Here is a 115343-nt window from a genome sequence, read left to right on the forward strand (position 1 = left end):
ACTGCTCAACGGATGTAGCAATGGTGTAAAATGTACCCCAGAAGAACATCAACTCAACAGACGTTCGGTATTTAGAATTGTAAAGTGATTTAATTTTTAGTGATAAACCCAAAATCCCCTATTTTTTTAAGGCCGTTCTCATATATGAGGCGGTCTTTTTTTATGGGAATGGTTTCATTGAATGATTGAAAAATTAAAAGATTTAAATTACTTAAAGAAATATAAATATCATCTCGACAGCAGGAGAGATCTAAACCTCTCAAGCGTTTCAACAGTTACACAATTCAACAACTTAACAATCAAGAAAAGTGAGATTTCTCTTCGGCTTCGCCTCATTCGAAATGACGTAGTAGTTTGAGGAGAACGTATTATGAATTTTGATAAAAAGCTACTTTCAGTAAAACGTCATCTGGACGAATGGAGAGATCTCAAACTCTTCAAACAATTAACCAATTATACAATTCAGAAATATAAATATGTTAAATATTTTATAGTTGACCGTGGTCATTCTATACGTACGAGTAATAGCGGAAATTTGCTACAAATAAATTAGCTTAGAATGATAAAGAATAAATTAAAAGGAATATTTCTAATTTGTGTTTTTAGCTTGAATTTTCAGGTTGCAAGCGCATTTATAGATAAAAAGGATGTTAATCCTTTTCCAGAAGAACAGAAGATAGAACTCGAGGCGTCTTCTACTAATTATTCCGAAGGAAATTTAGTCTTGTCGACTTCATTTTTGGATACATTGATAACCGAAGTTAAAGAGTTTATAACAGCCATAGGGATTTTGTAATAATATTTGAGGGATTATTATTTACAATTGCGCCAAAAGTAAAAAGGCTATTTCGATTAAGAAATAGCCTTTTTATATGGATTGAAGTGAAGTAAATTAGTTTTGAACTTTCTTCTTAAATTTATCAAAGTCTGAATCGCCAGTTTGTTTTGGCCATGCATTGTTTTCGGTGTCGATATCTGCAGTTTCAGCTTTTGGATCTACTACAATACTTGTAATTTCTTTGTCTGTAGCAAATACTTTTTTCACCTCTTTATCATTTTTTCTCCAAATTTCAACAGGGTAGGTAATGTTTTCCGTAGTACCGTCTTTAAAAGTGTACTCTACAATAAGAGGCATTGGGATACCGCCTGGTTTTGAATATGTAATTTCGTAGAAATATTTAGGAGCCTTCATGCTGTTTCTTTCCGCAGGCGTAAAGTTGTCCATTAAATATTCGTTTAACGATTTGAAGTTTTCTTGTTCTGAACGTTTTGAAACTTCGTTTTTATAATCGTCACTATCTTCAGCAACAAGATAAACTAGGTCTGGAAGATCAGACTCAGCCATTCCTCTTTGCTCTAAAATTTCTCTTACACGTGCATTTGGTGTTGATGAAACATAATATTTTTTTACGTCTTGAACACCTATGTCAACAAAATCGGTAGTGTAGAACCATCCTCTCCAAAACCAATCTAAATCTACTGCAGAAGCGTCTTCCATTGTTCTGAAGAAATCTTCTGGAGTTGGGTGTTTAAACATCCAACGTTGTGCGTAGGTTTGGAATGCGTAATCGAATAACTCATGTCCCATTACAGTTTCTCTAAGAATGTTAAGTGCAGTTGCAGGTTTTCCGTAAGCATTTGCACCAAGTTGATAAACATTCTCTGGGTTTGACATAATTGGAGCGATAAAGGCTTGGTCGCCTTTCATATAATCTACAATTTTAGAAGGCTCACCTCTACGAGAAGGATATTTTCCGTCTGGACCAACAGCTTCTGGGTATGCAATTGCAAATTCTTGCTCGGTTAAATATTGACAAAAAGTATTGATTCCTTCATCCATCCATCCCCATTGACGCTCGTCTGAGTTTACAATCATCGGGAAGTAGTTGTGTCCAACTTCGTGAATAATTACACTAATCATTCCAAATTTCACACGGTCGCTATACGTTCCGTCTTCTTCTGGACGACCATAATTCCAACAAATCATAGGGTATTCCATCCCTTGATTTTTAGCGTGTACAGAAATTGCTTTTGGATAAGGATATGCAAAAGTGTGTTTTGAGTATGTTTTTAAAGTTTGAACTACAGCTTTTGTAGAATATTCTTCCCAAAGTGGGTTCCCTTCTTTTGAATAAATAGAAACAGCCATTACTGTTTTTCCATTTTCCATTTTAACAGCTTGTCTTTCCCAGATGTATTTTCTTGAAGTTGTAAAAGCAAAGTCACGTACGTTTTCAGCTTTTAGTTTCCAAGTTTTTCTGTCGGTTGAATGTCCTTTTTCGTTTTCTCTAGCTTCAGCTTCGGTAACAATAAAAACAGGTTTGTTATATGATTTTTTTGAGTCTTCGTAACGCTTGTACATATCGTCAGAAAGTACTTCTTTAGGGTTTTGTAAAACTCCTGTTCCGTCTAAAACATGATCTGAAGGTACGGTAATGTTTACTTCGTAATTTCCGAAAGGAAGTGCAAACTCTCCGCTTCCCCAGAATTGGTGGTTTTGCCAACCTTCAACGTCGTTGTAAACAGCCATACGAGGGAAAAACTGTGCAATTACATAGTTTTTGTTTCCGTCAGGGAATTCTTCGTATCCGCTACGCGCTCTATCAACTAAGTGATTGTTTACATTGTACCACCACTTGATGTTAAAAGTATATTTTTCTCCTGGCTCTAATGGTTTGTCAAGATCTACACGCATCATTGTTTGATTGATGGTGTAAGGTAAGTTTTTACCTTTTGCATCTTTTACTTCCTGAATATTGAAACCACCATCAAAAGGCTCGCTGTAATATTTTTTAGCAAAGCTTGCTGTTTCTTCAGCAGGAGGAACACCATCGCCATTTCTTAAAGGCGACTTAGAGTCTTTTGCTCTTACGTTTTGATCGAGCTGTACCCATAAAAATTCCAATTTGTCTGGAGAATTATTGGTGTAGGTAATAGTTTCTCTACCGGTTAATTTTTGAGTGTCGTCGTTGAGTTCGATATCCATTTTATAGTCCGCTTGTTGCTGATAGTAAGCAGGACCTGGAGCTCCAGAACCCGTTCTGTACATGTTTGGAGTAGCAAACTCCTCGTACATTTGTCTGAATTTGTTTGTGTTAGTGTGGCCTTGTTCTTTTTCTTTTTGGTCTTCTTGAGCGAAAACACCACTAAAAGATAAGAAGCAAAAACCTGCTAATAGGTACTTGAATTTGTGCATAGTTTGTTTAGAAATGAATTAAGGGTTGGAAATTAAATAATTTGTAAATTTTTATGAATTAAAGTTACAATTTTAACATAGCTTTATCATTCTGTTTTATCAACATAAAGCTTTTTTTGCGATTTTCTATGTTTATATGAACTACATTTTGTTGTTCTGGATAGATGTCGAAAAGTACTTTGCTTTGAATACTGATGGAATGTATTTTTTTTGATTTGAGTTTTGGAACTTCTAAGTAGCATTTCATAACGTCTACATCGTATTCTTTTCCGATGAAATTCCAAGTAACTTCTTCTCCATTTACATACACTATAAATTTGTCGTGCAGGTATTTTTCAATATAAAAATCGACGTTTTCGAGTTCTTTTTTAGTTTTTAAATTTGCATTGATGGCGTAGCGCTCTTTGAAGAGTTTTTCCATATCATCAATAAAATACCTAGAAATTATCTGAAGCGCTTGGTCTTCTTCAGCGTAGTTTACATCGGTTACGCTTACATAAAATTTATGATACACACCAAAACTCAACAGTGGTAAGAGCAAAAATAGGAGGAGGTATTTTTTCATGATTTTGAAATATCTTTTTTATGCTTCGCGAGTTTCTTCCGAAGCAATTAAATTTATTATTCGATATTGTTTACAGTTTTAAAATCGGCACTTTTCAGTTCCAAAAAAGCCAAAATTTGTAGCGGATCGTTGTTTTCAATCTCTTTAAATTTTGGGTCAACTGCACAAAAATACATAAACCTATCTATATAATCTTCGGGGATTTTTAAATCTTTAACATAGAAATCTACTTCAAAAAGCTCTTTCGTATCCATTAGTTTTACTTCTTCTTTTTGAAGTTTGATGAGCTTTTTTATCCGTTTAATTTTTCCGTTGATGGTATTTACAATCAAATCTATCGGTCCGTTTGAGGCAGTGTAGAGCATCCTTTCAGAATGTGTTTTCTTTTTAACAGTGGCATTTGGCAAACCTAAGCTTACTGCGTTTACCACATCATTTATAGGATTGTTTTTGATATCGTTGGTTAAATTTCCCGATAAACTATACGGAGTGATGGTAACTGGCGCCAACACATTAACTTTTTCAACCAGTGTTACTTCGAGGTATTTTTCAGCAATAATTTCTTCGGAAATCTCTACAAACTTTATTTCAAATTGAAGTGCCGTAAATACAAGCTGATCGTTTGCTTTGGCATCAATTTCAAAAAAACCTTCTTGGTTGGTAATGGTACTTGCGTTGCTGGTTTTGTTTAGCACATAAATCCCTTCTACTTCTGTGTTTGTGTTTACAACTTTTCCTTTAAGGGAGGTTCTAAAAACTTGTGCAGTAGCAATGTTTGCGGAGGCAATGAAAAGGATTATGAGTAAATTATTCTTCAGAGGCTTTTAAGGCGTTAAAGTTTTTACTTTCATCAACTAAAAAATCAATTAATTCGAATTCATGACTACGTTGCATAAGCGTTTGCGATGGTAATTTATCATCTACATAAAATAAAAATTCGTCTATTTGATCTTGCGGAATGTTTAAATCCATTACAAAAAACTCATCGTCGTATACTTGGCGTAACACCTGACTTGGTAGAATGATTTTAGTTTCTTCTTTGTCTTTATGCGATTTAAAGAGCGCCTTGTAAATGTTTACAAAATTAAGTCCGTTTACCATACCGCGCTGACTTACAGGAATGGCGTAGTTTACAGTTGGTGTAGCTTGGTCGGTTTCGTATGCGTATTGTTTAAACTCTTCATTTTTTAGACGAATATACTCGGCTCTGTCTTCTGGCGTAACAACTACTTGGTCGAGTTCGGTAATTTTTTCATTCACCTCTACAACAAGTCGGTTATTTTCCAAAATTTCATCGGTAATTTCTACAGTTTTAAATTCGTAATTCATTGCAGTAAAAGCCAATTTATCGCCTTTCTTCACCGTTATTTCAAACTCTCCATCTTTATTGGTAATCGTAGCTTTTTCAGTAGTAACATTAATTACATTTTCATTAGAAACGCTAGTATTGTGGTACATTACTTTACCTTTTAAAAGAACGGTGTTCTCTTGAGAAAGTACGAATAACGGACTCAAAATAAGAAGCAGGAAAAATAATTGCTTTTGCATGGAATTTGGTTTATAGTAGTTAAAACTAAAGTGTCAAAAATTGGTAACTTAATGTAAAGATAGCAATACTCGTTTAAATGTATCTTGCCATTTTTTAAAAAGTATTGAGGTTTTGATACTGTAAATAAATTATATCTTCGGATGAGATAAAAAAATATGCTGGTAAACTTTTGTTAAATGAAGTTTGATTTGTGATTTTGTAATAACAGTACAATTGATATTTACTTTTTTTTTTAACTGAATTTTTCATTTTTGTCTTGACACAAAAACGAAACAAAAAGGTCAAGACTGATTAAAAAAGTATAAGAAAATCTACGGAAACATCTTCCACAGATAAAAAGAACTCGCTCTGCTCAAACAGCTTTTTATCTTTTGCCTACACTGCTTCCTTGATTTTCAAAACTTTTTTAATAGGTCGGTATTTTAAAGTTAATGATTTTTTAAATTGAAATTGTTATTAAATGAAGCTTAGATTTCTTCTGAAAACAGATTCTTTATAATTTCAACCGAAAAGCGTATTTTCTTATATAAATTTACAAAAAATAACAGTGTGTTTTAAACTGAAAATACACGAGTTTAAAAGAAAGTTAATGAAAAAATTACTAATTGCAAGTACATCTACCGTTCACGGAAGTACCTATTTGGAATATATAGAAACGGCGCTTGCCGAATTTTTTAAAGATATACAAACCATCGTTTTTGTTCCGTATGCGCGACCAGGAGGAATTACACACGATGCATATACTGAAATTGCGCAAAATGGATTTGAGAAAATAGGAAAAAAAGTGGTGGGTTTACATACATTCGACAATCCTGTTGAAGCTATTGAAAGTGCAGAAGCTGTTTTTACAGGTGGAGGGAATACCTTTTTGTTGGTTACACAACTATATAAAAACGAAGTGATGGCGCCTTTACGAACACGTATTTTTGAAGGAATGCCGTATTTCGGAACCAGTGCAGGGGCAAATATTACAGGACTTACCATGCAAACCACCAACGATATGCCTATTGTCTATCCGCCAAGTTTTAAAACTTTGGGTGCTGTTCCGTTTAACATCAATCCGCATTATCTCGATCCCGATCCAACTAGCACACACAAAGGCGAAACTAGAGAAACCCGAATTAAAGAATTCCATACTATAAATACACAAGCTGTAGTTGGTCTACGCGAAGGGAGCTGGTTAGAAGTGCAAGGCGATGAAATTATACTAAAAGGACAATTGCCAGCACGAATTTTCGAACAAAACAAAACCCCTTATGAACTGGAAAGTGGGAGTAAAGTGAAGGTTTGATGGGGTAGAATATTACCTGATATATTTATAAATGAATAGTTATGACTACCGAATGTGATATTGTTTCAAACTGAGTTATAAGCTGTAGTTTATTCAAAAGTCTTTGAAGAATCTTCTGTAAGACGGTTTATTTCAGCGAGTTCTTTTTTGGTAAGATAACGCCATTCTCCTATAGGAACATCCAGCGAAACATTCATAATACGGATACGTTTCAAGGAGGTTACATTATAACCTAAGTATTCGCACATACGGCGTATTTGTCGGTTTAAACCTTGGGTCAGAATAATTTTAAAGGTATGCGCATCGATTTTTTCAACTTTACATTTTCGAGTAATGGTGTCTAAAATAGGAATTCCGTTACTCATTCGCTTTACAAAATCGTCGGTTATAACTTTGTCGACCGTTACAACATATTCTTTTTCGTGTTTGTTTCTTCCGCGTAAAATTTTGTTTACAATATCTCCATCGTTGGTTAAAAAAATAAGACCTTCACTAGGTTTGTCCAAACGTCCGATAGGAAAAATACGTTTCGGATAGTTTATAAAATCAATAATATTATCTTTTTCCACACGCGTATCGGTGGTGCAAACAATGCCGATAGGTTTGTTAAAAGCGAGGTATACAAAATCGTCTTTTGGAGTAGAAATAAGTTTTCCATCAACTCTAATTTCGTCGTCGCTACTTACTTTGGTTCCCATTTCTGGAATTTTTCCGTTTACGGTAACTCTGTTTTGCTGAATAAGTTTGTCGGCAGCACGACGCGAGCAAAATCCTACTTCGCTTAAAAATTTATTAATTCTAGTTAACTCCTTTTTCATAACCTAAAGGTACGTATTTCGCATAAAAAAAGCCCAACGTTATGTTAGGCTTTCTAGAGCGGGAGACGAGGTTCGAACTCGCGACATTCAGCTTGGAAGGCTGACGCTCTACCAACTGAGCTACTCCCGCAAATATTGTGGGTGCAAATATAACAAAACTCTATTTTTCTTTCCAAAACTTTTTTCGTTTTTTTTCTGAAGGAAATATTGATGAGGTTTATTATAATTACGTTATCTTGTATTATGCAATAAAAATCAAACAATGGAATTAACAATACAACACGAAAAAGCAGCTACTAAAGGGCGTTTTTTTGTAGAAAATGATAAAAAAACTTTGGCAGAAATGACCTATTCGGTAGCTGGAAGTGATAAAATTATTATCGACCACACCGAGGTAGACGACAGTTTGCGAGGACAGGGAGTAGGGCATAAGTTACTTGAAGCACTAGTTGCTTATGTTAGAGCCGAACAAATTAAAGTAATTCCACTTTGTCCGTTTGCCAAAGCGCAAATTCAAAAAAACACTTCGTATCACGATATTTTAGCCTAATGCATATTGTAAAAATAATCAGCGCTCAAGAAGCGCAAATTGTAAGGCATCCTGTTTTACGACCTGGTAAACCCTTAGAAACGGCAGTTTTTCCCGACGATGCTTTAGAAGATACTTTTCATGTTGGGGTTGTTGAAAATAATGAAGCTGTTGGTACAGTTACTTTTATAAAAAAGAAAAACAACCTATTTACTGCTAATAACCAATATCAATTACGCGGAATGGCTGTTTTAGATGTCCATCAGAAAAAAGGTTTTGGAGCTTTAATGGTTCAAAAAGCAGAAACAGTAATGTTGGAAAAAGGAGGTGATTTTATTTGGCTTAATGCACGTGAAATTGCAGTGCCTTTTTACAAAAAAATGGGCTATAAAATAGTTGGAGATGTTTTTCAAGTTCCAGAAATTGGACCACATTATTTGATGACAAAGAGTTTTTCTGAAAGTAATTAAAGTCTAATTTTGCAAAACATTTAATACCCTTTTACGATGCATTTTTTATCAGATGAATTAGAAGAATACGTAACCAATCACTCGGAAGACGAACCGATAATTTTACAGGAACTCGATAGAGAAACCAATTTAAAAACCTTGCAACCGCGTATGTTGAGCGGTCATTTTCAAGGGCGAGTGTTGAGTGTGCTTTCTAAAATGATGCATCCGAAAACGATTCTTGAAATAGGAACTTTTACTGGCTATGCTACAATTTGTTTGGCTGAAGGCATGCAAAAAGACGGTACGCTTCATACTATCGATATCAATGAAGAGTTGGTAGATTTTCAGCAGAAATATTTTGAAAAAAGCGGTTTTGCAAGTCAGATAAAGCAATATGTGGGGGATGCTACAACTATTATTCCAACTATTGATGCAAAGTTTGATTTGGTTTTTATAGATGCTGATAAACCAAATTATGTTGCGTATTTTGATTTGATTATCGATAAAATGAATTCGGGAGGTGTAATCTTATCGGATAATGTTTTGTGGAGTGGAAAGGTTGTTGAAAAACTTAAAAAGGGCGATAAAAGTACCGAAGCATTACTAGCGTATAATAAAAAATTAAAAGAAGACCCACGTGTGGAAACTGTGTTGTTGCCAATTCGCGACGGACTTACCTTGAGTAGAGTTTTATAGTTTGTTAACTAACATAAATTCGACGTTAGAATTATGAATGTGTAATAGATGACCTATTTAAAAAGTATTAAAATCAAGGAAGCAGGGTGGGCTGATAGATAAAAAGCTGTTTGAGCGGAGCGAGTTCTTTTTATCTGTGGAGAGGATGTTTCCGTAGATTTTCTCATGCTTTTTAAATCAGTCTTGACTTTCCTGCCTTCCGCAGGCAGGTTTGTTTCGTTTTTGTGTCAAGACAAAAATGAAAACATAATTAAAGTATAGGTAGTTGAGAGTTGTCTATATTTATTTTGAACTCATGTTCACTACCCATTTTTTGTGAATGGAATAAAACAACCAAGCCATAAGTATTCCGAAAATTGTTCCTGCTAAAATATCTGAAGGGTAGTGTACACCTACGTAGATTCGGCTAAACGAAAACAAAAGCGGCCACAAAAAAAGTAAGTATATCCATTGAAATCGATGCCTTAAAATCAGTACAAAAAAAGTGCAAACCGCAAAAGAACTAGCAGCATGCCCCGATAAAAAACTGTACGAATTTGGTTGAATTAAAATTCGGAGTAGGTCGGCAAAGTCAGCATTAGCACTTGGGCGAACTCTGGCAAATGCAATTTTGATGAGGTGGGTAAGTGTACTTGTTGAAAGGATAAGACACAAACTTATTAAAAGCGTTTTGTATAGTGCTTTTTTCTGATACGTTAAAATAACGAGGTATAGAATTAAAAAGTAAAGCGGTAACCATGTGGTAGGAGTGGTTACAGTTCTCCAAAAAGTATCGTATTTTTCAACTCCAAGATTGTTTAGGAAAATCAACAAGTCTTGGTCGTACTTTAGGAGTTTCTCAAACATTAAAGCTTACGTTTTACAGAACCCGAAAAATCTTCAATTTCGTCTCTTACTTGCGTAATTTCTTTCTGAATATCATTAGTGAAACTAGTGTCAATTCCGTTTTTTTCGGCACTTTTTTGAATTTCAGACTTTACTTCGTTGGTAGCATCTTTTAATTGGCGCATACCTTTTCCGAGTCCTCTTGCAATTTCAGGAAGCTTATCCGCACCAAAAATCATCACGACTAAAAATAAGATGAATACAATCTCTGCTCCGCTAATAAATAAAAACATAGTTCTTCCCTTTTTTGAAAACGTTTTCAAGTTTAAAATAACTTCAAACGCACACCACAAATATAATGAAGTTTAGTGTCAATAAAGAAAACATTTAACGCATCACCTTAAATTATTCGGCATATGCGTTTTGGTACGTATTTTCTTGAAGGATGTTAAGCATGTCTTTTTCCAAAGTTTCAATCGTATATTCTACAATTCGATTGCGCTCTTTTTCGTTTTCGTAAAAAATAATGGTAGGAACATTGGTGATGTTTAGCCCTTCTTCAAAATTTTCAGGAGTGGTTTTCTCACGCGACATGGTAATTAGCGTAAAGTTGTTGTAATCGTACCCAGCTTGATCCATCACCTTAAAAAAATGTGGAACTTCTCTTTGGCTATCGCTACACCAAGTCCCCATGAAAATTTTTATTTCAAGGTCTTTCACAAGCGGTTTTAATTGCGCCACAATTTCTTGGTTGGGAGTGTATGCTTCATAAGTACTTTCAAACCATTAGCTATGAGGAGCAACTTCCAAGTCTTCACGAGTATGTTGTCCTATCAAAACATCATTTTCAACAGTTTCGGTTGTAGTTGTTGTTTCAGTTGTGTTTTCTTGAGTATCTGTTTTCTTTGATTTTGTTCCGCAGGCAATTGTTAAGGTTGCTATACTGAATACAAGGAGCGCTTTTTTCATGGATTCTGATTTTATTTTTTTCTGCTGAAAGCGAAGTTTATAATAAAAACTGTCTTTTTAAAACATAAAACCTTACATTTTAAAAAGACAGTTTTGTAATTGTTTTTAAACCAAAGAATGTCTAGTCATGGCTTTTGGTTGTTCAATGCCCATGAGCTTTAAAATGGTTGGAGCGATGTCTCCCAAAACACCATCTTTAATTTCTTTTAGTTCATTATCTACCAAAATTAACGGCACCGGATTGGTAGTGTGTGCGGTATTTGGACTTCCGTCTGGATTTACCATAGTATCGCAATTTCCGTGGTCGGCAATTACGATAGTTGTATAACCGTTTTCAGAAGCTGTTGTAATTACATCTTTTGCGCATTCGTCTACTGTTTCGCAAGCTTTAATTGCAGCTTCCATAATTCCGGTATGTCCTACCATGTCTGGATTTGCAAAGTTTAAGCAAACAAAATCTACCGTGCCTTTTTTAAGTTCTGGTACAATGCTATCACGAATTTCGTAGGCGCTCATTTCTGGTTTTAGGTCGTATGTTGCCACTTTTGGAGAAGGGCAAAGTAAACGCTTTTCATTTTCGAAAGGCTCTTCTCTTCCGCCGTTAAAGAAAAATGTAACGTGCGGATATTTTTCAGTTTCAGCAATTCTAATCTGACTTTTACCAGCTTTTGAAATGGTTTCTCCAAGCGTGTCAATAATGTTGTCTTTGTTGTAAACTACATGTACATTTTTAAAAGTCTCGTCGTAATTGGTCATCGTAACAAAATACAAATTAAGTTTTTGCATTTGTTGCTCTGGGAAGTCTTGTTGTGTAAGTGCTTGCGACAGTTGACGTCCTCTGTCTGTTCTGAAATTATAAAAAATAACTACATCGCCTTCCTCAACTTTTGCTAGTGCATTGTTGTTTGCGTCTTGTAAAACAATAGGTTTGATAAACTCATCGGTAATACCATTGTCGTAGCTCTCTTGCATTGCTTCGAGTGCATTTTTGTAGGGAGCCCCTTGTCCGTTTACAATTAAATCGTAAGCAAGTTTAACACGTTCCCAACGTTTATCTCTATCCATTGCGTAGTAACGCCCAATTACAGATGCTAGTCTGGCGTGAGTTTTAGCGCAGTGTTTCTGAATTTCTTCAATAAAGCCTTTTCCACTTTGCGGGTCTACATCACGTCCGTCGGTAAAAGCATGAACAAAAACATCTTTTAAACCAAAATTGTAGGCAGCATCCAACAAACCTTCTAAATGTTTAATATGAGAATGCACACCACCATCACTCAATAGTCCTAAAAAGTGTATTTTTTTATTGTTTTCCTTAGCGTATTCAAAAGCCTTTTTAAGTTCTTCTTCTTTAGCTAAAGTTTTGTTCTCAATCGCCATATTTATTTTAGCGAGGTCTTGATAAACAATTCTTCCAGCACCCAAATTCATGTGTCCAACTTCACTGTTTCCCATTTGTCCTTCCGGAAGTCCAACATTCATTCCGTCGGTTAACAAATTGGCATTTGGATATTTTTGGTATAACGAATCTATAAATGGAGTGTTGGCATTTTCAATTGCCGATATTTTTGGATCTGGCGATTTTCCCCAGCCATCCAAAATCATTAGTATTACTTTCTTATTCATGTCAAAATTTATTATCCTTCAAAGATACTATTATAATAATTTTTATTGAAAATCAAAGCTAGGTTTGTTGCCAAAGATTCTAATCTTTCAAAAAATAATCCTAAAACAACATTTCTCTAACATTATCCTTCAGAATACGTTAAACATACGTTAAAGATATGTTGCTACTGAAACAATCTTTCTTCGGAAGCGTCTTTTTTATATAACCCATTAAATTATTAATTATGAAAAAGTTAGCATTTGTAATGATGTTTGTGTTTGCCACAGGAAGTATCTTTGCATCATCATCAGAAAACAAAAAAACATTAGAAACTGCACCACAAGTTTCTGTCCTTAAAAAGTCGCCAAAAGTGTCGCCTTTTTGCATGTCTATCGTAAAAGGAGATTTTGACACGGTGAAAAAATTAATCGACTTAGGAGCAGATGTAAACGAAAAATCAAACGGATTAACGCCTGCGATGTACGCCGCAAAGTTTAACAGAGTTGATATTTTGGAGTTGTTAATTAACAACGAAGCAAACGTAAAAGCAAAATGCTCGGAAAAAGGATTTACTGCTATGGATTACGCAAAATTATCGAATGCGCATGATGCCATAGGAGTGTTAGAAAAAGCATTAAATTCTTAATAAGATACCAAGGAGACTTTGTTCTATTTTAAGAAATTAATTTGATTTAGCGATCAAAAAATCCCGCCAATGGCGGGATTTTTTTTAAACTTCACCTACCAATCTTATTGATGGATGAAGTTTTTCCAAAAATAACCTATCCTATTACATTGGAAAGCCGGTAAAAAGTCTGTAAAAGAAGGCATAGATAACAACTAAAAATACTAGAAAGAAAAACCAAGAAAGTACTTTTAGAAATGTTGCTGCGTAACCATTCTTTAATTCTGAAAAAGAACTCTTATAAAGCTCTTTGAGAAGTAAAAGTGTTGTCATACAAAATATTTAAAACTAATTAATAAATGATTTTTTAGCTTTAAATAGATTATTACAAAGTTAGAGTGTAGGGACTAAAGGTTGATTTATACCCTAAAACTAATGTATTTTATGTAAGATAAAAAGTGTTAAAATTCAAAACCGATAAGTAGCTTTATTTTTAGTTAAAATGCATAACTATAAGGTTTTATACATTTCGATCGCTTCTTGAATTTTTTCAATTCTATTTTCTGGATCTGGGTGAGTGCTTTGAAACTCTGGAGTTCGATTTGGTCCTGCAGCCGATTTTAAAATTTCCATCACACCAATCATTTCTTCTGGGTTGTAGCCCGATTGGATCATGAATTTTACACCTAAATTGTCACTTTCCAATTCGTCGTCTCTTCCGTATTTCATATTAATTACGTTGGCAACAACAGCAGCCATTTGTGTAGCCGATTGACTATCGCTTCCAACAGCAACACCACTTAAAATTCCTTGTGTTAAACCTTGTTTCGAAATCCTATCGGCAGAGTGTCTACCAACAACATGACCTATTTCATGACCTAAAACTCCAGCCAGTTGATCTTCGTTTTCGAGTTGTGAGAAAAGTGCGTAAGTAATAAAAACCTGCCCTCCCGGAAGTGCAAAAGCATTAATAACATTTGGATCTGCCAATAAATGAAAGTCAAATTGGTATGGACTTTCAGCTGCAACACTATTTTTTACTAATTTTTCACCCACTGCATCAACCAAAGCTTGGTAATTATTGTCGGGATATAAACCTCCGTGCTGCTGTGCCATTTGCGGAGCACTTTGTAGTCCTATGGCAATTTCTTCTTCTGGAGATAACGAAATATGCTGTTCTTTTCCAGTATACGGGTTTTCTTCCGAAGAAGCACAATATTTTATCACTGCAAACAATGCAATGGCAATTCCTATAAAAAGTTTAATCCTACTTCTTCCGCGCATAATTTCAAAAGATTAAAATGTTTTATCTTCGATAAAATTACAAAAAAAACTTACTCCTTTAATGCTGGATTAATATCGAATACATTATTTTTTAAATACGTTTGCATAAAACTATCGGTAAGATATTCGCTCCCTAATAATTTATTAGTTTTTAAAATTTCAATGATTGCAACATTTTTGTAAGCATCCAACATAGGTTTTGAAATTGCTTTGTAGCTGTAGTGCCATGGCTCGTACTTAAAGCCTTTTCGGTTTGGATTGTCGGTGTACACTATGTAAAATCCGTATGTGTTTGCGTTTTTGTCAAGCCATTCCTTAAGGGCGCAAAAAGGACCTGTTCCATGAAATTTATCCGGGTCCAAAACATCGTTTTGTACGTTTTTATTTCCGTCGATAATATCGATGTCGGTACCCCAATGATGTCTCGATGTTCCAGGAATTGTTGAGTATTCAATAATTTTCTCGATGGCTTGTTCCGGACTCATACCTCGCTGTGTGTAGGCTTTATATTTGCGTTCGAAAATACCTTTTTGACGGTCAAAATTTCGATATCCCGAAACCACTTTAATCGCAATTCCATCTTTTTTAGCAGCTGCTTTCATCTTTAAAAAAGCGTCATAGGCCTCTTTTTGCAAACCAATTCCATCGCCGTATAATTCAGGATTTCCTTTGCCTATCAATTGCTCAACGCTGTATTTTTCTTGTGCACTCACAATCGATAAGCACACACAAAAAATAATTGTAAAGGCGGCAGTTTTATATTTTTTCATGTGTAATTTTTTAGAAGCACTATTGCTGTTTTGTTTTTCGATGGCTGTTACCTGCCTGCCTGACGGTAGGCAGGCTTTCACCACTACACGGTAGTTGGTTCAATCAGGGCTAGCGAGTTTCGTTGTTGTCGATTTACAATTTCTATTCCGAAGAAAAAAACGAGATGCGTAAAGATACAAAATACCTTTTTTGGGAAAAAAGTTGCAAAGAATCAAAGTAACAGAGGTACAAAGTTCAAACTAAAACAAACCTTTTACTTATTAACTCGCATTTAAACAATTAACCGATTCAACGCTTCAATAATATGAGATGTCTCGACTCCGCCTGTCTGCCGACAAAGGCAGGCTCGACATGACTGTGCCAAGAGTTCAGCATAAAAATAAAGTTTAGATTGAAAATCTTTAATGTTTCACTTTTTGGCCAATTCAACAATTACACGATTTAAGAGTTAAACAGAGTAGACACCTCGACTCCGCTCGGTGTGACAGTGATAAAAAGTTGCAAGTATTCAAAGTAACAGAGGCACAAAGTCTAAATCTAAATAAACCTTTATTCTTTTATTTCTTTACTCTCAATTCAACAATTCAACAATTACACGATTTTACAGTTAAACAGAATAGACACCTCGACTCCGCCTGTCTGCCGACAAAGGTAGGCTCGGTGTGAGAGTGATAAAAAGTTGCAAAGATTCAAAGTGGCAGAGCTACAAAGTTTAAATCTAAATAAACCTTTACTCTTTTACTCTCAATTCAACAAATCATCAATTACACGATATTACAATTTATAAATGCAAAGTGTCAATTCGAACTAGTTTCAGATTCCCATATTCTTAGGTTGCGATTCCAAATTAAGTCGTTATTTTTGTGCAAACCTCGAATTTATGCAGTTTCAAAATACACTCAGTTTTGCACAACAACTAGACGCAAAAGATACTTTAGCACCTTATAAAAACGAATTCACGTTTCCGGTAATTAACGGAAAAGAAGTTATTTATTTTACAGGAAATTCTTTGGGGTTACAGCCAAAACGCACCCAAGCCTATGTAAATGAAATTATGAATGATTGGGCAGGATTGGCTGTAGAAGGTCATTTTAAAGCAGAAAAACCTTGGTGGGATTACCATGAGCGTTTGGCTGCGCCATTAGCAAAAGTGGTAGGAGCAAAGCCAGAAGAAGTAACTGTGATGAATACATTAACGGTAAATCTTCATTTGTTGATGGTGTCTTTTTATCGTCCTTCAGCAAAAAGATTTAAAATTATTTGTGAGGAAAAAGCGTTTCCTTCAGATCAATATATGTTGGCAAGTCAAGTTCGTTTTCATGGGTATAATCCAGACGAAGCCATTGTAGAAGTTAAAAAACGTGAGGGAGAAAATTTTTGGCGAACGGAAGATATTTTACAAACAATTGAATCGGTTGGCGATGAACTTGCATTAGTTTTAATAGGAGGAGTGAACTATTACAACGGACAAGTTTTTGATATGAAAGCAATTACTGAAGCCGGACAAAAACAAGGGGCTTTTGTAGGTTGGGATTTGGCGCATGCTGCTGGAAATATTAAACTTCAATTACACGATTGGGGTGTTGATTTTGCCGCTTGGTGTAGTTATAAATACATGAACAGCGGACCGGGAAATGCATCGGGGATTTTTGTGAATGAAAAGTATTTAAATCGAAAAGATATTCCTCGTTTTGAGGGTTGGTGGGGTACAAAAAAAGAAACTCGTTTTTTAATGAAACCAGAGTTTGAGCCTATGGAAAATGCTGAGGCTTGGCAAATAAGCAATGCTCCTGTAATGGCTATGGCGCCGTATTTGGCTTCTCTTTCTTTGTTTGATGAGGTGAAAATGGATATCCTTATCGAGAAGAGTAAATTACTAACGGCTTATTTAGAGTTTGTTTTGCAGGAGATTGACAAGGAAATAGGCAGTTCTACCATTTTTGAAATTATAACCCCAAAAGAACGCGGTTGCCAGTTATCGGTATTTTTACACGGACAAGGGAAAGCGTTGTTTGATTATTTAATGGAAAACGGGGTAGTGACCGATTGGCGTGAGCCCAATGTCATCAGGTTAGCACCAACTCCTTTTTACAATTCGTTTGAAGAGATGTACCGATTTGGACAAATTTTGAAACAAGGAATTTTAAAACATTAAAAAAAAAGGTTGTTTAATTTAATTAAACAACCTTTTTGATTTATAATAAACATGAGACATTAATTTAATGTCATCGGAATTTCCATTAAGAGTAATTTGGTGCTTGTATCGGCAACAATATTTAGGGTGTCAACTTCTTCAATTCCTAAAGCGTCTCTACGGTTAAGTTTTTCTTCATTTATAGAAACATCACCTTCTAACACAAAAGCATAAACACCATTTTCTGGGTTGTGAAGTTTGTACTCCAATGTTTTCCCTTCATCCATTTCAGTAATATTAAACCAAGCATCTTGATTGATAGTTACTCCAGCATCGTTTTTGTTTGGAGATACTATTTGCTGAAATTTATTTTTTCGGTCTTCTAACTTTAAACTTATTTGGTCGTACGTAGGAGTAACATTTCTCTCTTTTGGCATTAACCAAATTTGAAGCAGTTTAAGCTCTTTGTTTAAATTTTTGTTGTATTCGCTGTGCATAATTCCAGTTCCGGCCGACATCGATTGTACATCTCCTTCTCTGATAACTTCTTTGTTTCCCATACTGTCTTCATGCTCCAAATCGCCCGAAAGCGGAATGGTAATAATTTCCATATTGTCGTGCGGGTGTTTCCCAAAGCCCATTCCTGGGGCAATTGTATCGTCGTTTAAAACTCTTAAAACACCAAAGTTCATTCGTTGTGGGTCGAAATAATTGGCAAAACTAAAACTGTGATATGCATTGAGCCAACCGTGGTTTGCATGACCACGGGTATTGGCTTTATAAAGTGTTTTTTTCATCTTTTTTAAGCTTTTTTTACTACTGATTTAGACGTAGTTCTTGCTGTTTTCTTACAAGCGGAATACAACAAGGAATTTTGATTGAAAGTAGCTTTTATTCTTCCGAAGTACTAATATCGATATTGGTGAAGTACAACTTAAACCTTCCGTTTTCGTTTTGGTGCATGGTGGCTAACTTGATACCTTTTATTTCCTTGTAATCTTCCCAAGTTGTCATCATACATTTTGACGAACTGTTGTTCTCTCGATATACCCATTCTTGCACTTCGTTGTCTTGATTCATATAAAAATCGTACGCATCGCCAGGGGTATAACCACCTTCGTTAGCATAAACAATGGTTAGTTTTTTCAACGAGTCGTTGCTAATTGGAGCCAAGTCTTTGTCTGTAGTTTCGTAAGTAATTCCTTTGTCCCAAACCAATTTGTAGGGAGCAAGTAACCAATAAACATCGTTTATAAAGTTTTTGTCGGCCGCCAATTCTTCATCACTTAAAATTTGACTTCTTTTAAAAGTGAGAGCATCACCATTTTTAATAAGTGTTACTTCATTGGTTTTTGGTTTCCAAACCCAACTTCTTTCAAAATGGGCGGTATCTCTATCTACATTAAAAGTGTATTTTATTTCTTCAACCGAGTTCCAGTTTTCAAAACCGTTGGTGTAAGCTATTTCTTCTAAAGGATTTAAATTTTTTGGAGTGACTTTTTCTTTTTTACAACTATAAAAAAGAACAACAGCGCAGAGTAATAGTACAAATGGTCTCATCGGGGTTTTTTTTATAAAAATAGTTATTTTTTTGAATGCACATAAACTTTGTTGTTTTTGTTGAATTGTAAACTGAAATTTTAAACAATAAAAAACGCCTCTTAATGAAAAGAAGCGTTTTAAACTAAAATGAGCCACTGCTTTGCAGTGTTAAGTAAAAGTGTGTTGGTTGGTTTTATTTTACTCTCGCTTGAAACTCCGAAATGGTGTGGTCGTAGCTTCTTAAAACACGATCCCACTCTTTGAAAAGGTGATCGCTTTTTACGCTTGTTAAAGGCTCGCCAGATTCTTCGCTTACAAGTTTCACTTTATAAACTAGCGGGTCTGAAGAAGACTCTTTAACAATCATTCGTGTTCTAATTGTATTTTGTTTGAAAGTTTGTAAAGACCATGCAGTTCTTAAATATCCTGTTTCTTTATCGGTCATTTCAATAACATCGATATAGTTTAATACTATTTGGTTGATAAGCTTCCAAGCTCTGTCTTTATCCATGTCGTCTACTTTAATTTCGATATCAACATTGGCAATATCTGTTTGTACAGAAGCATCAAAAGCATCGTCGTTGTTCATTTCGAAATAGTGCGACTTTGGAGGGTCGGCCATTCCTTTTTGATTACAAAACTCAATTTGTTCTGTTAAATAACCAGTTTTCTTTACAATAACAGAAACACAATCGTCTTTAGGAACCAATACTTCTGCAGACCCTTTTCCGATGGTTTTTCCGTTTACAATAATTTCAGCATCCGATTCGGACGCGCTTACTTGAATTTTTTTCTTTCCGTAGTACAAATCATCATTTGCAACAGCTGTAGTTGTGGCAAATAATAACATAGTAATGAAAGTTAGAAGTGTAATTTTCTTTCTCATTTTTTAGGTTGTTTAGTTTGTTTGAATGTTTATTGATGTTACAAAAGCACTTTTTGCCAAAATGAAATATTCAAATTGTGTGTCTGTTAATTATCATTTTAACAAAAAAAGCGACTGTTTGTAGTACACAAACTTATAGTGTTCTAATTTTCATTACAATACCCTTTTTTGGGTATTTTTTTACTTACATTAGTGTGGTAAAATTCTTAATAAATAAAAAGTGGGCGATTTTAAGAAGATTTCTAGTTATTGGCAAGATAACTATACATCAAAGATTAAAACTTCCGACCGACTTATTATTCCAGAGCATTTTAAAAGTATGATTAAGCTTGTGGCCCCAGGGAAATCGTATTTTTATATTGTGAATTTCCATACAATGGAAATGGAATATATTTCGAGTAGTGTTGCGGAGTTTACTGGTTTAGAACCTTCATCGGTTCGGATGGATCATTTGCTTTCTATGGTTGCACCTTCAGATGTGGATGCTGTTTATAATAAAGAAAAGCTTATTCAAAGTTTTTATATCGATTATTTAAAGCCAAACGAAAAGCAGGATTACAAAATTATGTACACCTATAAAATGAATTGTTTTGACGGGAGTCAGCGTGTGATGCTACATCAGGCAACGGCTTTGTCGATTAACGATGAAGGTAGGTTTGTACACGTGTTGGGGATTCATAGCGACATTTCTTCTTTAGCAATAAAAAGCACAAACGATTTATCTTTTATAAATATCAACGGCGGAAAATCGTATTACAACATAAACACAAGTTTGGATAAATTTTCTCCTGAACAATTGGAGCAGGTAGAAACCATTTCAAACTTGTTAACCACTCGTGAGGTACAAGTTGTAAAAGAGTTGGCTGTTGGTTGTAAAGTTTCTGAAATAGCTAAAAACTTAAATATATCTGAGCATACGGCACATACACATAAAAAAAATATACTTAAAAAAGTGGGGTGTAAAAATTCAACGCATTTAATTACACTTTGCTTGGCAGAAGGTTTAATAAACGTTTAAGTAGTTTTGTGCGCAAGTTTTCGTCTTAGTCTGCTTAAACTTTCTGGCTGTATCCCAAGGTAGTTTGCGATGAGGTAATTTGGAACGCGTTGCTCAATGTTTGGGTAAGTTTTTAAAAAGTCGAGATATCGTGCCAAGCTATCTTTGTCTAATGCTCCTAAAATTCGGTCTTGCATTGCCAAAAATGCATTGGTAAGTTTTATTCTGAAGAAACGATCGAATTTTGGGATTTCTAAAAAAAGGCGCTCTAAGTTTTCTTTCGTAATTTTTAAAAGCTTGGTGTCTTCTAAAGCTTCAATATACAGTTGCGCGGGTTGTTGTTTGTAAAACGCTTTAAAGTCGCTTATCCACCAATCTTCAATCGCAAACTGAATTACATGTTCTTGTCCTTGCGCATCCAATTCGTATGCTTTTAAGCATCCTTCAACCACAAAATACTGCGCAGTAACTTCTTCGTCAATTTTAATTAAAACTTCTTTTTTCTGAAGTGAAACAGGAGAAAGTAAGCTAAAGAATAGCTTTTTTTCTTCTGAAGTTAATGAGATATATTCTGAAACATGGTTGTAAATAGAAGCTTCCATAGTTACAAATGTAAGTCAAAATTGAAAAATGAAATAATCAAATTCAGCAACAAATAAAAAGCCTCCCGCTAAAAAACGAGAGGCTCTTTCCCTAAACTAATACCTACTACTATGTAATGATTACTTTATATACGACTCAAATTTGAGTTTGGATTTTTTAAAAGTAATTTTTTTTAAAATTTTATGGTCTGCGTCCAGTAGCAAGTCTGTATAATATTCCTATAATGGCCAAAACCAATAAGATATGAATTAAACTTCCTACGGCTTCTCCAAATCCGAAATAGCCTACAAGCCATCCGATAATTAAAATAACTACGATTAACCAAATGATATCTCTCATAACTTTATTTTTTAAGTACTCATGCGATGATGAGTGTGGTTGATTTATAATATTAAATTACAAAAAGACTTCTGTTTTGTAAGAAGGATTAACAATCTTTAACGTGTATTCTTCTGTAATTAAGATTTTTATAACTCAATCGAGATTTTTTTTCAGTAGCATGAAAAAGAAAAACCCTCACGAAAAGTAAGGGTTCATTGAAATATATATAGGCGCTCGAAGCGTTATTTTTTATGTTTATTATATGTACGGTGCTATGGGTTTGTGCGGATTTTAGTACTGCGTTAAAAAAATGCAAAAAAAAATAAAGCTGTCTCAAAAGCTTAATTATTTCGTCAAACTGAGCTTGACTCAGTTTCTCATTTTTTTAGAAAAAATATGATGAGATTCTGGAGTAAATCCAGAATGACGCTTTGATAAACTTTTAAGACAGCCTCTTAATTTTAAAATTACTTCTGGTAAGTAGGGTAGTCTATATAACCTTTTTCTCCAGAGGAATAAAAAGTGTTGGCATCCCATTCAGCAATCGGAGCGTTTGTAGCAAATCGTTCTACCAAATCTGGGTTTGAAATAAAAGGTTTTCCAAAAGCAACTAAATCGACGTCGCCTTCTTCCAAAATTTCATTACCGCTTTCTTGGTTAAAATTTGTGTTAATCATTAAAGTGCCGTTGTAAAGCGGACGGTAATGTTTTGCAATTTCAGTAACTAAAAAAGGCACTTCAGAAACATCTGTAAAAGGTTCTGATAAGTGTAAGTAAGCCAAATTGTAATCGTTTAATTTTTCAACGATATAGTCGAAAGTCGGAATGGTTTCTTCATCTGCTTGCATTCCAAACATTCCGTGCATCGATGGGTTTAGCCTAATTCCGATATTATTTTCAGGGAAAACCTGTTTGATTTCGTCTAAAACATCAAATAGAAAACGAGTTCTGTTTACAATAGTTCCACCGTAATCGTCGGTTCTTTTATTAGAACAGTTATTAAAAAACTGATGGAAAAGATAACCGTTAGACGAATGGATTTCAACTCCGTCAAAGCCTGCTTCTTTTGCATTGATAGCTGCTTGTTTAAAATCGGAGATAGCTTTTTTAATATCCTCAAGCGTCATTTCTTTTGGCGTAACAGTTTCTTTAAAACCTTCAGGAGTAAAAACTTTATCGTTCGGATTGATAGCGCTTGGCGCCAACGGAAGTGCTCCTTTATGAAAATCTGGATGCGACATTCTTCCTACGTGCCAAAGTTGCGCAAAAATTTTCCCGTCCTTTTGGTGTACCGCTTTGGTTACTTTTTTCCAACCTTCCACTTGCGTTTCTGTGTACATTCCTGGAGTGTTTATGTAGCCAACTGCTTCTGTAGAAACCTGAGTTCCTTCAGAAATAATAAGTCCGGCACTAGCTCTTTGTTCGTAATATTGTGCAATCAAATCGGTTGCTGTATTTTCTGGGTTGTTGGCACGAGAGCGCGTCATGGGAGCCATCACAACACGGTTTTTTAAAGTGATATTTCCTAAATTATAGCTTTCTAATAAAGGCTGTTGTGTTTTCATAGTATTTTTTTCTTTTAGAATTTAAACATGCTTTTGTTTCGTCGGAATTTTATAAAAAGACTTTCATTACTTTCGAAATGATTATCCGAAATCTGTCATAATTCACTGTCTCCTCGAGCGTAGTCGAGAGGCTATTTACTTAAGAAACTTTAAAATAAGGTCTCGACTACGCCTGTCTGCCGACAAAGGCAGGCTCGACCTGACATTTTAATCTTGGTATGAAATATTACGGATATTCAAATTCTCGAAACAAAATCAATTCATCTCAAAGGTACAATCCTGTAACATTTCATATCATTGATATAGGTTAATAAAACAGTTTAATTTGTTAACTTTGTAGCGAAGCGACTGTTTTAAAAATTATGAAAAGCGTCATTCTGAAGCTGTTTTCAGAATCTCAAAAAACTATTTTTTCAGCTTATGAGAAGCCAAGTTGATGTTGGTTTGACATATTAAACACTTTTCTGGCAGTTCCTTTTTTACATTTTATATCCTCATGCAAACGCCAAAAAGAATTGCGATTACCGGAAGCGGACTCGTAGGAAGTTTATTAGCCATTTATTTAAGAAAAAAAGGTCACGAAGTAGATGTGTACGACAGAAGGCCCGATATTAGAACCATGGAGTTCTCGGGGCGTTCCATCAATTTAGCAATGTCTACGCGTGGTTGGAAAGCGCTAGAAACTGTTGGGATTGATAAGCCCATTCGAGAAATTGCAATTCCGATGGACAAACGCGCTATTCATACCCCAGGGAAACCTGTGTATTTTCAGTACTACGGAAAAGAAGGCGAAGCAATTTATTCGATTTCGAGAGGGATTTTGAATAAGCGAATGATTGACCTAGCCGAATCTGCTGGTGTGAACTTTATTTTTAATTCTAAAGTGTGGGACGTTTCGCTTCCTGAAGCTATTATTTATACGGGAGAAACCGAAAAAGGGGAGTGGGAAGCACACAATTACGATATGGTTTTTGGTGCCGATGGTGCTTTTTCCAGAATTCGTCATAAAATGCAACGTCGTAGTATGTTTAACTACAGTCAGCATTTTTTAAAAACGGGTTATAAAGAATTGAGTATTCCTGCAAATCCAGACGGAACGCACAAACTCAATAGTAATTCGTTGCACATTTGGCCTCGTGGAGAATTTATGCTGATAGCACTTCCAAATCTCGACGGGAGCTTTACCTGCACACTTTTTTTACCAATTGAAGGAGAAAATTCGTTTGAGAGTTTAACTTCCGAAGAAAAATTAGAAGCCTTTTTTACTGAACATTTTGAAGATGCCATGGATGTAATTCCAGATTTGATAAAAGACTTCTTTAAAAATCCAACAAGTTCTTTGGTGACTATTAAATGCGAGCCTTGGACGTATTGGAATAAAGTAGCACTCATTGGAGATGCGGCGCATGCAATTGTTCCTTTTTATGGGCAAGGAATGAATGCTGGTTTTGAAGATATATCGGTGCTTAATGATTTAATGGAAACTCATGGCGACGATTGGGATGCGATTTTCAAAAACTATGAAGAATCTAGAAAACCAAATACCGATGCTATTGCCGAACTAAGTTATAGGAATTTTATTGAGATGAGTTCTAAAACAGCCGATGAGCGTTTTTTACTTAGAAAAAAAATAGAAAAGCATTTTGCTGAAAAGCATCCTGATAAGTGGTTGCCGTTGTATAGTAGAGTTACTTTTTCTGAACATCCTTATTCTGAAGCTCTTCGTGAAGGAGATTTTCAAAGAGGAATTATGGATGAAATAATGGAAATGGAAAATATTGAAGATAGATGGGATAGTGAAGCGGTTGAAAATGCTATTCTAGAAAAGCTGTCAAAATAATGAACTTTATAAATTATCATAACAAAAGCTTTAGAGCAGTTTCGAATTCTGAAAATGGACAAACTTCTGAAGAAACTATTTTTTATTACAAACAAGAAGGAAATATTTTAACTGCAAAATATAGTGGAGGAGCAATTAAAAAAGGGCATTTAATTGGTTTAGTTAGTGAAGATGGCGTTATCGATATGCGTTATCATCAAATCGATATTGAAGGGAATTTAAGAACTGGGAAGTGTAAATCTATTCCAGAGACTTTAGAAGACGGAAGTTTAAGACTCCATGAAAGTTGGGAGTGGACTTCTGATGATTTTTCTAAGGGAACTTCTGTAATCGAAGAAATTATTTAGGAGTCTTAAAGTCAATAAATTCTAATATTTTCAATATATTTAATAAGCATAATTTATAGCTGAGATAAACTAAATAAACGTATTTTGATTTTATAATTTTATTCCGATGGAAATTCTAATTATTGGAGCTACAGGAAGAACAGGCCGGCACTTAGTGAAGTTTGCCCTTAATGAGGGGCATCGGGTAACTGTTTTTGTTCGTTCTCCAGAAAAATTAGACAGACCGCAAACGGGCGTTAAAGTAATAAAAGGTGATATTTTAGACCTCGCTGAGGTGAAAAATTTAATGAGCACCTACCAGTTTGATGCTGTTATTGTTGCCATTGGTGCCGATAGTTTAAAATGTTCTTCAACGCGTGCCGAGAGTACTAAAAATATTGTTAATGCCCTTGAAGCTGTTACGACAACTACAAGGTTGTGGATTATGAGTTCTGCAGGAGTTAACGAAAGTATCGACCAATTAGGGTTTTTAGGAAAAATGTTTGTGAAAACTGTTTTAAAAGGACACATCACAGACCATACAAATCAAGAGAAATACGTAACCGATAGTTCACTTCCTTATACCATTGTGCGACCTTTAGCTTTGAGTGACGAAGCTTTTTCTGATGGCGAAAATTTTGAAATTTTAGAAAAAGGACGCGTGCTTGTCAATAAAATATCGAGAGCAGATGTGGCGTATTTTATCATATCAAATCTAAATAACCCCGAATTTCTAGGCAAAGCGATAACGCTAAGTGCTGTAACTGCTTAAGATTTATTGATAACCAGAAGCTTGAAGCGCAAACAACTCTGCATACAGACTGTTGTTTTCCATTAAACTTACGTGTGTGCCTAACTCCAACACTTTTCCGTCTTTTAAAACTAAGATAGTATCCGCCATGCGAACGGTGCTAAATCTGTGAGAAATAATGATACTTGTTTTTCCTTTGGTAAGTCCAATAAAGCGCTCAAAAACTTCGTATTCTGCTTTGGCATCTAGTGCCGAAGTAGGTTCATCTAAAATAAGGACATCGGCATCTTTCATATAAGCTCTTGCCAATGCAATTTTTTGCCATTGTCCGCCCGATAATTCCTGACCTTTGTTGAAACGTTTTCCGAGTTGCTGGTCGTATCCTTTTTCGAGGTCATCAACAACTTCTGAAGCTAAACTACGTTCAGAAGCGTCTTGTATTCTATTGAAGTTTTCTATTTCATCAATTTTTCCGACAGCAATATTTTCACGAACAGTAAATTCATATCTAAAGAAATCTTGAAAAATCACACCAAATACTTTTTGGTATTCGTTTTTATTGAATTTTCTAATATCAATTCCATCTAAATAAATAGTTCCAGAAGTTGGTTCGTAGAAGCGTAAAAAGAGTTTGATGAGTGTTGTTTTTCCAGCGCCATTTTGCCCAACAAAAGCCATTTTTTCGCCAGCTTTTAATTGAAAAGAAACTCCTTTCAAAACATAATCTTCACTTCCAGGATATTTAAAAGTTACATTTTCAAGTGTAAATCCTTCTTTAATGGAAGCAGGTAATGGCACTTCGCCTTCTTGATGCTGGTCGACTTCCAAATCGATAAAGTCGAAGTAATCTTTTAAATACAAGGCACTTTGAGAAATACTTGTAAAGCGAGAAAAGAAACCTTGTAAGTTGGTGCGCAATCTATTAAAAGAACCACTTAAAAAGGTAAGTTCTCCAATGGTGATAACACCTGTTAGCACGCGGTAAATTATAAGTACGTAGGCACCATAGTACGAAAGCACGCCGAGTAAATTAAACAAAGCACCATAAGTACTCCGCTTAATTGCAAGTTTTTTGTTGAGGTTATAATACTCATCAGAAAGAACTTTAAAACGGTTGGCGATATAATCGGTAAGTCCGAAGAGTTTAATTTCTTTTGCAGTTTTATCATTCGCGCCAACAAATCGTAAATAGTCGAGTTCTCTCCTTTCGGATGTCCAACTACGAGCGAGGGAGTAACTTTGAGAGCTAAATTTTATTTCGTTGATAAAAGACGGAATTATGCTTAAAATTAAAATCGCAATCAGGATAGGTTCAAAATAAATAAGTCCTGCAATAAGCGAAGCTATACTGATTAAACTCTGAATTTGAGTTAAGATGTTCGACATTAAATTTACACGACTGGTAGTTTGTGTACGTGCGCGTTCTAATTTATCGTAAAACTCAGGGTCTTCAAGCTGACTAATTTCTATTTCATTGGTTTTCTTAATAATGGTTACCGACGATTTGTTGGCGTATAAATCGCCTAAAAGTCCGTCCGTTAAAGTGATGAGTCTACTTATCAAATCAGAAATTAAAGCAACTCCTAATTCTAGCGCTACGTATTTCCACAGTAATGTAAAGTCTTTATCGGTAGCGTTTATTTGAAGGATTATTTCGTCTATAATTAGTTTTCCTACCCACAGTAAAACCACCGGTGCGAAGGCGTTTATGAGCCTAGCGATGGTGTTTGTAGTGTACATTACCTTGTGGGTTTTCCATATTTCTGATGAAAAACGAGGAATGTATTTTAGTGCGTTAAAAGAATCTTTTATAGAGGTTTTGTTTTTCTTTTTCTCTTTTAGTGATTGTAAATTTCTTGGCAATTTTTTTTGTTTTAATGAATTGTATTGGGTGTTCGGGAGATTTGGTTAACTCAGTTCAACTTAAATCGAATCATAGTAAATATGAAACTATAATAGATATTCAGTTAATAGTTGTTTTTCATTTTTGTCTTGACACAAAAACGAAACAAAAAAGTCAAGACTAATTAAAAAAGTTTAATAAAATCTACGGAAACCTCTGCCACAGATAAAAAGAACTCGCTTCGCTCAAACAACTTTTTATCTTTTTCCATTTCTGCTTCCTTGATTTTTAAAACTTTTTTAATAGGTCAAACAGCATAAATATTCTTCTCTATTTTAAACTAAGTTAAACACTTAGTCGTGTTATTGAAAAGAACATTTCAAAAACGAAATAAAAGATAGTAAAAGTTATGTAAATGTGGGGAATAAAAAAAGCCTCGCATTTGCGAGGCTAGATGTTGTAAAGAATATTTTAAAGTGAAGCGAATAAAGCTTCCATTTTTTCTTTTTCTTCTTCTGCTAAAGTAGGGTCTACTAAAATTCTACCACTGTGCTCGTCTGTAATAATTTTTTTACGAGAAGCAATTTCCATTTGAACTTGTGGTGGAATTGTAAAGAAAGAACCTCCAGAAGCACCACGCTCGATAGCAACAACTGCCAATCCGTTTTTAACGCTATTACGAATTCTCTTGTAGGCAGTAAGTAATCTGTCTTCAATTAAATCTTCGTAAGAAAGGCTCTTGTCCATTAAAGCTTTTTCTTCTTTTTCAGTTTCTTTTAAAATATCGTCAAGCTCACCTTTTTTGTGTTTTAAGTGGTTTTCTCTTTCAGTCAAACGTTCTTTAGACTGCGCGATAACCTCTTTTTTCTGCTCGATTTGTGCTTTAAATTCTCTGATGTGCTTTTCAGCCAATTGAATTTCCAATTCTTGAAACTCAATCTCTTTTGTTAAAGAGTTGTACTCTCTGTTGTTACGAACATTTTTTTGTTGCTCGCTATACTTTTTAATAGAAGTTTTAGCTTCTTCAATTAAGTTTTTCTTGTTAGAAATTTCTTGTGTAATTTCTTCTAGACTCCCGTTGAGTTTGTCTAAACGTGTTCTTAAACCTTCTACTTCATCTTCTAAATCTTCAACCTCTAAAGGTAATTCACCACGAACATTTCTAATTTCATCGATTCTAGAATCGATAAGTTGCAAGTCGTATAAGGTTCTTAACTTTTCTTCTACTGTTGCTTCTATTTTCTTTGCCATATTTTTTATAAATACTTGACGGGATTTGTATTACAAACTGATAAAACGACTGCAAAATTAGTGAATTTTTTTGTAAGATACTCAACTAAAAGATTTTTTGTGTATTGTTCTGTTTCATAATGACCAATATCGGCTATAATTATTTTATTTTCAGCCTTATAAAAGTCATGATATTTTACATCGCCTGTGATGTAGATATCAGCGCCAGCCATAATTGCATTTGGAATTGCAAATGCACCGCTACCACCTAAAACTGCTACTTTTTTAATCTTTTTATCTGTTAATTCTGAGTGTCTTACGCATCCTGTTTGCATGCGTTCTTTTACGAATTTAAGAAAATCTATCGGATTTTGGGCATTTTCCAACTCTCCAATCATTCCAATACCTATATGTTGGTTGGTGTTTTCGAGCGTGGTGATTTCGTAGGCTACTTCTTCGTAAGGGTGACTATTAAAAAGTGCTTTTAAAATCTTGCTTTCTAAATGCTTTGCATACGTAATTCCAATTTGTGTTTCTTCTTCAAATTGTATTTTGCCTTTTTCACCAATTACTGGGTTGGAATTTTCATTGCCTCTAAAAGTTCCAGTGCCTTGAATGTTAAAACTACATTGGTCGTAATTACCAATACTTCCTCCGCCAGCATTAAAAATTGCTTCGCGAACTTTAGCAACACTTTCAGTAGGAACAAATGTTGTGAGTTTTTTTATAGTGTTTTTCTGCGGAATTAAAACTTGCTTGTTCTGGAGTCCAAGAACATCACAAATTTTTGCATTTACACCAACAAAGCTATTGTCTAAGGCTGTATGCGGAGCATAAATAGCAATGTTGTTTTTAATTGCTTTTAGCGCCACGCGTTCTACATAGTTTTTCCCAGTAAGTTTTTTTAAACCTGAAAAAATAATAGGATGGAAACTCACAATAAGGTTGTAATTTTTCTCAATCGCTTCGTCTACAACAGCTTCAAGCGTATCTAAACTGACCAAAACTCCAGTTACTTTTTCATTTTTATCGCCAATTAGCAGTCCGACATTATCAAAATCTTCGGCATAAGCTAAGGGCGCAATTTCTTCAATGGCATTAATTACATCTTGAATAAGCATACAGTCATTTTTTTTCAAAGATAAAATATTCTAATTTCGCTTTATGCGAAGTTGGAGAAAATTACTCCTCCCGTTTTCTTGGGTGTATGGAGTTGTAATAATTATTAGGAATTACTTGTTTGATATTCAAGTGCTCAAATCGGTACAATATGACTTTCCGGTTATTTGTATCGGGAATTTAAGTGTTGGTGGAACGGGTAAAACTCCAATGACCGAATATGTTGCAAAAACACTTTTAGCAACATATAAAACTGCAATTTTAAGTAGAGGTTACAAACGTGCTTCTAAAGGTTTTTTACTTGCTGATGAATATACGACAGTAACCGAATTGGGCGATGAGCCTTTTCAATACCATTCAAAATTAAAAGGAGTTTCCGTAGCGGTTGATGAAGATAGACAGCATGGAATTTCGTTGTTAAAACAGCGCGTAAACCCCGATGTGATTTTACTCGATGATGCTTTTCAACACCGAAAAGTGAAAGCTGGATTAAACATTTTATTAACGATGTACAACGATTTGTATGTCGATGATTTGTTGTTGCCAGCAGGGAATCTTCGCGATACAAAAGCGCAAGCCAAAAGAGCTTCGATTATTGTAGTAACCAAATGTCCGTTCAATCTTTCTGCTGAAAAACAACAGCAAATTATAGAGAAATTACATATTTCGAAGCATCAAAAAGTATTTTTCACAGGAATTTCGTATCAAGAAGAAGTGTTGTCAACTTCAGAAAAAATTCAATTGGAAAGTCTTAAAAATAGAAAGTTCACCTTGGTAACTGGAGTTGCACATCCAGAACCTCTGTTGAAATATTTAACAGAAAAAGGACTTTTATTCGAGCATTTAAAATATCCAGACCATCATAATTTTTCGGATAGTGAAATTAAAAAACTTCAAGAAAAAGCATTTGTATTAACTACCGAAAAGGATTTTGTTAGACTTGAAAAGAGTTTAACAAATGTGTTTTACTTGCCAATAGAAACTGTGTTTCTCGACCAACAAAACAATGCTTTTAATAAGTTGGTTTTAGATTTTGTAGCGCAAAAAGCTTAAACGTGATTGCTTGTTTTGGCAATTGCATTCCCGATAATTTTATAAAAAACATCAGGTTTAAAAGGTTTGGTAATTACGTCGTTGCATCCGTAGCTAAAAAAGTCTTCTGCACTTTCATCGATGGTAAGCGCGGTTAACGCAATAATAGGGATGGTGGCGTTAAACTTTCTAATTTCTTCAGTAGCTTTTAATCCGCTTATTCCAGGCATGTGGATGTCCATTAAAATAAGGTCGTAATCGTTTTCTTTGGCTAAAGTAATGGCGTCGTAACCGTTATCGGCAACATCGGCATTAATCCCTTTTTTAGCCAACATTTTCTTGGTGATAACTTGGTTGATTTTGTTGTCTTCAACCACTAAGAAATTTAAGTCTTTTAGTACAGCTTCTTCAAGTTCTTCGGCTTCAACTTCTATAATTTCTGAAGCATCTGGAAGGTCAAAATTCAAATCAAAAAAGAAAGAACTTCCCATGCCAATTTCACTTCTCACCTGAATATCGCTGTTAAACAAACTCAACAAACTTTTTACAATGGTAAGTCCGAGTCCGGTACCGCCATATTTTCTGTTAATTTGAATTGAACCTTGCGAAAAACTCTCAAAAATATTCTTTTGCATTTCTTCTGAAATTCCAATTCCCTCGTCATTCACTTCAAAATGAACTTTATGAGTGCTGGCGGAAGTGCTCACTAGTTGAGCGTTTACAATTACTTTTCCGTTTTCGGTAAACTTTAAAGCATTTCCAACGAGGTTGATTAATATTTGCGAAAGCTTTAGCGGGTCGCCAATTAATTTCTTCGGAATGTTTTCATCTACATTTAAAACGATGGTATTTTTGTTTTCTTTTGCTGTTTGACGAAGTGAATAGGCAACGTCTTCGAGTGTTTTTTTGAGGTCGAATATTATTTTTTCAGCAACAAGTTTATTCGCGTCAATTTTATTTATTTGAAGAATATCATTGATGAAATCTAAAAGGTATTCCCCAGAAAATTTTAAAGATTTTAGGTGTTCCTTCTGACTCGGTTTTGGATCTTCGTCGAGTAATAAATGTGTGAGTCCGGTTACTGCGTATAAAGGTGTGCGTAGCTCATGACTTACGGTAGATAAAAACTGCCCTTTGGCGCGCATCGCTCTCTCTGCTTCTTCTTTTGCAAGTTGTAATTCTTTGTTTTTTTTCAGTAATAAATCGTTGGTTTTAAATTTTATTTGGTTGTTTCTGTACAACGAGATGGTAAGTAACGAAATTATAATTAGCAAAGCTGAACTTAAAACCGAAGTGAGTTTTGAAATATTTACTTTTTGTTGTTGCTCAATTTCATCTTGACTCATTCGAGCAATTACATTATTTAAAAACTGAGCTTCATTTGTAAAAGCAGCCTCGTTTTGTTTCCTGAGGATATCTGGACTGAAATATTTTTGTTTTAAACTATCGGCTTTTTTAAAGTAGAGTAGTGCTGCAAAATGGTCGTTGTTGTCTTCTGCAATTTGATATTTTAAGAGGTTAGTACCTAATAATATTTTCGGGAATTTATGACGAGCAGCGGTTCGCAAAACATTGTCGAGTAGAATATTTGCACTTTCATAGTTTTTAGAATTCGCATAAATATTTGCCAAAGAAAGTTGTGTTGCAGCAAGAAGGAAATCTTTTTCGTATTTATGATCTGGAGGAATCATTTTCTGAAAAATAGACTTCGCTTTGTCGTATTCTTTTAATTCTTTATAGCACAGCCCTTGAAAAAATAACACAACGTTTAAGAGGCTTTTGTCGTTATAGTCTACAGTTTCTAAAGCTTCATTTATGAGTGTTTCTGTCTTCTCAATGTTTTGAGTTTTTGCAGCTAGATAAGCTTCAAGGATGGCGGTTGTGGCACGACCGTCGTTGTATTTGTAAAGCCCCAAAACTTCGCGGGCTTCTTTTAAATAAATTTCCGGATTTACAGGTTTGTCGTATTGTAAATTTAATCGAGCAGAGAGGTTGTAGAAATCTACAATTGATTCGATATTATCGGTGCTGGCGGCAATTTGCAATCCTCTTTCGATTGCTTTAAGTGCTTTTTCGTATTCGCCTGAGTTTTTATAGAAGTATACCTGTTTTGTAATTGCTTCTATACTATCTTTATAGGCAATATTGGTTTGTGCATCTACGCGAATAGATGTAAAAAAGATTAAGATTATGAGGGCTACAAAGCGCATAATTACATTGGTGGCTATGCAGTAAATATAATTATTTCTATTTAATCAGCTTAATTAAATCGACAATCCGGTTACTATATCCATATTCGTTGTCGTACCAACCAATAATTTTTACCATTTTTCCGATAACAGATGTCATTTGTGCATCAAAGGTGCAAGAGAACGGATTGTTAATAATATCGATAGATACGATAGGATCTTCTGTGTAGGAAAGAATATTTTTAAAATGTGTTTCTGAAGCTTTTTTAAAAGCAGCATTTACTTCTTCTATGGAAGTTTCTTTTTTTACGTTGAATGTAATATCGGTTAACGAACCATCTGGAACAGGCACACGGATGCCGCAACCTCCAATGGTGCTGCTCAATTCAGGAAAAATACTTGTAAGTGCTTTGGCAGCTCCAGTTGTTGTAGGAACGATAGATTGTCCTGCCGCACGTGCTCTACGTAAATCGCGATGTGGTTGATCGTGTAAACTTTGGTCGGAAGTGTACGAATGCACCGTTGTAATGTATGCTTGTTCGATTCCGCATAAATCTTTAATCACCTGTATCATCGGTGCGGCGTTGTTGGTAGTACACGAAGCGTTTGAAACGATGGTTTCGCTTCCGTCTAAAATAGATTCGTTAACACCCAAAACAACCATTTTTATAGACTCGTCGGTTGGGGGGACCGTAAGAATTACTTTTTTAGCACCGCCGATAATATGATGCTGTAAGTGCTCTCGCGTTTTGAATTTCCCTGTAGCTTCAATTACAATATCAACATCAAAAGGTTTCCAGTTGATGGATGTTAAGGTGTTGCAATTTAATAACGGGAAATTCTTTTCATCAACAATAATATGGTCTCGATCGTGTTTGATGTTTTTGTGTAAAACACCATGAATACTGTCGTATTTTAATAAGTGACTCAGCGTTTTTGTATCTGCCAAATCATTAATAGCAACAACTTCAATTTCTGGATTTTCGAGTAACAATCTAAAAACGGTACGTCCAATCCTCCCGAAACCATTTATGGCAATGCGTGTTTTTTTCAAAGTAATTTCAGCTAAACTATTTTATAATACATGTTTATGAGCTTTGTAAGACGATCTCACCAAAGCACCGCTTTCTACATGTCTAAACCCTAAATCCAAACCTATTTCTTCGTATTTTTTAAATTGATCTGGAGTGATAAATTGTTTTACGGGTAAATGTTTTTTTGAAGGCTGTAAGTACTGCCCAATAGTTACCACATCTACATTTGCATTTTTTAGGTCGTGAAGCGTTTCGATAACTTCTTCTTCTTTTTCACCCAAACCAAGCATAATTCCAGATTTAGTTCTGTTAATACCTTGGTCTTTTAAATATTTTAAAACCGCTAAGCTACGGTCGTATTTTGCTTGAATTCTAACCTCGCGTGTAAGTCGTCTTACAGTTTCCATGTTGTGTGAAACAACCTCTGGAGAAACTTCAACAATACGGTCGATATTTCTTTCTACTCCTTGAAAATCTGGAATAAGGGTTTCGAGTGTGGTATTTGGATTCATACGGCGTATTGCTTTTACCGTTTCGGCCCACATAATCGACCCCATATCTTTTAAATCATCTCGGTCTACCGAAGTAATTACCGCGTGTTTGATGCTCATTAATTTGATGGAGCGCGCTACTTTTTCGGGTTCTTGCCAATCTAAAGTTTCTGGTCTTCCAGTTTTAACGCCACAAAATCCGCACGAACGTGTACAAACATTTCCTAAAATCATAAATGTAGCCGTTCCTTCTCCCCAGCATTCACCCATGTTTGGGCAACTTCCGGAGGTGCAAATGGTGTGTAGGTTGTACTTGTCAACCAAGCCTCTTAGTTCGGTATATTTTTTTCCGGTAGGCAATTTTACACGTAACCATTTTGGCTTGCCAGTTCTTGGTGGTGCAACGCTGCTTGCAGTATCTATACTCATATCCAAATTTTATGATGACAAAGATACGAAGTAAAGTTTGAAAATTAGCCGAATCTGCGAGCAAGTAACAAGAAGCTTTGTAAAAGTATTTTTTATAAACTGATGATATACCAAACCGAAAAACCTATTAAAAAGAGAATTCCTGCCCAACTTAAAATATGCATTGCAGTTGAAGGTCTCCACTCTTTTGGCATGTGTTTGGAACAAACCAATTTGTAGTTGATAATAGCGTAGAAAGGAGCGGTAACAAACGATAAGATTGTAGCAATATCGATAAGCATTTTCATTTCTGATAATAGAAACAATAAAATGAAAATAGTACCAATTGCCAAAATGAGTATCCAAAACATAAAATTGTATCGAAACTGAAAATTAAACAGTAAACTCGAAGTTTTTGCCATAGCTCTCGGTGAGGCGTCGAGCGTAGTTAGAGTAGTGCTAAACATTGCAGTAAAGGCAGCAATTGCAATAACGTAATAAGCAGCTTCTCCCAGAGTCTTTGTGTACATGTTTATAAGCTGAAACGCAAATTGAGTTGCGCCATTATTAAAACTTTCGTTGGAATGATACATAACCAAAGCACCTAAACTTATAAAAAAAACACCGAGAATAATGGTACTTGCATAGCCAATATTAAAATCGGTGATGGCGCGTTTTGTTTTGTACGAACGATCAACTTTTCTCTTTTCCAACGCCCATAACGATTGCCAAACAGAAACATCTAGCGGGGCTGGCATCCATCCCATAAATGCAATAATAAAAGCAAGTCCTGCGGTGTCGGTAGGGATAATTTGTGTAAAACTTAAAGAAGTATCTACCTTAGAATTCGCCATAAATACAGCAATAATAGTACAAATGGTGAGGGTGGTAATTATAACCTTCATTAAATTGTCGAGCAGCTTGTATTTTCCAAAAAGCAAAATTACCATGCAAAGTATAGTGATGACAATACTCCAAATAATAGGGTTTGTACTAATGCCAAATAAGTTGGAAGCAAGCCCAGCGGTTACAATGGTTACTGCCGTTTGAATGGTAAACATTGTTGTGATATTGAGAATGAAGAAAACAGCTAAAATACCTTTTCCTAGTTTTTGGTAGCCTTCTAGTAAACTTTCGCCTGTGGCTAAAGCATATCGAGGCCCATACTGAAAAAAGGGATATTTAAAAAGATGAACTAAAAGCAATGCCCATAAAAGTCCGTAACCATAGTCGGCACCAGCTCGGGTAGATTGGACTAAATGCGAAACTCCAATAGCTGCTCCAGCAAATAAAAGTCCGGGGCCTAATTTTTTTAAAAACCGTATCACAAAATTGTTGGTTGGTGTTTGTTACATACATAAAAACCCCATTTTTAAATGAGGTATAGCCGCCAAATGTACTAAAATATTTAGTTTTTTTTCTGATGAATTATTTCTGCCAAGAGTTTCTTTGCTCGTAGGAGTTTTACCTTTACATTGTTTAAAGGTTCGTTTAATTCTTTGGCAATTTCAGTGTATGAAAGTTCTTGAAAGTAACGCAAATTAATAACCTGTTGGTAGTGCGGTTTTAAGCGTTTAATATGCTGAAGGAGTGTCGCTAAGTTTTGTTCTGTAATTAAATTATCTTCCGCAGTAGGAGTGTCGTCGGCTACGTTATAAAGATTGCTTTCTTCTTGCGGAAGTGTTTTGTGGCTGAGTTCCGATTTTTTCTTCCGAATTAAATCAATATGAATGTTTTTTGAAATGGTAATAAGCCAAGTTTTAAACTCATAAGATTCGTCGAAAGTATCAATTTTATCAAAAGCTTTAGAGAAAGTTCTTATCGTGATATCCTCGGCATCATTCTCGTTTCGTGTGCGAAGAATTTGAAAACTATACACATCACTCCAAAAAGTGTCAAGCAAAAAACTAAACGATTTTTGATCGCCTTTTTTTGCGCGTTGGATACTTTCTAGAATTTGTTCTGATGTTATTGGCAATGCAATTTGTTTTTTCAATTGAACGCTATTTTAGCGCTTTTTTCTTCCGCAGAAATTATATCGGTATTAGTTTTAAAGATACAAAATAGAAAGCGGATTGTAAATTGAATTGTAGTATTCTTACTAATTGTAACAATTTTGTTACCTACTAAATAAGCTTCAGTTTGTTTCTGCTTTTGCGTTGAAATGCTTTTAATTTTCCTGATGTACGGCCTGTGTTTTCTACAAACTCAATTATTTCAGTATAAAAACAAATACTAGTTTTGTTGCGTTTCCGCTTTGCAATCTTGCTCGTCTGGCATTTTTCCGCAGAAACTACATGGTTCTCCTTCTTTATTTAAAAATGGCGATTGACTAGCGCATGTTCCAGCAAATTTCCCGTCTTTTTTTCCCCATATTTTAATGGCAATTCCAGCAAATGCTAGTCCTAGTAATACAACGCTTATTAATAAAAGTTTCATCTGTGTAAATTTATTGCTTTTTGTTTTTCTAACTTTTCTTTAGACGAAATGCTAGAACGGATATTACAATAATTTCATTTTTATTGAAGATTTTTATCTTTTTAAAACTGAATTATTGTGGTGCAAAGATACAAAATGTGCTGCGGAATAATGATAAAGCCTTCTTAAAAAAAGAAGCTGCTCTAAAAGCATTGAGGATGATAATCCGTTTTACTTTTTGAGCAGCTTCATTTATATTTTGAAACTAGCAAGGTTTAGTTGGTAACTTGCTCTTTTTCTTCTAAAACTTTAATGTTGGCAACCTCACTATCAATTGATGCAAAGTCGTTATTTCCTTTAGATTCAATAGTGATTTTGTAGTTAGAGGCATTGTCTTGGAAAGGAAGTGCCATCAGTTTTCTGTCGGCTTTTTCTAAAACACCAAGGCTTATCATCTCGCCGTTAACTTCTGCCCACATTTTAAACTCTTTATCCTTTGGAAGTTCTGGCATCGATACTACATTGATAGCAGAAATACGTTCCTTCGGGTTGATATACGCAACCGATTTTAAGTTTTTTGCACGTTCGTTTCCTGTAATTACATACTTACGAGTTTCAGGATCGTTTAAAACGGCATATTTACTTTTAATGTTTTCGAGTTTAGAATTGGTGTTAACAATGTCTTTCTTTAAACTCTCTATTTGTGTGGCTACAGTATTGTTTTCGTTATAAAGCAGTTTATTTTGGTTCCATAATGTAATGGTAGTTGCACCAAATAAAAGGGTGGTTACACATGCCGCAATAAAGTACCAAGGCACTGTTTTTTTACTTGTATGCGCTTCTTCTTTAATTTGCTTTAATACGTTTTCTTTAACCTCTTTTGGAGCTTGTTTGGCATGTGCTTTTGCGTACATAGCCAAATTGTCTTCAAGAGTTTGGTATTCTTTTAAAACTTCTGGATACGTGTCCAGATAGTGTTCTACACGAACTTCTTCTTCATAACTTGTTTCGCCAATTAAATAGCGCTCTAACAAGTCACTTTCTAAAAATATTTTAACTTCGTTTTTCATGGCTTACTGAATGATCAAATAAAACAAAATTGACAACATAGCAGGGTCGTATATTCGTCTAAGCTCTCTAAGACCAATTTTTAGTCTCGATTTAACAGTTCCTAACGGGATATCGAGTGCTTCGCTGGCTTCTTGTTGCGTCATGCCTTGAAAAAATAAGGCTTCCATAACTATTTGATATTTTTCGTCAAGACTACCTAAGTGCTTTTTTATATCTAGGTGTTCAGGGTTTACACTATCGACTCCTAAATTATATACGTCTGAAACTTCGATTTGGATTTCCTGATCGCGTTTTAAATTGGCACTTCTAATTTTATCGATGGCGGTGTTTCTGGTAATGCGAAACATCCACGTAAAAAGTTTTGATTTTTTAGCGTCGTAAGTGTCAATTTTTTTCCAAATCTTCATCAAACTTATTTGCAAAACATCTTTGGCGAGGTCTTCGTCTTTTGTGATTTTTAGTGCAGCACCAAACAACGTATCTCCATAGTATTCATACAATAGAGACATTCCTTTCTCGTCTTTCTGCTGAAGGAGTGAAATGATGTTTTTTTCAAGAAGTTGACTCATATATTTAATGCTAAAGTGGGGCGCGAAATATGCGTTTGTTAGCTGCAAATTTCTGCTGAAAAAATCAAAAGTATTAATTAAAACGAAAATAAATGATGGTTAGCTGCTTTTTCTGCTAATACACATTTACTTCGGGCTCGATGGTAATATTAAATTTTTCTTGAACTGTTTGCTGAATTTTTAGTGCTAAGTCCCATATCTCTGCACCGCTGGCTTGGTCGTAATTTACCAAAACCAAAGCTTGATTTTTATGAACACCAGCATCGCCAAAACGTTTTCCCTTGAAACCACATTGTTCGATAAGCCATCCTGCAGGAATTTTTACTTCACTATCTGAAACTACATAGTGTGGCATGTTAGGATGATTTTTTATTAGCACATCAAATTGTTGCGTACTTACCACAGGGTTTTTAAAAAAACTACCGCTATTTCCAAGTTCTTTTGGGTCGGGTAATTTACTTTTTCGAATACTAATTACAGCGTTCGAAACATCTTTTATGGTAGGCGTTGTGATGTCTTGCGCTTTTAATTCGGCTTCAATGGCTCCGTAAGAAATATTTAATTGATGCGTTTTGTTGGTGAGGTTAAAGGTAACAGCTGTAATGATGTATTTTCCTTTATTTCTTTTGAAAAATGAGTCTCGATACCCAAATTGGCAAGCTTCTAAACTAAAAGTTTCTAAAGCCAATGTTTCGGTATTAAGCGCTTCACAACTGTGAAAAATATCTTTTAGTTCAACCCCATACGCACCAATATTTTGAATGGGTGCTGTACCAACATTTCCTGGGATAAGCGATAAGTTTTCGGCACCTCCCAAATTATTTTCGAGTGTCCAAAGCACAAATTCATGCCAATTTTCGCCAGCATTTACTTTTACAAAACTTGTATTGTTTGCTTCGGAAAGTATTTCTTTTCCTTTTAAATCAACTTTTACAACCAACGCATCAACATTTTTGGTAAGCAGCATATTGCTGCCTCCTCCAAGAATGAATTTAGTATCGTATTCAGCTAAAGTAAATACGTCTTTTAGTTCTTCAACAGAAGAAACAGCAATAAAGCTTTTTGCTAAAACATCAATGCCAAATGTATTGTATGGTTTTAGCGAAATGTTGTGTTGAATGTTAAGCTGTTTACGCATTGTATTGTTTTAATGCTTCTTTTAAAATTGCAACGGCTTTTACCAAGTTTTCTTTTTTAAGTACATAGGCAATTCGAATTTGGTCGTAACCAATACCAGGAGTTGAGTAAAACCCAGCTGCAGGAGCAACCATAACAGTTTCTCCGTTTAAATCGAATTTTTCTAGTAGCCATTGCGCAAAATCATCGGTGTTTTTTACTGGTAATTTTGCAATACAATAAAATGCACCTTGTGGCTTTGCTACCGTAACACCTTCAATTTTATTTAATTCAGAAATTAATAAATCTCTGCGTTCTACATATTCTTCAATTACTTCGTCAAAATAACTTTGCGGAGTGTCTAATGCAGCTTCACTGGCAATTAAGGCGTATGAAGGAGGCGAAAGTCTTGCTTGTGCAAATTTTAAAGCCGTTGTAATAACTTCTTTATTTCTTGTGATTAGGCAACCAATACGCGCACCACACATGCTGTATCTTTTAGAAACAGAATCGATAACAATGGCGTTGTCTTCAAGTCCTTCTTCTTGTAAAATAGAATAATGCTCGGCACCATCGTATGCAAATTCACGGTAAACTTCATCAGCAATTAAAAATAAATCGTGTTTTTTAACGATAGAAGCCAGTTTTTTAATTTCTTCTTTCGAATACATGTATCCAGTTGGATTCCCTGGGTTACAAATTAAAATGGCTTTTGTTTTTGGAGTGATTAGTTTTTCAAAATCCTCGATTGGAGGTAGCGCAAAATTATTGTCTATTTTAGAAACTACAGGTACAACCTTCACGCCCGAAGCGGTAGCAAAACCATTGTAGTTTGCGTAAAATGGTTCTGGAATAATAATTTCGTCGTCGGTATCTGTAATAGACCCCATGGTAAACATTAACGCTTCCGAACCACCTGTTGTAATGATGATTTCCTTTGGATTTACATTAATGTCTCTCCCTGCGTAATATTTGGTAAGTTTAGTACGGTATTCTTCCGAACCTTCACTTCTGCTATATTCTAAAATTTCTAAGTTGTTGTTTTTAACCGCATCAAGTGCAACTTGAGGGGTTTTAATATCGGGTTGTCCAATATTCAAGTGAAATACGTTGATTCCTCTTTTTTTAGCATCTTCAGCATAAGGAACTAACTTTCTAATAGGGGATTCAGGCATTTTAAGCCCTTTTTCAGAAATTACTGGCATATCTCAAGTTTTATATCGTGCAAATTTGCAAAATATATTTAATAAATCGTTGGAGTTTTTCAATCTTCTGTAATTAAGATAACATACAAATATTCTGTATTGAATATTCTCGCGTTATTTTACCGTAACACCTTGATTGTGTTTGTGTAAATTGTAGTATATTGTATAGGTTAACCTTGTAATATTGAAAGCTTTTTACAATATATCGTTTCAGCGACGTGGACGTCTTATTTTAGGATTGTCGGCTGTTTTGGCGGTTATTTTTTTAAGTAGCTTGGTGGAAAATTGGCAATTAAAAGAAATGAATAAAGACATGTCGTCTTTGTATGTCGATAGGTTAATACCAGCTTCAGATATTTATTATGTATCGCAATTATTACATCAGAAAGAAAAGGAATTGATAGAATTCCCTTCGGATGTTATTCAGCATAAACACTTAAATCATGCTATCGATTCTTTGTTAAACCATTACGAAGCAACCTACTTTGTGCCGAATGAAAAGCAGTATTTGCAAGAGTTTGTTTCTAATTATGAAAAATTAAAGACGCTAGAAATTTCCAAGTTGGAAACATCTAATAAAGCCGATTTATTTGCGCTGTATTCTAGTATGCAAAAGTTGTTGTCGCAATTAATAGATGTGCAATCGGAGGTAGGAGAAGAGTTAAAATCGCACTCTTTTAAAAAGTTTTATACGTCAAATCAATTGTATTATTTCCGTTTGGCTTTAACGGTTTTGGTCGTGTTTTTAATTGTAGTTTTATTAGTTACCGTTCCAAAACGTGTTGCCAAGAAAATATTTAAACCGAATCTAAAAGTTGTCAAAAACACCGATTTCAATTCATAAAAAAAGCGACCCAAAACTTGAGTCGCTTCATTATAAAAAATATACTTTTTGTTATTTCCCAGTGCTATTTGCCATCACAGTTCCTTTAATTTTTAAAGCCACTGTTGGGGTTTCAGCATTCGACTGTACCGTAATAGTTTTTCTAATTGGTCCAGTTCTGTTTGTGTCATATTTAACCTCTATCACACCAGTGTCTCCAGGAGCAACTGGGTCTTTAGGTTTTTTAGGAATTGTACATCCGCAACTAGAGCGCACATTAGAAATTACTAGGGGAGCAGTACCTGTATTTTTAAATTCAAATACACGAACACCATCACTTCCTTTTGAGATTTCTCCGTAGTCAATTACATCGGATTTAAATTCTATTTTTGCTACTTTGTCTTGAGCTGTGGCAGTAAAACCAATCACTCCAACAAATAAAAGCATTAGTAATTTTTTCATCTTTTTAAGATTTAAGTGAATATCAAATTTACTTACTTTTAAGCAACCCGCAAAATTTATCGTTTATCTTTTATAATCTTACGGATATAGCTATTTTTGCAATCTTAATTCAAAAAGTGTTCCAAAATATGAATATTCCATCAAAATACGATGCCAAATCGGTTGAGAGTAAATGGTATGACTACTGGATGAAAAATGATTTTTTCCGTTCAGAGCCAGATGAAAGAGAGCCATACACCATTGTAATTCCACCGCCAAACGTCACCGGAGTATTGCATATGGGGCATATGTTGAATAACACAATTCAAGATGTGCTTATCAGAAGAGCGCGTCTAAAAGGATTGAACGCTTGTTGGGTGCCAGGTACCGACCATGCTTCAATTGCTACTGAAGCAAAAGTAGTGGCGAAGTTGAAAGAGCAAGGCATCAATAAATCCGATTTAACACGTGAAGAGTTTTTAAAACACGCTTGGGATTGGACCGAAGAGTACGGAGGTGTAATCTTAGAGCAACTTAAAAAACTTGGATGTTCGTGTGATTGGGAGCGTACAAAATTCACGATGGATGACGATATGTCAGCATCAGTGATTAAAGTTTTTGTTGATTTATATGAAAAAGGACTGATTTACCGTGGTTTCAGAATGGTAAATTGGGACCCAGAGGCAAAAACTACCCTGTCTGATGAAGAAGTGATTTACGAAGAACGTCAAGGATTACTATACCATTTGGCGTATCAAATTGAAGGAAGCGACGAAAAAGTAATTATTGCAACTACGCGTCCAGAAACTATTTTGGGAGATACCGCAATTTGTATCAACCCGAATGACGAGCGTTACACGCATTTACGAGGAAAAAAGGCAATTGTGCCACTTACAAATCGTGTGATTCCAATTATTCAAGATGAATATGTAGATGTAGAATTTGGAACTGGGTGTTTAAAAGTAACTCCTGCTCATGATGAAAACGATAAAAATCTTGGTGAAAAGCACAATCTTGAAGTAATTGATATTTTTAATGCTGATGCTACTTTAAATAGTAACGGACTTCATTACGAAGGGAAAGATAGATTTGTTGTTCGTAAAGAAATTTCAAAAGAATTAGAAGAAAAAGGATTTTTAGTAAAAACTGAAAATCATATCAATAAAGTAGGAACTTCCGAGCGTACCAAGGCAGTTATCGAGCCTCGCTTGTCCGACCAATGGTTTTTGAAAATGGACAATTTGGTGAAGCCTGCACTCGACGCTGTTTTGACTGATAAAGAGATACAGTTATTTCCGTCGAAATTTGAAAATACCTATCGCCACTGGCTAGAAAACATCCGCGATTGGAATATTTCGCGTCAGCTTTGGTGGGGACACCAAATCCCTGCGTATTACTACGGGGATGGAGAAAACGATTTTGTTGTTGCTGAAACTCCTGAAGAAGCTCTGATAAAAGCACAAGAAAAATCTGGAAACACAAATTTAACTGTTGCCGATTTAAAACAAGATGAAGACTCACTTGATACTTGGTTTTCTTCTTGGTTGTGGCCAATAAGTGTTTTCAATGGTATTATGGAGCCAGAAAACAAAGAGATTGAATATTACTACCCAACCAACGATTTGGTTACGGGGCCAGATATTCTTTTCTTTTGGGTGGCACGTATGATTTTTGCTGGTTATGAATTCCGTGGAAAGAAACCATTCAACAATGTGTATTTAACTGGACTTGTAAGAGATAAACAACGTCGTAAAATGTCGAAATCTCTTGGAAACTCGCCAGATGCTTTAAAATTAATTGAAGAATTTGGAGCCGATGGAGTTCGTGTTGGATTGTTGTTGAGTTCTGCAGCAGGAAACGACTTGTTGTTTGACGAAAGTTTATGTCAACAAGGGAAGAATTTTGCAAATAAAGTATGGAATGCCTTCCGCTTAGTAAAAGGTTGGGAAGTTGCCGATATCGAGCAGCCAGCTTATGCGCAAACAGCAATTAATTGGTACAAAAGTAAGTTTCAGTACACACTTAAAAATATTGAAGAGCAATTCTCAAAATATAGAATTTCGGATGCTTTAATGGCAACTTATAAATTGGTTTGGGACGATTTTTGTTCGTGGTTGTTAGAAATGGTTAAACCAGCTTATCAACAACCAATCGATGCAAAAACCTATGCTGAGGTGGTTGCTTTGTTTGAAGAAAATTTAAAGATTTTACATCCGTTTATGCCATTTTTATCAGAAGAAATTTGGCAACTTATGTCAGAGCGTACCGCAGATGAAGCTTTAATTGTTGCGCAATGGCCTACACTTACCACTGCCGATGAACAGATTATTACAGAGTTTGATTTTGCTTCGGAAGTAATTGCTGGTGTTAGAACGATTCGAAAAGAGAAGAATATTGCTTTTAAAAATGAAATTTCGCTTTCTGTAATGAATAATGAGTCGGTTGCTTCAACTTTCGACAGTATTATTCAGAAGCTAGGAAATATTGATACGTTGACTTATGTTACTGAAAAGGTTGACGGAGCCTTATCTTTCAGAGTAAAATCAAACGAGTATTTTATTCCTGTAAGTGGAGCGATTGATGTTGAAGAAGAAATTAAGAAAATTGAAGAAGAGTTGAAATACACGGAAGGTTTCTTGAAATCTGTTCAGAAGAAATTATCGAATGAACGTTTTGTAAACAACGCACCTGAACAAGTGGTGGCGGTAGAAAAGCAAAAAGAAGCCGATGCACTTGCAAAAATTGAAACTTTGAAAGACAGTTTAGCAAGTTTGAAATAATAATATTTTACAGTAATACAATAAAAAATCCCGCTCATTGGCGGGATTTTTTATGTGCTATGTTGAGTTTTTTTAATACTTAAAATACGATTTTACCAAAGCCACATATTGTTTTTTGGCATCTTCTTCGGTAAGTCCGCGCGCTTGAAAAAGTGCATTTGCTTTAAAAGCATTTATAATTGAACGGCGACTTCCTGGCGGTTCGCTATTTTGTGTAGCTTTTTTATAATAGGCGTATAAGCGCAATAAAAAATCTGCTGGGAATAAGTCTTCACAGTTATTTACACGGGCAACAGCCTCTTCAAATTCTTTATCGAGCTCTTCTAGAGTCATCTTTATTTGGCAATAATGTCTATTCCTCCTTTAACCTTTTGTCCTAAAGAAACTTTTACTTCTGCATCAAGCGGTAAGTAAAGGTCTACTCTCGACCCGAATTTTATAAATCCAGCATCGGTTCCTTGAATTGCTTGGTCGCCTTCTTTGGCATAATTTACAATTCGCTTTGCCAACGCACCCGCTATTTGGCGGTATAAAACTTCTCCGTAAGTTGGATTATCGACAACAACGGTGGTACGTTCGTTTTCTTCTGAAGCTTTTGGGTGCCAAGCTACCAAGTATTTTCCTGGGTGATATTTGCTGTATTTTACAATTCCGCTAAGCGCATATCGAGTAACATGTACATTAATTGGCGACATGAAAATAGATACTTGTAAACGTTTGTCTTTAAAATATTCTTTTTCGAATACTTCTTCAATGACTACCACTTTTCCGTCAACTGGTGCGATAATATTTTCATCGCTGATAGTTGTTTTTCTTTTTGGATTTCTGAAGAATTGTAAGATCAGAACTAAAACAATTAAACAAGCAATTTGAATAAGTGTTTTTAGCCAAGAAATACCCACATAATATTCTGCCAAGATAACTGCAGCAGCAATGATAATAAATGTAACGGCTATAATTTTATGTCCTTCTTTATGAAACATAATTAAATATTTGAAGTGTTAGGTATGCAAACGGTGCGGCAAAAATTAAGCTGTCCAAACGGTCTAATAAACCACCGTGCCCAGGAAGTATTGCTCCGCTATCTTTTACGCCCGCTAAGCGTTTGAATTTTGATTCTACTAAATCGCCAATCGACCCTGTAACAACTACAATAAACGCTAGTAATAACCATTGTTGTAAGTTGAGTTCGTCGCTGTATTTATACAATAAATAGGCTGCTCCAAGTGCAAATACGAGTCCGCCTATAAAACCTTCAATCGTTTTTTTAGGTGAAACACTTGGGAAAAGTTTGTTTTTCCCGATGCTTTTTCCAACTAGGTATGCAAACGAATCGTTTACCCAAATCAATATAAAAATACCAATTATTAAAGATTCAGCAAAATGATGTACTTGGTACGGAATCATAGTTAAAAAAATACAGCCGCCACCAATATAACTTAGGGTAATAATAAACTTTTGTGTGTTGGTGTAGTCGAGTTTTTCTTTTGAAAATAAACGACCTATCAACGCTAAATTTACTGCTATACAGATAACAAGTAAAACTGTTCTGAGGGTGTTTTGGTAAGCAATTTCTCCGAGGAGATATACAAAAACCCACCAAAGTGCTAAAAATGCTAAAAAAATATAGTAGCCACTTAAGCGGATAATTTTTTTAAACTCATATATGCAGGTAATTCCAAATATAAGAAAGAGGAAATCGAAAGCATCATTACTAAGAAATACTGCTGCTAAAAGTAAAAAAACATAGATAATACCAGTTAAGGCACGTTTTAAAAGTTCTTTCACACAGTTCGGGTTTTAGTTTAAATTGCTGTTTTTCTAGAAAAATTAAAGATCCTCTAGCAGCAGCAAATATAAGTTTTTTGAACTACTTCCGTATGTAAGAAAATCATTTTCTTCTTTTATGCTAAAATGCTTAATGGTAGTAATATTCGTTGGAATTTGATTTTTGTTTTTGTTTTTAATTCCTCTTAAACCCTCGCCAATAGTATCTACGAGCTGACTTGTAGTGGCAAAAATGATAAAGTTATCAGGTAAATCGTTTAATTTACTTTCTTTTATTTGGTTTGAAGAAATTAAAATAGCACCAATATCTGCAACTAAGTTTTCGCATGGCGAAAGAAGAAGCGTTGCGTTATGGCAAACATTTGTTTTCTTTATGTTGAATTTATTAAAAACTTGATTCAGTTTTTCATCTAAGCAGCAAACTTGCTCTGGAGCCCAATTATTTTCAGATAGAATGTTTTGAAAGCAATCATAAACTTCATCTAAAGAATCGCAGTATAAAAACTTACCGCCATTTTTTTTGAAATTTATAGTGAATTTTTCATCTGTTGGAAGCTTAATTTCTGGCATAAACTTTCCTCTTTGATCAGCTGCTGTACCAGAAGTATCTTGTTTTTGTTTTGATCCGAAAAGTTTCTTAAATAAGCTCATTCTATAATTAATGGGGGAATTATTAGGTTATTTGGTGCTTTTAAAATATAAAAGTATAAAATTATTAACTATAACGTAGAAAACGGGAGTAAATTTTATTTTTTACTCCCGTTTGTATATTTAGTTTCCGTTTAGTTCTTGTTCTTCGGCTTCCTTAATGTCTTTTGCAAAAGGTCTTTTTCCGAAGATTCGTTCTAAATCGTCTTTGAAAATCACCTCTTTTTCTAGAAGATGTTCTGCTAGTTCGGTGAGTTTATCTTTATTGTTTTCTAATAATTCGATAGCTCTTATATATTGTGCTTCGATAATTTTAGAAATTTCTTTATCGATAAGTTGCGCTGTTTCTTCACTATAAGGTTTTGAGAAACCGTAGTCTGACTGTCCTGATGAATCGTAATATGTTAAGTTTCCGATTTTGTCATTCAGACCGTAAATGGTAACCATCGCTCTAGCTTGTTTGGTAACTTTTTCTAAGTCGCTTAACGCACCCGTTGAAATTTTATTGAAGATTACTTTTTCTGCAGCTCTACCACCAAGAGTAGCACACATTTCGTCTGCCATTTGCTCCGGACGAACAATTAAGCGTTCTTCTGGTAAATACCAAGCAGCACCCAAACTTTGTCCACGCGGTACAATAGTTACTTTTACCAATGGAGCAGCGTGTTCAAGCATCCAACTTACGGTAGCGTGACCAGCTTCATGGAAAGCAATTGTTTTCTTTTCTTCCGGAGTGATGATTTTGTTTTTCTTCTCCAAACCACCAACAATTCTATCTACTGCATCTAAAAACGATTGTTTATCTACAGCTTTCTTTCCATTTCTTGCAGCAATTAACGCAGCTTCGTTACAAACATTTGCAATGTCGGCACCAGAAAAACCTGGAGTTTGCTTCGCTAAGAAATCGGTGTCTAGAGTTTCAGAAGTTTTAATTGGGCGTAAGTGAACTTCAAATATCTCTTTACGCTCTCTAACGTCTGGAAGATCAACATAAATTTGTCTGTCGAAACGTCCAGCACGCATTAATGCTTTATCTAAAATATCTGCACGGTTGGTTGCTGCCAATACAATTACATTGGTGTTTGTTCCAAATCCGTCCATTTCTGTAAGCAATTGGTTAAGCGTATTTTCACGCTCGTCGTTACTTCCAGTCATGTTATTTTTTCCACGAGCTCTACCGATGGCATCAATCTCGTCAATAAAAATAATTGCAGGCGATTTGTCTTTTGCTTGTTTAAATAAGTCGCGCACTCTCGATGCTCCAACTCCTACAAACATTTCAACAAAATCAGACCCAGAAAGTGAGAAGAAAGGAACTTTTGCTTCTCCGGCAACTGCTTTTGCAAGTAAGGTTTTACCTGTTCCTGGAGGTCCTACAAGTAATGCTCCTTTTGGAATTTTACCTCCAAGATTTGTGTATTTTTCTGGATTTTTCAAGAATTCTACAATTTCTTGAACTTCCTCTTTAGCACCTTCTAAACCAGCTACATCTTTAAAAGTAACTTTCATATCGGTTTTTTCATCAAAAAGACGTGCTTTTGATTTTCCGATATTGAAAATTTGACCACCAGCACCACCAGCACCTCCGCCAGACATACGACGCATTAAAAATACCCAAATTCCAATAATCAGAATAAAAGGAATAATTGATACTAAGATATCACCAAGGAGACTCGATTCTTGACTGTAAACAATCGACGTCGATAGACTGTTGTCTGTAATTGTGCTATTTAATTTATTTTCAAAATTCTGTAAATCACCGTACTGTAGTTCGTACTGTGGGATTTGCGCTGTCGATGGAATAAGCGATTTATCTTGAGCGTTTTTATGAATTTCTTTTTCTTTCGCTTCTTTGGTTAAATAGACATTTGCACGTCTAGTATTTGTGATAATTACAACCTTATTTACATCGCCTTCTTTTAAATACTCTTGTAATTTATCGGGTGTAATTTCTGGAGGCGTTTGCCAACTACTACCGCCCGAAAATAATTGTACACCTATGATGAAGAGTAAAATAGCACCGTAAATCCAGTAAGAGCTGAATTTAGGTTTTTTTGGGCTTGTATTGTTTTTATTTTCTTTTGCCATTAATTTTATTTTGTCAACCCGTTTAGGGGAATTTATTTTCGTCTATAAAGTTAATCTAACTGTTTTTAACGCCTAAATTAACTTCAGCAAATTTATGCTTGTACTTTTTCTCTAGCTTGTTTTGGGAGTTTTAAGTAGTGTTGCTACTTAGTTTGATATTGCAGTTACTTTAGCATCACCCCAAAGTCCTTCGATATCGTAATACTCTCTAACGTGTTTTTGAAAGACGTGTACTACTACATTTACGTAATCCATTAATACCCATTCGGCATTATCTGTTCCTTCCACATGCCATGGTTTGTCTTTAATTTCTCGACTAACAATTTTTTGGATGGAATTTACGATGGCGTTTACTTGTGTGTTCGAAGTACCGTTGCAGATGATGAAGTAATCACAAACCGTATTTTCAATATCTCTTAAATCTAAAATATTTACATCATTACCTTTTACCTCTTCAATTCCTTTTAAGATAAATGTTATTAATTGATCTGTGCTACTATTCGTTTTTGCCATTAAAAATTTTTATTTTCACAAAGTTATTATTTTTTTAGTTTTTGAACTATTCAAATTAACATAACATTACATATTAAATGTAGTTATTTCTATGAATTTAATCAAACTTGATGCCATCGATTCTACAAATTCTTTTTTAAAGAGTTTGGCAATGCAAAGCGAATTGGATGATTATACAGTTGTTATGACTGAAAAACAACTGGCAGGACGCGGACAAATGGGGACGCATTGGGTCTCTGAAGCGGGGAAAAATCTAACATTCAGCGTTTTTAAAAAAATAAACTATCTGCAAAAAGAAGAACAGTTTTATTTAAGTATGGCGGTAGCTTTGGCGGTATACGATGCACTTACTTATTTTGCTATTCCCGATTTGAAGATTAAATGGCCTAACGACATTTTGTCAGCAAACAGCAAGATTTGTGGTATTTTAATTGAAAGTGTAATCAAAGAGCGTACGTTGAGCGCTTCTGTAATTGGTGTTGGATTGAATTTAAACCAAACCGATTTTCAGCAAGTAACAAATGCTTCTTCTTTGAAAAAGATAACAGGAGTTTTTTATCAGAAAGAAGAAGTGCTTCAGAAAATAGTTGAAGAAATTCAGAAGTATGAAGCTTGGGTAGCCAATAGAAAGTTACTTCAGATTAAAGAAAATTTCGAGCAACATTTATTCCGCAGAGATAAGCCTTCTACATTTAAACTGAAAAATGGCGAATTAATAATGGGCTTCATCAAAGGGGTTGCCAACAACGGCTGTTTGCAGGTGCTTCTCGAAAATGAAGTATTAAAAGAGTTTGATTTGAAAGAATTAAAACTGCTTTATTAATTAGCCTCTTTAATATACACTTCCCTCACTTTTTTAAACAAGTCAGAAGAATACACAAAATCGGTTACAGCTTCATTATTAGTTTTGAAAATCTCTTTGTTTGTACCTTCCCATTCTTTTAAACCATTTCTGAGGAAAACAATTTTCTCACCAATTTCCATTACCGAGTTCATATCGTGGGTGTTGATAACTGTTGTGATGTTAAATTCTTTGGTGATTTCTTGAATAAGTTGATCGATAATAATAGCCGTTTTTGGATCTAAACCAGAGTTTGGTTCATCGCAAAACAAGTATTTTGGTCGGTTTACAATGGCGCGCGCAATGGCAACACGTTTTTGCATCCCTCCAGATATTTCCGACGGAAGTTTGTTGTGTGCGTCAACCAACCGAACTCTTTCAAGTACTTCGCAAGCGCGATCTACCATTTCTGCGTTTGATAATTTGGAGAACATCCGAAGCGGAAACATTACATTTTCTTGCACTGTCATAGAGTCGAACAATGCGCTTCCTTGAAAAACCATTCCCATTTCTTGTCGCAGGTCGGTTTTTTGGTCGTCGTCCAATTCAGAATAAATACGGTCGTTATAAATAATTTTTCCTTCTTCTGGTTGATGCAGTCCTAATAACGATTTTAAAAATACTGTTTTTCCAGAACCACTTTGCCCAATAATGAGATTGGTTTTTCCGGCATCAAAACAAGTGGAAATTCCTTTTAAAATTTCTACACCACCAAACGATTTATGTATGTTTTCTACTTTAATCATTATCCTAATAACATTTGCGTTAATAAATAATTGGCAATGATAATAGCCACACTCGTCCATACAAAAGAAGACGTACTTGCTTTTCCAACTTCGAGCGCACCGCCTTTCATATAGTATCCATAAAAAGAAGGGATGGTAGCCAAAATAAAGGCAAAAACAATGGTTTTAATAAAAGCATAAACCACATGGAAGGTGTCAAAATCAACTTGTAAACCTCTAATAAACTCTGCACTGGTACTGTAACCTCCAAAAACAACAGCAATCCAACCTCCTAAAATCCCCATATACATGGCAATTGCAATTACAAACGGAAACAATAAAAGCGCAACAATTTTTGGGAATACCAAATAGTTTAAGGAGTTTACTCCCATAACTTCTAGCGCATCTATTTGTTCGGTAACTCGCATAGTTCCTATACTCGAGGTGATATACGAACCAACTTTTCCGGCCATAATTATAGATGTAAAAGTTGGTGCAAATTCTAAAATAACCGACTGGCGCGTTGTAAACCCAATAAGGTATTTAGGAATTAAAGGGTTGTCGATATTTAGGGCAGTTTGTATCGCTACAACACCACCGATAAAGAAAGATATAAAAATAATAATCCCTAAAGAACCGTAAATTAAATCGTCTATTTCTTTAAGAATTAGTTTTTTAAGAATACTCCATTTGGTTGGTCTGCTAAAAACTTCTTTCAGCATTATAAAATAGCGACCAATATTTTCAAGGTAAATCATGCATCAAAAATCGAACAGCTAAATTATAAAAATAATATAACATCTCTTTTTAACCTAGATTTAAAGTTGCAAAAAAATTAAAACAGTAGCTTTGTGTTTTAAATATAATTTTACGATGAAGCATATTAAGTAAAGTCATTGAGAAAACTTCATCAAAATATAATAAGAACAATGAGAAAAACCTTTTTATTCGGGGTGCTTGTTTGTAGTTTCCTCTCCCTACAAGCTCAAAAAAACACAAATGAAGATCCGTACACACGACCAAAAATGGTTGTTGGGATTGTTGTTGACCAAATGCGTTACGATTATCTAGTTCGTTTTTGGGATAAATATGAAAACGACGGATTTAAAAGAATGGTTCGCGAAGGCTTTAACTGTCAGAACAATCATTTTAATTACATTCCAACAAAAACTGCAGCGGGACATGCTTCTGTTTACACAGGGTCTACGCCAAAAACACACGGAATTATCGGGAACGATTGGTACGATAAAGTTGAAGACCGAATGGTGTATTGCGCTGAAGACGCTACTGTAAAATCGTTGGGAACAGAATCTGACGCCGGACTCATGTCGCCACGAAGAATGTTAGCAAGTACAGTAACCGATCAATTAAAATTGGCTACCGTTTCAAAAGGGAAAGTAATCGGAATTTCACTAAAAGATAGAGGTGCAATTCTTCCTGCTGGTCATGCTGCAGATGCTGCATATTGGTTTCACGGAAAAGACGAAGGTGCTTGGATTACTAGTACGTATTACATGAACGAACTACCAAAATGGGTAGAAAAATTCAACAAATCTAAAGCTGCCGAAGATTATAAAAAATCGTGGAAACCGCTTTATGATATCGATACTTATACCGAAAGTATTGCCGATAATAATCCGTACGAAGGTGCTTTTGCAGGAGAAAAAGCTCCAACTTTTCCGCACGATTTGCCAAAACTTTGGAAAGATAACGGTGAGTTTGACTTACTAAAAAGTACACCTTTTGGAAACTCATTAACAGTCGATTTTTCGATTGCGGCAATCGAAGGAGAAGATTTAGGACAAGATAATATCACCGATTTCTTAGCAATTAGCTTTTCAGCAACCGATTATGTTGGGCACCGTTTTGGAGTTAGTGCCAAAGAAACCGAAGACACTTATTTGCGTTTAGATCAAGACTTAGCACGTTTGTTTTCTTACCTCGATAAAGAAGTAGGAAAAGGGGAGTACACAGTATTCTTAACTGCCGATCACGCTGCTGTAGAAGTGCCAAGCTATTTAGAAAGTATGGAAATTCCTGGAGGTTATTTCAGTAAAAAAGAATTTATCGATCCTTTAAATGCATTCTTAAAAGAAAAATTCGGAAGCGATAAATTGATAAAAAATCTTTCTAACGAACAAATATTTTTAGATCAAGCGTTGCTTAAAAATTTAGGACTTTCTTCGTCTGTGGTAGAAGAAGCTATCGCAACCGAAGTGAAAAACTATAAAAACGTTGCCGAAGCTTACACAGGTACAGCCATGAGAAACCAAGAGTTTACGCACGGTTTGGCAAGCAGACTCCAAATGGGGTACAATTACAAACGCTCTGGAGATGTGTTGTTGGTACTAGACCCTGGCTACATCGCATCGTCCTCGCGCACTGGTACCACTCACGGTTCTGGGCATGCATACGACACGCACACACCGCTGTTGTTTTTCGGAAAAGGCATCAATCACGGCGCAACTGTAAAACGCACCGAGATACCAGATATCGCCAATACTATCAGCGCTTTGTTGGGGATTACCTTCCCAAGCGGAAAAAGTGGTGAGCCAATTCAAGAAGTTATAGAATAGTTTTTTTAGAAGCTATTTCCCGCTTTACGCTATATCTTTTTTGCGAAAAAACAAAAAAGGATGTCGCTTCAATCGGGGCTAAAAAACAAAAGGTTGTCTGAGTAATATCAGACAGCCTTTTTTTATTTAATTACTTAATTATAAAAACAGAATCGAATTTAGGTCGATTAAAACAATTTCTTCTTCATGTTTTTTAAGCGGTAATTTCTTATAAATTCCCCTTCTTCTTCAGAAACTAAAAAAGGAGATTTTTCATTTTTCGCTTTAAAATACCCCTTCATATTGTCAAAAAAAGTTTGGACTTTGTTTTGCTTTAAAGCCATTTTTAAAGAAGCAACTGCAGTGATAAATAAACCATATCGCATGGTGTACATAGCTTTTCCTTGCAGGAGTTTAGCTTTTTTGTTGTAAAGTTTTCCCGTAGGGCGGAGGTGCTTCACATGTAAATTACTATCAGTATAAATTGTAAATCCGTGATATTGAGCTAAAAGTTCGTCAACCGTGTCCCAACCCATGGCACTTTTTAATCCGCCGATTGCTTTAAAACACTCTTTTGAATACGCTTTGAAAGCCCCACGTACATGTTTTTTGTCCATTGGGTGGTTTAGTTTCCAAGCCTTGTTTTCATCTTCTTCATAAACAAAACCTCCAGCAATACCTACATTGCTATCCGATTTAAAGATGTGAGCGATGGATTCAAAATAGTTTTTTGGTAAAATTAAATCGGCATCCAATTTTACAATAAAATCATAATTGTGGTCTAAAACTGCTAGTCCTTTGTTAAAAGCGTTTACTACTTTACTGCCAGGCATATGCGTAGTTGTAGAAGTTGTGTTTAGCTTTTCAAGAAAAAGATATTGCGCAGTAAAAATGTCAATAATAGCTTCGGTTTGGTCGGTCGAATTATCATTTACAACAACTACTTTTTTAGGAAGTAATGTTTGCGTTACCAAACTTTCTAGCATTGCTTTTAAAAAAGCCTCTTCGTTGTGTGCAGGTATAACTACGTAGTAATTCATCCGAGAAATTATTTCTTTCTTTCAGCATAAACAATGTAGTACCTTGGGGTGAAGGAACGTAGTAGCGGTCGGATTCCAATTTTTTTCACAGGATTTGTCCATTGGTCGCTATTCTTAATTTCCCAGCCAGCTTTTTCCAAAAGCCAATCAAACTGCCAAGTTTCAAACTCGTGGTAATGTCGGTCCCACATGTCGGTTTTACTTCTATAAGCAGGTGCAAACCAAAGTCGAAGCGGAATAGAAGCTACCAACTTATCAGCCTTGATAGCTTTTAGGGTATTAAAAGGCGCAATTAAATGTTCGAAAATTTCAAAGGCTGTAACGACATCTGCATCCGAATTTAGAATTGTCGAAAAGTCAAGATCTAAGTCTTCTCCCAAAGTATTTTCTACGTTGTAACCTCTTTCCGTCATCAATTCGCTAAAGGGGTTTTGTACTCCCAAATCGAGAATGTTGGCAGGTTTTGAAATAGAAGCTTCTAAAAATTCAATGGTTTTTTTATAGCGTTTGTTCGGAAAACTGTTTTCGTACATTTTTTGCCTTTTCGGTAACTATTGCAAATATAGTAATCCGATTGAAAGTCTTTGGAGTTTTTATAAAGTTGTGGCTTTTCGTAATGTGATTTCTCTTCGACTTCGTCTCATTCGAAATGACGATACGTTTTTTATTGTCATCTCGACGGGAGGAGAGATCTCATTTTTTGTAACCTTGGTATATTTGGTATATGTGATTTCTCTTCGACTTCGTCTCATTCGAAATGACGATACGTTTTTTATTGTCATCTCGACGGCAGGAGAGATCTCATTTTTTGTAACCTTGGTATATTTGGTATATGTGATTTCTCTTCAACTTCGTCTCATTCGAAATGACGATGCATTTTTAGTGTCATCTCGACGTAAGGAGAGATCTCATTAGAATTAGAAAATTTGATTATTTAAAGTTTCCCATTGTGGATTGAAGTTCTCAATTAATAAATTTTTCTTTTCTCGACTCCATTTTTTTATTTGTTTTTCACGATTGATAGCTTCTTCAGGAGAAGAAAATGTTTCGTAATACACCAAATAGATACAATTGTATTTTCCAGCAAACGATTTTTTAGAATTCTGACTATCAAATAAGTGTTGGTCTAGTCGTTTTTGGATGTCATTTGTTACTCCGATGTACAATGTCGTTCTGTATTGATTTGTTGTAATATACACGTAGTAACTTCGATTCATCTTTAAGATGTTATTTTACGTAATGTGATTTCTCTCCAACTTCGTCTCATTCGAAATGACGATACGTTTTTTATTGTCATCTCGACGGTAGGAGAGATCTCATATCTTTTGCTTATAAGGTTTATCTTCGATTTCAATTCACTCGAAATGACAAAGCACATTTTTCAAGTCATTTAAAAATAGAATGACTTTATCGATACTCGTCTAATTTACAACTTAAATCTTATAAGTAATAGCATTGATGTTCATCCCTGCGCCAACACTCGCAAACATAACAATGTCTCCAGAGTTTACTTCTTGGTTTTTAATCATACCTTTTTTAACCGAATCAAAAAGAGTTGGAATAGTAGCTACAGAGCTATTACCGAGTTCATGAATATTCATGGGCATTATTCCTTCAGGGATGGTAGTATTGTAGAGTTTGTAAAAACGTTTTAGAATGGCTTCATCCATTTTTTCATTAGCTTGGTGGATGAATATTTTTTTAACTTCAGCAATGTCAATTCCACTTTTATCGAGGCAATCTTTCATTGCTTGCGGAACATGGGTAACGGCAAATTCATAAATTTTTCTACCATACATTTTGATGTACTTTGTACTATCGGTAGTTTGCTTGTATGATTTTCCGAAGAATAAATAATCAGCTTCGTTATAAGCAAAAGTTGCTGAAAGATGTGAAAGTATCCCGTTGTTGTTTTCGGTTGCTTCAAGTACTGTTGCGCCAGCACCATCAGAATAAATCATAGAATCGCGGTCGTGAAGATCGATTACCCTAGAAAGCGTTTCGGCTCCAATTACCAAACATCTTTTTGCCATACCAGCTTTTATAAAAGCTTGTGCTTGGATAACACCTTCAATCCAACCAGGACATCCAAAAAGTACATCGTAGGCTACACAATGCGGATTTGCAATTTGCAACGATTGTTTTACACGAGAGGCGATACTTGGTACGGCATCACTCTGGATGGTTCCTTTTTTGATGTCACCAAAATTGTGTGCTACAATAATATAATCGAGCGTTTCTTTATCAATGTTTGCATCGTTTATAGCTTTTTCAGCAGCAAAAAATGCAATATCAGAAGTGGTGTATTCATCTTTTACATAGCGTCTGTTTTCAATTCCTGTGATAGCTTTAAACTTTTCGATGATAACTTCGTTGGTATATTGAAAAGGCGTTCCGTCGGAATTAAGAAAATCAAACGTTTCGAACGAATTGTTGGTTGTTATTTGTGAAGGGATATAACACCCAGTACCTATAATTTTTGTGTTCATTGATAATGAATTTCATCAAAGATACAATCTATATGGAAACAATACTATGCATGCATAACTTATTTTACGATGTTCAACACTTTGGCTTGTGGTTTTGTAGTATTATTTATAAATAAAAAAAGACCTTTCGAAATCCGAAAGGTCTTTTAGAAGTATAGTGTTTTTGGGCTTTTTGTTAGGCCTCGATATAATCTTCGATAGGTGCACAAGTACACATTAAATTACGATCTCCATAGGCTTCGTCAACACGTCTAACTGTTGGCCAAAACTTATTTTCAGCGATATATTCCATAGGGAATGCGGCAGTTTCTCTTGAATAAGGGAAATTCCATTCTGAAGCGGTAACCATTTTTAATGTATGTGGTGCGTTTTTCAACACATTGTTTGTGTCTCCTTCTTCTAAAGCTTCAATTTCTTTAGTGATAGCGATGAGCGCATCGCAAAAACGATCTAGCTCCGCTAAGTTTTCACTTTCGGTAGGCTCAATCATCATAGTTCCAGCTACAGGGAAAGATACTGTTGGCGCATGGAAACCATAGTCCATTAAACGTTTTGCAATATCGGTTACTTCAATTCCTTTTGCTTTAAACGGACGACAATCGATAATCATTTCGTGAGCTGCTCTTCCTTTTTCGCCTGTATACAAAACATCAAAAGAACCATTTAGTCTGTTTTTGATGTAGTTGGCATTTAAAATTGCCATACTTGTAGCTTGTTTTAAACCTTTTGCTCCAAGCATTTTAATGTATCCGTAGGAAATCAAACAAACTAATGAGCTTCCCCAAGGCGCTGCAGAAATAGCGTCGATTGCATTTTCTCCTCCTGTTTTGATAACTGGGTTGGATGGTAAAAATTGAACCAAGTGCGATGCAACGCAAATTGGACCAACACCAGGACCACCACCACCGTGAGGAATTGCAAAAGTTTTATGAAGGTTTAAGTGGCAAACATCGGCACCAATGGTAGCAGGGTTTGTTAAACCTACTTGCGCATTCATGTTGGCTCCATCCATATAAACTTGTCCGCCGTTATTGTGAATTATTTCTGTAATCTCTTTAATTGAAGATTCAAATACACCGTGTGTTGAAGGATACGTTACCATTAAAGCAGCAAGGTCGCTTTTGTACTTTTCTGCTTTTTCTCGTAAATCTTCAACGTCGATATTTCCTTTTTCATCGGTTTTGGTAACAACCACTTTCATTCCTGCTAAAACTGCAGAAGCCGGATTGGTACCGTGAGCAGAAGCTGGAATTAAACAGATGTTTCTGTGCGACTCGTTACGCGATTGGTGATAAGCACGAATTACTAAAAGTCCGGCGTATTCTCCTTGCGCTCCAGAGTTTGGTTGCAATGATGTTCCAGCAAATCCAGTAATAACGTTTAATTGCTCCTCGAGTGTTTTTAATACTTCTTGATAACCTTGTGCTTGTTCTACTGGTACAAAAGGGTGAATATTACCCCACTCGTCCCAGCTTAAAGGAAGCATTTCTGATGCTGCATTTAGCTTCATAGTACAAGACCCAAGCGATATCATAGAGTGATTTAATGCTAAATCTTTACGCTCTAATTTTTTGATGTAACGCATCAATGCCGTTTCTGAGTGATACGAATTAAATACTTCGTTTTCTAAGAAAGGAGAAACACGTGAGCTTCCGTTAAGGATAGCTGAGTTTTCAACTAAACTATCAATTTTAATAGTGTTTTTTCCTGCCGCATCAGCAAAAACTTGTACTATATTGTTAAGGTCGGATAGGGTAGTAGCTTCATTTAAAGAAATAGCTACTTTATCTCCTTCAGCATATAAAAAATTGATGTTTGCTAATTCAGCAATATTTTTTACTAACTGTTTGTCGGCATTAACAAGAATGGTATCGAAATACGATTCGTTTAATTGCTCGTATCCTAAAGATGTAAGTGCATTTGCAAGTGTAATTGCCGAGTTGTGCACTTTATCTGCAATGTATTTTAAACCTTTTGGTCCGTGGTAAACCGCATACATTCCTGCCATAACTGCAAGTAAAACCTGCGCTGTACAGATGTTTGAGGTTGCTTTATCTCTTTTGATATGTTGCTCTCTTGTTTGAAGCGCCATACGTAAAGCACGGTTTCCATCGGTATCTTTTGTAACTCCAATAATTCTTCCTGGGATGTTACGTTTATAAGCTTCTTTGGTGGCAAAAAAGGCAGCGTGTGGACCTCCGTAACCTAACGGAATTCCGAAACGCTGTGACGTTCCTACAACTACTTCTGCTCCAAATTCTCCTGGAGGAGTTAAGTTTACTAAACTTAAAATGTCGGCAGCTACAGCAACTTTTATATTGTTTTCGTTTGCTTTAGAAACAAATTCAGCATAGTTAAATACAGTTCCGTATTTTCCTGGATATTGTAAAAAAGCACCGAAAAATTCTTCTGAAAAATCAAAAACTTGATGGTCTCCAACCACTAATTCGATTTCTAATGGAGTTGCGTGCGATTTTAAAACTGAAAGTGTTTGCGGTAAAACTTCTTCAGATACAAAAAACTTATTGATGTTGTTTTTCTTTTGCTCTCTATTTCTAGCGCCAAATAACATCGACATAGCTTCTGCGGCAGCAGTTCCTTCATCTAAAAGAGAAGCATTTGCAATTTCCATTCCGGTAAGATCGCAAATCATGGTTTGGAAGTTTAATAAAGCTTCCAATCTACCTTGTGCTATTTCTGCTTGATAAGGCGTGTAGGCAGTATACCACCCTGGGTTTTCAAGAATATTTCTTTTAATTACCGATGGAGTGATAGATTCGTGGTAACCAAGTCCGATATAGGTTTTAAACACCTTGTTTTTACTTGCCAGCTGCTTTAAATGGGCTAAGTATTCGTACTCTGTCATTGCTTCTGGAAGGGCTAATTCCGACTTTAATCGGATGCCATCAGGGAAGGTCTCATACAAAAGCTCATCCATGTTTTTAACACCAACTGTTTTGAACATAGTGTTTAAATCATCTTCTTGGGGGCCAATGTGCCGGGTAACAAAAGAATCTGTTTTCATTATAACCGTCTAAAAATGTTTTAATTTGCGCAAAAGTACATATTATATTGGTTTAAAAAAGTACTTTTAAAACCGCTTTAACGAAAGTTTATAAACACCCTGTTAACTATTTGTTTACGTTAAGGTTATTTTGTTGATATGAAGTTACTTAAAAAGGTTTTCGATTTTTATTTAAACTCCAGTATTCATGTGGCGTTGGCAGTGTATGCTTTGGTGCGTGTTACGATGTATAATTTTGGTATTGCCTACGATGAAGCCATTAGTTACGCATTGTTTTTTGGAACCATTGTAGAGTATAGTTTTATAAAATATAGCTCGTTGGCAAAACACTATCTTTTTGTTAGAGATAAATACCTTGGAACAATTCAATTTTTTAGTGGAATTTGCCTGCTGATAGCTTTTTATTACATAGTTCAATTAAGATTTCAAACTATTATTGTAGCTGCTATCTTGGTGTTGTTGGCATTTTTGTATGTGGTACCTGCTGTTTCTTCGAAAAGAAATTTTAGGAGTCTAAAAGGAGTGAAAATTTATATTGTTGGAATTACATGGTCGGTATCGACAGTATTGTTACCAATTATCAATAATGAAATTGAATTTACAACCGATATCTATGTGGCGTTATTACAACGATTTGTGTATGTAATTATCTTGATGATTCCTTTTGAAATAAGAGACTTAACAACCGATGAAGACTGGCTGCGAACCTTACCTCAAGTTCTTGGAATTAAAAAAGTTAAAATTCTAGGCGTTTTATTGGTAGGTTTGTTTTTAGTGTTGGGAAGTATTGTGAATGAAGTTTTATCGTATTCTTTTATTGTTGAAGTGGTTGTAGCCATATTCTCACTAGTAGCGTTGCTTTTGGCTAAGAAAAAACAATCGCCGTATTTTGCGAGCTTTTTTGTTGAAGGAATATCGATACTTTGGTGGTGCCTTTTAAGTTATGGTTTAGGTTGAGAAGCGTCTAGCTTCTTTTTCATTTCATTTTTCTTTTCTTGACCAAGCGTTTTCATTTCTGCTTTGTTACAAAGGTCGGTAAGCTTAGAGTTTTTGCTGCTGTACGACTTTGTAGCCTTGCACCAAAGTAATCTTAAATTCAATTGTAATTTTTCTAAAAAAGTAGCTTCGCCATATTGCATTTTATCGCAAATGTGTTTGGCTTCTTCGCAAGAAATAATAAAGTTATTTTTTTTAGTACTCATTTTTTAAACCAATTATCTTCTAAACATTCCATCAAAGCTGTTCGCGCTCGATGTACTATTACCCATAAATTAGACGCAGTGATATTCAGTTCTTTACAAATATCTTCTGTATCCATCCCCTGAATTGTTTTTTTTATAAAAACATCGGCTTGTTTTTTGGGGAGTTTCATTAAACATTCTTGTATAGCCATGCCGAGTTCTTCGTTTTGTAAAGCATCTTCGGCATTAATATCAAAAGGGTCTGCAACAGTATCTTCAAGCCAATCGCCTTCTTGGTCTTCTTTGTTTGAAAAGCCCATTTTCACTTCTGCTTTTCCTTTAGCAGAATTTATTTTTCGGTAATGATCTATAATCTTTCTTTTTAAAATAGAAATCAGCCAAGTGCGTTCGGCGGCTTCTCCTTTAAAATTATCTGCAGATTTTAGTCCTGCCAAAAATGTTTCCTGCACCAAATCTTCAGCAACAATAGTATCGTTTACTCTTGTGATGGTGTAGTTAAAAAGGTAGTCGGCATATTTGTCTACCCATTTGGAAGGATCTAGTTTGTTTTTAGGCACGCTAAATTTATTTTACTTCAAAAATAGAATAAAAACTTTAAATTACACTTTTGTACATTTATATTTTAAAAACTACTTTATGCTGATGAAAAAAGGTATTTTACTCGTTTTGTTGTGTGTGTTTGTGCAAGTGGTAAAAGCGCAAGTACAAACAATAGAAATAGCTTCGCTCGATACGATTGCTGAAAAAGATTTTTTACTGATTGATGTTCGAACGCCTGAAGAATTTGCAGAAGGGCATATTCCAGGTGCAATTAATATTGATGTGAAGAATGAAGATTTTACTGAAAAAATTGCAACCATAAGCAAAGAAGAAGCGGTTTATTTGTACTGTAAATCTGGAGGACGAAGTACAAAGGCTACAACGATACTTTCGTCTTTAGGATATGAAAATATCACGAATTTGTCCGGTGGTTTTGAGGCTTGGAAAACGGATGATAAAATTTATATGAAAGACTTGTAGTCTGTGTTTTTTTTGATGAAAGTTTAAGCGTATTGAATAAAAAAAGCCTCATTTTGGACGAAAGTCAAAAATGAGGCTTTTTTTGTGAGTTTTAAGTTGTTATACAACTTCGCAAAACAAACCGTCGTCAGTTTTTGTAACTTTTACAACTTTGTGTTTTGTAAGTCCTTTAATGGTTTTGTCCCATTTTTTATTGCTCAGTTCCGATTGTTCTTTTAAGTCGTTTAAAGGCATTTTGTTTTCTTTCTTCAAGATATCGAAAACCAATTTTTCATCCTCACTTAGGGTAACTTCTACCTTTTTCTCTGGACGCATTTGTGGGAAAAACAACACTTCTTGAATAGACGAATTGTTGGTTAATAACATTACCAAACGGTCTATCCCGATACCAATTCCAGATGTTGGAGGCATTCCGTACTCAAGTGCTCGTAAAAAGTCTTGATCGATAAACATAGCCTCGTCGTCACCTTTTTCAGAAAGTTTTAATTGTTCTTCAAAACGCTCACGTTGGTCTATTGGGTCGTTTAACTCTGAGTATGCATTTGCTAATTCTTTTCCGTTTACCATCAATTCAAAACGCTCTGTTAAAGCAGGATTGCTTCTGTGTTCTTTGGTAAGCGGACTCATTTCTTTTGGATAGTCGGTAATAAATGTTGGTTGAATGTAATTGTGCTCACATCTTTCGCCAAAAATTTCATCAATCAACTTCCCAATTCCCATAGTTTCATCAACAGGAATATCAAGTTTGGTACAAACCTCACGAAGTTCTTCTTCATTCATTCCGGCAACATCAAAACCTGTGTGGTCTTTTATCGCCTGTAAAATAGGTACACGTGGGTAAGGTGCTTTAAAGTTAATTTCGTTTTCGCCCACTTTTGCAATGGCACTTCCGTTGGCATCGGTAGCTACTTTCTCCAAAAGTTCTTCGGTCATGTCCATCATCCAATTGTAATCTTTGTAAGAAACATAAAGCTCCATTACCGTAAACTCTGGATTGTGGGTTTTGTCCATTCCTTCATTTCTAAAGTCTTTCGCAAACTCATAAACACCGTCAAAACCTCCAACAATAAGTCTTTTTAAATACAACTCATTGGCAATACGTAAATACAACGGAATGTTTAAAGCGTTGTGATGCGTTATAAATGGACGCGCAGTAGCACCTCCAGGAATCGATTGTAAAATTGGTGTTTCTACCTCGATGTATCCGCGAGTGTTAAAAAACTCACGCATGCTAGTGGTGATTTTTGTGCGCTTTAAAAACGTTTCTTTTACATGCGGATTTACAATTAAATCTACATAACGTTGACGGTAACGAAGTTCAGGGTCGTTAAACTCGTCAAAAACTTTTCCTTCGCTATCAACTTTTGGTAAAGGTAACGGACGTAACGATTTGTTTAAAACTGTAAAGTTTTTAACCATAACAGTCATTTCACCTACTTGTGTTTTAAACAGTGTTCCTTCAATCCCGATGATGTCTCCAATGTCGAGAAGTTTTTTATACACTTCATTGTAAAGTGTTTTGTCTTCTCCTTGGCAAATTTCATCTCGGTTAAAGTATAATTGAATACGACCTTCAGAATCTTGTAATTCAGCAAAAGAAGCTTTTCCTTGAATACGTCTACTCATCAAACGTCCCGCTAATACCACCTTTTTATCTTCTTCAAAATGCTGTTTGACCTTTTTTGAAGTATGGTCTACCGGATATAAATCGGCAGGATAAGGGTTGATGCCTAATTCACGTAGCTTTCCAAGCTTTTCTCTACGAATAATTTCCTGTTCTGAAAGTTGCATAATTAATTTTTCATTTTAAGCCTGCAAAGATACGGAGTATTTAAGAATCTATCAATCAAAACTATGATGTTTATCAATCCAAATACAATTGTGGGTTTTCAGTAAAGAAATTGCTTTTAGCTGTAACATTTTTTAAGCTGAAGCGTCTAATTTGTGTAGTAGCATCAATAATGATGTTATATTTGCCATGCTTTTCAGAAATAATCAATCTGAATATAAAGTACTTTAGCGCTCGAAAGAGCGAATTTCATCAATCAATAAAATCAAATTAAATGAGTATTTGGAGAGTCTTACTTTCAATTTTTTTTCCGCCATTAGCTGTTATCGATAAAGGATGCGGGTCTATTTTAATCGTTTTTTTACTAACACTCTGCGGATGGATTCCAGGAGTAATTGCCGCTTTGGTTATTTTAAACAATCCTAATAGGTAATAAGTTTTTAATGTTTTTGCTGAAGGGTTAAAGATTGTTAATCTGCACAGAAGAAATCTATCAACTTAAATCTAAATTGTATCTTTGTAAGATGAATAAAGAAGTTGTATTACAAGATTTAGGACGTAAAGATTATAAAGATACTTGGGATTATCAAGAGTCGCTTTTTAAGGATATTTTAGATATAAAAATTAAAAACCGACGTGAAAATTCTACTTTAAAAACACCCAATTATTTTTTGTTTGTAGAGCATCCGCACGTATATACTTTAGGGAAAAGTGGCGATATTGAAAACTTGCTTTTAAACGAAAAGCAGTTGGAAGAAAAAGGCGCTACGTTCTATAAAATAAATAGAGGAGGCGATATTACTTACCACGGTCCAGGGCAAATTGTGGGGTATCCTATCTTGGATTTAGATAACTTTTTTACTGATATTCATAAATATTTAAGGTTTTTAGAAGAAGTTATAATTCTAACTTTAGACGAATACGGAATTACCGCAACCCGAAGTGAAGGCGAAACAGGCGTATGGATTGATGTGGGGACGCCTTTTGCGCGTAAAATTTGTGCTATGGGAGTACGAGCTTCTCGTTGGGTTACCATGCATGGTTTTGCGTTGAATGTAAATGCCGATTTAGGGTATTTTGATAATATCATTCCCTGCGGAATTAGAGGAAAAGGTGTTACGTCGCTACATGTAGAATTAGGGAAAACTTCTGTAGATGAAGCTGAGGTAAAGCAAAAAATCAAGAAACATTTTGAAGCTCTTTTTGAAGCTACTTTTGTTGAAAAAGTAAGCGTTTAAAAGAATTTAAATCTCAACGTCTTTTTATTTTTTTGTTTCTGAAAATACTTAGTTTATCTTATAGCAAAGTATTGAGTTTTCATCACCTGTAGTAACAATTTCTAATTTTTTATCGTTGTCGATATCTGCCAAATCGATAGCAGAATCTCCATAAACAGGGAAGTTTTTTACAAGTTTAGCATTGCTGTCGAATATGTAAACCTTATGTGTTTGCTTATCTGTAGTGGTTACGTAGATTTTATCGTTGATGTAAAATATTTTTGGTTGCGTGTAAATCCCATAATCAAGTGTTGCTTGATTGTTTTTGATGGTCAGAATATTTTCTGAAATTGTAGCCAGTGTGTTTTCTGTAGCATCAATTAAGTGGTTGTCTTTTAATCCGAGTGCAATTTTGTTGAGTCCGCCTTTTTGGTCAACTTGAATCAAATCGCCATTAGTGTTTGTCGTTGTAAATTTCTTGTCGTACAAATACACTTCATTCCCTGAAAAATCGATGCTTCCTTTTACGCGAATTCTAACGTCTCCCGTACGGTGAAGTAAGTCTAGTTTTCCGTCGCTTTCTTGTAAAACAATATAGTCTTTATTACCAATTCTTATATGTTTTGGCGCATTTATAATAGAACTTTCGGTTTTGTTTAAAATAAATCCAGATACAATTTTTCCGTCTCTGTCGTACATTTCGATTATGTTTCCTGCAACGACTACAAATCGGTAATTTTTGTTGTTGCTATAATCAAATACTGCTAAAGGTTGCGTAATGGTATTTTTAAAATCGATAGGAAAAGGCGCTACTTCATCTCCGTTTCTATCGAGTATCATCATTTTGTCGGAAGTATTAAAAGCAAGTTGTAAGCGTCCGTTTCGGTATAAATCAACCTGCGAAATTTCGCCTATAATTTTTCCGCTGAGTTGTTTTTTCCAAAGTACTTTTCCGTCGGTACCAATTAAATAAAGGTTGTTGTCAACATCTTGAACAACAATTTCTTTCTTTTTAGTGTGATGATTAACTACAAATTGTGGTTTGGTAGCAATCTTAGCGTCGAGCGTGGTGCTGTATAGTTGAGTGATGATGTTTGCGTTTGAGGTAGATGTATTTGCCTTTTTTAATAAAGTGTGAAAGTGTGCAAAATTACCCTCGGCGATATACTGAAAAGCGATAAACTTATATTCTTTAAAAGAAGTGTTGCTAATGCTTTTTGCAAAGTCTTCATTTAAAAGTGAAGTGTTGTTTTTTAATTTTTCTAGGTTTCCAATAAGAAGCACAGAAGATTCATCTGCCAGTTCGCTCCTAAGGTTTTTGTAGGATGGTAATTGCGACAGCGTAGCGCTATTTTGATAGTTCGAAATAATATCTTCAAGCAAATTTAATTGTTCAGCAAAAACATAAAAATCGTCTACTTTGGCAACAAAATTTGTTGGAGTTGCTTTTGTGAATTTCGAAAAATGCGTTTGAATTAAATTATCAGTATTCAGTTCCCAAACGTTATAATCTCTGTAGGTTGCTGTGTTTTTTACATGTTTTTGAAGGCGGTCTTCAAAGTCAATATTATCGGCAGTGGTAAAAGCAAAAAGTTTAGTGTCTTGCATTCCGATTTCAACCATTTCAACAGCGTTATGAAAAACAGAATCGGTTTGTTTTTCTACAGATTTATTTCCGTTAATGGCAGGAAATGAAATAAAATAAGTTGCATTTAGCGGAACAATTTCCGCAGCAAAACTATTTGCGGGTGCTGTATTTTTAAAGTTGTTCAGTAAGTTATTAATCGAATCGCTTGCGGTAGCAATTCCGTTAAGCTTTATATAGTCTTGAGAAATGCTGGTGTCAAAAGAAGTCCAGTCGTTAAACTGAACAATAGTGCTAGCAAATTTTTCAGAAAAAATCCTTTTAAAAAAACTGTCTCCTTTTTTATGGTTTACAAAAATATTTGCAGCAACATTACTTTGCGCAACTTGATATAATTTAAGTAACCTAGGATTGGCTTGGAGTTGCTCGGCGTTTCTAATAATGTTTTCAATAATAAGTCGGGAAGACGAACCGATAAAATGATTCCCTACGGAAGTACTAAATAATTTGTTTTCTCCAATAGTTAGTGCCTTGATAGAAGCGCCTTCGTAGGTGATGGTTTCTATTTTTCTACTGATGGTTGAGTCTATTTTGAATAAGTCGTTATGGTTTTTACTTATAAAGGTGTATTCAAATTCGTTTTTTCCAATCTCATTAAAAGCTAAAACGGAAGATTCTTTTGGGTTTATATATTTTAAGGTTGCTAATAAGGTGTTAACATTATTATAGGTGTCACTTTTATCTAAGAGTTTAATAAAACTGTTATTTATTACCTCGCTTTTAAAGGAATCGTAGTTGTTTATCTTGATAACAACAGTAGCGTTTCGAGGCGTGAAGTTTATTAAATCATCTGTAATGTATGTAGTTTCTTTTTTACACGATTGAAATAAAATGCTTAGTAGGATAAAGAATCTTATAAGTTGTTTCATGTGTTTGCTACTATTTTTTCGAGAGTTTTATTTCTAATTCAATATATAAGTGGAAATAGCTTTGTGGTGAAAGTTATTTTCAACAAAAGTAAAATTAAAAATTAAGATATGTAGTTACGTGTTAATTTTTACGCTTCTGATATTTGTATTTGTGGGAAAATAAATAAATCACTGTATTTTTTATGAAATAACAGAAATGATGACAAATAATTATAATAGTTGATAAAAGTCAAAAACATCTTTATTATTTTATGTGAATAGATGATAATATTTTTGTTTGTTAAGAAAAATTTAAGATATTAGCACCACGCTAAATTCAAATTAATTAAAATATGAGATCAAAGTTTACTTGGATGCTGACACTTATTACTGTGTTGGTTTTACAGTTCTCCTATGCGCAGGAGAAGACGATTACTGGTGTCGTAACAGACCAGGATGGGCTGCCGTTACCGGGAGCGAATGTAACTGTTAAGGGTACGTCCACAGGTACTCAAACAGATTTTGACGGAAATTATTCAATTTCTGCATCTGTGGGAGGGAAATTGGTTTATTCGTATGTAGGGCAAAAAACTGTTGAAAAAACAGTTGGTGCTGCAAGTACAATAAACGTAGTGTTGGAGCAAGACGCTCAGGCACTTGATGAAGTAGTAGTTTTAGGGTATGCTTCTGCTAGTAAAGCAGAGTTGACAGGTTCTACTGTTCAAGTAGATGCTGCAGCTATAGAGCAAGTTCCTGTAGCCTCTGTGGATCAAGTACTTCAAGGTAAAGTAGCAGGTTTAGTTATGAATAACTCTTCTGGTACTCCTGGATCTACTGCAGATATCCGTATTAGAGGTATTAGTTCTATTACAGCAGGAAATAATCCATTGTATGTTATTGATGGAGTTCCTGTAACAAATACTGATAATGCTGGTAATCAATCTTCAGGGTCTTCATTATCTCCTTTAGCAAGTATCAGTAGTAATAATATTGAGAGTGTAACAGTGTTAAAAGATGCATCTGCTACAGCTGCTTATGGTGCTCGTGGAGCAAATGGGGTTATCGTAATTACTACTAAAAAAGGTAGAGAAGGGAAAACTTCTATAGCTTTTAACACTTCTTATGGTTTTTCAAATGATGCTGTTAAAGGACCAGATGTTTTAACTGGAGCAGAAAGAGAGATGTTGTATTATGAATCTCTTTACAACACATATGGAACAAGCCAAGGTTTTTCTAGAGATGAAGCTCAGCAGTTTTATGAAAATAATTTAGGTTTCTTTGGATCTGCTTATTACGATTGGAATCAAGCAGGTCGTCAAGAAGCTAATTGGGATGAAGTTGTTACTAATAAAGATGCAGCATTTAGAGAATATAACCTTTCGGCTAGTGGAGGTAATGAAAATCATAATTTTTACGCTTCTTTAGGATATTTTAATCAGGAAGCAACTGTGATTGGTTCTGAGTTTGAGAGAATTACAGGGCAAGTTAATTTTCAAAAATCTTTGAATAGCAAACTAAAGTTTAGAACGAATAATAGTGCGTCACATTCTTATCAAGATGGATTGTTAGAAACAAGTGCTTATTTTTCTTCACCAAGAACAGTTAAGTTTTTTGCTCCTCCAATTGAGCAACCTTATGATGAAAATGGAGAAATAAATTTAAATACAACTTTACCAAATCCATTATGGATTTCACAAGAAGATATTGATGACTCTCAGTTAGTTAGAATTTTATCTAACAATTCATTAGAATGGGAAACACCAGTAGAGAATTTAAGGTTTACTACTCGTGCAAATATAGATTATCAAGTCTATAACTATAAGCGTTACCGTAACAGGATAGATGGTGATGGGGCTAGTACAAACGGTTATGGATGGCAGTCGCACTCTAGTAGAGCAAACTATGTATTCCAAAATTATTTAGATTATACTTGGAATATTTCTGAAGAGCATTCAATTGATTTGAAAGCATTACAAGAATATCAAAAAAACAGGTATTATTATTTAGAAGCTGATGGAGACTCATTCTCTGATGATGGTTTAACTAACTTAAACTCATCAGGAAATCCAACTACTGCGAATTCTTATTTTACAGATTGGGCTATTGCATCATATATGGGACTATTACATTATAGTGGATTTAATGGTAAGTATGTATTTGATGCTACATATAGAAGAGAAGGAAACTCTCGTTTTGCTGATGATCATAGATGGGGTAACTTCTGGTCTGTTGGAGGTGCGTGGAATGTACATAGAGAATCTTTCTTAGCTGATAGTAATGTAATAAGTAACTTAAAGCTTAGAGCTTCTTATGGAGTTACAGGTAATGCTAATATCGGATTGAATTTATATCAGTCATTATTAAACTATGATTCTGATTATGCAGGAACAGGAGCTTCTTACCCTGGAACATTTGGTAACAGCGATCTTTCTTGGGAGACTTCACATACATATGACATTGGTACAGAGTTAGGATTCTTCAATAATAGAATTACTGCAAATGTTGGATACTATTACAGAGAGTCTAAAGATTTATTATTATCAGTGCCACTTTCATTAACTACAAGTTTTACTAGCCAAACTCAAAATGTTGGTAGAATGGAAAATAAAGGTTTGGAATTGGAAGTTAATTTTGATATTGTTCGTTCTAATAACTTTAACCTATCGCTAGGAGGTAATATGGCTACTAACGAAAATAAAGTTTTAGAAACTGCACTTGATGGTGCAGGTGAAGAAATCAATATCACAACAGGTACTAGAAGAGTAGAAGCTGGTCATCCAGTATACGGATGGTATATGGTTTCTTGGGCTGGTGTTAATACAGAAACTGGTTTAGATGAGTGGTATGTAGATGGAGAAGGAAGTGAAACTACTACTTCTTGGTCTCAAGCAAACCAAGTATGGCAAGGCGAAAGTGCATTGCCAACATTTACAGCAGGTCTTAATTTCCATGTAGATGCTTATGGTTTCTTTTTAGATGCTAACGGATACTATGCAGGAGGTCACAAAGTTTTCGAAGACTGGACACGTTATACAAACGGTACAGATAGATTTTCTTTAGATTTATATAATGGGGTAGATGCTATTCTTGATAGATGGCAAGAACCAGGAGACGAGGCTAGATTTCCAAAAATGGAGTATACAGCAAAACCTTGGCAAAATAGTAATAAGTTTTTATATGAAGGAGATTTTTTCCGTTTGAGAAACTTAACTTTTGGGTATGATTTTAACCAGAATATTACAGAGACTATAGGGATAGATGCTTTAAGATTATTTGTTAGAGGAACAAACCTATATACTTGGGTGAAAGATGATCGTTTAAAGTACGATCCTGAGACAGCAGCTGACGGTTTTACAAGTTTAACAACACCTCCTGTTAAATCATTCATTTTCGGATTAAACGTTAAATTTTAAAAAATTATGAAGAGAATTAATTTTATATATAAAGTAGCATTTGTAGCAATTTCCATAGTTGGACTTAATTCTTGTACTACAGATGACTTAGATCCTTCTACAGAACAGAATAAACCTGTTGAAGGTGGGATTACTACTGTAAGTAACCTTGAAGGAATAATAAAAGGAGCTTATAGTGCAATGACTTCTAGTGAGTATTATGGTAGAGATTATATAATTACTAACGAAGTTAGAACTGATAACTGTTTTGCTAATGGTAGTTCTGGTCGTTTTACGACAGAAGCTCAAATGGCCTATAACGAAAACAACGATTATATTTGGGATAATGCATATGATGTAATTGCTTCTGCAAATATTGTTATTAATCAAGATATCTCGGTACTTGATGGAGATTTAGATTATGCAAAACATCTTCAAGGACAAGCATATACATTAAGAGCTCTAGCTCATTTTGATTTATTGAAGTCTTATGGGCAAATGCATGCTGGTGGAACTCTTGGAGTACCCTATGTAAAGGAATTTAAAGGGGAAGATTTGTTCCCAAGTAGAAACACTATTGAAGAAAATAAAACTGATATAGCTGCAGATTTTCAAACTGGTTTTGATATGATGAGTACAGCATATAATGATTCTTCAAAACAGTTTTTAAACAAATATGCAGCAAAAGCATTGCAGTCTAGATTTAATGTATATTTTGGAATGTGGGCAGAAGCTAAAGCAGCTGCAGAAGCTGTAATTAATTCTAAATTGTATACTGTATTGTCGGCTAGTGATTTTGTTGGATCTTGGGCACAAGATGGTTCGTCAAATTCAATTTTTGAATTAGCTTTTAGTGCAACAGATAATCAAGGTATTAATGGTCTTGCTTATATTTATAGATTAGGTGATGCAGGAAGTTACGGAGATGTTCAAGTTATAAACGAAGTTAAAGATATATTTGAAGATACTGACGTTAGAGGTCTTTTCCCAGATGCAGATGGAAATCCAACAGGTATTTTAGGTTACGAAGGAGATCGTCTTAGAAATATAGGGAAATATCCAGATAATAGAGGTTATGATAACGTCCCTGTTATTCGCTACGAAGAAGTAATTCTTAATTATGCTGAAGCGTTATTAGAAACTGGAGGAGATGCCTTAACACAATTAAACATGATTGCTTCTAATAGAGGTGCTACACCTTATACTTCTGCTACTAAGGAAAATATTTTATTAGAACGTAGAAAGGAGTTAATGTTTGAAGGTTTCCGTTTTGATGATTTCGTTAGAAACGGAGAAGGTGTTGAAAAATTATATGCACAACAAAACTTACAGGCTACAGTTCCTTATGGAGATTATAGATTAGCATATCCTATAACAAATGCAGAGATTAATGCAAACTCGAATATTGTTCAAAACGATCAATATTAATTAAAGGATTTATTTGAATACATGCTAATAAATTTAAAGCCCACCAAAGTTGGTGGGCTTTACCTTTTTATAAATTTAGTTTTAGTTGTTCTGGTAATAACCTAAACGAAGTGCGATGGTATTTTGTAGCGCCATATTTTTTTATTGCCTCTCGATGTTCTTTAGTGGGGTAACCTTTGTTTTTCTTCCAATTGTACATTGGGTATTCTTCATGTATTTGCTCCATGTACAAATCGCGGTAGGTTTTTGCTAAAATAGAAGCAGCCGCAATACTTAAATATTTACTATCTCCTTTTACAATACAATTGTGAGGAATGTTATTATAGGACTTAAATTTATTTCCGTCTACAATAATATGCTCAATTTTTGTGTTCATTTTATCCAATGCTTTGTGCATGGCTAAAATCGAAGCGTTTAAAATATTGATTTCGTCAATGACTTCTGGGAAAATATGTGCAACACCAAAAAATGAGCTTTCTTCTTCAATTATTGGCTTTAAAAGCATTCGTTTAGTTTCTGTGAGTTGCTTGGAGTCGTTTATAATTTTATTCTCAAAAGAAGGTGGTAGAATTACAGCGGCGGCAGTAACAGGCCCCGCTAAACATCCGCGTCCAGCTTCATCTGTGCCAGCTTCAAGTAATAAATTGCTATACGATTTTTGCATTTGAATCGTTTTTAATAATCAAGGGTATGTACATACTGAAGTGTGTTGAATTTTTCAAGCTTCAGTTTATTGCGGCTAAAGTTATAAAGTTATCAGGAATCCGTATCTTTTTCAGTAGAAAAATAGCAAAAGCTGCTGTTTGGGTTTCGCTCAAATAATATACCTTTGCTTTCAAATCAAAAATGAATGAAATATTTTAATTTTTTGTTTTTCTTTTTTGGGTTAAGTCTTGGGGTGGCCAATGCTCAAACAGAACAAGAACCTAATGTAGTACGCGATACTACTTTGGTGCTTACCGAAAAGAAGAAAACTCCTCAGAAAAAAAAGGGAGATACATTTCCAATAGAGGATTATAAAATTATCTCTTATGCTAGAGATACTACTACGTTCGATACCACACTCACAATTTACAAAGAGTACAAATATAATTACTTACGAAAAGACGATTTTGAATTGTTGCCATTTTCGAATGTTGGGCAAACGTACAATATTTTAGGTGCCATTACAGAAGAAAAGAGTTTTTACCCACGAATGGGAGCCGAGGCCAAGTATAACAATTATATGGAGGCTGAAGATATTGATTACTACCGCGTGCCTACACCAACAACCGAACTTTTTTACAAAACGGTAATGGAGCAGGGGCAAATTTTGGACGCGATGATAACACTAAATACTTCGCCACAATTAAACATGTCGATTGCATATAAAGGAATGCGTTCTTTAGGGAAGTACCAACATATTTTATCGAGTACTGGAAACTTTAGATTTACTACCAATTACCAAACGAAAAACGGTAAGTATTTTTTAAGAGGACATTACACGTCTCAAGATATTTTAAATGAAGAAAACGGAGGTTTGGCAGTGCCAGAGCAGTTTACTTCTAACGATGATGAGTTTAACGACCGTTCGCGAATTGATGTTCGATTTGAAGATGCTGAAAACTTTTTACTCGGTAAACGCTATTTTATTGACCATGAATATTTCTTGTTTAAAGAGCAAGATTCTTTGAAAAACTACGGACTTTCGGTAGGACATCAATTAAACTACGAAACCAAAAGGTATGAATTCCGTCAAGAAGATGCAAATACCTATTTTGGGGATTCATATCAAGCTTCTGATATTAATGATTTATCAAGATTGAAAACATTTTTTAATCAGTTAAATTTAAATTACAACAGCAAAATTGTTGGAGAAGCTACTTTTTTGGTGAACTTCTATAAGTACAATTACTACTTTAATAGTTTGGTGATTAATGAAACCGAAACCATAACCAATCAGTTACGAGATAACGAAATCTCCATTGGAGGAACATTTAAAAAACAATTAGGGGGATTTTCACTAAAGGGAGATTTTACTCAAAATATAGTTGGAGACATGGGCGGAACAACCTTTAACGCTACCATGGATTATCAGCTTACAAACGATTTGGATATCGAAGCGAGTTTACACGGTTCGTCTAGAATGCCAAATTTTAATTTCTTACTCTACCAAAGTGATTATAAAGACTATAATTGGGATAATCAAGATGAATTTGAAAGAGAAAAGATAAGTACCTTACAAGGAGCAATAAATTCAAAAAAATGGGGACGTCTAAGTGTTGCTTACACTGTGAGAGATAAGTATACTTTTTTTGAAGAAAATCTAGAAACTGGAGATTCACTTGAAATTGTTTCAGACGATATACAGCGCGTAACTCCAAGGCAAGCGGATGGAACTATCAATTCGTTAAAAATAAAACTGAGTAACGACCTACATTTTTGGCGTCGTTGGGGCTTAGCAAATACTATCATGTATCAAAATGTGAGTCAGGATGAGGATATTTTAAATGTGCCTCAACTTGTTACTCGTAACACATTGTACTACTCAAACCACTTGTTTAAAAAGGCGTTGTACCTTCAAGTTGGAGTAACTGCTAAGTATTTTTCAGAATATTATATGAATTCTTACAGTCCAGTTTTAGGGGAGTTACTGGTTCAAGACCGTGAGAAACTAGGTGGACATCCAATGCTTGATTTCTTTATCAATGCAAAAGTTCGACGTACAAGAATCTACTTAAAAGCAGAGCATTTTAACTCGCCGTTTAGCGACAATAAATATTATTCCGCACCAAACTATCCGTATCGAGATTTTATAGTGCGTTTTGGTGTTGTATGGAATTTCTTTACGTAATAGTGATTTATGAAGCTTTTGCGATAACTGACTCACAATTTAGTAATCCCAATACGGTATCAAAACTGTATCTTTGTTGTAAACCTTAGTTTAATTTTATGTTTAATTTTATGGCTACAATTGATACTTTTTTAAAAGACTTCCCCGTGTTGAGTCAATATACATATGCAAACACAGCTGCTTCTGGCTTGCTCTCCGAAAGTTTAATGGAATGGCGACAAGGGCACGATATCGATTTTTTAATAGGAGGTAGTAAATTTAGAGAGTCGGTTAACGAACAAATAGAAGCTGTACGTAAAGGAGTTGCAGATTTTTTTGATGCTGAAAAGACTCAAACGGTATTAACACCAAACTTTTCGTTTGCTTTAAAAACTTTTGTGAGCGGATTGGAACTTTCCAAAAAAATATTGCTTTTGGAGGATGATTATCCGTCGTTAAATTGGCCTTTTGAAAGTGCTGGGTTTAAAGATGTGTCTACAATAAAACTAACCGAAAACTTAGAGCAAAGCATTGAATCTGCTTTTTCCGATGCTCAGCCTGATGTTTTTGCTTTTAGTATTGTGCAATATGTAAACGGAATAAAAATCGATTTGGAGTTTATTAATCGGTTAAAAGAAAAGTATCCAAAGACTATTTTTGTTGCTGATGCTACCCAATATGGCGGTACAGAAAGTTTTTCATTTAAAAATTCAGGAATTGATGTTTTCGGCGGAAGCGGATATAAATGGATGTTGGCTGGCTATGGAAATGGTTATATGCTTATTAAAGATGATGTGGCTAAAATGTTGTATACCGAATCATTAAAGTTTCAACCGCGAAAGGAAGATTTTCTTCAGCATAAAAATCATATTACAAGTCATTTTGAGCCTGGACATCACGATACGTTAAACTTTGGAAGTCTTTTGTTTGCTATTGACCAATTTACAGAAATTGGAGTTTCAGAAATAACAGCACATCTACATGAACTTTCAGAGTATGCAAAAGAGAAATTTTCAGCTTTAAACTTACTTTCTCCGATGGTAGTGAACAGAAAACAGCATTCTACAATTTTTAATTTATCGGTTTCAGCAAAAATGATTGAAGCTTTAAAAGCTAGAGGAATTGTATTTTCGTTGCGTGGAGATGGCGTGCGAGTGAGTTTTCATTTGTATAACACCAAGAAAGATATCGATAAGATTGCCAATATTTTAAAGCACTCATAGTTAACTCACTAAAAGGGTTTAAAATCTTATCATTTACATTAATATGTTTTTAATTTTTGCTGATTTATGTAATTCGAACATGTGTTGAGAGAGTTGACTTTTTCCATTTTTATGGATATTATTTTGCGTATTTCGCTATTTGGTTAAGGCTGTTTTAATAAAACGATAAATATTTGTTTACTAGTTGTTTATGATGTTTTTAATTTCTTCTTTTGATAAGAATTAATCCGTTAAATATAAAATGTTATGGCTATTTCAAAACAATATTTAAAGTCTCGACCTATTTGTAAAGTTACTTTTACGGTTCCTGCAAATGAAGCAAACGAAGTGGTTGTTGTGGGCGATTTCAATGAGTGGAATCCTGAGTCGGCATCGCTTAAAAAATTAAAAAATGGACATTTTAAAGGTACTTTTGAAATGCCAAAAGATAGCGCCTACGAGTTTCGATATATCATCGATGGAACTTACACCAACGAGGCTGAAGCCGATGCTTTTAAGTGGAATGACTTTGCTGGAACTGAAAACGCAGTGTTACACGTTTAAGTAATAGTTCAAGGTTTTATTTTTTGCTGAACAGTACATTTTTGAATAATTGTGCTGTATCGGTAAACTCATGCTCTATTTTTAAAGAAGCTTTATCGGCCAACCAATTGATTAGAGACTTGTCGTATTTTTGAGAAATCTCAGTATGAATGGTTTCCCATGCGTTAAAATGAACTTCTAAATCGATTTTTTTAATGTTGACATTTTGAGTCTCTTTGGAAACCAAAAAACTTTTTGCAGTCCCAGTTTCAGGATCGTAGGTTTCCCAATGCATAAAGTTTTCAATATTAAAATTGGCATCCAATTCGGTGTTTATCCGAAGTAATAAGTTTTTATTGAAAGCTTCAGTAATCCCTGCTTTGTCGCTGTATGCGTCGATAATTTTTTGAGGATCTTTTTTTTGATCAAAACCCATAAATAGCAAGTCGTTTGGATTCATGCTTTCTTGTATGTTTTGCATAAATTCAATCGCTTTATGATGTTCTAAATTCCCAATATTAGAGCCTAGAAACATAATTATTTTCTTTCGATCTTTATAACTTGCTAACCTATTGAGTACTTCAAAATACATACCTTGTTGCGGTTGTACTTTTACTTTTGGTAATTCTTTTTCTAACGAAGTTTTTAAGCCTTCAAGGGCATTGTTGCTAATGTCTATCGGTAAGTACGAGAAATTGTAGTTTTGTTGTTGTAAATAACGCAGTAATACTTTTGTTTTTTTGCCATCGCCTGCACCCAATTCTATTAAATCAAAACCATTTTCAGAATTAAAAAGTTTGGCTATTTCTTGTGTGTTTTGCTGAATAATTTCTAACTCGGCATTGGTGAGATAATATTCAGGCATGCTCATTATCTGCTGAAAAATTTTGTCTCCTTTTTTGTCGTAAAAATATTTAGAAGGGAGTTTTTTTGGTTGTGAAGTTAGACCTCGGTAAACATCTTCTTTAAAACTATTTAAGATTAATTTCAGCATAAATTTTATTGAATAATTATTTTTTTGCCAATCGGATTCCTGTAAACTGCCATCTTAAATACGGATGGAAAAAATTGCGATAGGTGTAGCGTGTATGGTTTTTTGGAGTTACAACCGAGCCTCCTCTTAAAACTTTTTGGTTGACCATAAATTTGCCGTTATACTCACCTAAGGCTCCTTCAGCTTTTTTGTAGTTTGGATAGGGGAGGTAAGCACTTTCTGTCCATTCCCAACGTTTTCCCCAATCAAAATAATCTTGAGCTATTTCCCATTCAAATTCTGTTGGTAGTCGGAAACCTTTCCATTCGGCGTACGCAAATGCTTCGTAATATGAAATATGTGTAACAGACGCTTCCAAATCGATAGGTTTGATGCCTTTATAAGTGTATTGTTGCCACTCGTTGTTTATTTTATGCCAATATAAAGGTGCTGTAATATTGTTTTTTTGAACCCAATCCCAACCTTCGGCATGCCAATAGTTAAAGTTTTGATATCCGCCGTCGTTTATAAACTCTAAGTATTCTTGGTTGGTTACGAGTTTGTTGGAGATTTTATAATTGTTGACAAAAACTTTGTGTTTCCCTAGTTCGTTGTCAAAACAAAAGTCGGTTGTAGCATGACCAATTTCATAGATTCCTTCTGGAATTTTAATCCATTTATTTTTTTGTTTCTCAACGATGTTCTCTTCAAATGTTTCCGAGTAATGTGGAAATAGTGGGTTGGTTCCTAAAATATATTTAATGTCTGTAAATAACAGTTCTTGATGTTGTTTTTCATGGTGAATTCCTAGTGTAACCAAGTTGCTAATTTCTTCGGAAGTATTTTCATCTAAAAATTCTGCTAAGGCATTGGTAACATAATCACGGTATTTATACACTTCTTCAACCGTTGGTCTAGAAAGGTTTCCTCTGTTTATTCGCGAGATTTTTTCGCCTACACTTTCGTAGTAGCTATTAAAAATAAAACTGAAGTTTGTGTCGTATTCGGTATAATTTGGATTGTATTTTTTTAAAATGAATTCTTCAAAAAACCAGGTAGTATGCCCTAAATGCCATTTTGGAGGTGAGACTTCTTCTTTTGGTTGAATTACGTAATCTTCTTGTGTGAGGGGAGCGCAAATTTCTTCTGTTGCTAATCGAGTTTGGAGGAAATTACTTGTGAGGTTGTTGGTTACTAACATTCTAATTTTTTCTTTTTTAATAAAAATAAGGATTTAAAATGGATGATTTGTAACTAGCTTAGTTAAAACTACTTAAAGGACGTGAAATGTTAGGGGTAACAACTTCTCTAATTCTAACTTTGCTCACAATTTTTATTTCATCTGAAAAATAACAAAAAGTAGGAGAGCCATTTTCGTTTTTAGCCGGGGTTATAGAAATTGGTGTGTTTTGGAAAACCCTTTGTATTTCAGCTTTTAGAGGAGGGCTTTGAGATGCAATTACAATATTTTGAATAAGTCCGTTGGGAGTAATTTCGAAATAAAACTTTGCTTCAAAATATTTATTATCAAGATTTGTGTAATTGGTTTTCTTATGGTTTTGGAGGTTTTTATAAATAATGTTATCAAAAAAGAAGTCCATAATTTCTTTTTTAAAGCATTCGGTATCGGAAGTTCGTTTAGTACATTTATTATATAATACTGGTGCTACAGCAACTTCTTCATATGAAGTAATGCTATCAAGCTCTTCAATATTAAAATGTATTGCGTACGAATATTTGGTAGTTACTGGAATATTATTTTTGTAGGCAGGAGTAAATTGCGGAAGTAAATTTATAATTCGGTGAGCTTCAAGTTGAAATAAAGAGTCTGTACTTCTTGTTTTAATGTCTGAAACAATGCCTTTGTCGTTTATTGTAAATTGAACATATGCATTGCCTTCAATTCTGTTTAAAAACGATTCTTCAGGATATTCAAATACTTCTTTTATGTGGTTTTGTAAATCAAGTTTGAAGCATTCTTCGCTTTTTGTTTGACATTCACTCTGCTTGAAAAGAGGGATTTTATCTACTTCAGAAAAAATAAAAATTTCCTCTTGTGAAAATGCAACAGTTGAAATAAAAAAGACACATAAGATTTTTAAAATATTCATCATCTATTCTCTTCATTAAAAGTAGATTATGAATATAGTGAAAATTTACTCAACTACGAGTTTTTTGTTTAGTTAAAAATAAGTGCCCGTAAAAAACCTTACGTCAAATACTATTTAAACTGCAACAGCACCTTTAATGTGTGGATGCGGATCGTAGTTTTCGAGTGTGAAATCTTCAAATTTAAAACTGAAAATATCTTTTACCTCCGGATTTAATTTCATGGTAGGTAATGGTCTCGGTTCTCTAGATAGTTGAAGTTCTAGTTGAGAAACATGATTGTTGTATATGTGTGCATCTCCAAAAGTGTGAATAAAATCTCCAGCCTCGTAGCCACAAACCTGAGCCATCATCATGGTAAAAAGCGCGTATGATGCAATGTTAAATGGGACTCCTAAAAAGATATCGGCACTACGTTGGTAGAGTTGGCAAGAAAGTTTTCCGTCGGCCACATAAAACTGAAAAAAAGCATGACAAGGAGGAAGTGCTGCTTTTCCGTTTGAAACATTTTCTGAAAAGGAAACCGAAGTATCTGGTAAAACACTTGGGTTCCATGCAGAAACAAGCATTCTACGGCTGTTAGGATTGTTCTTTAATGTATCAACAACTTCTTTAATTTGGTCTATTTCTTCGCTATTCCAATTTCTCCATTGGTGTCCGTAAACAGGACCTAAATTACCATTTTCGTCTGCCCATTCGTTCCAAATACGCACACCGTTGTCTTGTAAGTATTTTACATTGGTGTCCCCATTTAAAAACCACAATAGTTCGTAGATAATCGATTTAAGATGTAGTTTCTTTGTGGTAACCATCGGAAAACCTTCGCTTAAATCAAAACGCATTTGATATCCAAAAACGCTTTTTGTTCCGGTTCCTGTTCGGTCTCCTTTTTCATTTCCGTTGGCTAAAACATGTTTAACTAAATCGTGATACTGCTTCATCTTACTTCCTATTATTGGGTGTTTCTGTAGAGTTTCTTCTGAAAAAACAAGAAAAGATTCTTGCGATCAACTCAACATCATCTAGGGTACGAAAATAATCATTGTTACCAAAAGCAAAACACCTTTCAGCCTAAATTTATTAATAGGTTATTAACGAGTTGGTGCTTTGTAGTTCAAATTCAGCAATAATTTATGATAAGATTAACACCTTGATATGTGCTTTAAATTGATTTAAATTTTTTTCTCATAAATAATAAATATGTAAGTTATTGTAAATCAATTATTTGTAACTTTACAGAAGAAGTCTTTAAAAAAGCATGAGAAATGTCATAAATATACCTGCGAAGGGGTGGTAATTTTGTCCATATAAAAACATAATACTATGAAAAAGAATATTTTATATCTGTTATTATTTCTAGTAGCTTTTGTAGTAAAAGCACAAGATAAATACGAAGTTAACGCATCTAAGTTATCGGTAACAGGAACATCTACAGTACACGATTGGGAATGTGTAGCAAACGAGTCTACAGGAGCAATTGAAGCTGTTGTAACAGATGGCGTACTTACAAAAGTAACCGATTTTAACTTTGCACTTACGGTTAAAAAACTTGAAAGTGGAAAATCGGGGATGGATAAAAAAATGTATGATGCATTAAAAGAAGACGATAATCCAACCATTACTTTTAAAATTGACCAAGTTTTGGAAAATGCTTCAGGAATTACAGCTTTTAAAGGTAATATGAATATTGCTGGAACTTCAAAAAGTTTTACAGCACCTGTTGAGGCTACAGTTTCTGGTGATGCTATTCAATTAAAAGGAGAAAAAACCTTCTTGTTAACCGATTTTAATATCGAGCCACCAACAGCAATGTTTGGAGCTATTAACACAGGAGACGAAGTGACTATTCACTACAACATTTCATTAAAAAAATAATAATTATAAATATTTAAATTAGCTTGATATGACAAAATTTAGCAGAATATTAGTTGTTGCAACTGCTATGCTTTTAGGGCTTTATTCGCAGGCACAGGTAAATTTCAATAGAGATTTAGATAATTACAGGCAACCAGACAAACGTGGTATCAATGTTTTTGAGGCGCCAAAAGACACCGCTACTACCTTTGATGGTGTTAAGGTTAGAGTTGGTGGATCTTTTGCTTTGCAATTCCAAGGATTGGATAACGAAAACGCAAATTTAGCTGGATACGAATTAAAGTCTTTAGGAAATAACTTTAACCTTCCTACAGCAAACTTAGACTTAGATGTACAATTGTACGATGGTATTAGAATGCACTTACGTACGTATTTATCATCGCGTCACCACAACGAACCTTATGTAAAAGGCGGTTATATTTTAATGGATAAACTCGATTTTATACATAAAGGGTTCTTAGATAATTTGATGAAATATACGACCATTAAAATTGGTCATATGGAAACCAACTACGGGGATGCTCACTTTAGACGTTCGGATAATGCACAAGCAATTTACAACCCATTTGTTGGAAACTTAATTATGGACGCCTTTACTACTGAGGTAGGAGCAGAGGTTTACTACAGACGTAACAACTGGTTAGCAATGGCTGGATTTACAAATGGTAAATTAAACCAATCTGTAGAAGAAGATGAAAGCGGAACTTCTGGTGGAGCTTCATTTGTAGCAAAATTAGGTTACGATAAACAAATTAATGACGATTTAAGAGTTCGTTTAACAGGTTCGATTTACAATACAGGAGATGTGCCAAATTCGTACCTGTACAGTGCAGATAGAGCAGGAGCTAGATATTATGATGTAATGCAAGCTGCCGATGCTACTAGCGACGATTTTAGAGCTTCTCGTTACGATCCTAAATTTTCAAACCGTATTACAGCTTTAATGTTTAACCCATTTGTAAAATACAGAGGTTGGGAATTCTTCGGAACTGTTGAACTTTCTAAAGGTAGAGCAGATTACGAAACTAGTAACAGACATGCAAATCAATATGCTGCTGAGTTGTTGTACCGTTTCGGGAAAGATGAAAATCTATACGTAGGTTCTCGTTATAACTTAGTGAATTCAGAAGATATTTCTGGTCAAGATGTTTCAATTAACAGATTCCAAGTGGCTGCAGGTTGGTTCATGACAAAAAATATTCTTGTAAAAGCAGAATATGTAAATCAACATTATAACGACTTCGGTGTAAACAGTATTTTAAACGAAGGGAAATTCCACGGTGGAGTACTTGAAGCAGTGATTTCATTCTAAAAAAACAATTGCAACTATAATTAGAAAATCCGTTTTAATGAATAAGCTAATTTGTTGAAACGGATTTTTCAACCGCATTTATAAAAGAAAAAAAGAAGCTATGGTTTGTTTAAAGTTAAAATATATGCTCGTGAGTTTCTTACTTTTTTGTTCATCTTTTACAATGAATGCACAAGGAAAAGTAGAAATACAAGTGTATACCAATGTCAATAAGTTTTCATGCACATGCGAGGAAGCCTCTTTTGTGTCGGAGGTGAATGATGCTTCAGAGAGAGTTTTAAAACTCCCAGTATCAGCTTTAAAATGTCCGAGTAAAGCCATGGAACGCGATTTGCGTGAGCTTTTCGAAGCAGATAAGTATCCTTATATTTCTCTGTATTTAGATGAAAATAATTCGGCTTACGTAGCATCAAATAAAGATGACGTTAAAACTTTAATCAAAGTAAAGCAAAAACAAAATAGGTACGATTTTCAGATTTCTGAACATGAAGAAGATGGAGAAACGTATCTGAAAGGAAAAGAAAAGGTGAGTTTGTTAGATTTTGATATCGAGCCACCAACAAAAGCATTGGGAATGATAAAAGTAAAAGATTCGGTTTTAATCTCTTTTTTAATTCCTGCGGAAAAATTATAGTATTATAAATTTCTTCTTCGGAAGGACAAAAAAAGGTTCAAGTGAAAACTTGAACCTTTTTTGTATTGTAGCAATAACTATTAATTATTTGTTTGCTTTAATTTTATAAGTTTTGCTTTCTTGTTTAAGTTACCCGATAATCATTCCAGCAATTGTAGCTGAAAGTAACGAAGCAATCGAACCTCCAATTACGGCTTTCATTCCAAATTCAGAAAGGTTTTTGCGTTGCCCTGGCGCCAACGATCCAATCCCTCCAATTTGTATTCCGATGGAAGCAAAATTGGCGAAACCACACAACATATATGTAGCCATAATTACCGATTTGTTATAGGTAAAATGCGTAGCATTGGTAATGTCTTTTAAACTCGCCAACTGTACATAGCCTACAAATTCACTTGCTGCAAGTTTAATTCCTAAAAGTTGCCCCATAAGCATCATGTCTTCTTTGGCAACACCAATGAGCCACATAAGTGGTGCAAAAATAAATCCTAAGATAGATTCTAACGAGAATGTTTCATAAGGTGTGTTGTCTTTTAATACTGCGTTTAGGGTTGTAAAATCGCCAATCCATTCTAAAATATAATTTATCATGGCAATAAAAGCGATAAAAACTAGTAGCATAGCACCAACATTGGCAGCAAGTTTAAGCCCTTCGGTAGTACCATTTGCGATGGCATCAAGAATGTTTGAACCAATTTTATCAGCAGAAACTTCTACATTGGTATCTACTTCTTCTTGTTGCGGATATAATATTTTTGAAATTACAATAGCTCCTGGTGCAGCCATTACTGAAGCTGCAAGTAAGTGTTTTGCAAATTGTAAGCGTAACTCTGGGTCATCGCCTCCTAAAAAGCCGATGTAAGCTGCAAGTACACCTCCAGCTACAGTTGCCATTCCACCCACCATAACGAGTAAAATTTCAGAACGCGTCATACGTTCTAAATAAGGTTTGATCATTAAAGGAGCTTCCGTTTGTCCTAAAAATATATTTCCAGCTACCGATAAACTTTCAGCACCAGAAATTCCTAACAATTTAGAAAGTCCAATTGCCATTCCTTTTACAATAACTTGGATAACTCCGAGATAAAATAATACAGATGTTAATGCTGAAAAGAATATAATCGTTGGTAGTACTTGGAATAAGAAAATGTATCCAAAACTACTTGTGTTCATTAAGTCTCCAAGTAAAAACTCACTTCCTGCAGCAGTGAAATCGAGAACCAAAACAAATATTCCACCAATCCACTCGAATACTTTTTGAACGAATGAAATTTGTAAAACTCCTACAGCTAAGATTAATTGTGCTGCAAGTCCTATTCCGATGGTTTTCCAATTGATAGCTTTACGGTTGCTACTGCATAAAAATGCAATAAGAAGTAAGCAAAACATACCTAAAACACCGCGCCATAAACTGTGAATACTAAAACCGCTACTCGGAATTATTTCTTGAGTTGCTTCTTGTGTATCTGTAAAATTTTCAAGTGAGTTGCTCGCAATGAGTTGATGAGCATGTGCTTTGTTTTTAAATACTAACGTAGAATCAGATAGTTCGGTTACTTTAAAACGCTCTAAACTATCGGTAGGAGTATCGTAGTAAAAAATAAGGTTGTTGTTTTGTAAAATATAACTTCCCGCATATTTTACTTTGTTTTTTGTGAAGCGAAAATCTCCTTCTTTAAGGTTTAACTTTTCAAAAGAGTTTGTTGTATTGGAGGTAGAAACCCAATTTTTTTCAATGTCTTGCGCTACTAATGTACCCGTAAAACAAATTGCTAATAGTAGAAGTAGTATTTTTTTCAACACGTTTTTATTTGTTTCCTATTGTATTAGGTTGTAATTGTTTATAAATAGTATTCAGTTGAAAGAGTATTGTTTTAGTATTTCGAACTCTTCTGTGAACTTAATGATTTTAGGTTGAATTCTAAAATATTTTAATTAGGTGTTTTAGTTTGGCGGCTTCTGTATTGTATTTGATATTGAGTACGTTTAATGATTTTCTCTTTTTGAAATTTCGTCTCTTATTTTTGCAGCTTTTTCATAATCTTCATTGGCAACTGCACTGTCGAGCATGTTGTATAATTCTTGTAAAGAATGTGTTTTGTATGACGAATCGGTTGTTTCCTGCGGAACACTTTCGTTACTTAAAATTTCGTCAACAATGATGCTTTCTTTTTCTTGATCTTCCTCTTCTTTTGGTGAGAATTTTAAATAAATTCCTGCTTTGTCAAGAATGTTTTTGTAGGTGAAAATAGGTGCGTTAAACCGAAGTGCCAATGCAATGGCATCGCTGGTTCTGGCGTCTATAATTTCTTCAATTCGGTCGCGTTCACAAATAATGCTTGAATAAAACACGCCATCTACTAACTTATGGATGATTACTTGTTTTACTACAATTTCAAATCTGTCGGCAAAACTTTTAAAAAGGTCGTGCGTCAATGGTCGTGGCGGTTTGATTTCTTTCTCCAGGGCAATAGCAATTGATTGAGCTTCGAAAGCGCCAATTACGATTGGGAGTTTTCTTTCGCCATCTACTTCGTTTAAAATCAAAGCATACGCTCCGTTTTGGGTTTGACTATACGAAATTCCTTTTATGTTTAATTTTACTAAACTCATACATCATTTAAAATAACAAAGGCTGTCTAAATAATGGGCAAAATCCCAAAATTTAGACAGCCCTTTAAGGGGCACAATTTAACAAAATTATGCGTTATTCGCTTTAAATTCTTTCAATTTTTGAATTAACTGAGGAACTACTTCAAAAGCATCTCCAACAACACCGTAGTCTGCAGCTTTAAAGAAAGGTGCTTCTGGGTCGTTATTGATAACTACTTTAACTTTAGAAGCATTGATTCCAGCTAAGTGTTGGATAGCTCCAGAAATTCCTACTGCAATGTATAAATTGGCAGCCACAGGTTTTCCTGTTTGTCCAACGTGCTCTCCATGAGGGCGCCATCCCATATCGGAAACTGGTTTTGAACAAGCGGTAGCTGCACCTAAAACATCGGCAAGCTCTTCAATCATTCCCCAATTTTCTGGTCCTTTTAATCCGCGACCTCCAGATACTACTACTTCGGCATCTGCAATGGTAACTTTTCCTGTTACTTTGTCCACAGCAGTTACTTCCGTAGAAAAATCGGCATCGTTTAGCGTTGGTGCAAAATCTTCAGCAGTTGCAGCAGCTTGACTTTCTTTTAATCCGTAGGCATTTTTTGAAAGTCCGATAAGTTTTACTTCCGAAGTAATTTCAGTAATATTAAATGCTTTGTTGGTAAAAGCAGTACGTTTTACTTTAAACGGACTTCCGCTTTCTGGAAGCGCGACCACATTGGCAGCATAACCTGCGTTTAAGTTGATGGCCAAAATTGGTGCTAAAAATTTAGCATTCGCACTTGAGCTTACCACTACTACTTGGCTGTTTTCTTTTTCGGCAGCTTGCTTTAATACATCGGCATACGCTTTTGCATTGAAATTGTTTAGTTTGTCGTTTTTAACCGACAAAACTTTATCCACACCATATTTACCAAGTTCGGTAGTATCGTCGGCATTTACAGTAACTGCAGTAACGCTAGTTCCTAAAATGTCGGCAACGCCCTTTGCGTACGAGGCAACTTCGAGTGCTGTTTTTTTAAGTTTTCCGTTTTCTGTTTCGGTATATACTAGAATTGACATATTTTTTTAGTTAAAAGTTATAAAGTTGAAATTTTGAGATTCATTTTAAAATCTATCATTTTCAGCTTTGTGTGTTTTGTTTTAAACTGAAAGCAAATATTTTGATACTTGACCGAAAGTTGCTTTCTAACATTTATATTAACTATATAACTTTGGCTTCGTTGTGAAGTAAGTTTACGAGTTCGTCCAAATTATCTGGAGCAACTAGTTTTACAGCTCCTTTGGCATCTGGTTTTTCAAAAGCTACAGCTTGTGTATTTGCACTAGCATCTGTTGGCTCTTGAACATTTAGCGCTTTTTTACGAGCCATCATAATACCTCTCATGTTAGGTATTCTAAGGTCACTTTCTTCTACTAACCCTTTTTGACCTCCAATAACTAACGGGAACGATGTTTTAAGCGTTTCTTTTCCTCCATCGATTTCGCGAGTGGCTGTGGCTGTAGTTCCTTCGGCTTCTAAACTAATACAATTGTTTACAAAATTAGCACCGATTAAAGTTGCCAACATCCCTGGAACCATCCCTCCGTTATAGTCGATAGACTCTCTACCAGCAATCACTAAATCGTAATCTTTTGCAATGGTAGCAAGTTGTTTTGCTACATAAAAACCGTCTGTAGGTTCTGTATTTATTCTGATGGCTTCATCGGCACCAATAGCTAACGCTTTTCTAAGGGTAGGCTCGGTTTCTGGACCACCAACATTAACAACAGTTACACTTGCTCCTTGTTTCTCTTTGAACCACATGGCGCGCGTTAAACCAAATTCATCATTTGGATTTATAACAAATTGCACCCCATTTGTATCAAACTTTGAATCTCCGTCTGTAAAATTTATTTTTGACGTAGTGTCTGGTACATGGCTAATACACACTAATATCTTCATATTTTAGGTAATTTTTTGTGATTTTACTATATGTGTTACGAAGATACTGATAATTTCCAAAATATACTATGCGTGCATAATAATTTTTTATTAAAATCTTATGGAGATAGTTCTTTTAGAATTACTATTTTTGCTATGCTAAAAAATATAGACGTTAATATTATCAAATAAAATAGATGAAAACAATTCAGTTTAGAGAAGCGGTATGCGAGGCGATGAGCGAGGAGATGCGTAGAGACGAATCAATTTACCTAATGGGTGAAGAGGTAGCAGAATACAACGGTGCCTATAAAGCTTCTAAAGGAATGTTAGACGAGTTTGGACCAGATCGAGTATTAGACACTCCAATTTCTGAACTTGGTTTTGCTGGAATCGGTGTTGGTTCGGCAATGAATGGAAACAGACCAATTATTGAGTTTATGACTTTTAACTTCTCTTTAGTTGGAATTGACCAGATTATTAACAACGCGGCGAAAATCCGTCAAATGTCTGGAGGACAATTTAACTGTCCAATCGTTTTCCGTGGACCTACAGCTTCTGCTGGTCAGCTTGCTGCAACACACTCACAAGCTTTTGAGAGTTGGTTTGCTAACTGTCCAGGACTTAAAGTGGTTGTGCCATCAAACCCTTACGATGCTAAAGGATTGTTGAAATCGGCTATTAGAGATAACGACCCTGTAATTTTTATGGAGTCTGAGCAAATGTATGGAGACAAAGGAGAGGTGCCAGAAGATGAGTACACTATTCCATTAGGAGTTGCCGATATTAAAAGAGAAGGGACTGATGTTACTATTGTTTCTTTCGGAAAAATTATCAAAGAAGCATACAAAGCAGCAGACGAATTAGAAAAAGAAGGAATTAGCTGTGAAATTATCGATCTTAGAACAGTAAGACCGATGGATCAAAAAGCTATTTTAGATTCAGTAAAGAAAACTAACCGTTTGGTTGTGCTTGAAGAAGCTTGGCCATTTGGAAACGTTGCTACAGAAATTACATACCTTGTACAATCAGAAGCATTTGATTACCTAGATGCACCAGTTGTAAAAATTAATACAGCAGATACACCTGCGCCATATTCGCCAGTTTTACTAGAGGAATGGTTACCTAATGCAGGAGATGTTGTTAAAGCTGTTAAAAAAGTTTTATACAAATAATCGATTTTTTTCGTTAATATAACTTCACTGACTATCTTTAGCCAGTGAAGTTTTTTTATTTATATGAAGTATATACTAACCCTTTTTATTTTATTATTTTCTTTTGTAAGTACTGCTCAAACCAAGGTTAGCGGTGTTGTTGTTGATGGTTTTGGAATCGAAATTCCGTACGCAAACGTACTGTTTCCAAACTCAACCGAAGGAACTATAACCAATGAAGAAGGGCGTTTTTACTTAGAGTCCAACCAAACTTACACCAAACTTTCTGTTTCTCTCCTCGGTTACGCAACACAAGAAATTACCTTAGAAAAAAAGGTAACGTACGATTTAAAAGTAACACTTCTTGAAGGTGAAGAACTCGACGAGGTGGTTTTATACGTAGGAAAACAACCAAAAAAGGGAAATCCAGCTATCGAAATTCTTAAAAAAGTTTGGGCGAAAAAACGTCAAAACGGAATTTATCTTTTCGATCAATACAAATACGATAAGTACGAAAAAATAGAATTTGACTTCAATACCATAGATAGTGCCTTTATGGCCAAAAAGATATTTAATGGCATGGAGTTTATCTTCGATCAAGTCGACACTTCTAACGTTACGGGTAAAACTTATTTGCCAATTTTTATCAACGAGGCTGTATCCGAAGTTTATGGCGATAATAAATTGAACGAAAAAATAGAAAGACTTCAAGGGAATAAAAACTCGGGTTTTAATTCTAACCAAAGCATTATTTCTTTCGTAAAAGATTTATATGCCGATTATAACATTTACAACAACTACATCAAACTCTTCAATAAAAGTTTTGTAAGTCCGCTTTCCAAAACAGGGGTCGATGTGTACAATTACGTTTTATCCGACAGTGCTTATGTCGACAACAAATGGTGTTACAACATTATTTATTACCCGCGCCGTAAAAACGAAATGACTTTTAAAGGAAACTTCTGGGTGAATGATACCACTTTTGCGGTGAAAGATATCAATATGCAAGTTTCCAAAAGTGCCAATGTAAACTGGGTGAAGGAACTGTATATCGAGCAAGAATTTGAAGTGTTAAACGATTCTGTTTTTCTGCTGAAGAGAGATTATTTGTTGAGTGATTTTAGCTTGCGTAAAAAAGAAGAATCTCGCGGACTCTACGGAAAGCGAACTACTGTTTACAATAATTATGTTTTTGATGAAGAAAAGCCAAAGAGTTTTTATGTAAAACGAGTAGATCCATACAACGAAGCTATCTACAATAGAGACAGTACATTTTGGAGTACAAACCGTTTAGAAAGTTTAAATGAAGACGAAAAAGGGGTTTATAAAATGTTAGACACCTTAAAAACGGTTCCGAAGTTTAAACGCTTAACAGATCTGGCTACCATTTTAGTTTCTGGTTATGTAGAAATGCCAAAACTCAATATAGATTACGGACCAATTTATTCTAGTTTTGGGTATAATGAGGCGGAAGGTATTCGTTTGCGAGCTGGTGGACGTACGTATTTTGGACCTAACGATCCTTGGCGTATTCAAGGTTATACGGCTTATGGATTTAAAGATAAAAAGTTTAAATACGGAATTTCTGCCAAGTGGCTTTTAGATCGAAAAAACCGACTGATTATTTCTGGAGGAACGCGTAGAGACATCGAGCAGTTGGGTACAAGTTTAACTTCTTCGTCAGATGTTTTAGGAAGAAGTTTTGCATCTTCAGCAATTTTTACCGCAGGAAGTAATAATACGCTAACCGATATTAATTTAACAACTTTTGGGGTGCAATACGAACCCGCAAAAAACTTTGTGCTTAAAACTGAAACAAACTTTAGAACCATGCGTTCTGCCTTGCCAGACGATTTTAATTTGGATTATGTGGACCCAGAAGCGCCAGGTGGAATTGCAAGCGAAACCAAACAATTTGATATTAATGTTTCTTTGGATATTACTCCTGGAAGAAAAACCACAGGTTACGGTGTAGAACGTAACGATGTAAACCGAAATTACGCACGTTTATACTTGGTGTATACAGCTGGTTTAGAAGGGTTTTTAGAAAGCGATTTTAATTACGAGAAACTACAATTTTATTACCGTCAACCTTTTCAGTTGGGTGGCTTGGGAAGAACCATTACAACTGTTGAAGCTGGAAAAACATTTGGAGAAGTTCCATTGAGTTTGCTAAGTCCAATTCCTGGTAACCAAACGTACTTTTCGATCTTCAATACATTTCCGAATTTAAATTTCTATGAGTTTGTAACCGACACCTATATTTCGGGGCAGATAGAACACAATTTTAACGGACGTTTGTTGGCTAAAATTCCGTTTTTAAAGAAATTAGATTTAAGAGAAATTGTTGGGTTGCGAGGTGTTTGGGGAGAAATCTCCGATGCAAATATCGCTTTGAGTGCTCCAGCAGGTGCCATTTTAAGAGCACCTACCGATAAGGTGTACTACGAATATTCCTTCGGAATTGCCAACATCTTTAAACTACTGCGTATCGATTTTAACTTCCGAGGAAACTATTTAGATATTCCAGATGCACGTCCGTTTTCAGTTACAGGAAACTTAGAGTTTGTGTTTTAGGATGTTTCATTTAAAGTGATAAATAGTTATAAAGAGAAGGAATTAAGTCATCCATAATTAGTTTTTATGGGCTACTTCAATAATGAACCCATTTAGATTTTTCCTATTTCCCAAAAAAAAAGCTATTTATTAGTACATTTTTTATTTTTTCTCCTTTCCGAAGCTCGGTTATGCAATTCAAAAAATATTTCAAATACTCAAAAAATGACTGATTTTCGCTTAACTAACGTGAGTTCGATATAGAATTATAAGTATTTAATAAAGTTGACCTATTTAAAAAGTATTTAAAATCAAGGAAGCAGTGGGGGTAAAAGATAAAAAGCTGTTTGAGCGCAGCGAGTTCTTTTTATCTGTGGCGGATGGTTCCGTAGATTTTTTGATAGTTTTTGAATCCGTCTTGACTTTTTTGTTTCGTTTTTGTGTCAAGACAAAAATGAAAATACCGACAGTTAAAATCCTTATGTTGATATTTGTATCGAGTTGAGGTTAACTACGAAAAGTATAAATGAATTCAATGTCGTATCGACCAACGGGAGCTATCACATTCGATAATTCTATAAAGCCATTTTTCTACACTTTACACGTAATCGTATTGCTAAAATCAGAATTCATTAAAGACATCAATTTTTGTGTTGGGAACAATTTTGATGCGAAATTACTAACATCAACCCATAGCTTTCAGCTACTTTAACCTTAACTAAATCTTTCTTTCGTTGCTTTTATTATTGGTTTTCATTACTTTTGCACTCATTTTAAAAGAAGTATGTAACCAATTTTAAATGAACATTCGTTTAAAATTTATAATTCAAAAAAATAGATGAGTTCAGATCAAATAAACACTTTCGATGTTTTAATCGAAATTCCAAAGGGAAGCAGAAATAAATATGAGTACGATTTTAAACTGAAAAAAATACGTTACGACCGTATGATTTTCTCTTCAATGATGTACCCTGCAGATTATGGTTTTGTACCAGAAACACTAGCTTTAGATGGAGATCCACTTGATGTTTTAGTATTGGTTACCGAGCCAACTTTTCCTGGATGTGTTATGGAGGTTAAACCTATCGGAGTTTTCCATATGGAAGATGAAAAAGGACCAGATGAGAAAGTAATTTGTGTACCAGTTTCAGATCCAATTTGGAACCGTGTAAATGATTTGAGCGAATTAAATCCGCATTTAATTAAAGAAATCGAGCACTTTTTCCAAGTGTACAAAGATTTAGAAAAGAAAAAAGTATCTATCGGAGGATGGGGTAATGCAGAAGAAGCTAAAGATATTGTAGCAAAATGCGTAAACCGTTTTCAAGATAGCGATGTACCAAGAGAAGAAGTGAGCATCGACTAAATAAAACCATATAATTCATTCACTTTTAAAAGTTTTTGAATTATAATTTTAAAATATAAAAGCAACAGCCAAACGGTTGTTGCTTTTTTTATTCTACTGATTTCCTTACATTTATAAGAATATAATAATTAACTAACTTATAAATATGGAATCCAATATTATTTACGTACCAATCCTCATGGCCATTCTTGGCCTTATTTTTATGGGGATAAAAGCAGCTTGGGTAAAACGCCAATCGGCAGGAAACGAGCGAATGCAGTCTATTTCAAAAAGTATAAAAGAAGGAGCTTTAGCCTTTTTAAATGCTGAATATCGACTGCTTTTTATTTTTGTAATCATAGCTTCCATTGCTTTGTTCGGAATTTCTTTAATGGTGCCCACCACAAGTTGGATGATAGTTCCTGCATTTATTATCGGGGCTGTTTTTTCAGCACTTGCTGGAAACATCGGGATGCGAATTGCTACCGAAGCAAATGCACGTACCACCGAAGCCGCCAAAACGAGTTTGCCACAGGCGTTACAAGTGTCTTTTGGTGGTGGAACGGTAATGGGACTTGGGGTTGCTGGTTTGGCTGTTCTCGGATTGAGTCTTTTCTTTTTAATATTTACGATGCAGTTCTTGGGAGCCGATGGTTCTTTTTATGATAATATGACCATGGTTTTAGAAGCACTCGCTGGATTTTCTTTGGGTGCTGAATCGATTGCACTTTTTGCACGTGTTGGCGGTGGAATTTACACCAAAGCAGCTGATGTAGGAGCCGATTTGGTAGGGAAAGTTGAAGCTGGAATTCCAGAAGACGACCCTCGTAACCCTGCAACTATTGCTGATAATGTAGGAGATAACGTAGGGGATGTAGCAGGAATGGGAGCCGATTTATTTGGTTCGTATGTTGCTACAGTTTTGGCGGCTATGGTACTTGGAAATTATGTAATTCGAGATATGAGTATCGACGCTCCTTTTACAGATAGTTTTAATAATATGGGACCAATACTTTTACCGTTGGTAATTGCTGGAGTTGGAATTTTAGCTTCTATTATTGGTACTTTTTTAGTGAAAATTTCTTCGGATGATGCTAAAGAACCGCAAGTGCAAAAAGCCCTTGATATGGGGAATTGGATTGCAATTGCATTAACGCTTTTAGCAAGTTACTTCTTGATAGATTTTATGTTGCCTGAAACTATGAATATGAAGTTTTTTGGAAACGATTATACTGTAGCCGTTCCTTCGATGAATGTATTTTGGTCGACTTGTATTGGTTTGGCTGTTGGCGCATTGATTTCGTATGTTACAGCGTATTATACCAGTTTAGGAAAAAAACCTGTGTTAGATATAGTTCAAAACAGTTCAACAGGTGCTGCCACCAATATTATTGCGGGATTGGCTGTCGGAATGAAATCTACCTTTTGGTCGGTTTTACTTTTTGCAGCCGCAATTTACGGTTCGTATGAATTGGCAGGTTTTTACGGAGTTGCTTTGGCGGCTTCGGCTATGATGGCTACCACTGCTATGCAATTGGCTATCGATGCATTTGGCCCGATTGCCGATAATGCAGGAGGAGTTGCCGAGATGAGCGAATTAGAACCTGAAGTTCGTGAGCGTACCGATATTTTAGATTCTGTGGGGAATACAACTGCAGCCGTAGGTAAAGGTTTTGCAATTGCTTCTGCTGCTTTAACCGCTTTGGCACTTTTTGCAGCCTATGTTACATTTACAGGAATAGATGGAATTAATATTTTTAAAGCTGATGTACTCGCAGCACTTTTTGTGGGTGGAATGATTCCTGTAGTGTTTTCAGCATTAGCGATGAAGTCGGTTGGGAAAGCGGCCATGGAAATGGTGCAAGAAGTAAGAAGGCAGTTTAGAGAAATACCCGGAATATTAGAAGGTACAGGAAAACCAGAGTACGGAAAATGTGTAGAAATCTCTACCAAGGCTGCATTGCGAGAAATGTTATTACCAGGTTTGTTAACCATACTTTCGCCAATTATAATCGGTTTACTTTTTGGTGCTGAACCGCTTGGAGGTTATATGGCAGGTGTTTGTGTGTCGGGTGTAATGTGGGCTATTTTTCAAAACAATGCAGGCGGTGCTTGGGATAATGCTAAAAAATCGTTTGAAGCAGGTGTGGAAATTAACGGAGAGATGACATTTAAGGGTTCAGACGCACATAAAGCAGCTGTAACTGGAGATACTGTGGGAGATCCTTTTAAAGATACTTCTGGCCCTTCAATGAATATTTTAATAAAACTTACTTGTTTGGTAGGGCTGGTTATTGCGCCAATTTTAGGCGGACATGGTTCGGATACAATGGTTGCCAATTCAAAAGAAATAATCGAGCAACAAATACGTGTAAAAGTAGATGAAACCGATTTAGGAGTAAGTAAAGCAGTTATAACAAAGACCAAAACAGTAAATGGTAAAACTGTTACAGAAGAAGTGGTTATAGAAGGAACTCCTGCCGAGATTGAAGAAACCGTAAAAACCCTTAAAAGTAGATAGTTTTTTATATATTTTATTGAAAATCAAAAAAATATAATTAAATTTGGAATGAAACTGTTGCTCATTTCGCGTAGATAATGAGTGGCTTGGGGTAGTTTTGAGAAGCTAAAAGTGTTTTAGAAATACTTTTAGCTTCTTTTGTTTTGTAGTGAAAAGAAATAGCACACTTGACTTTTAAATGTATATGCTATAAGTATGTTAAAATTTTAATTGGGCATAAAAAATTTTCGATATTTTTCTATATTAGTTCAATTCATCGGAGTTTATAAGACTTTTAACGAGTATTAATTTAAACTCCATTAGAGTTTAGTTGTTTATTTTAAATGTTTTAATATGAAAAGACTAGTGGTAGTTTTGATTTTCTTGATTTCTATTCAAAATGATTTATTTGCGCAAGGTTATACAGTTGTGTATGAAAAAGAATTAAAACCTAAGGTAGGAAATCAGTTAAATAGTATAACCGATCCAATTTTAAAAAAGCAAATAGAAGCTCAATTGGTTAAAGTAGAATTATACGAACTACTTCATAAAGACGGAATTTCCTCTTTTGCTAAGAAAAAAGATAGTGAGGACAAAACTGACGGAACATTAGAGCTAGAGGGCACAACAAAAAAGCAGTCTGTCAAAGTAATCCGAATGGGCTCAAATGACGCTTCTACTTTGTATAAAGACCCAAAAAATGCAATTTATCTTGAAGCTACAAACTTGCTAGGTAAGGAGTTTCTTGTAAAAGATAACTTAACAAAGTTTGAATGGGATGTAACTGAAGAAAAAAAACCTATTGGGAAGTATATCTGTAAAAAAGCTACCGCTAAGGTAGGTGAGAAAATAATAACTGCTTGGTATACGCCTTCGATTCCTATTAGCGATGGTCCAAGCGAGTATTACGGACTTCCAGGACTTATCATTCAGCTTATAGATGATACTATTACATACAATGCATTGAGTGTGCAAGAAACTTCAGACATAACGATTACAAAGCCTACCAAAGGAAAGGAAGTTACCAAGGAAGCATTTAAAAAACTTCAGCAAGAACAAATAGAGGCTTTAAAACAACAGTATAGTAATTAATTCCATTTTTTTACCTTTAATATGTTAAAAGCTAATCCATTAGCCATTTTTTATATTATTATCTTTTTAAGTTTTTCTAGTGGATTTTCGCAAACAGAAAAGAGACTTAAGGGAAAGCTGTTAGATATATCTAATGACACTATTATAGGAGCTTCAGTTGTGTTGAAAAATTCAGCTAACGAAATTATTACGTATACAATTTCTGACGAAAAAGGAAATTTTGAGCTAATAACTACTGCCACAGGTACAAATACATTAGAAATTTCCCATATTTCATACGCACTGTACACAGAAATAATCAATCTTGTTGAGACGGAAATTAGTTATCCGCTAGAAATCGTATTACAACCCAATAGTAACGAGTTGGATGAAGTGGTTATTCAAGGAAGAAAAACGATTGCGCAACAGCGAGGAGATACATTGCGTTATAATCTCAATGTTTTAACTACGGGAAACGAACAAAAGTTAAAAGATATTATTGAAAAATTACCTGGATTAGAAATCGACGAGAGCGGAAAAATAAAATCTGAAGGAAAAGTAATAGAGAACTTATTGGTAGATGGAAAACCTTTTTTTGGTGATAACCATAAAATAGCGACCGATAATTTGAATGCGAAAATGATAAAGGGAGTTGACCTTATCCAAAACTATGAAAATTTTAGCGCTGTAAAAGATATTGAAGGAAGTGAAGAAACCGCATTAAACATTCAGATAAAAGAAGAATACCAAGGAAAACCTACGGGTAACATTGAAGCTTACGGGGCTTACAAAGAGCGTTATCGTTTTCATACCAATTTGTTTTCTTTTGCTAAAACGCACAACGTTAGTTTTATTGGAGACCTTAATAACACAGGGCAACAACCTATAAGCTTGTTAGATTTTCTTCAAATGGATAAAAGCACGAATATTAAGAACGCAGAAGATGAAATATCTTCAATAAATACAAATTCAAATCTTCCAAGCTTTTTATTCGATAATGATAACCGAACAAAGCAACAATCAAAATTTGGAGCCTTAAATGCAGTTTTTACTCCTTTTAAAAATGTAGCAATAGATGCTTTTAGTATTTTGGATATTGAAAACATTAACAGTGAACAATTTTCTAGTCGGGAATATTTTTCACAAAACGAAACAATTTACAGTGAAGAATTGATACAAGATGATAATGATTTTTTAATCAATCAAACTAATATCAATATAGAATACAAACCCGTAACAAATGGATTATTACAATATGCGTTGAATTACAACCCGCATAAAAACGAATTTTACACAACTATTGATGGCGAAGTAGATGCAAAGCAACAAAATACTGTGCAAAAAATTAATTCTAAAGGATACAGTTTAGGACAGAATTTAGGATATACTACGCGTTTGGCAAGAAATAAACTCTTTTCGGTACATGCGTTTTCCAATGTTGGGCGAGAATATACACAGCTCTACCTTTTGTCTAATCAAATACTATTTGATATAAACGACAGTATAAACCAACAAACAAAAAACAATATAGAAGAATCGGGTTTGTATTCAAAATATACACAGCGTATTAAAAATCATATTCTAAAATTCAATTTGGGGTATGTTTGGCAAGAAAGCGAATTTTACAATACATCATTTTCTAAAGATTCTATTAACACGAACAGCCAAAATTACGGATACGCAGGAACTTCTATCGAAAAGAAAGAGGGTTTTTTTCAATATAAAGCTTTGCTAAATTTACGTAATTATGAGCTTTCATATCAGCAAAAAAATGAAAATACTTGGCTGTTTTTACCAGCATTAGAAAGTAAACTGCAGTTTTCAGAAAGGCATTACACCTCATTTAAATACACTAGGCAAACAGGGTTTTCTGTTGCTGAACAATTGAACGCTTTTTCGTATGCTATCGATTATCGAAATTTTCGCTTGGCAAGTGTTGCCGAGAATCAAATCCCTATTCTTAACGACCGATTTGAATTCCAATATTTTTATTTGAATCTTTACAGCGGAACGCAAGTTTTCTTCAATTCACTTTATAATGAAAGTAAAAATTACATCGGTGTGAACAGTGAAGTTGTTGGGAGTTATAATTACTCAACAACATTAAATACTCCTTATAAAAGTAATTGGATAAATACACTTCGTTTTCAAACTCGTATTAAGCCACTTAAAGTTATTTTTAAAACAAACCTTGAGTACACTCGCAATGTGTTTAATAACTATGTTAGTGCGATTCAAAATAAGGCTATTAACAAGCGATATATTATAAAACCGTCTCTAACCAGTTATTATAAAGACGCATGGTTGAATTATGAATTAGGAGTAGATTACGAGCAAAACAATACTCTTTTTGAAGTTACACAATTAGAAAATAGAGGTCGTAAACTAAGTCCATTTATTAACCTTAAAGGTGTATTTGCTCAGTATTGGAGTTATTGCCTTAATAATGCATGGTCTTTTTATAAAACTGAAAATATCGAAAGAGATTTTTACCAACTCGATTTTGAAGTCAAATATCATAAGAGCGATTCAAAATTTAGTTATTGGCTATCTGGAGAAAATATTTTAAATATTTCAAGTACAGAAATTGTAGAAGCCAATGCCTTGCAAAATAGCATTTCACGAAATGTTATTTATAGAATGCCAGGATATATTGGAGTAGGGGCATCGTATGATTTTTAAATAAAATTACATTTATAAATTTGAAATGAAACTGTTGCTCATTTCACGTTGATAATGATTGGCTTAGGGTAGTTTTGAGAAGCTAAAAGTGTTTTAGAAATACTTTTAGCTTCTTTTGTTTTGTAGCGTAAGCTTATATAAAAGGTAATTCTAGAGTTGCTTATATTCTCAATAAAAGTGTTAAAAACCTAATTTTTTATATAAAATTTTCTAAAATTATTTTTTATTTTCTATATTAGTATCATTTAGCGAACAAAAGGCCTTTTGACGATGTTGATAAACATAATTAATTAACTTAAATTTTAAACATTATGAAAAATTTATTTTTTGCTTTAGTTTTTATGCTAATAGGAACTTTTGCGTTTGGAGGTAATATGAATAGCTCTTCTGTTGAAGTTGATTTAAATGAAGATTTAGTTTGTGGGTTCGAACTTTCATGGCAGACCGATGGTCCTTATGGATCCGGGAGCTCATGGTTTGATTGCGATGGTTGGGATATGGATGATATTATGTATATGATTGAAGAAATGTTTTTTTAAAAAAACTAATAACAAATTGGGTTCTTAAAAGAGCCCAATTTTAATTTACTAACTATGAAATTACTCATTACGATTATATTAATGTTGGTTTGTAATATCCATATGTTTTCTCAAAATTTTAAAGGGATTGCGACCTATAAATACCAAATACCAAATGAAACATTATTGATTAAAACAGCTACTCTTGAGTTTAATCAAAATGAAACATTATTCTCATACAATAGATTAAAAGGTACAGATGAGCAAGTTGGAACTAAAATGGTGAATAATAGTGAAAAAATAAATATCACTATTAGTACTCAAGATGAGCAAGGGTTTAGTACGTATAGAGATTATTCTTCTAAAGAAATTATAAATAGGTCTTCTAAAATTGGGAATCTATTTAATGCTTTTATTTATGATGATAAATGGATTGAAATAGAATGGAAAATAATAGATGAATATAAAATGATAGGTAAGTATAATTCTCAAAAGGCTATTGGAGATTATAGAGGGCGGACTTATACTGTATGGTTTACTGAAGAAATCCCTTTACCATATGGTCCGTGGAAATTATTTGGTTTACCTGGATTAATAATTGAAGCCAAAGACGCTGAAAATATGTTCATGGCAAAATTAACTTCTATAAAGTACCCGTGTGACTGTAACTTTATGATTGAAAAACCTAGTGCTCCAGAGAAAAAAACTGTACAAGAATATGTTGAGTTTCGAGAAAATATTAATAAAATGATTTTCGAAAAAATGAGATCTCGATTGCCAAGAGAAAAAGCAAATAGTATGACGTACAATGAAAAGAATGGTGAAAAAAGAAAATATTGGGATGAAAAAGTTTTTGAATGGGAGTAGGCGTTGAGAGAATCATCAACCTTAATAAACTTTTTGAGTGTTAAAAAGATAAGAGAGGATGGAGCCATTTGGTCACATGAGTTTGTCTGTCGATGTAGTAATTACACCTGTGAAATTTGATGAGTACGAGTACTAATTAATTCTATATCTAATAGGGAAACTAGTATATCTATATTTATTGTTTATAGATATAACCAAGAAGAAATTATTTACGAATGGGAAGAAAATGCTGTTGCACATTAAAAACTACATTTATAATTATATTATTAAGTGTTGTACATAATGTGTGTATTGCACAAACCACTATTCGAGGGAATGTAAAAGACAGCATCGAGAGTATTGCTTCAGCCAGCGTTATTTTAAAAGACTCTACAAATACTTCTATCATTAGCTATACATATTCAGATGCTTCAGGAAACTTTATCTTATATCCAAAGAAAAACGGGACATATAATCTTGTAGTAGCTTCACTTGGGTATGAATCAAAAACAATTCCTGTACAGCTTTCAGCAGAAAAAAAAGAAATTGAAATAGAGATTCTGTTAAAAGAAAAGCCATTAACACTTAATGAAGTTATCATTGAAACAGAGGTTCCTATTGCTGTTTCAAAAGACACTATTAACTACAAAACAAAATTTTTTGTTGACGGTACAGAGCAATCTGTTGAAGATTTACTTAAAAAAATTCCCGGACTTCAAGTAGACAATAACGGCACGATAAAAGTTGGTAATAAAGAAATTGAAAAACTTATGGTAGAGGGCGATGACCTCTTTGAGAAAGGCTATAAGATACTCTCTAAAAATATGCCAGCTTATCCAATAGAGGAAGTGGAAGTGTTACGTAATTATTCAAATAATCGATTGCTCAAAAATATTGAAGAAAGTGATAAGGTTGCCTTGAACTTAAAACTCGATGAAAAATCAAAAAGGATATGGTTTGGTAATATAGAAGCTAGCTTTGGAAATGATAATTTTTATCAATTAAAAGCAAACCTTATGAATTTTGGCAAAAAAAATAAATATTATTTTTTCACCAATCTTAACAATATTGGTTTCGATGCAACAGGAGATATACAACATTTAATTAAACCGTTTAGAATTAATGAGCCCGCTAGTATTGGAGATAACCAAAGCGCTAATGAGATATTAAATTTATCTGCCTCCAATTTAAATTTTGAACAAGACCGTGTAGACTTTAACAATGCCGAGTTACTTTCTTTAAATGCAATTTTTAACCCGACAAAAAAACTTAAAATTAAAACATTAGGTTTTTTTAATTGGGATGAAACAAGCTTCTATAAAAACAGCATTGACGAAGTTAATTTTGGAGATACAAACTTTACAAATACCGAAACTTATAAGCTTAAAAATAAAAGAAAGATTGCTTTTGGAAAACTAGACATTACTTATAATAGTTCGGAAACTAAGATGCTCGAAGCTACAACAAAGTTTAATAGTGGGAATTTTAACGACCAAACAAATTTAGTTTTTAATGGTAGTAGTACCGTTGAAGGCTTAAAAAGTAATAATACGCTTTTTGACCAAAAAATAAATTATACAAACAAGTTTAAAGAGAAAAAAGTTTTTTTACTAACGGGAAGGTACATCAATGAGCAAACACCTCAAAATTATCAAATCAATCAATTTTATTACCAAGAACTGTTTCCAGAAAACCAAAACGCTAATAACGTTAAGCAATACAGTAGTAATTTAATGCAATACATTGGAGTTAATGCACATTTACTTGATAGAAAACAAAACGGGAATTTATTAGAAATTCAAGTAGGAAACGAATTGAGAAATGATAAACTCAACTCGAGTTTTTTGTTGTTGGAAGATAAAGACTTCCTTATTGATCCTGAAGATTATCAAAACAATACTAAATATTTAGTGAACAACTTATTTGCTAAAACTAAGTATCAACATAAATTAAATAAAGTAAGTTTAACAGCAAAACTAAACATTCATCAATTATACAATTCGCTGGAGAATAACAATATATCAACTTCTCAAAGTCCGTTTTTTATGAACCCTAGTTTGAGCGCTAAATGGGAGTTAAATGATAAAAACGAGTTCAATATTTCATATGCATATAACACCACAAATGCTAAGATTTTAGATGTTTATAGCAATTTTATCCTGACAGATTTTCGTTTGTTTATAAAAGGAACAAGCAATTTTAATCAATTAGAAGCGACATCATTATTTATAAATTATCAATTAGGAAATTATTTTGACCGCTTTTTTGCTAATACTTTTATCAGTTATACCAAAAGTCACGATTTCTTTTCAACGAGTACCTACATTGCGCAAAATTATACACAGGCAGAAAAAATATTGATTCATGACCGAGAGTTTTTTAGTGTAAACTCGACAGTCGACTATTACTTAAAATTTGTAAAAACCAATTTAAAGTTAGATTTAGGCTACAGTAAAAGCAATTATAAAAACGTTGTAAACACGTCTGATTTAAGAGAGGTTAAATCTAACAATTACAACTATGGAGTTGAAGTCCGTTCTGGATTTAATGGCTTATTTAACTTTCATTTTGGTACTAAATGGACTTCAAATGAAATAAAAACTAGTATAAAAAATACCTATACAAATAATAAAAGCTTTTTAGACTTTACATTCCGATTCAATGAAAAATTTAATGTGCAATTACAGTCTGAACGCTATTATTTTGGTAATATCGATACTAATAATACGTACTATTTCTTAGACATAGAGTCGCGATATACTATTGTGAAAAATAAATTATCGGTTGGGATAAGCGGGAAAAATCTTTTCAATACTAAAACTTTTACCACCTATAATATTAGTGATATAGGGAATTCGACAACCCAATATCGATTACTTCCAAGGTATGTTCTCGCAAAGATTGAATACCGTTTTAAATAAGAAATATTTTTGTTTTAGCTGTATTATAGTTTAAGACGTTCCTCTCTAAAACAATCCGTTAATTTCGGCGTCGATTCTATTAATAATTTCTCCTAAATCTTCTGGGTTGTCAACAAAATCGTATTTATCTACATCTATAATTAAAAGTTTTCCTTTGTCGTATGTATGGATAAAAGCTTCGTAACGTTCGTTGAGTCGGCTTAAATAATCGATAGAGATAGAATTTTCGTATTCTCGCCCGCGTTTATGAATTTGGTTTACCAAATTTGGAATGGAGCTTCGAAGGTAAATAAGTAAATCGGGTGCTTGTACAAGACTTTCCATAAGCTCAAAAAGCGATGCGTAGTTTTCGAAATCTCTATTGGTCATTAACCCCATTGAGTGCAGGTTGGGTGCAAAAATATGAGCATCTTCGTAGATGGTTCTGTCTTGAATGATTTTTTTTCCGCTTTCGCGAATTTCAAGAATTTGTCGAAATCTGCTATTCAAGAAATAGATTTGCAGGTTAAAACTCCAACGTTCCATTTGTGTATAGAAATCGTCTAGGTACGGATTGTCTACTACATCTTCAAAGTGTGGTTCCCAGTTAAAGTGTTTGGCTAAGAGCCTTGTAAGGGTTGTTTTTCCTGCGCCTATATTACCTGCAATTGCAACGTGCATGGGATTTCGGTTTTATAAATTAATAACTTTGGTAAATATACAAGTTATGCCGGTTTGATGAAAAATAATTTCTTTTACTTTAATACCTAAATGTTGATGGTATTTAGGCAAGAATACGCAAGTACCAGTTACTAGCCCCGATAGAGCCAACTACCGTGTAGTGGCGAAAGCCTGCCTATCGTTAGGCAGGCGGGTAACAGCATTTGTAAAAATGCGTATAGAAAGTGCTTCTAACAAAAATGATTTTTTTAAAAAAAGTGTTAAACATTTTTAAGTTACAATCTAATGCGTACATTTGCATAGAATTTTGAGGAAAGATTTGACTGATTGCCACCTCGTAAAAAAAGAGCTAAAGCAGTGAACAACTTCTTTAGACGTGCCTGTCAAAATTCTTTCCCGAGAGCAATTTTAGAAATTACATTTATGGCATATTTATTTACATCGGAGTCTGTAAGTGAAGGACATCCTGATAAAATAGCAGATCAGATAAGCGATGCGCTTTTGGATAATTTTTTAGCATTCGACCCAGAGAGCAAAGTAGCTTGCGAAACCCTAGTTACAACGGGGCAAGTGGTACTTGCTGGAGAGGTGAAAAGTGGTACGTATTTAGACGTGCAGTCGATTGCTAGAGAGGTGATTAATAAAATTGGATACACCAAAGGAGCTTACCAATTTAGTGGGGATTCTTGTGGCGTTATTTCGTTAATTCATGAGCAATCGCAAGATATTAATCAAGGAGTCGACAGAGCTTCAAAAGAGGAGCAAGGAGCAGGAGACCAAGGGATGATGTTTGGTTATGCAACCAAAGAAACTGAAAACTACATGCCGTTGGCGTTGGATATTTCGCATAAAATCTTGCAAGAACTTGCTAACTTGCGTAGAGAAGAAAAAGAAATTACCTATTTACGTCCAGATGCTAAGGCGCAAGTAACTATTGAGTATTCTGATGACAACGTACCGCAACGTATCGATACCATTGTTATTTCGACGCAACACGACGCATTTGATACCGACGATGCAAAGATGTTGGCGCAAATTAAAAAGGATATTTTAGAAATTTTAATTCCAAGAGTCGTAGCGCAATTGCCAACCTATGTTCAGGAGTTATTTAACGACACTATAAAATACCATATCAACCCAACTGGGAAGTTTGTAATTGGTGGTCCTCATGGAGATAGCGGACTTACAGGAAGAAAAATTATTGTAGATACTTACGGCGGAAAAGGTGCGCACGGTGGTGGTGCATTTAGCGGAAAAGACCCAAGTAAAGTAGACCGAAGTGCGGCGTATGCAGCACGACATATTGCTAAAAACTTGGTGGCTGCAGGTGTTGCAGATGAGGTTTTGGTACAAGTAAGTTATGCGATTGGAGTGGTAGAACCAACTTCTATTTTTGTGAATACCTACGGAAGTTCTAAAGTGAATTTATCGGATGGTGAAATCGCTAAAAAAGTAGCAACATTATTCGATATGCGTCCGTTTGCCATTGAGGAACGTTTAAAACTACGTAATCCGATTTACTTAGAAACAGCCGCTTACGGGCATATGGGGAAACAGCCGCAAACAATTACTAAAGTTTACGAGTCTCCATATAACGGAAGGATTGAAAGAGAAGTGGAACTTTTTACTTGGGAGAAACTCGATTTTGTAGATAAAGTAAAAGAAGCCTTCGCTTTATAAATTAGATTTTTACCATAAGATTTGGAAAAGCGATTATATTTTCTGAATCTTTGAGAATATTCCTCTCTATTAGAGCGGATTGCTAAAATACCCACAAAGTGGGAAGTTCATTTAAAATTATTGATGTTATCAAGAAAGGCGGAAGGAATAGACCTGAAGATGCCTTAGCAACCCTTTATCTCGAGGAAACTCAGATTGAGAAGGTGCTACATTCTACCACAATTTGTGGATAGATAACGTTGAAATTACTTCTGTATTTACAACTTTCTTTTTAACATCTTATTGAATTCATTTTAAATAAAAGAAACGTTGAAAAACAAATTATTACATATTCCATTAAAAAATTACACCACACTCAGTGGCGTTACGCAAAACATCAACTTGTCGTACCAACTCTTTGGGCAACCTTTACATTCGGCGCCTATCGTAATGGTAAACCATGCGCTTACAGGAAACTCAGATGTGAGTGGAACACATGGTTGGTGGAAAGATTTAATAGGTGAAGGAAAAGCAATCGACACCAACTTTTACACTATTTTGGCATTTAACATTCCAGGAAATGGATTTGATGGTTTTGTGATTGATAATTACAAAGATTTTGTTGCGAGAGATATTGCTCGAATTTTCCTCCTCGGATTAGAAACCTTGCAAATTGAAAAATTATACACGCTTATAGGTGGTTCTTTGGGAGGTGGAATTGCATGGGAAATGATGGCACTAAACCCCAATTTAACACAGCATTTTATTCCTGTAGCAACCGATTGGAAATCGACCGATTGGTTAATTGCCAATTGTCAAATTCAGGAGCAATTTTTGGTGAATTCTAAAAATCCTGTACACGATGCACGAATGCACGCCATGTTGTGTTACCGTACGCCAGCGTCCTTTAAGTCGCGCTTCAAACGTAGTACCAATGAAGAATTACAAGTGTTTAATGTAGAGAGTTGGTTGTTGCATCATGGAAAAAAATTACAAGAACGTTTTCAACTTTCAGCTTATAAACTGATGAATCAGTTATTGAAAACCATCGATGTTACTCGCGACCGTCCTGAACATTTTAGTGTATTGGAAGCCATAAATGCTAATGTGCATATCATCGGGGTAAACTCTGATTTGTTTTTTACTGCGGAAGAAAACCGAGAAACGTATAAGCAATTGGCACAGTCGAGCGACCGTGTTCGGTATGGCGAAGTTGTGTCGGTACACGGGCACGATGCTTTTTTAATAGAATATGAACAATTAGAAAAATTAATAGGAGACATTTTTGAATCGTCACTTAACAACAATAAAATGAAGGTATTAAAGTTTGGAGGGAAATCCTTAGCCAATGGAGAAGGAATCAATAATGTAATTGAAATTATTGAGAATAAAGTAAAAGATGGAGAAAAGATTACCGTAGTTGTGTCGGCTAGAAATAATGCAACCAACGAGTTGGAAAGTATTTTAGAAACAGCTTCCGAAGGGCAAGATTATCAACACTTGTTGGATGCATTTATAAAATACCAAACGCAAGATTATCCTACTGCCGATTTGTCTGTGGAGTTTGATAGACTCGAAAAATTGTTCTCTGGGGTAAGCCTTTTAGGCGATTACAGCACCAAAATTAAAGATGAAGTATTGGCGCAAGGCGAAATTATTTCAGCAAAATTAATTACATCTATTTTAAAAGAAAAAGGTGTAAATGCCAACTTTACAGATGCGCGCGAACTTATTAAAACCGATGAAAAATTTGGGGATGCGCAACCGCTAGAAAAGCTTTCAAAAGAAAATGTATTGAAGCACTACGCTCAATACAACGGAACAACTGTAAATATCGTAACTGGATTTATCGGTTCGAATAAAAACAACGAAACCACCACTTTGGGACGTAACGGAAGTAATTATACTGCATCCTTGTTGGCAAACTTTTTGGATGCTGGCGAGTTGCAGAGCTTTACGCATGTAGATGGTATTTTTACTGCCAATCCCGACTTGGTGCCGAGTGCACAGCGTATTGAAGAATTGTCGTTTAATGAAGCTAACGAATTGGCAAATTTCGGAGCTACTATTTTACATGCAAAAACGATTATTCCATTAATCGAAAAAAATATTCCGCTTCGAATTTTAAATACTTTTAAGCACGATAACAAAGGAACGCTTATTACTGCCAATCCTAAAAAAGAAGGAATGAAGTCGCTTTCGGTGCTCGAAAATGTGGCGTTGGTAAATTTAGAAGGACGCGGACTTTTAGGAAAAGCAGGTGTCGATGCACGAATTTTTAATGCCCTCGGAAAAAAGGAAATCAGTGTGAGTATTATTTCACAGGGGTCTTCCGAGCGTGGTATTGGTTTGGTGGTAAATGCCAAAGATGCAACCGAAGCGATTATTGCTTTGGAAAAAGAATTTGAAAACGATTTTTACTCGAAAGATGTAAATAAAATTTCTGCCGTAGACGATGTTTCTGTAATTTCTATCATCGGGCAAGACTTGAGTACTTTTCATAAACCATACAACGCACTTATTAAAAACCAGATTATTCCAGTGTTGTTTAACAATACGGTTACAGGAAAGAACGTGAGTTTGGTAGTGAAAAAGTCACAACTTCATAAGGCGCTGAATGTAATTCATGGTGAGATTTTTGAAATTTGTAAGAAGATTAATATAGCTGTTTTCGGACACGGATTGGTAGGCGGTACTTTGATTAATCAAATTTTAACTTCGGCAGTCAATATTGAGGAACGTAAAAAAATTAAACTGAATATTTTTGCTGTTTCCAACTCTAAAAAACTATTGCTGTCTAAAGACGGAATCACAGCCAATTGGGCAACCGATGTGAAAGCTTCAAATCAGCCTGCTACTGTTGCTTCAGTAATTGATTTTGCTAAAGAAAATCATTTGGAAAACTTGATTGCAATCGACAATACGGCGAGCGAAGACTTTGTGTCGAATTACAAAACACTAATTGAAAATGGTTTCGATTTGGTGTCGTCAAATAAAATAGCCAATACGCTCGACTTCGAATTTTATAAAGAATTGAGAAGTCTGCTAGAAAAAAATCAGAAGCAATATTTATACGAAACTAATGTAGGTGCTGGGTTGCCACTTATTGATACGATTCGAATTTTACACCTTTCGGGAGAGAATATCACTCGAATTCGCGGAGTGTTTTCAGGAACTTTAAGTTATCTGTTTAACAGATTTTCTTCGGAAGAAAAAGCGTTTAGTGAAATTTTAAAGGATACTATTGAAAAAGGATTTACAGAACCCGATCCGCGTGAAGATTTATACGGAAATGATGTCGGAAGAAAATTGCTTATTTTGGCAAGAGAATTAGATTTGAAAAATGAATTTTCTGATGTGAGTATTCAGAATTTAGTTCCTGAAGAATTAAGGTCGAAGGAAGTTCCTGAATTTTTGAAAAGCTTAGCACAATTCGACGCGCCATATCAGCAAATAAAAGAAGAGCAAGAAGAAGGACATGTACTCCGTTATGTAGGCGATATGCATGGTGATTTGCAACAAGACAAAGGAGAGTTGGAAGTGAAATTAGTATCGGTGCCAGCCAACAGTGTGTTGGGACAGGTAAAAGGAGCTGATTCGATTTTCGAAATTTATACCGAATCTTATGGTGACCGACCTATTGTAATTCAAGGAGCTGGAGCTGGTGCAGCCGTAACAGCAAGAGGTGTTTTTGGAGATATCCTTAAATTAGCTGAAAGAGGGTAGTATTTAAAAGTACAAAGTTAGAGGAAGTTAAAAAGTAAATAAGTCAACGTGAGTTCGACATAAGAATGATGAATTTATAATAAAATTGACCTATTTAAAAAGTATTGAAAATCAAGGAAGCGGCGTGGGCTGATAGATAAAAAGCTGTTTGAGCGTAGCGAGTTCTTTTTATCTGTGGAGGAGGTTTCCGTAGATTTTCTTATACTTTTTAAATCAGTCTTGACTTTTTTGTTTCGTTTTTGTGTCAAGACAAAAATGAAAGGATAGTTAAATAACTGAAATACAGCTAATAGAGTTTTATGTATGTTGGCATTTATATCGAACTGAGGTTAGGTTAAGGACTTAAGTGACTGTAAATATATTTAGCAGTTTTGTCGAACCTGCCTTTGTCTGCAGACAGGGGAAGTCGAGATATCTTTGCCACTTTAAATCTCTACAACTTTGAATCTTCAGTATAAAAAACAAGAAATGAATTTTGCATAAAGCACTTAGCTTTTAGCATAAAGCAATAACAATATTATGAGTAAAAAACATTTTGAAACAGAAGCGATTCGCACGCAAATTGAGCGAACAGAATTTTTAGAACATTCGGCACCATTATATTTGTCGTCGAGTTTTGTTTTTGAAGATGCTGAAGATATGCGTGCTTCGTTTGCCGAAGAAAAGGACCGCAATTTATACAGCCGTTTTACCAATCCTAATACAACCGAGTTTGTAGACAAAATTTGTAAAATGGAAGGAGCCGAAGCAGGATATGCTTTTGCTACGGGTATGTCGGCAGTTTTTTCAACGTTGGCAGCGCTGTTAAATAGCGGCGATCATGTGGTTTCGGCACGTTCGGTTTTTGGTTCTACACATGCGTTGTTTACTAAGTTTTTACCGAAATGGAATATAGAAACTTCGTACTTTAAAGTAAATGAAGTTGATAAAATTGAAAGTTTAATTCAGCCAAACACCAAAATTCTTTTTGCAGAAACTCCTACAAATCCAGCTGTCGATGTACTCGATTTAGCACATTTAGGAGCTATAGCCAAGAAGCATAATTTAATTTTGGTAGTCGATAATTGTTTTGCAACGCCTTATTTACAAAAACCAATTGATTTTGGAGCACATATTGTGGTGCATTCGGCAACCAAATTAATTGATGGTCAAGGACGTGTTTTAGGAGGTGTTGCTGTTGGTCCTAGCGATTTAATAAGAGAAATTTATTTATTCTCTAGAAATACAGGTCCTGCTATGTCGCCTTTCAATGCTTGGGTACTTTCTAAAAGTTTGGAAACATTGGCTGTTCGTGTTGATCGTCATTGTGAAAATGCATTAAAAGTTGCTGAATTTTTAGAATCGCATGCAAATGTGAATTTTGTAAAATATCCTTTCTTGAAGTCACATCCGCAGTATGAAGTAGCTAAAAAACAGATGAAAAAAGGAGGAAGTATTGTGGCTTTCGAAATAAAAGGAGGCGTGGAAGCTGGTAGAAAATTTTTAGATGCCATTCAAATGTGTTCGCTTTCTGCCAATTTAGGGGATACGCGTACCATTGTTACACATCCTGCTTCTACCACACACAGTAAGCTTTCCGAAGAAGATAGACTTGAAGTTGGTATTTCAGACGGTTTAGTTCGTGTTTCTGTAGGCTTGGAAAACGTAGAAGATATCATTGCCGATTTGAAGCAAGCGCTTTCATAACAGCATAACAATTTATAAGATTTAAAGGTTGTGGCGAAAGTCACAACCTTTTTTTTGTGACTTTTTTTGCTGAATTCCATTTCATTAGTTAAAAATCACTAAAAACATTGGGATTTCTCGATTTATGTATTACTTTCGCTTAAAAATTCTATTAACCTATCGATTAACTAGAGTAATAAAGAAAAGAGAAATGATTTTAGATAAAGTATTACAAGGGAGTCAACATAGTAAAAGTGATGATATTCAGGTGGATAAATCAAGTTCAACCGATAAGTTAAGTAGGAGCATTGCAAAGTCAATTAGTTGGCGAATTGTAGGAACATTCGACACCATTATCATTTCTTACCTAGTAACAGGAACGATAAAACTGGCACTGTCGATTGGGTTTATAGAATTGGTTACAAAAATGACGCTTTACTTTTTCCATGAACGAATTTGGGAACGAATTAAATGGGGAAGATAAAATAAAGAAAACACTCTTTGTGAGAAATTAAGAATTACTGAAAACAGAACATATGCAAAGTTTTAGAACAGAAATTGAAAATCCCGTAGTTGAAAAAGATATCATAGAGTTGGAAAAGAAAATCCGACTTTTTAGAGACGGGAAGGTTGATGAAGAACGCTTTAGAAGCTTGCGTTTAGCTCGTGGAGTTTATGGACAGCGTCAAGAAGGGGTGCAAATGGTACGTATTAAATTGCCTTACGGAAAAGTAACAGGCGATCAATTATTGCGTATTTGCGATGTTTCTGATGAGTATTCTCGTGGTCGATTGCATATTACCACGCGTCAAGATATTCAAATTCATTATGTAAGTTTAGACCGAACACCAGAACTTTGGGCAGAGCTCGAAAAGAGCGATGTTACCATTCGTGAAGCTTGTGGAAATACGGTTCGAAATGTTACGGCGAGTCCAGAAGCTGGAATCGATCCTAATGAGCCATTCGACGTAACGCCGTATGCGCACGCAGTGTTTCAGTTTTTCTTACGTAATCCTGTTTGTCAAGAAATGGGAAGAAAATTTAAAATGTCGTTTTCGTCTTCCGATAGCGATACCGCACTTTCTTACATTCACGATTTAGGGTTTATTCCGAAGATAAAAAATGGAGAAAAAGGATTTAAAGTGATGTTAGGTGGAGGTTTAGGTTCACAACCAAGACATGCCGATGTGATGTACGAGTTCTTGCCTACCGATCAATTAATTCCTGTAATAGAAAGTGTTTTAAGAATTTTTGACCGTCATGGAGAACGCGCAAAACGTTTAAAAGCGCGTATGAAATTTTTAATAAAAGACATCGGTTTGGAAACGTTTCTTCAGTTAATTGAAGAGGAAAAAGTTGCACTGTCGACGCATAATTTCCCGATTGACGAGACTGCTTTTGATTTTGACCGTTCGGTTGTCGATGCAATTTCAGTTCCGAAAATCGATTTAAAAGATATCGAAGGATTCGAAAAATGGAAAAACTCTAATGTATTTCCACAGAAACAAGACGGATTGTTTTCCATAGGAATAAAAGTAAGATTAGGAGATTTTTATACTGATAAAGCTCGAAAATTGGCGAATCTTGTAAAAAATTATGGAGCCGATGAGTTGCGATTAACATTGCGTCAAGACATTTTAATTCGCCATATAAAAGCCGATTTGTTGCCGTTGTTTTATTTGGAATTAAAGGAACTTGGTTTTACCAAATTGGGGTATAATTCTACTGCCGATATCACAGCTTGTCCTGGTACCGACACTTGTAATTTAGGTATTGCAAGTAGTACAGGAATTGCCGATGTGTTGGAGAAAGTTTTAGAAGAAGAGTATCCTCAGTACTTAAGAAATCATGATGTAGCCATCAAAATAAGTGGTTGTATGAATGCTTGC

102 protein-coding genes, 1 tRNA gene and 1 riboswitch (1 of these 104 running past the window's edge) are annotated in these 115343 nt (G+C 34.8%); of the genes, 42 read left to right on the forward strand and 61 right to left on the reverse strand.

The genetic code is table 11. The features are described from left to right. The first annotated feature begins 559 nt into the window (after positions 1-559). Positions 560-796 carry a hypothetical protein gene (locus JMA43_RS07060; RefSeq protein WP_342155784.1) on the forward strand — a complete coding sequence of 79 codons (237 nt, stop codon included), beginning with the start codon at positions 560-562 and terminating at the stop codon, positions 794-796. Between the two features lie 96 nt (positions 797-892). On the opposite strand, the gene JMA43_RS07065 is transcribed toward JMA43_RS07060, so the two are convergent. The 4 genes from JMA43_RS07065 to JMA43_RS07080 form a co-directional block, all read right to left on the reverse strand. After that, on the reverse strand, positions 893-3196 hold the full coding sequence (locus JMA43_RS07065; RefSeq protein ID WP_342155785.1) for a M1 family metallopeptidase: 2304 nt from the start codon (positions 3194-3196) through the stop codon (positions 893-895). 64 nt (positions 3197-3260) lie between these two features. Then, positions 3261-3761: a DUF6702 family protein gene (locus JMA43_RS07070; RefSeq protein ID WP_342155786.1), complete on the reverse strand. Its 501-nt coding sequence runs from the start codon at positions 3759-3761 to the stop codon at positions 3261-3263. A gap of 56 nt (positions 3762-3817) precedes the next feature. After that, on the reverse strand, positions 3818-4456 hold the full coding sequence (locus JMA43_RS07075) for a hypothetical protein (RefSeq protein WP_342155787.1): 639 nt from the start codon (positions 4454-4456) through the stop codon (positions 3818-3820). Positions 4457-4568: 112 nt separating this feature from the next. Next, positions 4569-5309: a carboxypeptidase-like regulatory domain-containing protein gene (locus JMA43_RS07080; protein ID WP_342155788.1), complete on the reverse strand. Its 741-nt coding sequence runs from the start codon at positions 5307-5309 to the stop codon at positions 4569-4571. Positions 5310-5899: 590 nt separating this feature from the next. On the opposite strand from JMA43_RS07080, the gene pepE reads away from it, so the two are divergent. Next, complete coding sequence (gene pepE / locus JMA43_RS07085) at positions 5900-6601, forward strand: dipeptidase PepE (protein ID WP_342155789.1); 702 nt, start codon at positions 5900-5902, stop codon at positions 6599-6601. Between the two features lie 89 nt (positions 6602-6690). Here the strand turns inward: pepE and rluF are convergent, their stop codons facing one another. Both rluF and JMA43_RS07095 read right to left on the reverse strand, forming a co-directional pair. Next, positions 6691-7419 carry a 23S rRNA pseudouridine(2604) synthase RluF gene (gene rluF / locus JMA43_RS07090; protein ID WP_342155790.1) on the reverse strand — a complete coding sequence of 243 codons (729 nt, stop codon included), beginning with the start codon at positions 7417-7419 and terminating at the stop codon, positions 6691-6693. 57 nt (positions 7420-7476) lie between these two features. Beyond that, a tRNA-Gly gene (locus JMA43_RS07095) sits at positions 7477-7549 on the reverse strand. Positions 7550-7681: 132 nt separating this feature from the next. Here JMA43_RS07095 and JMA43_RS07100 point away from each other — a divergent pair. The 3 genes from JMA43_RS07100 to JMA43_RS07110 are packed head-to-tail and all read left to right on the forward strand — an operon-like array spanning position 7682 to position 9096. Beyond that, a complete protein-coding gene (locus JMA43_RS07100) occupies positions 7682-7969 on the forward strand; it encodes a GNAT family N-acetyltransferase (RefSeq protein WP_342155791.1) in 288 nt (95 codons plus the stop codon). Beyond that, positions 7969-8418, forward strand: a complete 450-nt coding sequence (locus tag JMA43_RS07105; RefSeq protein WP_342155792.1) for a GNAT family N-acetyltransferase — start codon at positions 7969-7971, stop codon at positions 8416-8418. The genes JMA43_RS07100 and JMA43_RS07105 overlap by 1 nt, the downstream gene beginning before the upstream one ends. 36 nt (positions 8419-8454) lie before the next feature. Further along, positions 8455-9096: an O-methyltransferase gene (locus JMA43_RS07110; RefSeq protein WP_342155793.1), complete on the forward strand. Its 642-nt coding sequence runs from the start codon at positions 8455-8457 to the stop codon at positions 9094-9096. A 282-nt stretch (positions 9097-9378) separates the two neighbouring features. Here JMA43_RS07110 and JMA43_RS07115 read toward each other — a convergent pair whose 3' ends face one another. The 5 genes from JMA43_RS07115 to gpmI form a co-directional block, all read right to left on the reverse strand. After that, positions 9379-9942 (reverse strand): phosphatase PAP2 family protein, encoded by a 564-nt coding sequence (locus JMA43_RS07115; protein ID WP_342155794.1) that lies wholly within the window; start codon positions 9940-9942, stop codon positions 9379-9381. After that, on the reverse strand, positions 9942-10214 hold the full coding sequence (locus JMA43_RS07120; protein ID WP_342155795.1) for a Sec-independent protein translocase subunit TatA/TatB: 273 nt from the start codon (positions 10212-10214) through the stop codon (positions 9942-9944). The genes JMA43_RS07115 and JMA43_RS07120 overlap by 1 nt, the downstream gene beginning before the upstream one ends. A gap of 112 nt (positions 10215-10326) precedes the next feature. Then, complete coding sequence (locus tag JMA43_RS07125; RefSeq protein WP_446719399.1) at positions 10327-10662, reverse strand: hypothetical protein; 336 nt, start codon at positions 10660-10662, stop codon at positions 10327-10329. Positions 10663-10707: 45 nt separating this feature from the next. Beyond that, positions 10708-10890 (reverse strand): hypothetical protein, encoded by a 183-nt coding sequence (locus JMA43_RS07130; protein ID WP_342155796.1) that lies wholly within the window; start codon positions 10888-10890, stop codon positions 10708-10710. Between the two features lie 105 nt (positions 10891-10995). Next, positions 10996-12513 (reverse strand): 2,3-bisphosphoglycerate-independent phosphoglycerate mutase, encoded by a 1518-nt coding sequence (gene gpmI, locus JMA43_RS07135; protein ID WP_342155797.1) that lies wholly within the window; start codon positions 12511-12513, stop codon positions 10996-10998. 224 nt (positions 12514-12737) lie between these two features. Between gpmI and JMA43_RS07140 the strand changes: the two genes are divergently transcribed. Then, positions 12738-13139, forward strand: coding sequence for an ankyrin repeat domain-containing protein (locus JMA43_RS07140; RefSeq protein WP_342155798.1), 402 nt, complete (start codon positions 12738-12740; stop codon positions 13137-13139). 144 nt (positions 13140-13283) lie between these two features. Here the strand turns inward: JMA43_RS07140 and JMA43_RS07145 are convergent, their stop codons facing one another. The 3 genes from JMA43_RS07145 to JMA43_RS07155 form a co-directional block, all read right to left on the reverse strand. Beyond that, positions 13284-13451: a DUF6747 family protein gene (locus JMA43_RS07145; protein WP_342155799.1), complete on the reverse strand. Its 168-nt coding sequence runs from the start codon at positions 13449-13451 to the stop codon at positions 13284-13286. 177 nt (positions 13452-13628) lie between these two features. Further along, positions 13629-14402, reverse strand: a complete 774-nt coding sequence (locus JMA43_RS07150) for a M48 family metalloprotease (RefSeq protein WP_342155800.1) — start codon at positions 14400-14402, stop codon at positions 13629-13631. 50 nt (positions 14403-14452) lie between these two features. Then, positions 14453-15172 (reverse strand): M15 family metallopeptidase, encoded by a 720-nt coding sequence (locus JMA43_RS07155; protein ID WP_342155801.1) that lies wholly within the window; start codon positions 15170-15172, stop codon positions 14453-14455. 881 nt (positions 15173-16053) lie between these two features. Here JMA43_RS07155 and kynU point away from each other — a divergent pair. Beyond that, positions 16054-17328, forward strand: a complete 1275-nt coding sequence (gene kynU, locus JMA43_RS07160; RefSeq protein ID WP_342155802.1) for a kynureninase — start codon at positions 16054-16056, stop codon at positions 17326-17328. 59 nt (positions 17329-17387) lie between these two features. Here the strand turns inward: kynU and JMA43_RS07165 are convergent, their stop codons facing one another. The 3 genes from JMA43_RS07165 to JMA43_RS07175 form a co-directional block, all read right to left on the reverse strand. Then, positions 17388-18104 (reverse strand): pirin family protein, encoded by a 717-nt coding sequence (locus JMA43_RS07165; protein WP_342155803.1) that lies wholly within the window; start codon positions 18102-18104, stop codon positions 17388-17390. A 94-nt stretch (positions 18105-18198) separates the two neighbouring features. Continuing rightward, complete coding sequence (locus JMA43_RS07170; RefSeq protein WP_342155804.1) at positions 18199-18867, reverse strand: hypothetical protein; 669 nt, start codon at positions 18865-18867, stop codon at positions 18199-18201. A 175-nt stretch (positions 18868-19042) separates the two neighbouring features. Continuing rightward, on the reverse strand, positions 19043-19735 hold the full coding sequence (locus tag JMA43_RS07175) for a hypothetical protein (protein WP_342155805.1): 693 nt from the start codon (positions 19733-19735) through the stop codon (positions 19043-19045). A 220-nt stretch (positions 19736-19955) separates the two neighbouring features. Here JMA43_RS07175 and JMA43_RS07180 point away from each other — a divergent pair, with 220 nt between their 5' ends. Beyond that, complete coding sequence (locus tag JMA43_RS07180) at positions 19956-20753, forward strand: response regulator transcription factor (protein WP_342155806.1); 798 nt, start codon at positions 19956-19958, stop codon at positions 20751-20753. On the opposite strand, the gene JMA43_RS07185 is transcribed toward JMA43_RS07180, so the two are convergent. The 3 genes from JMA43_RS07185 to JMA43_RS07195 form a co-directional block, all read right to left on the reverse strand. After that, complete coding sequence (locus tag JMA43_RS07185) at positions 20750-21334, reverse strand: Crp/Fnr family transcriptional regulator (protein ID WP_342155807.1); 585 nt, start codon at positions 21332-21334, stop codon at positions 20750-20752. The genes JMA43_RS07180 and JMA43_RS07185 overlap by 4 nt on opposite strands. Positions 21335-21515: 181 nt before the next feature. Further along, positions 21516-21674, reverse strand: a complete 159-nt coding sequence (locus JMA43_RS07190) for a lmo0937 family membrane protein (RefSeq protein WP_008612219.1) — start codon at positions 21672-21674, stop codon at positions 21516-21518. Positions 21675-22123: 449 nt separating this feature from the next. Next, complete coding sequence (locus JMA43_RS07195) at positions 22124-23221, reverse strand: alkene reductase (protein ID WP_342155808.1); 1098 nt, start codon at positions 23219-23221, stop codon at positions 22124-22126. Positions 23222-23717: 496 nt separating this feature from the next. Between JMA43_RS07195 and JMA43_RS07200 the strand changes: the two genes are divergently transcribed. The 3 genes from JMA43_RS07200 to JMA43_RS07210 all read left to right on the forward strand — a co-directional run bounded on the left by JMA43_RS07200 (position 23718) and on the right by JMA43_RS07210 (position 26159). Then, positions 23718-25061 (forward strand): FAD-dependent oxidoreductase, encoded by a 1344-nt coding sequence (locus tag JMA43_RS07200; protein WP_342155809.1) that lies wholly within the window; start codon positions 23718-23720, stop codon positions 25059-25061. Then, on the forward strand, positions 25061-25408 hold the full coding sequence (locus JMA43_RS07205; RefSeq protein WP_342155810.1) for a n-acetylglutamate synthase: 348 nt from the start codon (positions 25061-25063) through the stop codon (positions 25406-25408). The genes JMA43_RS07200 and JMA43_RS07205 overlap by 1 nt, the downstream gene beginning before the upstream one ends. A 106-nt stretch (positions 25409-25514) precedes the next feature. Continuing rightward, entirely contained in the window at positions 25515-26159 is a 645-nt protein-coding gene (locus tag JMA43_RS07210) for an NAD(P)-dependent oxidoreductase (RefSeq protein WP_342155811.1), read from the forward strand. 3 nt (positions 26160-26162) lie between these two features. Here JMA43_RS07210 and JMA43_RS07215 read toward each other — a convergent pair whose 3' ends face one another. The 3 genes from JMA43_RS07215 to JMA43_RS07225 form a co-directional block, all read right to left on the reverse strand. Next, positions 26163-28001 (reverse strand): ABC transporter ATP-binding protein, encoded by a 1839-nt coding sequence (locus JMA43_RS07215; protein ID WP_342155813.1) that lies wholly within the window; start codon positions 27999-28001, stop codon positions 26163-26165. A gap of 451 nt (positions 28002-28452) precedes the next feature. Next, the gene (locus tag JMA43_RS07220; RefSeq protein ID WP_342155814.1) at positions 28453-29232 is read right to left on the reverse strand and encodes a zinc ribbon domain-containing protein; all 780 of its coding nucleotides are present in this window, start codon (positions 29230-29232) and stop codon (positions 28453-28455) included. Between the two features lie 5 nt (positions 29233-29237). Continuing rightward, positions 29238-30332, reverse strand: a complete 1095-nt coding sequence (locus tag JMA43_RS07225) for a Nif3-like dinuclear metal center hexameric protein (RefSeq protein ID WP_342155815.1) — start codon at positions 30330-30332, stop codon at positions 29238-29240. Positions 30333-30375: 43 nt separating this feature from the next. On the opposite strand from JMA43_RS07225, the gene lpxK reads away from it, so the two are divergent. Further along, positions 30376-31383 carry a tetraacyldisaccharide 4'-kinase gene (gene lpxK / locus JMA43_RS07230; RefSeq protein ID WP_342155816.1) on the forward strand — a complete coding sequence of 336 codons (1008 nt, stop codon included), beginning with the start codon at positions 30376-30378 and terminating at the stop codon, positions 31381-31383. Here the strand turns inward: lpxK and JMA43_RS07235 are convergent. The 10 genes from JMA43_RS07235 to JMA43_RS07280 all read right to left on the reverse strand — a co-directional run bounded on the left by JMA43_RS07235 (position 31380) and on the right by JMA43_RS07280 (position 41863). After that, positions 31380-33572, reverse strand: a complete 2193-nt coding sequence (locus JMA43_RS07235) for a tetratricopeptide repeat-containing hybrid sensor histidine kinase/response regulator (RefSeq protein WP_342155817.1) — start codon at positions 33570-33572, stop codon at positions 31380-31382. The genes lpxK and JMA43_RS07235 overlap by 4 nt on opposite strands. Before the next feature lie 37 nt (positions 33573-33609). Continuing rightward, on the reverse strand, positions 33610-34605 hold the full coding sequence (gap, locus tag JMA43_RS07240) for a type I glyceraldehyde-3-phosphate dehydrogenase (RefSeq protein WP_342155818.1): 996 nt from the start codon (positions 34603-34605) through the stop codon (positions 33610-33612). A 21-nt stretch (positions 34606-34626) separates the two neighbouring features. Further along, entirely contained in the window at positions 34627-35505 is an 879-nt protein-coding gene (gene lipA / locus JMA43_RS07245; protein ID WP_342155819.1) for a lipoyl synthase, read from the reverse strand. Positions 35506-35597: 92 nt separating this feature from the next. Continuing rightward, positions 35598-36812: an Nramp family divalent metal transporter gene (locus JMA43_RS07250; protein ID WP_342155820.1), complete on the reverse strand. Its 1215-nt coding sequence runs from the start codon at positions 36810-36812 to the stop codon at positions 35598-35600. A gap of 80 nt (positions 36813-36892) precedes the next feature. Continuing rightward, entirely contained in the window at positions 36893-37480 is a 588-nt protein-coding gene (locus JMA43_RS07255; RefSeq protein WP_342155821.1) for an RNA polymerase sigma factor, read from the reverse strand. A 239-nt stretch (positions 37481-37719) separates the two neighbouring features. Beyond that, positions 37720-37923 (reverse strand): membrane or secreted protein, encoded by a 204-nt coding sequence (locus JMA43_RS07260; RefSeq protein ID WP_342155822.1) that lies wholly within the window; start codon positions 37921-37923, stop codon positions 37720-37722. 254 nt (positions 37924-38177) lie between these two features. Then, entirely contained in the window at positions 38178-38972 is a 795-nt protein-coding gene (locus tag JMA43_RS07265; protein ID WP_342155823.1) for an anti-sigma factor, read from the reverse strand. 3 nt (positions 38973-38975) lie between these two features. Beyond that, positions 38976-39542: an RNA polymerase sigma factor gene (locus tag JMA43_RS07270; protein ID WP_342155824.1), complete on the reverse strand. Its 567-nt coding sequence runs from the start codon at positions 39540-39542 to the stop codon at positions 38976-38978. A 115-nt stretch (positions 39543-39657) separates the two neighbouring features. Next, positions 39658-40680: a UDP-N-acetylmuramate dehydrogenase gene (gene murB / locus JMA43_RS07275; RefSeq protein WP_342155825.1), complete on the reverse strand. Its 1023-nt coding sequence runs from the start codon at positions 40678-40680 to the stop codon at positions 39658-39660. Beyond that, entirely contained in the window at positions 40673-41863 is a 1191-nt protein-coding gene (locus JMA43_RS07280) for a pyridoxal phosphate-dependent aminotransferase (protein WP_342155826.1), read from the reverse strand. The genes murB and JMA43_RS07280 overlap by 8 nt, the downstream gene beginning before the upstream one ends. Before the next feature lie 184 nt (positions 41864-42047). On the opposite strand from JMA43_RS07280, the gene JMA43_RS07285 reads away from it, so the two are divergent. Further along, positions 42048-42707: an MCP four helix bundle domain-containing protein gene (locus tag JMA43_RS07285; RefSeq protein WP_342155827.1), complete on the forward strand. Its 660-nt coding sequence runs from the start codon at positions 42048-42050 to the stop codon at positions 42705-42707. Between the two features lie 51 nt (positions 42708-42758). On the opposite strand, the gene JMA43_RS07290 is transcribed toward JMA43_RS07285, so the two are convergent. After that, positions 42759-43148: a DUF1573 domain-containing protein gene (locus tag JMA43_RS07290; RefSeq protein WP_342155828.1), complete on the reverse strand. Its 390-nt coding sequence runs from the start codon at positions 43146-43148 to the stop codon at positions 42759-42761. Between the two features lie 128 nt (positions 43149-43276). Here JMA43_RS07290 and JMA43_RS07295 point away from each other — a divergent pair, with 128 nt between their 5' ends. Continuing rightward, entirely contained in the window at positions 43277-45907 is a 2631-nt protein-coding gene (locus JMA43_RS07295) for a valine--tRNA ligase (protein WP_342155829.1), read from the forward strand. A 72-nt stretch (positions 45908-45979) separates the two neighbouring features. Here the strand turns inward: JMA43_RS07295 and JMA43_RS07300 are convergent, their stop codons facing one another. From JMA43_RS07300 to rsfS, 6 genes are all read right to left on the reverse strand, one after another. Beyond that, on the reverse strand, positions 45980-46240 hold the full coding sequence (locus JMA43_RS07300) for an acyl-CoA-binding protein (RefSeq protein WP_342155830.1): 261 nt from the start codon (positions 46238-46240) through the stop codon (positions 45980-45982). Between the two features lie 2 nt (positions 46241-46242). Next, positions 46243-46890 (reverse strand): phosphatidylserine decarboxylase family protein, encoded by a 648-nt coding sequence (locus JMA43_RS07305; protein WP_342155831.1) that lies wholly within the window; start codon positions 46888-46890, stop codon positions 46243-46245. Then, positions 46880-47695, reverse strand: coding sequence for a phosphatidate cytidylyltransferase (locus JMA43_RS07310; RefSeq protein WP_342155832.1), 816 nt, complete (start codon positions 47693-47695; stop codon positions 46880-46882). Before JMA43_RS07310 ends, JMA43_RS07305 begins: the two co-directional genes overlap by 11 nt. A 42-nt stretch (positions 47696-47737) precedes the next feature. Next, the gene (locus tag JMA43_RS07315; RefSeq protein WP_342155833.1) at positions 47738-48346 is read right to left on the reverse strand and encodes an LUD domain-containing protein; all 609 of its coding nucleotides are present in this window, start codon (positions 48344-48346) and stop codon (positions 47738-47740) included. 120 nt (positions 48347-48466) lie between these two features. Further along, positions 48467-50431, reverse strand: a complete 1965-nt coding sequence (gene ftsH / locus JMA43_RS07320; protein ID WP_342155834.1) for an ATP-dependent zinc metalloprotease FtsH — start codon at positions 50429-50431, stop codon at positions 48467-48469. Positions 50432-50578: 147 nt separating this feature from the next. Next, complete coding sequence (gene rsfS / locus JMA43_RS07325) at positions 50579-50944, reverse strand: ribosome silencing factor (RefSeq protein ID WP_342155835.1); 366 nt, start codon at positions 50942-50944, stop codon at positions 50579-50581. Positions 50945-51035: 91 nt separating this feature from the next. Between rsfS and JMA43_RS07330 the strand changes: the two genes are divergently transcribed. Beyond that, entirely contained in the window at positions 51036-51767 is a 732-nt protein-coding gene (locus JMA43_RS07330) for a biotin--[acetyl-CoA-carboxylase] ligase (protein ID WP_342155836.1), read from the forward strand. On the opposite strand, the gene JMA43_RS07335 is transcribed toward JMA43_RS07330, so the two are convergent. Together JMA43_RS07335 and JMA43_RS07340 are read right to left on the reverse strand one after the other, a co-directional pair. Then, positions 51764-52531, reverse strand: a complete 768-nt coding sequence (locus JMA43_RS07335; protein WP_342155837.1) for an ABC transporter ATP-binding protein — start codon at positions 52529-52531, stop codon at positions 51764-51766. The two genes, JMA43_RS07330 and JMA43_RS07335, sit on opposite strands and share 4 nt — an antisense overlap. Then, a complete protein-coding gene (locus JMA43_RS07340) occupies positions 52531-53268 on the reverse strand; it encodes an MlaE family ABC transporter permease (protein WP_342155838.1) in 738 nt (245 codons plus the stop codon). The genes JMA43_RS07335 and JMA43_RS07340 overlap by 1 nt, the downstream gene beginning before the upstream one ends. Before the next feature lie 171 nt (positions 53269-53439). Here JMA43_RS07340 and pafA point away from each other — a divergent pair, with 171 nt between their 5' ends. Beyond that, a complete protein-coding gene (pafA, locus tag JMA43_RS07345) occupies positions 53440-55086 on the forward strand; it encodes an alkaline phosphatase PafA (RefSeq protein WP_342155839.1) in 1647 nt (548 codons plus the stop codon). 167 nt (positions 55087-55253) lie between these two features. Here the strand turns inward: pafA and JMA43_RS07350 are convergent, their stop codons facing one another. The 5 genes from JMA43_RS07350 to gcvP form a co-directional block, all read right to left on the reverse strand. After that, positions 55254-56105: a glycosyltransferase family 2 protein gene (locus JMA43_RS07350; protein WP_342155840.1), complete on the reverse strand. Its 852-nt coding sequence runs from the start codon at positions 56103-56105 to the stop codon at positions 55254-55256. A gap of 8 nt (positions 56106-56113) precedes the next feature. Then, complete coding sequence (locus tag JMA43_RS07355; protein WP_342155841.1) at positions 56114-56638, reverse strand: methyltransferase; 525 nt, start codon at positions 56636-56638, stop codon at positions 56114-56116. A 384-nt stretch (positions 56639-57022) separates the two neighbouring features. Next, the gene (locus JMA43_RS07360) at positions 57023-57322 is read right to left on the reverse strand and encodes a GIY-YIG nuclease family protein (RefSeq protein ID WP_342155842.1); all 300 of its coding nucleotides are present in this window, start codon (positions 57320-57322) and stop codon (positions 57023-57025) included. 216 nt (positions 57323-57538) lie between these two features. Continuing rightward, positions 57539-58594, reverse strand: a complete 1056-nt coding sequence (locus JMA43_RS07365) for a 3-oxoacyl-ACP synthase III family protein (protein ID WP_342155843.1) — start codon at positions 58592-58594, stop codon at positions 57539-57541. 175 nt (positions 58595-58769) lie between these two features. After that, positions 58770-61619 carry an aminomethyl-transferring glycine dehydrogenase gene (gcvP, locus tag JMA43_RS07370; protein ID WP_342155844.1) on the reverse strand — a complete coding sequence of 950 codons (2850 nt, stop codon included), beginning with the start codon at positions 61617-61619 and terminating at the stop codon, positions 58770-58772. A 138-nt stretch (positions 61620-61757) separates the two neighbouring features. Here gcvP and JMA43_RS07375 point away from each other — a divergent pair, with 138 nt between their 5' ends. Next, positions 61758-62576, forward strand: a complete 819-nt coding sequence (locus JMA43_RS07375) for a hypothetical protein (RefSeq protein ID WP_342155845.1) — start codon at positions 61758-61760, stop codon at positions 62574-62576. On the opposite strand, the gene JMA43_RS07380 is transcribed toward JMA43_RS07375, so the two are convergent. Continuing rightward, positions 62561-62821, reverse strand: coding sequence for a hypothetical protein (locus JMA43_RS07380; RefSeq protein ID WP_342155846.1), 261 nt, complete (start codon positions 62819-62821; stop codon positions 62561-62563). The two genes, JMA43_RS07375 and JMA43_RS07380, sit on opposite strands and share 16 nt — an antisense overlap. After that, the gene (locus JMA43_RS07385; RefSeq protein ID WP_342155847.1) at positions 62818-63378 is read right to left on the reverse strand and encodes a sigma-70 family RNA polymerase sigma factor; all 561 of its coding nucleotides are present in this window, start codon (positions 63376-63378) and stop codon (positions 62818-62820) included. The genes JMA43_RS07380 and JMA43_RS07385 overlap by 4 nt, the downstream gene beginning before the upstream one ends. 79 nt (positions 63379-63457) lie before the next feature. Here JMA43_RS07385 and JMA43_RS07390 point away from each other — a divergent pair, with 79 nt between their 5' ends. Further along, entirely contained in the window at positions 63458-63841 is a 384-nt protein-coding gene (locus tag JMA43_RS07390) for a rhodanese-like domain-containing protein (RefSeq protein WP_342155848.1), read from the forward strand. Between the two features lie 99 nt (positions 63842-63940). On the opposite strand, the gene lysS is transcribed toward JMA43_RS07390, so the two are convergent. Continuing rightward, entirely contained in the window at positions 63941-65632 is a 1692-nt protein-coding gene (gene lysS / locus JMA43_RS07395; protein WP_342155849.1) for a lysine--tRNA ligase, read from the reverse strand. Between the two features lie 272 nt (positions 65633-65904). Here lysS and JMA43_RS07400 point away from each other — a divergent pair, with 272 nt between their 5' ends. Both JMA43_RS07400 and lipB read left to right on the forward strand, forming a co-directional pair. After that, positions 65905-66063: a YqaE/Pmp3 family membrane protein gene (locus JMA43_RS07400; protein WP_342155850.1), complete on the forward strand. Its 159-nt coding sequence runs from the start codon at positions 65905-65907 to the stop codon at positions 66061-66063. A gap of 91 nt (positions 66064-66154) precedes the next feature. Beyond that, on the forward strand, positions 66155-66868 hold the full coding sequence (lipB, locus tag JMA43_RS07405; RefSeq protein ID WP_342155851.1) for a lipoyl(octanoyl) transferase LipB: 714 nt from the start codon (positions 66155-66157) through the stop codon (positions 66866-66868). A 48-nt stretch (positions 66869-66916) separates the two neighbouring features. Here the strand turns inward: lipB and JMA43_RS07410 are convergent, their stop codons facing one another. Then, positions 66917-69361 carry a ribonuclease HII gene (locus JMA43_RS07410; protein WP_342155852.1) on the reverse strand — a complete coding sequence of 815 codons (2445 nt, stop codon included), beginning with the start codon at positions 69359-69361 and terminating at the stop codon, positions 66917-66919. A 332-nt stretch (positions 69362-69693) separates the two neighbouring features. On the opposite strand from JMA43_RS07410, the gene JMA43_RS07415 reads away from it, so the two are divergent. Further along, positions 69694-72753 carry a SusC/RagA family TonB-linked outer membrane protein gene (locus JMA43_RS07415; RefSeq protein WP_342155853.1) on the forward strand — a complete coding sequence of 1020 codons (3060 nt, stop codon included), beginning with the start codon at positions 69694-69696 and terminating at the stop codon, positions 72751-72753. A gap of 6 nt (positions 72754-72759) precedes the next feature. After that, positions 72760-74160: a RagB/SusD family nutrient uptake outer membrane protein gene (locus tag JMA43_RS07420; protein ID WP_342155854.1), complete on the forward strand. Its 1401-nt coding sequence runs from the start codon at positions 72760-72762 to the stop codon at positions 74158-74160. Between the two features lie 67 nt (positions 74161-74227). On the opposite strand, the gene JMA43_RS07425 is transcribed toward JMA43_RS07420, so the two are convergent. After that, complete coding sequence (locus JMA43_RS07425) at positions 74228-74824, reverse strand: ribonuclease HII (protein ID WP_342155855.1); 597 nt, start codon at positions 74822-74824, stop codon at positions 74228-74230. A 186-nt stretch (positions 74825-75010) separates the two neighbouring features. On the opposite strand from JMA43_RS07425, the gene JMA43_RS07430 reads away from it, so the two are divergent. From JMA43_RS07430 to JMA43_RS07440, 3 genes are all read left to right on the forward strand, one after another. Beyond that, positions 75011-76993 carry a putative porin gene (locus tag JMA43_RS07430; RefSeq protein ID WP_342155856.1) on the forward strand — a complete coding sequence of 661 codons (1983 nt, stop codon included), beginning with the start codon at positions 75011-75013 and terminating at the stop codon, positions 76991-76993. 110 nt (positions 76994-77103) lie between these two features. After that, positions 77104-78195: an aminotransferase class V-fold PLP-dependent enzyme gene (locus tag JMA43_RS07435; RefSeq protein WP_342155857.1), complete on the forward strand. Its 1092-nt coding sequence runs from the start codon at positions 77104-77106 to the stop codon at positions 78193-78195. A gap of 246 nt (positions 78196-78441) precedes the next feature. Next, positions 78442-78738, forward strand: coding sequence for an isoamylase early set domain-containing protein (locus tag JMA43_RS07440; protein WP_342155858.1), 297 nt, complete (start codon positions 78442-78444; stop codon positions 78736-78738). A 16-nt stretch (positions 78739-78754) separates the two neighbouring features. On the opposite strand, the gene egtD is transcribed toward JMA43_RS07440, so the two are convergent. From egtD to JMA43_RS07460, 4 genes are all read right to left on the reverse strand, one after another. Beyond that, positions 78755-79711 carry an L-histidine N(alpha)-methyltransferase gene (gene egtD / locus JMA43_RS07445; RefSeq protein ID WP_342155859.1) on the reverse strand — a complete coding sequence of 319 codons (957 nt, stop codon included), beginning with the start codon at positions 79709-79711 and terminating at the stop codon, positions 78755-78757. Positions 79712-79727: 16 nt separating this feature from the next. Further along, positions 79728-80891, reverse strand: a complete 1164-nt coding sequence (gene egtB, locus JMA43_RS07450) for an ergothioneine biosynthesis protein EgtB (RefSeq protein ID WP_342155860.1) — start codon at positions 80889-80891, stop codon at positions 79728-79730. 58 nt (positions 80892-80949) lie between these two features. Continuing rightward, positions 80950-81804 carry an energy transducer TonB gene (locus tag JMA43_RS07455; protein ID WP_342155861.1) on the reverse strand — a complete coding sequence of 285 codons (855 nt, stop codon included), beginning with the start codon at positions 81802-81804 and terminating at the stop codon, positions 80950-80952. A 111-nt stretch (positions 81805-81915) separates the two neighbouring features. After that, positions 81916-82740 carry a thymidylate synthase gene (locus tag JMA43_RS07460; protein WP_342155862.1) on the reverse strand — a complete coding sequence of 275 codons (825 nt, stop codon included), beginning with the start codon at positions 82738-82740 and terminating at the stop codon, positions 81916-81918. Between the two features lie 382 nt (positions 82741-83122). Between JMA43_RS07460 and JMA43_RS07465 the strand changes: the two genes are divergently transcribed. The 3 genes from JMA43_RS07465 to JMA43_RS07475 all read left to right on the forward strand — a co-directional run bounded on the left by JMA43_RS07465 (position 83123) and on the right by JMA43_RS07475 (position 85620). Continuing rightward, a complete protein-coding gene (locus JMA43_RS07465; protein WP_342155863.1) occupies positions 83123-83674 on the forward strand; it encodes a YceI family protein in 552 nt (183 codons plus the stop codon). Between the two features lie 28 nt (positions 83675-83702). After that, positions 83703-84986 (forward strand): porin, encoded by a 1284-nt coding sequence (locus tag JMA43_RS07470; protein WP_342155864.1) that lies wholly within the window; start codon positions 83703-83705, stop codon positions 84984-84986. Between the two features lie 163 nt (positions 84987-85149). Next, positions 85150-85620: a hypothetical protein gene (locus JMA43_RS07475; protein ID WP_342155865.1), complete on the forward strand. Its 471-nt coding sequence runs from the start codon at positions 85150-85152 to the stop codon at positions 85618-85620. A gap of 129 nt (positions 85621-85749) precedes the next feature. Here the strand turns inward: JMA43_RS07475 and JMA43_RS07480 are convergent, their stop codons facing one another. From JMA43_RS07480 to JMA43_RS07495, 4 genes are all read right to left on the reverse strand, one after another. Next, entirely contained in the window at positions 85750-87420 is a 1671-nt protein-coding gene (locus JMA43_RS07480; RefSeq protein ID WP_342155866.1) for a NupC/NupG family nucleoside CNT transporter, read from the reverse strand. A gap of 186 nt (positions 87421-87606) precedes the next feature. Beyond that, positions 87607-88233, reverse strand: a complete 627-nt coding sequence (locus tag JMA43_RS07485; protein WP_342155867.1) for a bifunctional nuclease family protein — start codon at positions 88231-88233, stop codon at positions 87607-87609. An 87-nt stretch (positions 88234-88320) separates the two neighbouring features. Beyond that, positions 88321-89289, reverse strand: coding sequence for an electron transfer flavoprotein subunit alpha/FixB family protein (locus tag JMA43_RS07490; protein ID WP_342155868.1), 969 nt, complete (start codon positions 89287-89289; stop codon positions 88321-88323). A 142-nt stretch (positions 89290-89431) separates the two neighbouring features. Next, positions 89432-90172: an electron transfer flavoprotein subunit beta/FixA family protein gene (locus tag JMA43_RS07495; protein WP_342155869.1), complete on the reverse strand. Its 741-nt coding sequence runs from the start codon at positions 90170-90172 to the stop codon at positions 89432-89434. A 176-nt stretch (positions 90173-90348) separates the two neighbouring features. Between JMA43_RS07495 and JMA43_RS07500 the strand changes: the two genes are divergently transcribed. The 9 genes from JMA43_RS07500 to JMA43_RS07540 all read left to right on the forward strand — a co-directional run bounded on the left by JMA43_RS07500 (position 90349) and on the right by JMA43_RS07540 (position 105744). Beyond that, a complete protein-coding gene (locus JMA43_RS07500) occupies positions 90349-91326 on the forward strand; it encodes a pyruvate dehydrogenase complex E1 component subunit beta (RefSeq protein WP_342155870.1) in 978 nt (325 codons plus the stop codon). Positions 91327-91389: 63 nt separating this feature from the next. Beyond that, a complete protein-coding gene (locus tag JMA43_RS07505) occupies positions 91390-93882 on the forward strand; it encodes a DUF5686 and carboxypeptidase-like regulatory domain-containing protein (protein ID WP_342155871.1) in 2493 nt (830 codons plus the stop codon). A gap of 817 nt (positions 93883-94699) precedes the next feature. Then, positions 94700-95227 carry an inorganic diphosphatase gene (locus JMA43_RS07510; RefSeq protein WP_342155872.1) on the forward strand — a complete coding sequence of 176 codons (528 nt, stop codon included), beginning with the start codon at positions 94700-94702 and terminating at the stop codon, positions 95225-95227. Positions 95228-95372: 145 nt separating this feature from the next. Beyond that, positions 95373-97727: a sodium-translocating pyrophosphatase gene (locus JMA43_RS07515; RefSeq protein ID WP_342155873.1), complete on the forward strand. Its 2355-nt coding sequence runs from the start codon at positions 95373-95375 to the stop codon at positions 97725-97727. Between the two features lie 333 nt (positions 97728-98060). After that, a complete protein-coding gene (locus tag JMA43_RS07520; protein WP_342155874.1) occupies positions 98061-98798 on the forward strand; it encodes a GLPGLI family protein in 738 nt (245 codons plus the stop codon). Between the two features lie 21 nt (positions 98799-98819). After that, on the forward strand, positions 98820-101459 hold the full coding sequence (locus JMA43_RS07525; RefSeq protein WP_342155875.1) for a carboxypeptidase-like regulatory domain-containing protein: 2640 nt from the start codon (positions 98820-98822) through the stop codon (positions 101457-101459). 311 nt (positions 101460-101770) lie between these two features. Then, entirely contained in the window at positions 101771-101998 is a 228-nt protein-coding gene (locus JMA43_RS07530) for a hypothetical protein (RefSeq protein WP_342155876.1), read from the forward strand. Between the two features lie 54 nt (positions 101999-102052). Then, positions 102053-102844, forward strand: a complete 792-nt coding sequence (locus tag JMA43_RS07535; RefSeq protein ID WP_342155877.1) for a GLPGLI family protein — start codon at positions 102053-102055, stop codon at positions 102842-102844. 215 nt (positions 102845-103059) lie between these two features. After that, positions 103060-105744 carry a carboxypeptidase-like regulatory domain-containing protein gene (locus JMA43_RS07540; protein ID WP_342155878.1) on the forward strand — a complete coding sequence of 895 codons (2685 nt, stop codon included), beginning with the start codon at positions 103060-103062 and terminating at the stop codon, positions 105742-105744. A 45-nt stretch (positions 105745-105789) separates the two neighbouring features. On the opposite strand, the gene JMA43_RS07545 is transcribed toward JMA43_RS07540, so the two are convergent. Then, entirely contained in the window at positions 105790-106404 is a 615-nt protein-coding gene (locus JMA43_RS07545) for a deoxynucleoside kinase (RefSeq protein WP_342155879.1), read from the reverse strand. Between the two features lie 423 nt (positions 106405-106827). On the opposite strand from JMA43_RS07545, the gene metK reads away from it, so the two are divergent. The 5 genes from metK to JMA43_RS07570 all read left to right on the forward strand — a co-directional run. Next, positions 106828-108084 carry a methionine adenosyltransferase gene (metK, locus tag JMA43_RS07550; RefSeq protein ID WP_342156011.1) on the forward strand — a complete coding sequence of 419 codons (1257 nt, stop codon included), beginning with the start codon at positions 106828-106830 and terminating at the stop codon, positions 108082-108084. 123 nt (positions 108085-108207) lie between these two features. After that, positions 108208-108324, forward strand: a riboswitch (SAM riboswitch). Positions 108325-108393: 69 nt separating this feature from the next. Next, a complete protein-coding gene (gene thrA, locus JMA43_RS07555; RefSeq protein ID WP_342155880.1) occupies positions 108394-111789 on the forward strand; it encodes a bifunctional aspartate kinase/homoserine dehydrogenase I in 3396 nt (1131 codons plus the stop codon). 519 nt (positions 111790-112308) lie between these two features. Beyond that, positions 112309-113475, forward strand: coding sequence for a trans-sulfuration enzyme family protein (locus JMA43_RS07560; protein ID WP_342155881.1), 1167 nt, complete (start codon positions 112309-112311; stop codon positions 113473-113475). Between the two features lie 190 nt (positions 113476-113665). After that, the gene (locus JMA43_RS07565; protein WP_342155882.1) at positions 113666-113938 is read left to right on the forward strand and encodes a DUF2061 domain-containing protein; all 273 of its coding nucleotides are present in this window, start codon (positions 113666-113668) and stop codon (positions 113936-113938) included. 52 nt (positions 113939-113990) lie between these two features. Next, positions 113991-115343 carry the 5' portion of a HEPN domain-containing protein gene (locus JMA43_RS07570; RefSeq protein WP_342155883.1) on the forward strand. It continues 753 nt past the right edge of the window, so the window shows 1353 of its 2106 coding nt (coding positions 1-1353); the start codon lies at positions 113991-113993; the stop codon falls past the right edge of the window.

Origin of the sequence: Joostella sp. CR20 (assembly GCF_038433465.1) — a bacterium.
GTDB lineage: Bacteria > Bacteroidota > Bacteroidia > Flavobacteriales > Flavobacteriaceae > Galbibacter.

Bases quoted from the DNA above. Each gene is read 5' to 3' on its own strand.
- JMA43_RS07060 (WP_342155784.1), top strand. From the start codon at position 560: ATGATAAAGAATAAATTAAAAGGAATATTTCTAATTTGTGTTTTTAGC.
- JMA43_RS07065 (WP_342155785.1), bottom strand. From the start codon at position 3,196: ATGCACAAATTCAAGTACCTATTAGCAGGTTTTTGCTTCTTATCTTTT.
- JMA43_RS07070 (WP_342155786.1), bottom strand. From the start codon at position 3,761: ATGAAAAAATACCTCCTCCTATTTTTGCTCTTACCACTGTTGAGTTTT.
- JMA43_RS07080 (WP_342155788.1), bottom strand. From the start codon at position 5,309: ATGCAAAAGCAATTATTTTTCCTGCTTCTTATTTTGAGTCCGTTATTC.
- pepE (WP_342155789.1), top strand. From the start codon at position 5,900: ATGAAAAAATTACTAATTGCAAGTACATCTACCGTTCACGGAAGTACC.
- rluF (WP_342155790.1), bottom strand. From the start codon at position 7,419: ATGAAAAAGGAGTTAACTAGAATTAATAAATTTTTAAGCGAAGTAGGA.
- JMA43_RS07100 (WP_342155791.1), top strand. From the start codon at position 7,682: ATGGAATTAACAATACAACACGAAAAAGCAGCTACTAAAGGGCGTTTT.
- JMA43_RS07105 (WP_342155792.1), top strand. From the start codon at position 7,969: ATGCATATTGTAAAAATAATCAGCGCTCAAGAAGCGCAAATTGTAAGG.
- JMA43_RS07110 (WP_342155793.1), top strand. From the start codon at position 8,455: ATGCATTTTTTATCAGATGAATTAGAAGAATACGTAACCAATCACTCG.
- JMA43_RS07115 (WP_342155794.1), bottom strand. From the start codon at position 9,942: ATGTTTGAGAAACTCCTAAAGTACGACCAAGACTTGTTGATTTTCCTA.
- JMA43_RS07120 (WP_342155795.1), bottom strand. From the start codon at position 10,214: ATGTTTTTATTTATTAGCGGAGCAGAGATTGTATTCATCTTATTTTTA.
- JMA43_RS07130 (WP_342155796.1), bottom strand. From the start codon at position 10,890: ATGAAAAAAGCGCTCCTTGTATTCAGTATAGCAACCTTAACAATTGCC.
- gpmI (WP_342155797.1), bottom strand. From the start codon at position 12,513: ATGAATAAGAAAGTAATACTAATGATTTTGGATGGCTGGGGAAAATCG.
- JMA43_RS07140 (WP_342155798.1), top strand. From the start codon at position 12,738: ATGAAAAAGTTAGCATTTGTAATGATGTTTGTGTTTGCCACAGGAAGT.
- JMA43_RS07145 (WP_342155799.1), bottom strand. From the start codon at position 13,451: ATGACAACACTTTTACTTCTCAAAGAGCTTTATAAGAGTTCTTTTTCA.
- JMA43_RS07150 (WP_342155800.1), bottom strand. From the start codon at position 14,402: ATGCGCGGAAGAAGTAGGATTAAACTTTTTATAGGAATTGCCATTGCA.
- JMA43_RS07155 (WP_342155801.1), bottom strand. From the start codon at position 15,172: ATGAAAAAATATAAAACTGCCGCCTTTACAATTATTTTTTGTGTGTGC.
- kynU (WP_342155802.1), top strand. From the start codon at position 16,054: ATGCAGTTTCAAAATACACTCAGTTTTGCACAACAACTAGACGCAAAA.
- JMA43_RS07165 (WP_342155803.1), bottom strand. From the start codon at position 18,104: ATGAAAAAAACACTTTATAAAGCCAATACCCGTGGTCATGCAAACCAC.
- JMA43_RS07170 (WP_342155804.1), bottom strand. From the start codon at position 18,867: ATGAGACCATTTGTACTATTACTCTGCGCTGTTGTTCTTTTTTATAGT.
- JMA43_RS07175 (WP_342155805.1), bottom strand. From the start codon at position 19,735: ATGAGAAAGAAAATTACACTTCTAACTTTCATTACTATGTTATTATTT.
- JMA43_RS07185 (WP_342155807.1), bottom strand. From the start codon at position 21,334: ATGGAAGCTTCTATTTACAACCATGTTTCAGAATATATCTCATTAACT.
- JMA43_RS07190 (WP_008612219.1), bottom strand. From the start codon at position 21,674: ATGAGAGATATCATTTGGTTAATCGTAGTTATTTTAATTATCGGATGG.
- JMA43_RS07195 (WP_342155808.1), bottom strand. From the start codon at position 23,221: ATGAAAACACAACAGCCTTTATTAGAAAGCTATAATTTAGGAAATATC.
- JMA43_RS07200 (WP_342155809.1), top strand. From the start codon at position 23,718: ATGCAAACGCCAAAAAGAATTGCGATTACCGGAAGCGGACTCGTAGGA.
- JMA43_RS07205 (WP_342155810.1), top strand. From the start codon at position 25,061: ATGAACTTTATAAATTATCATAACAAAAGCTTTAGAGCAGTTTCGAAT.
- JMA43_RS07210 (WP_342155811.1), top strand. From the start codon at position 25,515: ATGGAAATTCTAATTATTGGAGCTACAGGAAGAACAGGCCGGCACTTA.
- JMA43_RS07220 (WP_342155814.1), bottom strand. From the start codon at position 29,232: ATGGCAAAGAAAATAGAAGCAACAGTAGAAGAAAAGTTAAGAACCTTA.
- JMA43_RS07225 (WP_342155815.1), bottom strand. From the start codon at position 30,332: ATGCTTATTCAAGATGTAATTAATGCCATTGAAGAAATTGCGCCCTTA.
- lpxK (WP_342155816.1), top strand. From the start codon at position 30,376: ATGCGAAGTTGGAGAAAATTACTCCTCCCGTTTTCTTGGGTGTATGGA.
- JMA43_RS07235 (WP_342155817.1), bottom strand. From the start codon at position 33,572: ATGCGCTTTGTAGCCCTCATAATCTTAATCTTTTTTACATCTATTCGC.
- lipA (WP_342155819.1), bottom strand. From the start codon at position 35,505: ATGAGTATAGATACTGCAAGCAGCGTTGCACCACCAAGAACTGGCAAG.
- JMA43_RS07260 (WP_342155822.1), bottom strand. From the start codon at position 37,923: ATGAAACTTTTATTAATAAGCGTTGTATTACTAGGACTAGCATTTGCT.
- JMA43_RS07265 (WP_342155823.1), bottom strand. From the start codon at position 38,972: ATGAAAAACGAAGTTAAAATATTTTTAGAAAGTGACTTGTTAGAGCGC.
- JMA43_RS07270 (WP_342155824.1), bottom strand. From the start codon at position 39,542: ATGAGTCAACTTCTTGAAAAAAACATCATTTCACTCCTTCAGCAGAAA.
- murB (WP_342155825.1), bottom strand. From the start codon at position 40,680: ATGCGTAAACAGCTTAACATTCAACACAACATTTCGCTAAAACCATAC.
- JMA43_RS07280 (WP_342155826.1), bottom strand. From the start codon at position 41,863: ATGCCAGTAATTTCTGAAAAAGGGCTTAAAATGCCTGAATCCCCTATT.
- JMA43_RS07290 (WP_342155828.1), bottom strand. From the start codon at position 43,148: ATGAAAAAATTACTAATGCTTTTATTTGTTGGAGTGATTGGTTTTACT.
- JMA43_RS07295 (WP_342155829.1), top strand. From the start codon at position 43,277: ATGAATATTCCATCAAAATACGATGCCAAATCGGTTGAGAGTAAATGG.
- JMA43_RS07300 (WP_342155830.1), bottom strand. From the start codon at position 46,240: ATGACTCTAGAAGAGCTCGATAAAGAATTTGAAGAGGCTGTTGCCCGT.
- JMA43_RS07305 (WP_342155831.1), bottom strand. From the start codon at position 46,890: ATGTTTCATAAAGAAGGACATAAAATTATAGCCGTTACATTTATTATC.
- JMA43_RS07315 (WP_342155833.1), bottom strand. From the start codon at position 48,346: ATGAGCTTATTTAAGAAACTTTTCGGATCAAAACAAAAACAAGATACT.
- ftsH (WP_342155834.1), bottom strand. From the start codon at position 50,431: ATGGCAAAAGAAAATAAAAACAATACAAGCCCAAAAAAACCTAAATTC.
- rsfS (WP_342155835.1), bottom strand. From the start codon at position 50,944: ATGGCAAAAACGAATAGTAGCACAGATCAATTAATAACATTTATCTTA.
- JMA43_RS07330 (WP_342155836.1), top strand. From the start codon at position 51,036: ATGAATTTAATCAAACTTGATGCCATCGATTCTACAAATTCTTTTTTA.
- JMA43_RS07335 (WP_342155837.1), bottom strand. From the start codon at position 52,531: ATGATTAAAGTAGAAAACATACATAAATCGTTTGGTGGTGTAGAAATT.
- JMA43_RS07340 (WP_342155838.1), bottom strand. From the start codon at position 53,268: ATGATTTACCTTGAAAATATTGGTCGCTATTTTATAATGCTGAAAGAA.
- pafA (WP_342155839.1), top strand. From the start codon at position 53,440: ATGAGAAAAACCTTTTTATTCGGGGTGCTTGTTTGTAGTTTCCTCTCC.
- JMA43_RS07350 (WP_342155840.1), bottom strand. From the start codon at position 56,105: ATGAATTACTACGTAGTTATACCTGCACACAACGAAGAGGCTTTTTTA.
- JMA43_RS07355 (WP_342155841.1), bottom strand. From the start codon at position 56,638: ATGTACGAAAACAGTTTTCCGAACAAACGCTATAAAAAAACCATTGAA.
- JMA43_RS07360 (WP_342155842.1), bottom strand. From the start codon at position 57,322: ATGAATCGAAGTTACTACGTGTATATTACAACAAATCAATACAGAACG.
- JMA43_RS07365 (WP_342155843.1), bottom strand. From the start codon at position 58,594: ATGAACACAAAAATTATAGGTACTGGGTGTTATATCCCTTCACAAATA.
- gcvP (WP_342155844.1), bottom strand. From the start codon at position 61,619: ATGAAAACAGATTCTTTTGTTACCCGGCACATTGGCCCCCAAGAAGAT.
- JMA43_RS07375 (WP_342155845.1), top strand. From the start codon at position 61,758: ATGAAGTTACTTAAAAAGGTTTTCGATTTTTATTTAAACTCCAGTATT.
- JMA43_RS07380 (WP_342155846.1), bottom strand. From the start codon at position 62,821: ATGAGTACTAAAAAAAATAACTTTATTATTTCTTGCGAAGAAGCCAAA.
- JMA43_RS07390 (WP_342155848.1), top strand. From the start codon at position 63,458: ATGCTGATGAAAAAAGGTATTTTACTCGTTTTGTTGTGTGTGTTTGTG.
- lysS (WP_342155849.1), bottom strand. From the start codon at position 65,632: ATGCAACTTTCAGAACAGGAAATTATTCGTAGAGAAAAGCTTGGAAAG.
- JMA43_RS07400 (WP_342155850.1), top strand. From the start codon at position 65,905: ATGAGTATTTGGAGAGTCTTACTTTCAATTTTTTTTCCGCCATTAGCT.
- lipB (WP_342155851.1), top strand. From the start codon at position 66,155: ATGAATAAAGAAGTTGTATTACAAGATTTAGGACGTAAAGATTATAAA.
- JMA43_RS07410 (WP_342155852.1), bottom strand. From the start codon at position 69,361: ATGAAACAACTTATAAGATTCTTTATCCTACTAAGCATTTTATTTCAA.
- JMA43_RS07415 (WP_342155853.1), top strand. From the start codon at position 69,694: ATGAGATCAAAGTTTACTTGGATGCTGACACTTATTACTGTGTTGGTT.
- JMA43_RS07420 (WP_342155854.1), top strand. From the start codon at position 72,760: ATGAAGAGAATTAATTTTATATATAAAGTAGCATTTGTAGCAATTTCC.
- JMA43_RS07425 (WP_342155855.1), bottom strand. From the start codon at position 74,824: ATGCAAAAATCGTATAGCAATTTATTACTTGAAGCTGGCACAGATGAA.
- JMA43_RS07430 (WP_342155856.1), top strand. From the start codon at position 75,011: ATGAAATATTTTAATTTTTTGTTTTTCTTTTTTGGGTTAAGTCTTGGG.
- JMA43_RS07435 (WP_342155857.1), top strand. From the start codon at position 77,104: ATGGCTACAATTGATACTTTTTTAAAAGACTTCCCCGTGTTGAGTCAA.
- JMA43_RS07440 (WP_342155858.1), top strand. From the start codon at position 78,442: ATGGCTATTTCAAAACAATATTTAAAGTCTCGACCTATTTGTAAAGTT.
- egtD (WP_342155859.1), bottom strand. From the start codon at position 79,711: ATGCTGAAATTAATCTTAAATAGTTTTAAAGAAGATGTTTACCGAGGT.
- egtB (WP_342155860.1), bottom strand. From the start codon at position 80,891: ATGTTAGTAACCAACAACCTCACAAGTAATTTCCTCCAAACTCGATTA.
- JMA43_RS07455 (WP_342155861.1), bottom strand. From the start codon at position 81,804: ATGATGAATATTTTAAAAATCTTATGTGTCTTTTTTATTTCAACTGTT.
- JMA43_RS07460 (WP_342155862.1), bottom strand. From the start codon at position 82,740: ATGAAGCAGTATCACGATTTAGTTAAACATGTTTTAGCCAACGGAAAT.
- JMA43_RS07465 (WP_342155863.1), top strand. From the start codon at position 83,123: ATGAAAAAGAATATTTTATATCTGTTATTATTTCTAGTAGCTTTTGTA.
- JMA43_RS07470 (WP_342155864.1), top strand. From the start codon at position 83,703: ATGACAAAATTTAGCAGAATATTAGTTGTTGCAACTGCTATGCTTTTA.
- JMA43_RS07475 (WP_342155865.1), top strand. From the start codon at position 85,150: ATGAATGCACAAGGAAAAGTAGAAATACAAGTGTATACCAATGTCAAT.
- JMA43_RS07485 (WP_342155867.1), bottom strand. From the start codon at position 88,233: ATGAGTTTAGTAAAATTAAACATAAAAGGAATTTCGTATAGTCAAACC.
- JMA43_RS07490 (WP_342155868.1), bottom strand. From the start codon at position 89,289: ATGTCAATTCTAGTATATACCGAAACAGAAAACGGAAAACTTAAAAAA.
- JMA43_RS07495 (WP_342155869.1), bottom strand. From the start codon at position 90,172: ATGAAGATATTAGTGTGTATTAGCCATGTACCAGACACTACGTCAAAA.
- JMA43_RS07500 (WP_342155870.1), top strand. From the start codon at position 90,349: ATGAAAACAATTCAGTTTAGAGAAGCGGTATGCGAGGCGATGAGCGAG.
- JMA43_RS07505 (WP_342155871.1), top strand. From the start codon at position 91,390: ATGAAGTATATACTAACCCTTTTTATTTTATTATTTTCTTTTGTAAGT.
- JMA43_RS07510 (WP_342155872.1), top strand. From the start codon at position 94,700: ATGAGTTCAGATCAAATAAACACTTTCGATGTTTTAATCGAAATTCCA.
- JMA43_RS07515 (WP_342155873.1), top strand. From the start codon at position 95,373: ATGGAATCCAATATTATTTACGTACCAATCCTCATGGCCATTCTTGGC.
- JMA43_RS07520 (WP_342155874.1), top strand. From the start codon at position 98,061: ATGAAAAGACTAGTGGTAGTTTTGATTTTCTTGATTTCTATTCAAAAT.
- JMA43_RS07525 (WP_342155875.1), top strand. From the start codon at position 98,820: ATGTTAAAAGCTAATCCATTAGCCATTTTTTATATTATTATCTTTTTA.
- JMA43_RS07530 (WP_342155876.1), top strand. From the start codon at position 101,771: ATGAAAAATTTATTTTTTGCTTTAGTTTTTATGCTAATAGGAACTTTT.
- JMA43_RS07535 (WP_342155877.1), top strand. From the start codon at position 102,053: ATGAAATTACTCATTACGATTATATTAATGTTGGTTTGTAATATCCAT.
- JMA43_RS07540 (WP_342155878.1), top strand. From the start codon at position 103,060: ATGGGAAGAAAATGCTGTTGCACATTAAAAACTACATTTATAATTATA.
- JMA43_RS07545 (WP_342155879.1), bottom strand. From the start codon at position 106,404: ATGCACGTTGCAATTGCAGGTAATATAGGCGCAGGAAAAACAACCCTT.
- metK (WP_342156011.1), top strand. From the start codon at position 106,828: ATGGCATATTTATTTACATCGGAGTCTGTAAGTGAAGGACATCCTGAT.
- JMA43_RS07560 (WP_342155881.1), top strand. From the start codon at position 112,309: ATGAGTAAAAAACATTTTGAAACAGAAGCGATTCGCACGCAAATTGAG.
- JMA43_RS07565 (WP_342155882.1), top strand. From the start codon at position 113,666: ATGATTTTAGATAAAGTATTACAAGGGAGTCAACATAGTAAAAGTGAT.